Here is an 89,728-nt window from a genome sequence, read left to right as displayed (position 1 = left end):
TATAACCAAAAAAATCGGTCGAGAAAAAAATCTCCCACAAAGTCTTGACTCAAACAAAAACGATCATTTTTTTTCTCTTTTCTTTCGCATATGGTATGATGTCAATGAACGTATACAAAGAGAGGGAAAGTTGATATGGTGTATATTATCGTAGCTTTTGTTGCATTTATGATATACATGTGGATCGAAGCGCATCGTCATCGAGTAGTTTTTCATTCATTATCGTTTTCAACGTTTCCAGAAAGCTTTTCGCGCTTTCGTCTTTTTTTTATTTCAGATATTCATCGTCGACGTATATCCGAAACGTTTGTTGACTCATTAAAAGGAAAAGTTGATCTTGTCATCATCGGCGGCGACTTAACTGAAAAAGGGGTTCCGTTTTCACGTGTCAAACGAAATATTGAATTGTTAAAACAGCTCGGTCCTGTTTATTTTGTTTGGGGAAATAATGACTATGAAGTAGATTACCATGAGTTAGACGCACTACTACTTGAAAGCGGTGTAAAAATATTAGATAATACAGCGGTTACGTTTGAAAGTGAGCAAGGCGATTGCATCGCTTTGCTCGGTGTTGATGATATGAACAAAAAGCGAGATCGTCTTGATATGGCGTTAAGTGACGCAGAGCATACAACGTTTCGCATTCTCGTTAGCCATGATCCACGCATCATTGAAAAAATCATGCCGCAACATGAAATTGATCTCGTTTTAAGTGGACATACGCATGGAGGACAAATTCGTCTTGGACCGTTTGGTTTATATGAAAAAGGATGTTTGCAAAATGTAAATGGAACGATGTTACTTGTTAGCAACGGATATGGGACGACGACGCTCCCACTTCGTTTCGGTGCACGCGCAGAAACGCATCTCATTGAGTTAGAACATAAAAAAAGTTAAGCAAAACCTATACAAATTTTACACGCTCCCTTCATATCCGCTATAATGTTGACAGAATGACGCGAGATATGGAGGATTTTGTATGTCAACACAAGAAGGAAAGTATAATGTGAAGGCAGTCTCAAACATGCTAGGGATTCAACCTGGGACGTTGCGCGCATGGGAGCGCCGTTATCAAATTATCGCCCCACCGCGCAATGAAGCGGGACATCGTCTATATACAGAAGAACAAGTACAAATATTAAAATGGCTCGTTGATAAAGTCAATCAAGGGTTTACAATTAGCCAAGCCATTTCGCTGTTAGAACAGCGACCGTCAGAAGTGCATATACAAGCAGAAGATCATGTCACTGCGCTTCGCGAACGGCTATTGCAAGCCCTTTTATCATTTGAAGAATGGATAGCACATGAATTGCTAAATGAGGCGTTCAGTTTATATACGGTTGAAAAGGTTGCACTTGACATATTAAGTCCACTTCTTGTGAGGATCGGGGACTTATGGGAAAATGAAAAAATTACGAGCGCGCATGAACATTTCGCTTCCGCCTTTTTACGGTCACGACTTGGTATGGCGTTTTCTATGATTCCCGTCAATCGCTTGCTTCCAAAAACGATTTCTGTTTGCGGACCAAATGAATGGCATGAACTCGGATTACTTATTTTTACTTTATATTTGCGCAGAAGAGGCTATGAAACAATTTATTTAGGAGCAAGTATTGATCAACAAGATTTACCGATTGTCATTCATGAAGTGAAGCCATCTTATATTTTTTTATCGTGCACATTGAGCCAAAATGTACGAGCGACACTACAACTTGTCGATCAATTGAAACAAACATATCCACATATTCGTATTGGAATCGGTGGACGGGCGTTTGATGAAGTTGATGAACAAATAAAAAGCAAGTATCGTGATCATCTTCTCGGACAGTCAAAAGAGCAATGGGATGAATGGTTAAAATCGAATGAAAAATACTTGTCTAAAAGGGAGAAAACGATGTAAACTCATTAGTAATATGACGAACATTTTTACACGTTCGTCATATGCTAACAGTAAAGTCTGTGTAGGTAAGGAGGGATGTTTATGCGGCTTGAACGCTTAAACTACAATAAAATTAAAATATTCCTCACATTTGATGATCTAGTCGAGCGCGGTTTAACGAAAGAAGATTTATGGAAAGATACGTTTAAAGTGCATGAACTATTTCGTGATATGATTGAGGAAGCAAGTGAGGAGCTCGGCTTTGAAATTAACGGGTCGGTCGCTGTCGAAGTGTACTCTTTACCGGCACAGGGCATGGTCGTGATTGTAACGAGCGAAGGTGAAATGACAGATGAGGAAGACGAGTTTAGCGACGATTATATTGAGATGCAAGTCACGCTAGATGAAAGCGATGATATATTTTTTGAATTTCAAACGTTTGAAGATGTCATTCAATTAGCAACGCGTCTTTATTCGCTCGGTTGTCATGGCGGCTCGCTTTACGGTTATGAAGGACGATTTTATTTACATTTTGCTGAATCCGTTATCCCGACAGATGACTTTGTTGCTATTTTGGCTGAATACGGTAGCCCATCCACATTAACGATGTATCGTGTCGAAGAGTACGGCAAAAAATTGATCGCCAACGAAGCGGTCGCCCAACTATATAAATACTTTGTACAAAAATAACCTTCGCCCGTGCGCGAAGGTTATTTTTAAAACGGATAAGGTGGCTCACTTTCTTTTGACCATGCACGTATAAAGTATTCACGATTTTGAAACTTATGAAACGAGTTATGATGAACAGTCGGGAATACGCGCTCGACAGATAAATGTTGCGTGCGGTGCGCAAGTAAAGCTTCGCGCACTTTTTTTGCTTCTTCATCTGTAAACGTAAAGACGATATCAATGTTTTCAATTGGGTCACCGTAACGGTCAGGACGACCAACGACAGTCACGTAATACAGCTGTTCGACAATATGATCCATTGATGTTACTGCTTGATAGGTGGCTCGTTGAATCGCTTGATGGTCTCGATGTCCAGAAATACCATGTGGCGGAAAAGTCACGACAACGGTCGGTTTATATTGTTTAATCATGAGACGAATCGAATCAACAAGTTGCTTCTCATATTCAGGTAACTTTCCATCAGGATATGTATCGGTAACGACGTGATCAACACCTAAAATAGTCGTCGCTTGTTGTAATTCTTTTTTACGCACATGAGGGAGCTGTTCTTTTGTACAAACTGGCGGATTTCCGCATTTTCCTGCATCGCCAAGCGTCGCGCTATATACGATCGTTTCGACATCCTCACGCTTCGCTAATGAGGCAAGCAATCCTCCAACCGTAAACGTCTCATCATCAGGATGTGCAAAACAAAATAAAATTCGTTTTTTCATCTTTTTCGCCCCTTTCTATCGTATGTTCATTATATCGCTTTCATATTGTGATGTGAATGATCGTTTTTTTTTTGAAAACGATTACAAAAAATCAATAAAAACTTCTTTGCATATGCGCATAGAAGGTGTATACTATGACATGAAAGGCGGACAATATTTTACAAAAGGTTATGGGAGGTTTACAAATGGTAGCCGAAAAGCATACCAACGAAGAAAAACATGATGTCCTACGAGCAACGCAAATTGTCATACATAGAGCACTTGAAAAGCTCGGATATCCTGAAGAGGTGTATGAGCTGTTGAAAGAGCCGTTGCGCATGTTAACGGTGAAAATTCCGGTGCGCATGGATGATGGCTCAGTAAAAGTGTTTACTGGCTACCGTGCACAGCATAACGATGCGGTCGGTCCAACTAAAGGGGGTATTCGCTTTCACCCGAATGTGACAGAACGAGAAGTGAAAGCACTTTCTATTTGGATGAGTTTAAAATGTGGGATTGTTGATTTACCGTACGGCGGTGGAAAAGGTGGAATTGTATGCGATCCGCGTACGATGTCATTCCGTGAGTTAGAGCGACTAAGTCGCGGTTACGTTCGCGCCATTAGCCAAATTGTCGGTCCAACGAAAGATATTCCTGCGCCTGATGTGTTTACAAATTCACAAATTATGGCGTGGATGATGGATGAATATAGCCGAATTGACGAATTTAACTCCCCGGGATTCATTACAGGAAAACCGCTTGTACTCGGTGGTTCACACGGTCGTGAAACAGCAACAGCTAAAGGCGTTACAATTTGTATTCGTGAAGCGGCTAAAAAGCGCGGCATCGACTTAAAAGGCGCGCGTGTTGTTGTGCAAGGATTCGGTAACGCGGGAAGTTATTTGGCGAAGTTTATGCATGATGCTGGAGCGAAAGTCATTGGCATTTCTGATGCATACGGCGGTTTATACGATCCAAATGGTCTTGATATTGATTACTTATTAGATCGTCGCGACAGCTTTGGTACGGTAACGAAACTGTTTAAAAATACAATTACAAATAAAGAGTTGCTTGAATTAGAGTGTGATATTTTAGTACCAGCTGCCATTGAAAATCAAATTACAGAAGAAAATGCGCACAACATTAAAGCGAAAATCGTTGTCGAAGCGGCAAACGGTCCGACAACATTAGAGGCGACAGAAATTTTAACGGAGCGTGGCATTTTAATCGTTCCTGACGTGCTAGCAAGTGCTGGTGGTGTAACGGTCTCTTACTTTGAATGGGTGCAAAACAATCAAGGCTATTACTGGACAGAAGAAGAAGTGGAAGAAAAACTTGAAAAAGTAATGGTGAAAGCGTTTAATAACGTATATGAGACGGCTCAAACACGTCGCGTCGATATGCGCTTAGCAGCTTATATGGTCGGTGTGCGTAAAATGGCGGAAGCGTGCCGTTTCCGTGGTTGGATTTAATATTTGCACGAACACAGAAAATCTCCTATCATTGTATGATAGGAGATTTTTTGTTGAGGTGAGCGTCAAGTGAAAAAAGAACAAATGATTATTGTCGGTGGAGGACCGTGTGGATTAGCAGCTGCGATTGCTTTGCAAAACGCAAACTTTTCACCGCTTGTCATCGAAAAAGGAAATATCGTCAATTCAATATATCATTATCCGACACATCAAACATTTTTTAGTTCGAGCGATCGTTTAGAAATTGGTGGTGTACCGTTTATTACAGAAAATCGCAAGCCGAAGCGTAATCAAGCTCTTGCTTATTACCGGGAAGTTGTGACGCGGAAAAATATTCGTGTCCATTCGTTTGAAAAAGTAGAGCGCGTGACGAAACAAGCGAATGGGGCATTCATTGTGGAGACAAGTAAAGATACGTACGAAGCGACATACGTCATTATTGCAACAGGGTACTATGACAACCCAAACTATATGAACGTGCCTGGGGAACATTTGCCGAAAGTGACGCATTACTTTAAAGAAGCACACCCTTATTACAATACAGATTGTGTCGTCATTGGTGGAAAAAACTCAAGTGTTGATACAGCGCTAGAACTTGTAAAAGCGGAGGCGCGCGTCACCGTTTTATATCGCGGTTCACAATATTCTTCCAGCATTAAACCGTGGATTTTACCTGAGTTTGACTCGCTTGTTCGCCAAGGAATTATTACGATGGAATTCAATGCTCATGTGAAAGAAATTACAGAAGATGCGGTCATTTATACAGTAAATGGTGAAGAAAAGAAAATAAAAAACGATTTCGTTTTTGCGATGACGGGATATCATCCTGACCATGACTTCTTGAAGAAAATGGGTGTTAACATTGATGCTGAGACAGGACGGCCAATGTATAATCTAGAAACGATGGAAACAAATGTAGAAGGTATTTTTATTGCTGGAGTTATTGCGGCTGGAAATAACGCCAATGAAATTTTTATTGAAAACGGTCGTTTCCATGGCGACTTAATTGCTGCATGTATTGCTAAAAGGGAGAAAAAAGTGTCCGAGTAATGCTCGGGCATTTTTTTTGTTGTTTTATATTGTTAACTATAATAAAATAAAAGTTAACAAATAAAAGGGAGAGGAACAGTATGAAAGGTTTTTTCATTACAGGGACAGACACAGATGTCGGAAAAACATTTGTTACTGCTTGCATGCTGCAAACCCTTATTAACAAACGTATACGTGCAACGGCTTATAAACCTATTCAAAGCGGAGCACAATGGCGAGATGGAAAATGGGTTGCACCTGATGTGGACACGTATCGAAAAGTGATCAATGTGACTGATGAAGATGGATGTACATATTTACTGAAAACTCCTTGCTCGCCACATCTCGCTGCAAAAATGGATGGGGTCACAATAGAACCAGATCGTATTTTGCTACATATGAGAAGGCTACAACAAACGTATGATTTCGTACTTGTCGAAGGCGCAGGGGGAATTGCTGTTCCGCTCGTTGACGAATCGTTTCTTGTTGCTCATTTAGCTCAGTTGTTATCTCTTCCGCTCATTATTGTTGCTCGGGCGAGTGTCGGGACGATTAACCATACGGTGTTAACCGTACAATATGCGAAATCATTTGGTTTACAAATAGCTGGCATTATCATGAACGGCTTTGCTACACCAAAAAATGAAATTGAACAAGAGAACATACGGATGATTGAAGCGATGACACATATCCCGGTCATTGCCGAAATTTCGCATATGACGAACTTTTTACGTGGTGAAATTGTATGGAGAAAGGAATGGTGGCAATGAACGAGTGGATTGAAAAAAGTAAAACATATTTATGGTTGCCATTTACACAAATGAAAGATTATGAACAACATCCACTCGTCATTGAAAGCGGCGAAGGTATTTTTTTGACGGATGTGAACGGAAAAACATATTATGACGGATATTCATCCCTTTGGTTAAACGTTCATGGCCATCGAAAAAAAGAAATTGACGATGCAATTCGGGCTCAAATGGAACGAATTTCCCATTCGACGCTTTTAGGTGCAGCGAATGTTCCTGCTATTGCATTAGCCGAAAAATTAATTGAATGGACGCCAAGTCATTTAACGCGCGTGTTTTATTCGGATAGTGGAGCAGAAGCTGTAGAAATTGCGCTAAAAATCGCTTTTCAATATTGGCGGAATATCGGAGAAGATAAAAAACGAAAATTTGTCACGTTGACAAACGGCTATCACGGAGATACAGTCGGCGCCATTAGCGTTGGAGCCATCGACATTTTTCATACCGTATATGAACCGCTTATGTTTACGAGCTATAAAGCACCATTTCCGCTCATCTATCGTCATCCAAGCAACGATCCAAACGTTGTGCGTGATGAAGCGTTAGAGGCGTTACAAAAAATATTTGCCGAACATCATGAAGAAATTGCAGCTATGATTGTCGAAGGGATGATTCAAGGAGCGGGGGGCATGCATGTAATGCCAACAGGATATTTAAAAGGAGTAGAGCAATTATGTCGAAAATATAACATTTTATTGATTGTCGATGAAGTAGCCACGGGCTTTGGACGGACAGGAAAACGATTTGCGATCGAGCATGAAAATGTGAAACCTGATATTATGACGGTTGCAAAAGGTATTACTGGCGGTTATTTGCCAATTGCTGCTACATTGACGACGGAAACGATTTATGAAGCGTTTTATGGCGATTATACAGAGTTGAAAACGTTTTTCCACGGACATTCTTATACAGGAAACCAGCTCGGTTGTGCAGCTGCTTTAGCGAACATAGAAATTTTTGAGCGTGAGCGACTGATAGAACAAGTAGAAAAAAAGGCGGCGTTTGTTGCCGAACAACTTGCATCGTTTACTGAGCTCGCTCATGTTGGTGATGTGCGCCAGCTTGGGCTCATGTGCGGCATCGAACTCGTGCGTGATCGTCATACACACGAACCGTATCCATGGACCGAACGCATCGGATATAAAACTACGCTAACGATGAGAGAAAAAGGGATGCTAACACGTCCGCTTGGGGATGTCATCGTCTTTATGCCACCGTTAGCTAGTACATTTGAACAACTAGAAGTGATGATCACTATTATGCGTGACGCTATCATCGAAACGACAGAAAAAAGGGGCTGATTGCTAGCCCCTTATATTTCGCCATATATAGGTTCAGGATTTTGAAGTTTTTCTACTTTTTCTTCCATTCCATTTTGTGCATTAATGAAAATGCGGTATGTGTCGTCTCCGAGCGTTCCTAAAAATTCATAGCAAAGCACTTCTTGATTTACATTGTTCATAATAATCGCTTTTCTTTCTTCCATAATGGTGACGTTTGGATTCATTTTTTTGCGTGCTTGTTCAATCGAAATCGCTGGTTTTGGAATGGTTCGTTCACGCTTTGACGATAAGTAGTCGCGGGCAGAAAAGCCAATAATGTTTCCATCATCTAGTGCGATTTTCATTTTAATCGATTCAGGGTAAATACGAACACCGTTTTGTGCTGTAACGAACGTGAGCACAGCGACATGATCATACTGCGTGCTTTCGTACAGTTCGAAGTTGTTAAATTTATGTTGTTTTAAAAAGTGAAGCCCGCGTATCGTTGCGTCATTTAAACTGATGTTTTGCTTGTTAACAGGGCGATTTTCAATAACCCAAATCGGATATCCTCCTTTTTCGGTAATATCCATATACGTCTCACTCTTTGTTTTTGGATTTTTAATCGTTACACTATAAAACGCGTCATTTGCCCCTTCTCCGCTATGAACAACTTGTATTTCCACATTCCCTTTTAACCCGAGAAATGTTTTTGCAATTTGTTTTGCTTCTTCTTTTGTAATCTTTTTTCCGGAAATATGTTCAAACCCTTTCGCTCGCTTCTCAACACTTGTAAACGAAGGACCGAAATCGGTTTCATTATAAGATTGAACGTTTTTTTCTACCGTTTTAAACCCATCAATAATTGTGTTGTCGTTTGGACGGTTGTTTGTCGCGAGTGCCAACTCAACATCCATCCACCGCAAGTTGTTTTCTAATACGAGATGTTGCACGTTTCGCAACTCTTGTTGAATATCAGCAGACTTTTTATATAGTTGTTGTAATGTTTTATATTCTTCATTATTTAACGGTTGTTTGTCTAAATCCCGAATCGCCGCACGGTAGCTAAATGAACCGATATTAGACAAAAACTCTTCAGTTTTATTAAAAGGTAAAAGAGAAAGAGGGAGCTGTCCAACAGTTGCGTGCGCTTCAGAGGCAAGACGCCATACTTCCGCAAGCGCAGGTGACAGCGATTGACGGGAGTTCATGGCAAGCGTTGTTCCAATTTGGTCGTGAAGCAAGTCGATTTGATACGTTAAATCGTGAAATGCACGTTGATAGTTGTTTTCCGCATGAATCAAAATCGCATTTTTTTGTTGGTGTTCCCGATAACCCCAATATGCTGTGCCAGCAATGCCAATCGATAGAGCGGCAATGAGTAAAATTCGTAGCAAAAAACTCCCCTCCTATTTACAAAAAATATGTTTTCCAATTTGTTTAATTTGTGGACGACTCCAAATCCATCCGTTTGTCGCTGTGTTTGGATTGAAATAATATAGCGCTCCACTAGATGGATCCCATCCGTTTAACGCATCAAGTACCGCCTTGCGGGACGTTTCATTTGGAGTGAGCCAAATTTGTCCGTCCGCGACAGCTGTAAACGCTCCTGGTTCAAAAATGACGCCAGCTACTGTGTTTGGAAACGAAGGACTATTGATACGATTTAAAATGACTGCTGCAACAGCGACTTGACCGATATACGGTTCACCCCGCGCTTCACCATGCACAGCGTTCGCCATCAGTTGTATATCATTTTGAGAAAAGCCGTTTGGTACATTTACCGCAGCCGTTTTTACACGTTTTGCAGCTGTTTGCTGGGGACTTGTAGTTTTGCTGGCTTGTTTATTTGTTGTTCTTGTCGCAGTTGCTTGATTTTTGGCTTTCGTTTGACGTACCTTGACTTGTTTGCTTAACGGAACGCCGCCGTAATGAGTAAACGTATTTCCTTTTCGTAAATTGTTATAAACAAATGACTTGTAATATTTTGAAGCGCGTACGAGTTTTTGTTTCGTTGTTTCTCCTGCTAGCCCATCGACAGGCAACTTAAATTTGTATTGAAAGTTGCGTAACGCCCAATATGTCCGCCAACCAAATACTCCATCAATTTTCCCTCTATAAAAGCCGAGATATTGCAATCTTGCTTGTAGTTCAATGACATCATCACCGACAGCTCCGCGTTGAATGACTTGTTTAGAAAATGCATGCGCCTGCGATGTATAACTAAACGAAAAAATCAAAAATAAACAAATGAACCATTTGCGCATTGTGACTCCTCCCTTGATGTGTAAACAATACCTTTTAACGCTATTTTTTGTCACAATGACGTTTTTATACATGGGAAAAGCAAAATGACATAATAAAAAGCCAAGCGTTACGCCTGGCTTGATGATCGTGCGATCTCTATCGTCAGTCCTTTTGCAAGTTTGACTTTTCGTAAAGCGAGCCACCATAAAAAAATCATAAATGGAAGCATGTAGTATATCCAACGTTCTTGTGTTAATAATATATAGTCATATATGCCATGAAATAAAAATGGGAGAAGGAAAGAAAACCATATATAATTTTTTTGTTTTTTAGGCGACCCAAATTTTGCTTTTCCTAAATAAAAACCCATAATAACACCAAACAATGCATGGCTTGACACAGGTAAAAGCGCGCGAGTAACTGCAAATTCTACCCCATTTGCAAATAAATATAAAATATTTTCAAGCGTAGCGAACCCGAGTGATACACTTACTCCATAAACAATGCCATCATACGGTTCGTTAAATTCCCGATGATCATAAATGGCATAGTAAAAAACAAACCATTTGAAAAACTCTTCCAGTAAGCCCGTTGATAAAAACGCTTCAACAAAAGGATTCGGCAACATATGTTCCACTTTTAATACGTGTTGAATAAACATAAGCGGAAATACTAAAAATGCCCCATATAAAAACATGCGCAAAACGAGTGATAACGGTTCGGTTTCGTATTCGTCTTTCAAATAAAAATAACTGAGCAACGCTAGCCCGGGAGCAATGCCCGCAGAAATGATAGCCCACATAAATTCTTCCTCGTTCCCAATTCTTTTCTTTTCATTTTGATGGTATCATGTTATTGTCAAATTGAAAATGCTATGAGGTGTATTTTTCATATACTAAATGGAAAGACGGAAATGTTTTTAGCGAGGGGGATTTACACATTGATTAAAATTGGGGTACCGTTAACGCTTGAACCAAAATATAGCGAACAAATGGAGAAGTATAAGTGTAAAGTAGCTGAAATAGAAGAAGAAAAAATTTACATTGATTACCCAATTGATATGAGCACAAATCGCACAGCCTTTTTGCTAGATGGAACGCAACTAAAAGTCAGTTTTGTCGGGGAGGATGAAGCCGTTTATGCGTTTGAATCGGAAGTGCTAGGAAGAACAAAACGGAATATTCCACTTCTCATTTTATCATACCCTGGGGACAATCAACTTCTGCGCATTCAACGTCGTCAGTTCGTACGTGTTGAATCGGTTGTAGACGTTGCTGTTCATCCTCTCAATGATGAGTTTGCCCCATTTACGACAGTGACAAGCGACATAAGTGCAGGGGGAGCAGCGATTGTATTGCCACATCGCGAAACAGGGTTAAAACATGGAATGACAATTGAAATTTGGCTCGTGCTCCATATGCGTTCGGGAGATTATCTTTATTTACGTTTTCGTGCACGCGTTGTTCGTATATTTGAAGAAAACGTTCTGAAAGCATCTTTGCAATTTTTAGAAGTGAGTGATGTTGATCGTCTCACACTAATTCGTTACAGCTTTGAAAAACAGCTTGAGTTAAGAAAAAAAGAGCAGTTTGATGCATAAATCGATACGTTCTCTCCCACAATAAAAATAAAAATGACAGAGAGGGAGAAGCGAATGAAGACAGTGGAGAGAATGTTATGGAAGCTAGCAATCATTCAATTTATTTTTTTGCTTATCGCTCAGTTTGTCGTCTCTCATTCGTCAATTGCGCCATATGTTGTAAAAGTCGTTCATTACGAAGGTGTCATGAAAAATTCCATATTAAAAACGATTGAAACATTCGACCAACGATAAGCGGTATGGTACAATATAAGAAGCAGGGGTGCTCCTGCTTTTTTGTTGAAAACAAACTGATTCACAGGAGGCATTATGGAAAAGAAACTTTCGATCGCGATTGACGGGCCGGCGGCTGCTGGTAAAAGTACGGTCGCGAAACGATTAGCAGAAGCATTATCTTACGTTTATATTGATACAGGAGCGATGTATCGCGCCTTAACATATTGTGCTCTTCAGCGCGGAGTAGACGTTCATAACGAAAAACAATTAATGAATGTACTTCATGATACATATATTGAATTAAAGCCGTCGCCAAGTGGACAGCTTGTGTTTGTGAACGGTGAAGATGTGACCGAAGCTATTCGAACGAATGATGTCACAAACAACGTATCGTATGTAGCGAAACATCCAGCTGTGCGCGAAGAAATGGTCAAACGTCAGCGGGAGTTAGGGCAACATGGTGGCGTGGTCATGGATGGTCGCGATATCGGTACGCACGTGTTGCCACACGCTGAAGTGAAAATTTTTTTGCTTGCTTCTGTTGAAGAGCGAGCTAGACGGCGACATGAAGAAAATGTAAAAAGACGTATTCCTTCTGATTTCGAACAACTAAAAGAAGAAATTGCTCGGCGTGATCAAATTGATTCTGAACGTGCGGTCGCTCCGTTAAAAAAAGCGGAAGACGCCATTGAAATTGATACGACATCGTTATCGATTGATGAAGTGGTCGATCGCATTATGCGCATCGTTCAAGAAAGGGTGGAGGGGTAGTGAGTTTTTACACGTTTGCCCGCACAGTTGTAAAACAAGTGCTTACCCCGCTTTACCGTATTGAAGTGAGTGGGGTAGAGCATATTCCAAAAGAAGGTGCTGTCATTATTTGTGCCAATCATATTAGTAACTTGGATCCGCCTGTCGTTGGCATTACATGTCCGCGTCCAGTTCATTTTATGGCAAAAGAAGAGCTGTTCCGCACACCTATTGTGAAACAACTCGTTTCACGTCTACATGCGTTCCCCGTTCGTCGCGGAATGGGCGACCGCGAGGCGTTAAGAACAGGTTTAGCTTTATTGAAAGAAAAAAAAGTACTCGGATTATTTCCAGAGGGAACACGAAGTAAAGATGGAAAATTGAAAAAAGGATTGGCCGGAGCAGGATTTTTTGCGTTGCGCAGCGAAGCGGTTGTTGTTCCTTGTGCCATTATCGGTTCTTATCGTGTTGGGAAAAAGTTAAAAGTCGTATATGGTGCTCCGATCGATTTTACCCCTTGGCGAGAAAGAAGAGCAAGTGCTGATGAAGTAACAGCAGTTATTATGGAACATATTCAGCAACTTTTAAACGAGCATCAATAGTTATAACTTGACAAAATGATTGTTTTAATACAGATTAGTAAAAAAGGAAGTTTTTTCTTTGTGTCAAATGGACGAGCACATCGTTGTTCGCCCATTGAACATATATTTCTGTCGTTGAGCAGGTGTGGAGTGTAAGGAGGTATTTACTATGGAAGAGATGAATCAAGTTGATGTGCGTGTCTATGAAGTAGGCGACACAGTGAAAGGTCAAGTAACAAAAGTAGAAGACAAGCAAGTGCTTGTAGATGTCGAGGGAAGCAAGCTAGTTGGTATTATTCCAATTAGTGAGCTATCAAGCCTTCATATCGAAAAAGCAAGCGATGTACTTTCAGTCGGAGATGCAGTTATTGCACAAGTGAAAAAAGTAGAAGATGAAGCCCTTATTTTATCGAAAAAAGCTGCGGATGCAGAAAAAGCATGGGAAGATCTCGAGCGAAAACACGCAAACGGTGAAACGTTTGATGTGATTGTAAAAGATATTGTAAAAGGTGGACTTGTGGCGGATGTTGGTGTTCGTGCATTTATTCCAGCTTCGCTTGTTGAAAAAGATTTTGTTGAAGACTTCACAGACTATAAAGGACGTACATTGGCTGTAAAAGTCGTTGAGCTTGATCGTGAAAAAAATCGCGTCGTTTTATCACATCGTGCGGTTGTAGAAGAAGAAGAATCATCGAAAAAGAAAGCTGTATTACAGTCGCTTCAAGTTGGTCAAGTGCTTGAAGGAACGGTAGTACGTATGGCCAACTTCGGCGTGTTTGTCAATATTGGCGACATTGATGGTCTCGTACATATTTCTCAACTTGCTCATACACGTGTAGATCATCCGGCAGACGTTGTAAAAGAAGGCGATGTTGTAAAAGTGAAAGTGCTTGCGATTGATGAGGAAAGCGGACGCGTTTCTTTATCAATAAAAGCAGCACTGCCAGCTCCTTGGGATGGCATTGAACAAAAAATAAAAGAAGGTGACGTGCTAGAAGGCACGATCAAACGTCTAGCTCCATTCGGAGCGTTTGTCGAAGTGTTCCCAGGCGTCGAGGGTCTTGTTCATATTTCTCAAATTTCAACGAAACATATTGGCACGCCGCATGAAGTGTTAAAAGAAGGCGATGTCGTAAAAGTAAAAGTGCTTGCTGTAAGCGAACAAGAGAAACGCTTATCGCTAAGCATTCGTGATTTGCATGAAGATGATGTGCAAGAAGACTATCGTGAATATACAACCTCAACAGAAACGACAACAGGATTTCAAATTGGTGAAGTCATTGGAGAACAGTTAAAAAAATTAAAATAAATGGTGATAGCAGTGGAACGTGCAAAACGAAAATTACAACATATTGAATACGCCCTTGCAACAGGACAACGTCGCCTGCACGGGTTTGAAGATATTACATTTGTGCATAATAGCTTGCCGAATATATCCACTGCTCATATCGATCTACAAACAAACATCGGCGAACTTTCATTACGTTCGCCGATTTTCATTAATGCGATGACAGGTGGCGGGGGAGACGAAACGACAAAAATTAACGAACAGCTCGCTTATGTCGCTAAACAATGTGGCATAGCCATGGCTGTTGGTTCGCAAATGGCGGCTTTAAAAGATGAACGCGAGCGACGATCGTTTACAATTATTCGCAAAGTCAATACACATGGCGTTGTATTTGCTAACTTAGGTAGCGAAGCAACGGTTGGCGAGGCAAAACGTGCTGTTGATATGATTGAAGCGAACGCACTTCAAATTCATTTAAACGTTGTTCAAGAGTTAGTTATGCCTGAAGGAGATCGTAATTTTTGCGGAGCCCTTTCACGGATTGAACAAATTGTCTCTGCCGTCGATGTGCCTGTGATCGTCAAAGAAGTCGGATTTGGAATGAGCAAAGAGACGGCACGAAGGTTAGAAAATGCAGGTGTATGTGCCGTTGACGTTGGAGGTTTTGGAGGCACAAATTTTGCACAAATTGAAAATAAGCGGCGTGAAAAACAGCTTGCTTATTTTAACGAATGGGGAATAACGACGACAGCATCGATTGCGGAAGTGGCGTCCGAAGTGCAGCATATAAGCATTATCGGAAGCGGAGGAGTACAACATGCACTCGATGTGGCCAAATGTATCGCACTCGGTGCTTCTGCGGTAGGCATGGCTGGTCATATGTTGCGTATTTTAATCGAGCAAGGCATAGAGGTATTAATGGCAGAAATTCATCGTTTGCATGAAGACTTAACGCTCATCATGACTGCACTTGGTACTGAAACGATTGCAGACTTACAAAAAGCTCCTCTCGTTATTACAGGAAAAACGCATCATTGGTTGCGCGAACGCGGCGTCGACACGACGCGTTATAGTCAGCGCCCATGAAAAAAGGTGTCCCGAAAAAAGACGGGGCACCTTTTTCAGTACGTGTCGGTGTTTATTTTTCTATTTTTGTACTTCCTTTAAAATTTTTCGCTGGATCGCGATCCGATTCAACGCGACGCGATTGCTTTAACTTCTTCTCTTGGCGATCTTTCCCCATCTATATCCCTCCTTGTTTTTTATTTTGTCCGTTCTCTTTTTTTACATGCAGAGATTAAATTTTTAAAAATAAGACATAATGGAAAGTGGAGGTGTGACGGTGGAAGGAGGTTATTTTTATTGGGTTTCCTGGTTTTTATGGATTGTTTACACATTTTTCGCCCCGAAAAATCGAGTTCGCCTATCGATTTGTCTATATGTTTTATTGTTAATCACACTATCTATTCATGAGGTAACGATCCTTTCGTTTCACATTTCACTTGCTTACATACTTATGCTCATTGTTAGTTACTATTTCGTAATGAAACAAAAGGGAACGACATTCGTTTATTTTGCATTGGCAAGTGCAAGTTTAACTATGTTGTATGCCGCATTTCATTTTCTATTATTGTTCGATCCGGTTTGGGTGTTTATTGAAGCGACATGGTTGCTAGCTTTCGCACTTTTGTTTGCATTGTTTGCCTTATATCGCTCATTTTATGATCGCTTACTTGCGTTGACGGTCGGCTGTTGCCAAGGTGATTTCTTATATGCATTTGTATTAAAGCAATTTTCTTTTCCTTATTTGATCGGTTCCCTTTCTTTTTTGGATCGCTGGGCGTTAGCAACAGCATGCTTATTTTTATGGAAATGGCTTGAACAATTACCTATGTATATCGATGGACGATTTCAGAAGCGGGCAAAGGAGGTTAAGACGTGAACGAATATACGTATCCAATTTTATTTGGTGTAACGATTGGTGTATTAACGAGAATGTATTTATTAAAAACAGACTACCGTCAATATCCGACTTATTTACACGGGAAAATTATTCATATTGCTTTAGGGTTTATTGCAGCCGGGCTTGGAACGATTGCGGTGCCAGCCATTATGGAAAAAGAGTTTGCCGCGATTACATTTTTAGCGTTAGCCGCTTCTCAGTTTCGCGATGTGCGCAACATGGAACGAAATACGTTAAATGAGCTCGATCAATATGAGCTCGTTCCGCGTGGGAAAACGTATATTGAAGGAATTGCGATCGTTTTTGAAGGGAGAAACTATTTAGTTATTTTTGCATCATTTTTAAGCACGTTTGCGTATTTAGTTTGGAATATATGGCTTGGGATTGTTGCGGCTGTCATTTCATTTATTTTTGCGCGCAAATTCATGTCTGGTAGTCGACTTGGTGATATTGTTGATGTAGAGTATGTGAAACCGCATTTTAAAGGGGCTGGATTGTACGTTGACAATATTTATATAATGAACATTGGTTTAGAAGCTCGACGAGAAGAAATTTTACGATACGGCATGGGATTTATTTTAAAACCGAAAAACTTTAACGCCCGCTCAACAATCGCGAATCTCGGGCAACGCCAAGCGATTTTACACGATATTTCAACAGCATTAGGCGTATACCGCGATTCAGGTACGCCAGCGCTTGTGCCGCTTGCTAAGCGCGATTTGGATGATGGGCGAGTCGGTATTTTCATTTTACCTCAAGAAAAAGATGTTGAAAAAGCAAAAGCGATCATTCGTAACGTACCGACGTTAGAAAATGCGATTCGCATGCCAACGAAATCCGAAACGAATCGAGCAGGGAAGGTGTTAAGATGACTGTAGAAAAAATGATTTTAGCTGTCATTACGACGTCACCGCATAAAGTGGCTGGCGGGATGACGTTCGTTTGTGAAAACAATGAAGAAATGCAGCGCATCGCAGCCAATTTAGAGGCGATTTTAGACGGCATTGCTCACGCATTAACCGATGATTTGCTCATTATTGTGAAACATTGATTTTTTTGATAAAATGGGAAAGCTAGCCCCTTCAGTGGAAGGGCTTCTTTTTTGTTCGGGTTTCGAATTTTAGTGAAGGAGTGTGAAAATATGTCGAAACCGGTTGTAGCGATCGTTGGTCGCCCAAACGTTGGGAAATCGACGATTTTTAATCGTATTGTTGGGGAACGTATTTCAATTGTGGAAGATGTACCGGGAGTGACACGTGACCGAATTTATAGTAGCGCAGAATGGTTAAATACAACGTTTAACATTATTGATACCGGTGGGATTGATATCGGTGATGAGCCTTTATTAACACAAATTCGTCAACAAGCTGAAATTGCAATTGACGAGGCGGACGTCATTATTTTTATGACGAATGGTCGCGACGGTGTCACAGCAGCAGACGAAGAAGTAGCGAAAATTTTATATCGCTCGAATAAACCAGTCGTTTTAGCAGTTAACAAAATTGACAATCCAGACATGCGTGAAAACATTTACGATTTTTACACGCTCGGATTCGGAGAACCGATTCCGATTTCAGGTACGCACGGATTAGGAATCGGTGATTTGTTAGATGCAGTCGTTGCGCATTTTCCTAAGCGTGAAACGAAAGAATACGATGCAGATGTCATTAAGTTTTGTTTAATCGGTCGCCCGAATGTTGGGAAATCATCCCTTGTTAACGCGATTTTAGGGGAAGAACGGGTCATTGTTAGCGATATAGCAGGAACGACGCGCGATGCAATCGACACGACGTTTAAGCGAGACGGACAAGAATATGTCATTATTGATACAGCAGGGATGCGCAAAAGAGGAAAAGTGTATGAGAGTACCGAAAAATATAGTGTGTTGCGTGCATTAAAAGCAATTGAGCGTTCTGATGTTGTGCTTGTCGTCATTAACGCCGAAGAAGGCATTATTGAACAAGATAAAAAAATTGCTGGATATGCACATGAAGCTGGCCGTGGTGTCGTCATCGTTGTGAACAAATGGGATGCGATTGAAAAAGATGAAAAGACGATGAATGAATTTGAGAAAAACATTCGCGATCATTTCCAATTTCTTGACTATGCGCCTATTGTATTCGTATCAGCAAAAACGAAACAACGATTGCATAAGTTACTTCCAGTTATTCAAATGGTCAGTGAAAATCATGCGATGCGCGTTCAAACGAACGTATTAAATGAAGTGCTAATGGATGCCGTGGCGATGAATCCGACACCGACACATAACGGACAACGATTAAAAATTTACTACATGACACAAGTTGCAGTAAAACCGCCGACATTTGTCGTATTTGTGAACGATCCTGAACTCATGCATTTTTCATATGAGCGATTTTTAGAAAACCGCATTCGTGATACGTTCGGATTTGAAGGAACGCCAATTAAAATTATTGCACGCCCGCGAAATTAAGGGGGGATAAAATGGTTGCTGTATTAGGTGCAGGTAGTTGGGGCACGGCTTTGGCGATCGTTCTTGCTGATAATGGACACGACGTTCGACTTTGGGGACAGCGCCAAGAACAAATGGATGAAATTAATGAAAAACATACGAATGTGAAATATTTGCCGAATATTCATCTTCCTGAAACGATTGTCGGTTATGTAGATCTTGCCAAAGCACTTGAAGGGGTTGAAACGGTTGTATTAGCTGTTCCAACGAAAGCGATTCGCGAGGTGTTACAGCGCGTTCGCGCATACGTGAAACAGCCGATTACGATCGTTTCGGTTAGCAAAGGGATCGAACCCGATACACATAAACGTATTTCAGAAATTATTGAAGAAGAAATGTCGGATCATTTGTTGCAAGATGTCGTCGTTTTATCAGGACCGAGCCATGCGGAAGAAGTGAGCTTACGCCATCCGACAACGGTGACGGTATCATCAAAAAACATGGATGCAGCGGAGCGCATTCAAGATTTATTTATGAATCACCAATATTTTCGCGTATATACAAACCCAGATTTAATCGGGGTAGAAATTGGCGGGGCGTTAAAAAATATTATTGCATTAGCAGCAGGAATTACCGACGGACTTGGTTATGGCGACAATGCGAAAGCAGCGCTTATGACGCGCGGGCTTGCGGAAATGGCTCGCCTCGGTAGTCGACTTGGTGCCAACCCGCTTACGTTTGCAGGATTGACAGGGATTGGTGACTTAATTGTTACATGTACAAGCGTCCATTCGCGCAACTGGCGCGCAGGAAATATGCTTGGAAAAGGACATGCGCTTGATGATGTGCTAGCAAATATGGGAATGGTTGTCGAAGGTGTGCGAACGACAAAAGCTGCCTATCAATTAGCGAAAAAAATGAATGTTGATATGCCGATTACAAATGCACTGTACGATGTATTATTTAACGGAAAAGATGTAAAAAGTGCAGTAGATTCGTTGATGGCGCGTGGAAAAACGTCAGAACTTGAAGATTTGGCAAACATTTCGTTATAATTTTCTTTGAAATAGGCATGTGAAGAGCGCTTTGTTAGTTATGTTGCATACAATGCTATGAAAACATTCTCAGACTTGAGTGGATGGTGTATGTTTAGTCATCGTCTGAAGTAAAGACGCCCCGCTTTACTTCAGCTTTTTTATGTAGCAATTTACAGAAAGTGAGGGAGAGCGATGTCACCGGGTCTTTTAAAAATGTGGATTTCATTAACAGGAATCGGTTTAATGTTTGTTGCTGTATTTTCAATTTATTTTAGTCGATATAAGGTGAAAAATAAGGCCATTAAAATCGTTTTAGCGACAATTGCATACATAAGTATGATCATCGCTGGTCTCATTATTGTATTTGTCGTATTTAGCGGGCCAGTGCAAGAATAAAAGGATGGATGAATGATGAAAAAGTGGCTACTTTCTGCAATGATCGTTGTCGTCTCAGTTTTATTATCTGGATGTTTATATCCGCAAGAGCGGCTAGCACAAAACAAAATTCCGTATAAAGAACAAGTTGAACGCGTTCAACAAGCGGTAAATGAATATCGGCAAGCAACAGGTGGTTTACTACCAATTAAAACACGCGATATGTCTACGCCCATTTATCAAAAATATCCGATCGATTTCAACATGCTTGTGCCACGATATATGGCGGAACCGCCAGGAAACGCATTTGAAAGCGGTGGCGTATATCAATACGTTCTCGTTGATGTCGAAACAAATCCAACAGTGAAATTGCTCGATTTACGTGCCGCAGAGGCGATTCGTGATTTAAAATTACGTATTCGTATGTATCAAGACGTTCATGGTTATCCGCCATTTAAAGACGTGCTCGCAAAAGGCGTATTTACGCTCGATTACAAGAAGCTTCGTTTAGATGCACCTCCTCATGTCGTTAGCCCGTATTCAGGAAAAAACCTTCCTCTCATCATTGATGGCAAAGGGGAAATTTATATTGATTACCGTATTGATTTATACGAAAAACTGCAAACAGAGGCGCATCACTATCAATATGGGGATGATATTCGCGACTTGCTTGTCAAGCATTCGCTTTTTGTACCTGCTTATTCTCTCCCTTACACGATTGATGAAAAGAAAAAAGAGCCCATTTTTCTTGTGAAATAAGTCATGATCCCTTCTCTAAACAAATACATTGTAGAGAAGGGATTTTTTTAGTCATAAAAAAATAGGACAACAACATATGCATATAGTGTCCTCATATGTTTTTAAATATAAAGGAGGGAAGGCAGTTGGAAAAGGTCGATCTTTTTAAAGATATTGCTGAACGAACAGGCGGAGATATTTATTTAGGAGTTGTCGGCGCCGTTCGAACAGGTAAATCGACATTTATTAAAAAGTTTATGGAACTTGTTGTCATTCCGAATATTCAAAACGAAGCAGATAAAGCGCGGGCACAAGATGAACTGCCACAAAGTGCAGCTGGAAAAACAATTATGACGACAGAGCCGAAGTTTGTTCCGAATCAAGCGGTAAAAGTGAAAGTAGACGATGGACTTGAAGTGAACATCCGTCTTGTAGATTGTGTCGGTTATACAGTGCAAGGGGCAAAAGGTTTTGAAGATGAGAACGGGCCACGTATGATTCATACACCGTGGTATGAAGAACCAATTCCGTTTCAAGAAGCGGCTGAAATTGGCACGCGCAAAGTTATTCAAGAACATTCGACAATTGGCGTCGTTATTACAACAGATGGATCGATTGGAGAAATTCCACGCGAAAATTATATTGAAGCGGAAGAACGTGTCGTCAACGAATTAAAAGAAGTCGGTAAGCCGTTTATTATGATTATTAATACAGTGCGTCCGCAACACCCAGAAACAGAAATGTTAAAGCAACAATTGAGCGAAAAATACGATATTCCGGTGTTAGCATTGAGCGTAGAAGGAATGCGCGAAACTGACGTATATCAAGTGCTTCGTGAGGCATTATATGAGTTTCCAGTATTAGAGGTGAACGTCAATTTACCGAACTGGGTTATGGTGTTGCGCGAAAATCATTGGTTGCGTGAAAGCTATCAAGATGCGGTGCGCGATACAGTGAAAGATATTAAGCGATTACGCGATGTCGACCGCGTCGTACAACAATTTAGCGAATATGATTTTATTGATGAGGCTCGTTTAGCTGGCATTGAAATGGGGCAAGGTATTGCAGAAATTGATTTATATGCGCCAGACGAGTTGTACGATCAAATTTTAAAAGAAGTTGTCGGTGTCGAAATTCGTGGGAAAGATCACTTGTTGCAATTGATGCAAGATTTTGCTTATGCGAAAGCGGAATACGATCAAATCGCTGATGCGCTTCGCATGGTAAAACAAACAGGTTATGGTATCGCTGCCCCATCGCTTTCTGATATGAGCTTAGATGAACCGGAAATTATTCGGCAAGGCTCTCGTTTTGGTGTTCGACTAAAAGCCGTCGCACCGTCCATTCATATGATTAAAGTCGATGTCGAATCGGAATTTGCACCGATCATCGGAACAGAAAAACAAAGTGAGGAACTCGTTCGTTATTTAATGCAAGACTTTGAGGATGACCCACTTTCCATTTGGAATTCTGATATTTTTGGTCGCTCGCTCAGCTCGATTGTTCGTGAAGGCATTCAAGCGAAGCTTGCACTTATGCCTGAAAATGCGCGTTATAAATTAAAAGAAACGTTAGAGCGCATTATTAACGAAGGATCCGGTGGATTAATTGCTATTATTTTATAAAAAGACTCCATTTGGGGTCTTTTTTGCTTTAGAACAAAAATTTTCTCTTGCAGTGAAAAAGCACGATATGATAATCTTTATTCAGAAAATGTTAGGCTCCTTGGAGAATAATAGGCAAATTGCATGATTTTGTTGAAAAAATGTTGAATTATGAGCAAGAATCAGTTAATATAAGGCATGTTAATGTATAGAAACAATAGAAAGTGTAAACAACTGAAAGTAATGTATAACACACGCTTTGGGAGGAGGTGAATGGCATGAACAAAACGGAATTAATCAACGCGGTAGCTGAAACAAGCGGTCTTTCTAAAAAAGATGCATCTAAAGCAGTTGACGCGGTTTTTGACGCGATTACAGAAGCGCTTAAAAACGGTGACAAAGTGCAATTAATCGGTTTTGGTAACTTCGAAGTGCGTGAGCGTGCGGCGCGCAAAGGACGCAACCCGCAAACAGGAGAAGAAATCGAAATTGCTGCAAGCAAAGTTCCTGCTTTCAAACCTGGGAAAGCGTTAAAAGATGCTGTAAAGTAAGAAATTACATACAGCCAAAAAAAGAGGTAGCCGGTTGCGAGCTGCCTCTTCTTTTTTGCCTTTTTTCATCTTTATATGCTAGAATCGGATTACGTGAAGTTCAATGCTAGGAGGATGCAACAAATGAATGTAGAACAAATCGAACAGGCGGTTCGTTTAATTTTAGAGGCGATTGGCGAAGATCCGAATCGCGAAGGATTGTTAGATACGCCGAAGCGAGTGGCAAAAATGTATGCAGAAGTGTTTTCCGGTTTACATGAAGACCCAAAAGTGCACTTACAAACAGTATTTAGTGAAGACCATGAAGAACTCGTCCTTGTCAAAGATATTCCTTTTTATTCTATGTGCGAGCATCATCTTGTTCCATTTTTTGGTGTTGCCCATGTCGCATACATTCCGCGTGGCGGAAAAGTGACAGGGCTAAGCAAACTAGCAAGGACGGTCGAAACAGTGGCACGACGTCCACAGCTACAAGAACGAATTACGGCAACTGTAGCTGACGCCATTATGGAGATGCTCGAACCACATGGAGTGATGGTTGTTGTTGAGGCTGAACATATGTGTATGACGATGCGTGGCGTGAAAAAACCAGGGGCGAAAACAGTTACAACCGCAGTACGTGGAACGTTAGAAACAGATGCCAAAGCTCGTGCGGAAATATTAGCGCTTATTAAATAGGAGGTGTTATTATGATGCAAGGCGATTATGTTGTGATTAAAGCGTTAGAAGATGGAGTAAATGTTATTGGATTAACACGTGGTTCGGATACGCGTTTTCATCATTCTGAAAAGCTTGATCAAGGGGAAGTGCTTATTGCGCAATTTACAGAGCATACATCAGCGATTAAAGTGCGTGGAAAAGCGCTTATTCAAACGCAGCACGGTGAAATTCAGTCTGATGCGAAAAATCATCGTTAACGTGAAGAAGGTTTATGGTATAATAAAGTTTGAGTTTTTGGGAAGCAAGGGTGATGAGTCATGGATATGCAACAGCAAATCGAACAAGTACGAATGCGCATTCAACGGGCAATTGCCCATTCGTATGTCGATCGCTATATACAACCACGCATCATAGACGAAGATCGCATATCGTTTGCTCTTTCTATGTTACGTTCTGCTCAAGTGGAAGAAAACATCGCACTCGATTACGTGTTTGCCATGATGTTAATTCAACTCGCCCTTGACACCCATGATGAAGTAGATGAGCAACAAATGATGCAACAAAGGCAATTAACTGTGCTTGCCGGAGATTTATATAGTGGATTGTACTACGAATTTTTAGCGCGACGACATGACATTTCACTCATTCGTCGCTTTGCCGAAGCGATTAAAGAGATCAATATACAAAAAATTCGCCTGCAGCAACTGTCGTCGGATGATCTTGAACGCTTTCATTGCATCGCTATTATTGAATCCGCTTTGCTTCGTCAGCTTGCGGAACATGTGCATGCTCATGAGTGGGGAGAATTAGCGTATTACTTGTTCGCGCTAAAACGTGTTCATCGTGATGGAGTGAAATCGACAGCGTTGATGGATTATATTGATCACTGTCAGCGAAAATTACAAGATCTTCTCCCGTTTCATGTGTACGAAGAAGTAAAAAAGCGATTCTCTCATCTCCTCGTTTGATTTCAGTTGAAAGAAGGGGATTTTTATGCAACAGTCGAAAGAAGAACGTGTGCATCGTGTATTTGAAAAAATTTCTGATCATTACGATCGGATGAATTCAGTCATTAGTTTTAAACGTCATGTCGCATGGCGAAAAGATACGATGAAACGAATGAATGTACAAAGGGGAGCCAAAGCGCTCGATGTATGTTGCGGAACGGCAGATTGGACAATCGCGTTAGCCGAAGCCGTTGGACCTAGCGGTGAAGTGTATGGGCTTGATTTTAGTCGCAATATGTTAAAAGTTGGAGAAGAAAAAGTAAAAGAGCGCGGTTTTCAACACGTTACGCTTGTTCATGGTAATGCGATGAGTTTACCCTTCCCTGACGATACGTTCGACTATGTGACAATCGGCTTTGGGTTGCGTAACGTTCCTGATTATATGACGGTATTAAAAGAAATGTATCGTGTAGTAAAGCCAGGCGGAAAAGTCGTTTGTCTAGAAACGTCGCAGCCAACGCTCATCGGTTTTCGGCAATTGTACTATGCATATTTTCGTTATGTCATGCCTTTTTTTGGGAAGATTTTTGCGAAAAGTTATGAAGAATACTCGTGGCTACAAGAGTCAGCACGTGAATTTCCGGGAATGGATGAGTTAGCAAATATGTTTCGTCAGGCCGGTTTCGTGGACGTACAAGTGAAACCGTATACGTTCGGAGTGGCAGCGATGCATCTCGGACATAAACCTGATAGACGTTAAGGTGAACAATGATGAAGCTAAAAGCGATGTATTCGTTTTTGAATGGAGATTTAAACCGAATTGAAGAACAATTAAAAATAACGGTGCAAACGTCCGATCCGCTCGTCAACGAAGCATCGTTACATTTGCTTGAAGCGGGAGGAAAGCGCATTCGTCCGGTGTTTGTTTTGCTTGGCGGACAATTTGGTACGTATCATTTTGAGAAAATGAAGCGGGTGGCTGTCGCTCTTGAGCTCATTCATATGGCTTCTCTTGTCCATGATGATGTGATTGATGGAGCGATGTTGAGACGTGGAAAGGAGACAATTCAAGCGAAATGGGGCGATCGATTTGCCATGTACGTTGGTGACTATTTGTTTGCCCGAGCGCTTGAACAAATGTGTGAAATCGATGATCCAGTCGCTCATCACATTTTAGCAAACACTATTGTTGAAGTATGTCGAGGAGAAATTGAGCAAATTAGCGACAAATACCGATTTGATCAAAATTTACGTCGTTATTTGCAACGAATTAAGAGAAAAACCGCGTTGCTCATTGCAGCAAGTTGTCAACTCGGCGCTGTCGTGGCAGGAGCCCCTGAAGCTATCCATAAAAAATTGTATTGGTTCGGTTATTACGTCGGTATGTCGTTTCAAATTACAGACGATATTCTTGACTTTATTGGGACAGAAAAGCAACTCGGTAAGCCAGCAGGAAGCGATTTATCGCAAGGTCATGTAACGCTCCCTGTTTTGTATGCCATGAGGGAACGAACATTAAAAGAACAAATTATGAAAGTAAACGAACATACGACAAATCTTGAAATGGCGAATGTCATTGATCGCATTAAGCAAACAAATGCGATCGAAAAGTCATATGAGCTCGGGGATCGCTATTTGCAAAAAGCGCTTGATACGTTACAAAAATTGCCGCGCAACCGTGCTTGGACAGCACTTTATAACATTGCGAAATATATCGGAAAGCGAAAATATTAAGAGAAAAATTAAAACGTTTTCATGGCGAATATTGCTAACTTGCATACAGAATGGTATAATTGCGGAGGAGTCAATTCCAATACATAACGTATCAGGGGTGGAGAATTCGTCATGGAAAGAACATTTCTAATGGTCAAACCAGATGGGGTACAGCGTGGTGTCATCGGTGACATCATTGCTCGTTTTGAGCGCAAAGGTTTTCAGCTTGTCGGTGCGAAGTTGATGCAAGTATCGCGCGAACTTGCTGAACAACATTATGCAGAACATAAAGAGCGTCCTTTTTTCGGTGAGCTCGTTGAATTTATTACGTCCGGTCCCGTATTTGCGATGGTGTGGGAAGGCGAAAACGTCATTGCAACAGCTCGTCAAATGATGGGAAAAACAAACCCACAAGAAGCGTTACCAGGCACGATTCGCGGTGATTTCGGCTTAACTGTCGGAAAAAACATCATTCATGGCTCTGACTCAAAAGAGAGCGCTGCGCGCGAAATTCAACTATTTTTCAAAGAAGAAGAACTCGTTTCTTACAACAAACTAATGAACGAGTGGATATATTAAAAAAGGTAGGCGCATGCCTATCTTTATTTTTTTATTCCTGTTTTTTCACATTTTCGTTATACTGTATGTATGAAAGAAAAGGAAGAGGAGTTTTTTGTATGAGTGATTATCAACAATTTATTGCGAACGTGAAACGAAAAACAGGTATTGATTTAGCGTTATATAAAGAAGCGCAAATGAAACGGCGTTTAACTTCTCTTTATGAAAAGAAAGGATTTAAAAATTTTGATGAATTTTTTCGGGCGATGAACTATGATCAAGCGTTGTTTCATGAGTTTTTAGACCGTATGACGATTAACGTATCTGAATTTTTCCGAAATGCAAAACGATGGGAAGTGCTAGAGAAAAAAATTATTCCGAAACTTCTTGAAAAAAATAAACGATTGAAAGTTTGGAGTGCAGCTTGCTCAACAGGGGAAGAACCATATACGTTAGCGATTATTTTGTCTAAATTTATGCCATTATCGCAAGTGAGCGTATTAGCGACAGACATTGATGATAACGCCATGGCTCGCGCGAAGCTTGGCATTTATATGGAACGTTCTCTTCAAGAAGTACCAGAAGATGTGAAGAAAAAATTTTTTGTTAAAGAAGGGTCTCACTATAAAATTATCGATGATATAAAACGAACGGTCACGTTTAAAAAGCATAATTTGCTTGCCGATCCGTTTGAGACGAATTTCGACTTAATTGTTTGTCGCAACGTCCTTATTTATTTTACAGAAGAAGCAAAACATGAATTGTACTTAAAATTTAATCGCGCTCTTCGACCTGGAGGAATATTTTTCGTCGGTAGCACGGAACAAATTTTTAATCCAACAGCATACGGTTTTGAAGTGGAGGATACGTTTTTTTATCGAAAAATGTAATTGCGACCGAGTTTGGTCGCTTTCTGTGCAATTAAGGGGTTACGTCCACCAAAAAAATGTGCTATATTCATACATAATCGCTTTAAAGAGATGAAGGGAGAGAGGGAATTGCGATACTTAACAGCTGGTGAATCTCACGGTCCACAATTAACAACAATTATTGAAGGCGTTCCGGCCGGTTTGACTCTTTTGGTGGAGCATATTAACGAAGATTTAGCGCGTCGGCAAAAAGGATATGGTCGCGGACGACGCATGCAAATTGAAAAAGACGAAGTAAAGATTTTAAGCGGTGTTCGTCACGGGAAAACGCTCGGTTCGCCGATTACACTCGTTGTTGAAAATCGCGATTGGAAACATTGGACGAACATTATGGGGATCGAACCGCTCGCTAGTGATACAGAAGAAGTGAAACGAAAAGTGACACGCCCGCGTCCAGGACATGCTGACTTAAACGGGGCGATCAAGTATGGTCATCGTGATATGCGCAACGTGTTAGAGCGTTCTTCGGCGCGTGAAACAACGGTGCGTGTGGCAGCTGGAGCGGTAGCAAAGCGCATTTTATCGGAATTAGGTATTCGCATCGCAAGCCATGTCGTTGAAATCGGAGGGATAAAGGCGGAACATATCGCGTATACATCACTTGAAGAGTTACAACGAGTAACAGAGCAATCTCCTGTTCGCTGCTTTGATTCAGAAGCGGAAAAAAAGATGATGGCGGCAATTGATGAAGCGAAAGAAAAAGGCGACTCGATTGGTGGAATTGTTGAAGTCATTGTTGAAGGTGTTCCGGTTGGCGTTGGGAGCTATGTTCATTATGATCGGAAGTTAGATGCAAAAATTGCTGCTGCGATTGTTAGCATCAATGCCTTTAAAGGTGTTGAGTTTGGCATCGGCTTTGAAGCTGCACGCCGCTTTGGAAGCGAAGTGCACGACGAAATTATATGGAGCGAAGAAACGGGATATGCGCGCAAAACGAACCGACTTGGCGGATTCGAAGGCGGGATGACGACGGGCATGCCGATCGTTGTGCGCGGAGTCATGAAGCCGATTCCGACATTATATAAACCGCTCATGAGTGTCGATATTGAAACGAAAGAACCGTTTGCGGCAAGCATTGAACGTTCAGATAGTTGCGCAGTTCCAGCGGCAAGCGTTGTTGCTGAAGCCGTTGTAGCATGGGAAGTTGCGAATGCCATTGTCGAACAATTTGGACAAGATCGCATTGATCTCATTATAGAGAATGTTGAAAACATGCGTCGGTATGCAAAGGAGTTTTAATGATGAAATGCATTCACATTGCTACGTCATCGAAACAGTATGAAGTTGTCATTGGGAATGAATTATTGCATATGATAGATCGCATAATTGATCGTGTTTGTCCACATGTGACAGCTGTCCTTATCATTACAGATGAAACAGTCGCTTCACTTTACTTAGCTGATGTGCAACAAGCTCTTCGTCAAACATATGACCGTGTGTATACGCATATTATTCCAAGTGGAGAAGGCGCGAAGTCATTTGAACAGTTTTACGCGTGCCATACGGCAGCATTAACAAACCATCTCGATCGTGATTCATTAATTATTGCGCTTGGCGGAGGGGTCGTTGGGGATTTAGCAGGTTTTGTCGCAGCGACATATATGCGTGGCATTCGATTCGTTCAAGTGCCGACGACGTTACTAGCGCATGATAGTGCTGTTGGTGGGAAAACAGCCATTAACCATCCGCTCGGAAAAAATATGATTGGCGCTTTTTATCAACCTGAACTCGTTTTTTACGATATTTCTTTACTTCATACGCTTCCAAAACGAGAAATGCGCTCCGGTTTTGCAGAAATTGTAAAACATGCTTTAATTTATGATCGTGCTTTTTTCGGTTGGTTACAAGCGAATGTGCAAAATCTCGATCATTTATGTGGTGATCGTTTGCAATACGCAATCCAAAAAGGAATTGAAATTAAAGCGGCCATTGTCGCCAAAGATGAAAAAGAGCAAGGTGTTCGTGCTCATTTAAATTTTGGTCATACGCTCGGTCATGCGTTAGAAAGTGAGCTCGGTTACGGAGTGGTGACCCATGGAGATGCGGTTGCTCTTGGTATGTTATTTGCCATTTTTGTAAGCGAACATTTTTACAAACGACCGCTTTTTTATTCGTCCTTTCGAACGCTGTTTCAACATTATGGGTTTCCAACAACCCTTCCATCGCACGTATCACCTGAACGGTTGCTCGAAAAAATGAAACAAGATAAAAAAGCGAAAGATCAAACGGTGCGTATGGTGTTAATGAAAGAGATTGGAACGGTATGCGTAGAGCGGATAGATGATGAGCAATTACTGCAATGGCTATACGTGTTCGCTGAAGAAGGAGGAGGAAAGTGTGATTCGAGCGATTCGCGGGGCAACGACTGTGGGCGATAACGATGAACGAGAAATTATAGACGAAACGAAGCGATTGTTAACGGAAATGATACGGCAAAACGATGTGAAAGCAGAAGACGTCGTATCGGTACTCATTTCGATGACCGATGATTTAAACGCTACGTTTCCGGCAAAAGCGTTGCGTCATCTGGACGGCTGGACGTATGTACCTGTCATGTGTATGCGTGAAATTAACGTTCCACAAGCGTTACCAAAATGTATTCGCGTCATGATGACCGTACATACGAATCGGACGCAACAAGATATGCATCACGTATATTTACGCGATGCTATCCAACTTCGCCCAGATTTAAAGTTGACAAAAAAGTCAGACATATAATATGATGGTTTATAAGTTAGTTGAGTAGAGTAACAGTTGAGTAGAGAATGAGTGAGAGCGGAGCAGAGGATCATTAGGATACGTACGCCTAAAGACCGCTCGTCTTTAGGCTTTTTTACTTGCCTCTTTGTTTCCCCTCATGTTCATTCTCCAAGAAAGGAGAACGATCATGAATATAGCTACATTTTTACAGACAGCTTCTCAGTTTCGAACGATTCCGATTGTGCGCCGTTTTTTCGCCGATACGTTTCAACCTATTCAGCTATTTGTGGCGTTACGTGATGAGGCGGCGTTTTTGCTTGAGAGCAAAGACGACATGTCCCCTTGGTCGCGCTATTCGTTTATCGGCATTCGCCCGTTTATGTCGATTGAAAGCGATGATGGTAAGCAATTTTTTGTGAAAGAAAAGCAACAAGTGCTCGCGTGTACAGCGACAATCCAAGAAGCGTTTGTGACGATGCAGCAGCACTTAAACGTTCAACTGTTATCATTGGACGTTCCGTTTCGTGGAGGAGCTGTCGGTTATATAAGCTACGATTTTATTTCTTCCATTGAGAGAGTCCCATATCATGCGTATAACGATTTGCAAATGAAAATCGTCCATTTTGTCGTTTGCGAATCACTTTTTGCCTTTGATCATATAAAAAAAGAGTTATTACTCATTCATTATGTTCGTTTAACGGAAACAGATGATGAAGAAAAACAAGTAGAAAAATATGAGGCAGCTTGCCGAAGAATCGATGAGCTAGCACGTCAAATGGTTCAAGGCTACGATGAACAGGCACATATGATGTTCGACCGAAATATATGTGTTTCATTTGACCGGGTTCGTTCGAATATGGATCGCGAAACGTTTTATGAAGCCGTTGAAAACATTCAATCGTACATTGCAAGCGGAGATGTGTTTCAAACGGTGTTGTCGCAACGATTTGAGATTGAAACGTCCATTGATGGACTTGAGCTATATCGTTTATTACGTTTATTAAATCCGTCACCATACTTATTTTATTTAAAAATTGGTGAGGAACACATCGTCGGTAGCTCCCCAGAAAAGCTCATTCGAGTACGAAACAGGGAGCTTGAAATTGACCCGATCGCAGGGACGCGTCGTCGTGGTAAAAATGAACAAGAAGATGTTGCGCTCATGAACGAGTTGCTTCATGACCCGAAAGAGCGAGCGGAACATTATATGCTTGTCGATTTAGCACGAAACGACATCGGTCGTGTTGCTATGTATGGGACGGTGTGTACGCCACAATTTATGCAAATCGGAAAGTTTTCACACGTCATGCATTTAATTTCAAAAGTAACAGGAACGCTCCGTGATGACGTTCATCCGCTTGATGCGCTGATCGCAGCTTTTCCTGCGGGAACGGTGAGCGGAGCACCGAAAATTCGGGCGATGCAAATTATTCAAGAGCTAGAGCCGACAGCGCGCAACGTGTATGCAGGTGCAGTTGCCTATATTGGTTTTGACGGGAATATTGACTCGTGCATAGCGATTCGCACAGCTGTATTAAAAAATAACGTAGCATACGTACAAGCAGGGGCGGGAATCGTTGCGGATTCGTTGCCTGCATTGGAATGGAAAGAAACACGAAATAAAGCGAGCGCTTTAATTCATGCGATTCAGCTTGCAGAGCACGTATTTAAAAGGGGGGAACGATGTGTTTGAAAGGTTTTTGCATAAATGTGCTGCGCGACAAACGTTGACGGAACAAGAAGCGTATGAAGCGATGCATGCGATGATGAGTGGGGAGGTCGATGAAAAACAAGTAGCGGCTTTTTTAGCTTTATTACGGTTTCGCGGTGAAACGGTGGATGAGCTTGTTGGCTTTATTCGGGCCATGCGTGAACGCATGCGAACGGTTTCTTTCGGCGAACCGGTGATCGATACGTGTGGAACAGGGGGAGATGGAAAAGGGACATTTAACATTTCGACAGCCGTCGCTTTGCTTGTGGCTTCGCTCGATGTTGCTGTCGCAAAGCATGGCAATCGTGCGGTGTCGTCGACAAGTGGGAGCGCGAACGTCATTGAGCATTTCCTGATCCCGATGCCGAAAACAGAAGAAGAAGCAAAACAAGCGTTACGTACACATCGGCTCGTTTTTTTATTCGCTCCATTTTATCATGAGGCAATGAAGCATGTTGCCCCTGTTCGCCAAAGTTTAAAAATGCGAACGGTATTCAATTTGCTCGGTCCGCTCGTCAATCCAGCTCAACCGAAACGCCAAGTGATTGGCGTACATGATAAAAAAGATGCGCGTAAAATGGCTGAAGCGTTGCGACGAATCGGAACGGAACATACTGTGTTTGTCACAAGCGATGACGGTTTAGATGAATGCAGCATTAGTGCGGCAACGCAATTGATCGAACTCAAACACGACCATATCATTGAGCGCATCATTACACCAGAAGAGGCAGGGCTACAGCGTGGCTGTTTGTCTCACATATGCGTTCATAGCGTAAACGAAAGTGCGCAACTCATTGAACGTGTGTTTGCTAATCGTGCAAATAAAAGTGCAACAAATATCGTTTTACTAAACGCAGGTGTTGCTTTATATGTTGCCGGTGTCGCATCGGATATTGAAGAAGGAGTTAATATGGCGAGGAGGGCTATTGAAACCGGTCGTGCTTATGCATATTTACAGCGATTGCGAGGTGCAATGTATGCTTGAGTCAATTTTGCAAACAAAGAGAGAAGAAGTTTCATCGTTACAATTACCAGAGACATATGAACAACTTCCGCGCCGTTCGTTTTACGATGCTTTAGCGAAGCCACGTCGCGTTTTAGGATTGATTGCAGAAGTGAAAAAAGCGTCACCATCGAAAGGAATCATTCGCCAACATATGAATGTCGTTGATATTGCCCGCGCATACGAGCAAGCGGGTGCCGATGTCGTGTCTGTTTTAACAGATGAAAAATATTTTGCTGGTCACCGCTCATACGTCACACAGGTGAAAAAACATATTGAAATACCCGTTTTACGTAAAGATTTCATTATCGATCGCAAGCAGCTTGTTGAAAGTGTCCGTATTGGTGCAGATGCGATTTTGCTCATTGGCGAGGCGCTCGATCCAAGTGTTTTACATGAATTATATGAAGAAGCGCACGAAATGGGATTGCAATGTTTAGTAGAAGTGCATACCCAAAAAACCGTAGAAGCGATTTTGAAACGGTTCACACCGAAAGTGATCGGCATTAATAATCGCGATTTAACAACGTTTCACACATCGCTTCATGTGACAAAACAAATTATTCCGCTTTTGCCTCAGTGCATGATTGTTAGTGAAAGTGGCATTCACACATTCGATGACGTGCAAATCGTGCAACAAGCAGGTGCACATGCGATGCTCGTCGGCGAAGCGCTCATGCGCAAGCCAGCTGTCGATGTAGCCATTTATGAATTGTTTGGGGAGCGTTAAATATGACCGTTTTAAAATATTGTGGGAATCGTTCATTGCAAGATGTGCAACTTATTGCCAAAAGCAAAGCGGACTATATCGGATTCGTTTTTGCAGAAAGTAAGCGAAAAGTCGAACCGAAAGATGTGAAACGATGGTTATCTGTCGTTCAACTTGGTGCAAAACAAATCGTTGGCGTCTTTGTCCATCCAACGCTTTGCTCTGTCGCTTCTGTTCTTGAACACGTTCCTTTATCGATTATTCAATGTCACGGCATGGAGACGATTCAGACGGTCAAGCAATTAAAAGAATCGTTCCATATCCCCGTTTGGAAAGCGATTCACCATTCCCCTGGAGCGTGGACATATATGCGCGCATGGAAAGGCATTGCAGATGGTTTTGTTATTGATAGCGGACGAAAAGGAGCGTGGGGTGGAACAGGCATCTCATTTGATTGGTGTAATGTTCCTCAATACATGGAAGAAGCATATAAACAAGGTGTTCCTTGTTTCATCGCTGGAGGTATTACGCCAGACAACGTTGAGCAGCTGTTAGCATATGAACCATTCGGGATCGATATCAGTAGTGGAATTGAAGAAAATGATAGAAAAAGTGAACAAAAAATAAAAACAATTGAACAGAAGGTGAAATCATGTTGACGTTACCAAATGAACGTGGTCGCTTTGGCATGTTTGGTGGAAAATTCGTTCCAGAAACATTAATGCGTCCATTAGCTGATATAGAGCGCCAATTGCATGAAGCATTGGCTGATCCTTCGTTTCATGCCGAATATATGCGCCATTTGTATGAATATTCGGGACGACCGACCGCTTTAACATTTGCAAAAAACTTGACAGAACGATTAGGCGGGGCGAAAATGTACTTTAAACGTGAAGACTTAAACCATACCGGTGCTCATAAAATTAACAACGCCATTGGGCAAGCGTTGTTAGCGAAACGAATGGGGAAACGAAAAATTATCGCTGAAACAGGTGCAGGTCAACACGGAGTAGCTGCGGCGACCGTTGCCGCTCGCTTTGGTATGGAATGTAAAGTGTTTATGGGTGAAGAAGATGTGAAGCGACAAGCGTTAAACGTATTTCGTATGAAATTGCTTGGTGCGCACGTCATTCCAGTAGCAAGCGGCAATCGTACACTAAAAGATGCGACAAACGAAGCGATTCGTTATTGGGTGGAGCATTGTGATGATCATTTTTATATGATTGGCTCTGTCGTTGGACCGCATCCGTATCCGATGATGGTGCGTGAATTTCAACGTATTATTGGTGAAGAAGCGCGCGAACAAATGTTAAAAGTAGAAGGAAAACTTCCAGACATGATCATTGCTTGTGTTGGTGGTGGAAGTAACGCGATCGGCATGTTTCATCCATTTTTAGACGATAATGTCGAATGTATAGGTGTTGAGGCAGCTGGAAAAGGTGTGCATACGACAGAACATGCTGCAACAATAACAAAAGGGACAAAAGGTGTCATTCACGGCTCTCTCACATACGTATTGCAAGATGAACACGGTCAAATTACAGAACCGTATTCGATTTCAGCCGGTTTAGATTATCCAGGTGTCGGACCAGAACATGCATATTTAGCACATATCGGTCGTGTTCGCTATGAAAGTGTCACAGATGAAGAAGCGATTGCAGCACTTCAAATGGCTGCAGAAACAGAAGGAATCATTCCAGCGATCGAATCGGCGCACGCGCTTGCTAAAGCGTTTCAAATCGCCCCCCTTCGTCCAAAAAATGAAACGATTCTCGTTTGTTTATCAGGAAGAGGAGATAAAGATGTGCAAACGGTAATGAACTATTTAGAAGGGGATGAGCGGAAATGAAACATTTTATTCCATTTATCGTGGCGGGCGATCCTTGTGAAGAGGTGACAATTGATTTAGCTATATGTCTTGAGCAGACAGGGGCAACGATATTAGAGCTCGGTGTACCATACTCGGATCCGCTTGCAGATGGACCGATCATTCAACGTGCAGCGAGTCGGGCGCTGAATAATGGAATGACGTTAACAAAAGCGCTTGAGCTCATTGGACGGATGCGAAAAAAAGGTGTAAAAATTCCGATTATTGTCTTTACGTATTACAATCCTGTGTTACAATTAGGAGAAGAACGCTTTTTTGCTTTAGCGCAACAAAATGGTGCGAGCGGTGTACTCATTCCAGATTTACCGTTTGAAGAAAGCGAGTATATGAGAACATTAGGTGACACATATGGAATTCCGTATATTTCGCTTGTCGCTCCAACGTCTCATGAACGCATCGCAATGATTGCATCGCAAGCTCAATCGTTTTTATATTGCGTGTCATCGTTAGGTGTAACGGGCATTCGGGATTCGTTGCCAGCGGAATTGCACGAATTTTTGAAACAAGTGAAATTATATAGCCGTGTCCCTGTTGTCGTTGGATTCGGTATTTCAACAGCTGAACAAGTAAATCGACTACAACACGTATGTGATGGCATTGTCATCGGTAGTGCCATTGTGCAAAAAATTGAACAGCTACAAGATGAATTAAACGATGTGCATACACGCCCAAACGCGCTCATCGCTTTTTCTCAATATGTCGTTTCACTTATTGAACCATTGAAAAGGGTGGGGAAAAATGAAAGTCAAGCAACAACTGAATCAACTAAAACCGTATCAACCGGGCAAACCGATTGAAGAAGTAAAACGAGAATATCAGTTAGAGACAGTCATTAAGTTAGCATCAAATGAAAATCCGTACGGTTGTTCACCGCTTGTTCAACAAGCGATTATGAAAGAACTTGATTATTTAGCGTTGTATCCCGACGGATATAGCCGAGCGTTGCGCGAGGCGCTTGCAGCGCACGTTGGCGTCAATGAAAAGCAGCTCATTTTCGGAAATGGTTCGGATGAAGTTGTTCAAATCGTTTGTCGCGCTTTTTTACAAAAAGGGACGAATACAGTAATGGCTACGCCGACGTTTCCACAATATCGCCATAATGCGATCATTGAAGGTGCGGAAGTGCGCGAGATTCCGCTTCAAGACGGACACCATCATTTAGAAGCGATGCTTGAAGCAATCGATGATGATACGCGCGTCGTTTGGATTTGTAGTCCAAACAACCCGACAGGGACGTATGTGAATAACGCTTCTTTGCGCGCTTTTTTAGACAAAGTACCAAAACACGTGCTCGTCGTTGTTGATGAAGCGTATTATGAATATGTGCAAGCGAAAGATTATCCGAATACTGTTTCTTTGCTTCAGCAATATGAGAATATGATGATTTTACGCACGTTTTCAAAAGCATATGGATTAGCGTCGCTCCGCATCGGATATGGTATCGCCCACGAGCATATTTTACAAGCAATCGAGCCAGCGCGTGAACCATTTAATACATCTCGGCTAGCGCAAGCGGCAGCATTCGCCGCATTAAACGATCAAACATTTATTGAACAATGTGCACAAAAAAATAAACAAGGGCTAAGTCAATTCTACACATTTTGTGATGAACATAGCCTGCATTATTATAAGTCGGAAGGGAATTTTATTTTAATTGATTTCGGCTTTAGCGGTGACGAAGTGTTTACGTATTTGCTTCAACGCGGCATCATTGTTCGTTCAGGATGCGCTCTCGGTTTTCCGACCGCTGTGCGCATTACAGTCGGATCATCGGAACAAAACGAAACGATTATTCAGGTTTTAACAAACATGTTGAAAGAAAGAAGGGGGCAGTTTTGCGAGGAAACATTTTAATTGCCGGTCTTGGTTTAATTGGCGGTTCGATTGCGCTTGCCATAAAGCGAGCGCATCCGAACGCGACAATGATCGGATATGACGTATCAAGTGAATCACTACGTTTAGCTCGTTCGCTTGGCGTCATTGATGAAGCGGTACCGTCGTTTGCCCACGGGGCATGTGAAGCGGATGTCATCGTGCTTGCTGCCCCTGTCGTTCAAACGGAGCAATTGCTTCGAGACTTAGTTCATCTCTCGTTACGACCAAACGTCATTGTAACAGATGTCGGAAGCACGAAAGAGCGCATCGTCAAACAAGCGTTGCCGTTATTAGAAAAAGGAGCAACGTTTATCGGTGGACATCCGATGGCCGGCTCGCATAAAAGCGGAGTGGCAGCTGCGCGTGCGCATTTGTTTGAAAATGCTTTTTACATTTTAACACCAACGGAACATGTGAAAGAAGAAGATGTCATACGACTAAAACATTGGCTTGAAGGAACGAAAGCTCATTTTGTTACATTAACACCGAAAGAGCATGACCGCATTGCTGGCGTCATTAGCCATTTTCCGCACATCATTGCAGCAAGCCTTGTTCATCAAGCTCAGCAGTACGAGCGAGAAGATGAACTTGTGAGCCGATTAGCCGCAGGTGGATTTCGTGATATTACGCGCATTGCTTCAAGCAACCCGGAAATGTGGCGTGATATTTTCATACATAACAAAGAGGAGTTGCTACAGCTGTTTGATCGTTGGATTGAGGAAATGAAAAAAATCCGCACATACGTTGCTGACGGTGATAGCGAACGCATTTATCAATATTTTCATGAAGCGAAACGGTTTCGTGATGGATTGCCTGTTCGAACGAAAGGAGCGATTCCTTCTTTCTATGATTTATATGTTGATGTGCCAGACTATCCAGGGGTTATTTCTGAAATTACGGGTTATTTGGCAAAAGAGCGCATTAGTATTACAAACATCCGCATTATTGAAACGCGCGAAGATATTTACGGCGTGCTTCGTTTAAGCTTTCAAACAGAAGATGACCGCCAACGAGCAAAACATTGTATTGAAGCAAATACAAACTATGAAACGCACGTTGTATAAAAGAGGGTGGAATTGTGGAATTAAAAACAAATGTACATGCATTGCGAGGAGAGATTGCTGTCCCGGGGGATAAATCCATTTCTCACCGCGCCATTATGTTTGGTGCGCTTGCGAAAGGAACAACGCGGGTGACAAATTTTTTAACAGGTGAAGATTGTTTAAGTACAATCGATTGTTTTCGAAAAATGGGTGTAGCAATTGCGCAACAAGGAAATGAAGTGATTGTAGAAGGAAAAGGGATTGACGGTTTAAAAGAGCCCACACATATATTAAATGTCGGCAACTCAGGAACGACGACACGTTTATTGTTAGGCATTTTAGCGGCTTGTCCGTTTCACGCTTGTTTAATCGGGGACGATTCAATTGCGAAACGACCAATGGATCGCGTCACAAATCCATTGAAACAAATGGGCGCACACATTGACGGACGAGAACAAGGACGCTATACACCGTTAGCCATTCGTGGTGGTCAACTGCAGCCGATAACGTATCATTCCCCCGTTGCGAGCGCACAAGTAAAGTCAGCTATTTTGCTTGCAGGTTTACATGCAGAAGGAACGACTACAGTTACTGAACCACATCGTTCGCGCGATCATACCGAGCGTATGTTAAGAGCATTTGGAGCGGACGTCCATGTTGACGGATTAAGCGTCTCCGTCACAGGAAGACAAACGCTTCAAGCGATTGATATAGAAGTGCCAGGCGATATTTCTTCCGCTGCTTTCTTTTTAGTGGCTGGTGCAATTGTCCCAAATAGCGAAATTACGTTAAAGCATGTCGGAATGAACCCGACGCGAACAGGGATTATTGACGTATTAAAAGACATGGGGGCAAATATTTCGATTGAAAATGTTCGTCATGAAGAAAGTGAACCTGTAGCCGACATTATCGTTCGTACTTCAATGTTGAAAGCAACGCATATTGGAGGGGATATAATCCCGCGATTAATTGATGAAATCCCAATCATTGCGCTTTTAGCAACGCAAGCGGAAGGAACGACTGTCATTACAGATGCAAGCGAGTTAAAAGTAAAAGAAACAGATCGTATTGCTACGGTCGTATCTGAGTTACGAAAGCTTGGTGCTCACATCGAAGCGACAGAAGATGGGATGGTTATTCATGGGAAAACATCCCTGCATGCGAACGATGTCATTGTTGATAGCTATGGTGATCATCGCATCGGCATGATGTTAGCCATCGCATCGTGCATCACAAAAGGAAATGTCACTCTCCAACGTCCCGAAGCGATTGCGGTGTCATATCCAGCGTTTTTTGAGCATTTGCACGCCTTGCAAAGCTGATTCTATAAATGGATCAGCTTCTTTTTTTGCATGGTTATTTGTTCGGTGGTATGATAAAGCGTGATGATATGAATGATGAGGGTGAGATTGATGAAGACATTAGATCAAATCGTTCAACTCGTTGAACAAGGTGATGTTGAACGCGCATTAGCACTTGCCGAACAATTGAAGCAAAACGGAAATGATGAAGAGCGATATATGTTAGCTGACCAATTATTTTCGTGGGGATTGTTAGAAGAGGCGGAATCGCTCGTTCGTATGTTGCTTACACGTTATCCAGACGAACGTGAACTACAACTCTTTTTAGCAGAAATATATACAGAAATGGATAAAGAAGAAGAAGCGCTCGAATTGTTGATGGATATAGAAGAAGATGACCTATATTATGTGCGCGCATGCTTGTTAATGGCAGATCTTTATCAAATGCAAGGATTAGATGAAGTAAGTGAACAAAAACTATTAAAAGCATATGAGAAAATGCCGGACGAACCACTCGTTCAATTTGCGTTAGCCGAGTTATACTTTACGACCGGTCAATATCAAAAAAGTTTGCTATATTATGAACAAGTCATTAACAAAACAAAAACGCTTGCAGGCACTGTCATTGCCCAGCGCATAGCGGAAGCATATAGCTTGCTTGGTGAATTTGAACGATCGTTATCTTATTATGAAGAAGCATTAAACGAACGTTTCGATGTGCATACGTTATTTCAATACGGATTTACTGCATATCAAGCAGAAGCATATAAAACAGCTATTGCGAAATTCAGTGAGTTAAAAGTGCTCGATCGCGAGTATGTGCCTCTTTATTTATTTTTAGCAAAATCGTATGAACAAGAAGGAGATATACAACAAAGTTACGAAATAGCAAAAGAAGGATTAACAATAGATGAATGGAATAAAGAACTGCTTGTGTATACTGGAAAAATTGCATTAAAGCTCGGCAAGCGAGAGAAAGCGAAGATGTACATTGAAAAAGCGCTCGATATTGATCCGGGTTATTTAGAAGCATTGTTTATACAGACAAGTTTGCTTTTCCATGAGGAGCGGTATGAAGACGTTGTACGTGTTATTCAACAAGCAATCGATCAAGGCGAATACGATCCACAGTTTGAATGGGAGCTTGCGAAGGCGAAGCAAAAGCTTGAAATGTATGATCAGGCATTAAATCATTATGAAGAGGCATATACTTTTTTTAAAGATGATCCAAACTTTTTATATGATTTTGGTTACTTTTTATTTGAGGAGGGAAGAAGAAAAAGAGCGAAAGATATATTTGAACAACTATTGCGTATTGATCCGACAAACGAAGAGATTGCCCAGATGATGTTGCAATTTGAATGAAGATGTCATTCGGATGCAAGGGGGGAAGGGAATGGTTTCCGTTCGGGAGAAGAAAGAGTTTGTTCGCTGGTTTTTAAACAATTATCAATTAAAACGGCGTGAATGTGTATGGATTTTAAACTATTTACTTAGTCATGATGCGCTCATGGAAAAAGTGCACTTTGTGGAACATGCGGAATATTGTCCGCGTGGCATGATGATGTCGACGCATTGTGTAGACGATGTACCATTTCGATTTTATAAGCAAAGTGTCATTACGACAGATGCGGAAAAATCGTTTCATGACATTCGTTTAAACCGCGATGAAGATATTTTCATTCAACTAAACTTTCGCGGCGCTTTCCATTCACCACAATATGTGGCGGTGCTTGAAGAAAATCCGTACATGCCAAAACGGGTGAATAAACAAGATGAACAACTTGTAGAAACAATCGTTCATCAATCGATTCAACATTTTCAACGGCAAAAAATTATGCGGTTAATTGACGAGGCGCTTGATCAGCAAGATGAACAAAAATTTCGCGAGCTGACCGAACAGTTAAAAGCGTTGCGTTAACCTCGTGGTTCGCAACGCTTTTAACTGTGTATATATTTGTCACAAAATGTTCAAAAAAATACATATGCATTTCGTGTAAGATGGAAACATAAGGAGTGGTTTGAATGAAATGGACAGCAAAAGATGTAAGTATGTACGATCAAGCAAAAGAGTATGTTGACACAGCGCTCATTCCGTGCATACCGATTGGGTGCACAAATATGAAAGCGTTTGCTGAAATGAGCGAGCATACGTTGTTTATTGCGAATGAAGTGGAAAGACAGTTTAAAGGGAGAGTGATGTTATTTCCGCCGCTCACATATTTCGTGCAAGAACAAACACAAGCGCGTGTGCACGAATGGACGAACATGCTTAAAAAGGCGGGTTTTCAACATATATGTTTTGTGACTTCGCATGCGGATATTGCGGATGAATCGTTTGTTTATGTGCCAGCCCTTCCGCTTGAACATGTCGATGAAGCGTATAAACAAAAAGTTGTTCGTCAACAAGTGGATCAAGTGATGGATGCATTAGTTGCAAAATGGACGTTAAAAAATTAGATAGCGTTTACACTATCATTATATTGACCTTGGTGGAAACATGATATATCATTAGGTTGTCCTAGTTTTATATATGTGTTATAACAATTCGTCCGGATGGACTTAACTTCGTATAGAGGGGGGAAAACGATGAGCGAGAAAAAGCATCGCGTGTCAAGACGGCAGTTTTTAAACTACACGTTAACAGGTGTAGGCGGGTTTATGGCAGCTGGCATTTTATCACCGATGGTACGCTTTGCCTTAGATCCGATCTTAAAAGAAGAAGCTGGGCAAGATATGGTTGCGGTTGCCCAAGTGAAAGACATTACGACAGAACCACAGCGCTTCGACTTCAAAGTAAAAGTAAAAGACGCGTGGTACGAGTCAGAAGAGCCAAGATCGGCTTGGGTATTTAAAGATGAAAAAGGAGATATCATTGCGCTTTCACCAGTCTGTACCCATCTTGGCTGTACGGTAAACTGGAACGGTGAAAAAAGCAATCCAAACCGTTTCTTCTGTCCTTGCCATTACGGTTTGTATGAAAAGGATGGTACGAACGTACCGAATACACCACCGACTGCTCCGTTACACCGTTATGAGTATGAAGTGAAAGATGGCACGTTGTACTTAGGTAAAGCGAAACCACGAGGGGAGGCGTAATACATGCTTAACAAGATTTATGATTGGGTTGACGAGCGGTTAGATATTACGCCTTTGTGGCGCGATATCGCAGATCATGAAGTGCCAGAGCACGTAAACCCTGCACATCACTTTTCAGCATTTGTTTACTGCTTTGGTGGATTAACATTTTTCGTGACAGTCATTCAAATTTTATCTGGTATGTTTTTAACGATGTATTACGTACCAGATATTAAAAACGCGTGGGAATCTGTTTATTACTTACAAAACGAAGTGGCGTTTGGACAAATTGTGCGCGGCATGCATCACTGGGGGGCAAGCCTTGTTATTGTGATGATGTTTTTACATACGTTGCGCGTATTTTTCCAAGGTGCTTACAAAAAACCACGTGAGTTGAATTGGATCGTCGGTGTGCTTATTTTTATGGTGATGATGGGTCTTGGTTTCACAGGTTACTTATTGCCTTGGGATATGAAAGCACTCTTTGCGACAAAAGTAGGATTGCAAATTGCTGAAGCAACACCAGTTATCGGTCCAGCGATTAAAACGTTATTGGCAGGTCATCATGAAATCGTTGGAGCTCAAACGTTAACGCGCTTCTTTGCGATTCACGTCTTCTTCTTGCCAGGAGCGTTATTAGGATTAATGGCTGCACACTTTTTAATGATTCGGAAACAAGGAATTTCTGGTCCACTGTAAAATTTAGCATAAGGGAGGGAACGATATGCATCGCGGAAAAGGGATGAAATTTGTCGGCGATTCACGTGTGCCCGCTACGCGCAAGCCGAACATTCCGAAAGACTATTCCGAATATCCGGGGAAAACTGAGGCGTTTTGGCCGAACTTTTTATTAAAAGAATGGATGGTCGGCTCCGTCTTTTTAATCGGCTTTTTATGTTTAACTGTTGCGCATCCGTCACCGCTTGAGCGAATTGCGGATCCGACAGATACAAGTTATATTCCGCTTCCAGACTGGTACTTTTTATTCTTATATCAGCTGTTAAAGTACTCATTTGCATCTGGTCCATATACCGTTATTGGAGCGATTATTATTCCTGGACTTGCTTTCGGTGCGTTATTACTTGCGCCGTTTTTAGATCGCGGTCCAGAGCGTCGCCCATCGAAGCGTCCGGTTGCTGTCGGCATGATGTTGCTTACACTTGCTGCAATTATTTTCTTAACATGGGAATCTGTCGTCACGCACGACTGGGAAGCAGCAGCTGAGCAAGGAAAAATTCGCGCAGAAGTAGACATTGACAAAAATGCAGAAGGATATAAAATTTTAGAAGCAAATACATGTTTAACATGTCACGGTGAAAACTTGCAAGGTGGTCCAGCTGCACCATCGCTTGTTGGCACAGGGCTATCCCCTGAAGAAATTGCTAATATTGCGAAAAACGGTCAAGGTGGCATGCCTGGTGGTCTTTTCAAAGGTACAGATGAGGAACTACAAAAACTTGCTGAGTTTGTTGCGGGTTTAAAAGCAGAATAATTTGTGAAAGCTGACTGAACATCAGTCAGCTTTTTTGTACATATTAGGAGGGCTCAATGTATGTTATACATACGTCATTGGTTGCTACATCGATCATTTCTTATGCTATTGTTAGTTGTCAATGTCATTGGGACAATTTATGGTTACATATGGTATGGGCCGCAATTATCCGAAACGCCAATGATCTTTCTTCCATTTGTGCCTGACAGCCCAACAGCGAGTTTGTTTTTTGTTTTTGTTTTAATCGCTTGGCTTCGCCATACGCATTGGGCGCTTATGGAAGCGTTGGCGGTTGTTACGCTCGTGAAATACGGCATTTGGGCTGTTGTCATGAATATGCTTGTATTTTTTGTGACAGGGGAACTCGGTTGGGCGGGATGGATGCTTGTGATCTCGCATGGAGCCATGGCGGTGCAAGCACTATTGTACGCTCCACATTACCGTATGTCATTTGTTCATGTTGTGATCGCTGCCATTTGGACGTTGCATAACGATGTCATCGATTACGTGTTTGGGATGATGCCACAATATCGGATGTTGGCGCAATATACGCTACAAATCGGCTATTTTACATTTTGGCTAAGCATTGTTTCGATTGCGGTAGCATACATTTTTTCACGTCAGCGATAAATCGAGGTCTATGTCTCTTTTTGCGATCATATATTCAATAGTAAGATCGTAAGGAGGGACAAGGAGATGCGCATTCGATTCGTCGTGATGTTTATCATCATTTTTTTATTTCCGTATACCGTATATGGAAACGGACATGAGTGGGACAAACTCGACCAAATTTCTGACGAAGCGCTTCAGCTAACAAAAAATGATCGCCTGCAAGAAGCAAAACAGTTGTTAGAATATTTCGAAAAACAATTCGCATTATTCCGTGAAGATATTCATTCCATGGATGTCGTATATGTGTTAACAGCTACGCACGAAGAAGCATTAAAAGCGGTTACGACATCGAGTGTACCGATGGAACAACGAATCAATCAATTAACGCAATTTCGGCTTGCTGTTGATGCTGTTCATACGAAACATCAACCGCTTTGGAAAGAAATGAAATACGCTGTCATGTCCGCGTTTGACAAGATGAAGCAAGCGATGGAGCAAGAAGACGAGCAATCGTTTCAACAGGCGTTTCATCAATTTTTACAACGGTATCAACTCATTGAACCGAGCATAAAAATTAACGCCGATCGTGAACAAGTGCAACGTGTATCTGCTCATATTTCTCTTTTAGAAGCTCCTGCTTTTCGCCAATTGCATGCAACAGAGCGAATGAAAGAGTTGCGACAAATGGAAGAAGATTTGCAAGCTTTGTTTGCTGATGGAAAAAAAGAAACGATGCTTCCGTCACTTTGGTGGGTCATGACGTCTATCGGCGGCATGATTATTATGACGTTAACATATGTAGGATGGCGAAAATATCGTGGCGAAAAAGAACGAAAAATGGTAAGAGACAAACAATAAAAGCGTCCGATGTTGGACGCTTTTATTCATGTAACGGTTGTTTGTTTTCATCTAGTGTAAATCCTTCACCATGCACATCGTGCACATCGCTAATTGCAACAAATGCATATGGATCAACGGACGTGATAATTGATTTTAAACGCGATAATTCGTTTTTAGCTACAACGCAATATAAAACATCTCGTTCGCGTTTTGTATAAGAGCCGATTCCTTTTAAAATGGTAACCCCTCGCTCCATTTCCGTCATAATTTTTTCTGAAATTACATCGCTTTTTTCGGAAATAATGGTCGCTCCTTTTGCCGCATATGCTCCTTCTTGTAAAAAGTCAATCACGCGCGCCCCGACAAACACCGCAACGAGCGTATACATGCCTTCACGGTACGGTAAATACGTCAGCAACGAGAGAAAAATGACAAATGAGTCAAACAAAAACATCGTTTTTCCCATACTAACGCCTTTATATTTATATACGAGCCGCGCAATAATATCGACCCCGCCCGTTGTTCCACCGTAGCGAAAAATAATACCGAGACCGACCCCGATAAACACACCAGCAAACAATGCCGCTAACGTCAAGTCGTTATTGAGAGGAATGTGAAATCCGTACCGTTGAAAAATCCAAAGAAATACAGATAAACTGACCGTTCCGAGAATCGTATAAAAAAACGTCGTCCGCCCAAGCAATTTCCATCCGATAAAAAAGAGCGGGATATTCAGCACTAAGTTTGAAATAGAAGGATCAATGCCAAACAAAAAGTATAAAAGAAGTGTAATCCCCGTAAACCCGCCTTCCGCTAGTTTATTTTCCATATTAAAGTGGACAAGCCCGAACGCAAAAATAGCAGATCCTAGCAAAATAAATGCGACATTTTTTAGTTTCATCGTCTTCACCTCTTGAATATGACTGCGTTTTTTATTATAGAGGAATGTCATCACACCCGTCAAAAACATTTGTCAAATGCCCCACTTTTAGCTAACATGAATGTAAGAGGTGAAGACAATGGAAAAAACGATGCGGCAAATGCAACAAGAAGTTGATGAATACATTGGACAGTTTAAAGAAGGGTATTTCAGTCCGCTCGCGATGCTTGCTCGTTTAACAGAAGAATTAGGCGAGCTCGCTCGCGAAGTGAACCATCACTACGGTGAAAAACGAAAAAAGAAAACGGAGCGAGAAAAAACGATTGAAGAAGAACTAGGAGATGTATTGTTTGTACTTATATGTATGGCCAATTCGTTACATATCGATTTACAAGAAGCGCATGATACGGTCATGCATAAATTTCAAACGCGAGATCGCGATCGTTGGACAAGAAAGGAAGAGGGAAGATGATTCGAATTGTTATTGCGGGACCACGTGGACGAATGGGCCGAGAAGCTGTTTCTCTCGTTCATAACACAAAACATTTTGAGCTTGTCGCTGTTGTAGACCGAATGAACGAAGGAAAAACGTTGGCGGAGCTTGACGGTTTTCCAGCGATTAAAGCCCCGATTTTTACAGATTTAGAGCGATGTTTGCAAACGGTACAAGCCGATGTACTCATTGATTTAACGACGCCAGAAGTCGGAAAACGCCATACGGAAATGGCATTGCATTATGGTGTTCGACCAGTCGTTGGTACGACAGGGTTTACAGAAGATGATTTAACACGTTTAGCACAAGTGGCTGAAGAGAAAAAACTTGGCGCGATTATCGCCCCAAACTTTGCTATTGGTGCGATTTTAATGATGAAATTTGCCCAAATGGCGGCTAAATATTTTCCTCACGTAGAAATTATTGAACTTCATCACGATCAAAAGCTCGATGCCCCGTCTGGCACAGCGTTGAAAACAGCGCAGCTCATTCAGCAAGTCCGTCCTTCATTTATGCAAGGGCATGAAGCTGAAAAAGAGACGATGGAAGGAGCGCGCGGAGCCTTATATGATGGCATGCGCATTCATAGCGTTCGCCTGCCAGGGCTTGTAGCGCATCAAGAAGTCATTTTTGGTGGCGATGGACAAACATTGACGATTCGTCACGATTCGTTCCATCGTTCATCATTTATGTCGGGTGTTCGCTTTTCTGTTGAAACGGTGATGAAGCTAGAAACGCTCGTATATGGATTAGAACATTTAATTGAATAAGGAGGAGAGGGCATTGAAAATTGCTTTAATTGCGCACGATAAAAAGAAGGAAGATATGGTTCAATTTGTAACAGCTTATCAACATATTTTAGCTGGGCATGAGCTATATGCAACAGGTACGACGGGATTGCGCATTCAAGAGGCGACAGGTCTTTCTGTTCATCGCTTTCAATCTGGTCCGCTTGGAGGCGATCAGCAAATCGGTGCGATGATTGCAAATAATGATATGGATATGGTTATTTTCTTCCGCGATCCATTGACCGCTCAACCGCATGAACCGGATGTTAGCGCGCTTATTCGTCTTTGTGACGTGTATGCCATTCCATTAGCGACGAACATGGGAACAGCTGAAGTACTTGTGCACGGTTTAGAGCGTGGCGATTTCGCATGGAGAAATATTGTGAAGCGAGGGAAAAAGTAATGCATATGTTAGCATTTGGCGCCCATCCCGATGATGTTGAAATCGGTATGGGCGGAACGATTGCGAAATACGCTCAACAAGGGTACGATATCGGCATATGTGATTTAACGCTAGCAGAGCTATCATCGAACGGAACGGTACATATTCGCCAGCAAGAAGCGAAGCGGGCAGCTGACATTCTTGGCGTTCATACACGTATACAGCTCAATCTTCCAGATCGCGGACTAACTATGCAAAAAGAGCACATTGATCCGATTGTGACAGTCATTCGTACATATCGACCGCATATTGTGTTTGCACCATATTGGGAAGATCGCCATCCGGATCATGGACAATGCGCGAGGTTAGTGGAAGAAGCGGTGTTTTCAGCTGCCATTCGCCGCTATGAAGATGGACAACAGCTACCTCCTCATCGCGTGCAAGCCATTTATTTTTATATGATTAACGGATTTCATCGCCCTCATTTTGTTGTTGATATTAGTCATACGATTGATAAAAAAATAGCGAGTTTACAGGCATACGAAAGTCAATTTGAGCGAATGAGCGGTTCAGTTGACACGCCGTTAACGAACGGCTATATTGAAACCGTTGAAAGCCGCGAGCGATTGTTTGGAAAAGAAGTCGGTGTTTCGTTTGCGGAAGGGTTTATGTCAAAAAAACCAATTATACTTGCACATGATTTGTTAGGGGAAGAAAAATGAAACTGAAAATAGGAATCGTCTGCTATCCGTCAGTCGGCGGCTCTGGGGTCGTTGCGACGGAATTAGGAAAAATGCTTGCTGAACGCGGTCATGATATTCACTTTATTTCATCAAGCATTCCGTTTCGACTAAATAAAGTATATCCTAATATTTACTATCATGAAGTAACAGTTAATCCGTATTCCGTATTTCAATATCCGCCATACGATTTGGGGTTGGCGAGTAAAATTGCAGAAGTGGCGAAGCGAGAACAACTTGACATCATTCATGCCCACTATGCTGTTCCGCACGCCCTTTGCGCCTTTTTAGCAAAACAAATGGTCGGTGATCATTTGAAAATTGTGACGACGCTACATGGTACAGATATTACTGTGCTTGGGTACGATCCGTCATTAAGTGACTTAATTAAATTTGGCATCGAACAATCCGATGTCGTCACAGCTGTATCAAATGCGTTAGCTATTCAAACGTATGAACTACTTGACGTGCAAAAGCCGATTCAAACGGTGTATAACTTTGTTGACGAACGTGTATACAGCAAACGGCAAAATGATGAGCTTCGTCGGCAATACGGTATCGCTCCGCATGAAAAAGTAGTTATTCATGTGTCAAACTTTCGTAAAGTGAAGCGGGTATGCGATGTCGTTCGTACGTTTGCGCTCGTTGTGAAACAAGTCCCTGCTAAATTGCTCCTTGTCGGCGATGGACCAGAAATGACAGTCGTTTGTCGTCTTGTGAAAGAACTGAAACTATGCGACCATGTTCGCTTTTTAGGAAAACAAGAAAATTTAGCAGACTTGTACTCGATTAGCGATGTGAAATTATTATTGTCAGAAAAAGAAAGCTTCGGTCTTGTTTTACTTGAGGCGATGGCATGTCATGTGCCTTGCGTTGGCACGGCGATTGGCGGCATTCCGGAAGTCATTGAAGATGGAGAAAACGGCTTCTTATGTTCGCTTGGTGATATAAACGATGCGGCACGTCAAACGCTTCGTTTATTAACGGATGAAACCCTTCGTCAAACGATGGGACAAAAGGCGTGTGAAACAGTGTATGAAAAATTTTATTCTGAGAAAATTGTGGCACAATATGAACATATTTATTTTCAACTCAAAGGGGATGAATGATGAACGAACAATTTCAACAGGCGCTTTCTGTCATTGAAACATTAAAACGCCACGGGCATGAAGCGTATTTTGTCGGTGGGGCGGTTCGAGACTATTTACTACAAAGACCGATCGGTGACATTGATATTGCGACATCTGCCCATCCACAAGAAGTAATGTCCATCTTTCCGAAAACCGTTCCTGTCGGTATTGCGCACGGAACGGTGATGGTTATTGAGCGTGGCGTTTCATATGAAGTGACAACATTTCGAAAAGAAGGACGTTACGAAGATTATCGAAGGCCAAAAGATGTCACGTTTGTCAGCTCCCTTTATGAAGATTTGCAGCGACGCGATTTTACGATGAACGCCATCGCGATGAATGAGCACGGTGACATCATCGATCCGTTTGGGGGAACGGAAGCGTTAATGCAGCGCATTATCGAAACGGTCGGTGATGCTGCGGAGCGCTTTAATGAAGATGCGTTACGGATGATGCGAGCGCTTCGGTTTGTCAGCCAACTCGGCTTTTCTTTATCTACCAAGACGAAACAAGCCATTATGCAATACGGACATTTATTGGAGCATATTGCTGTTGAGCGCATCGCTGTTGAATTTGAAAAATTGTTGCTCGGTCCGTTTATGTCAAAAGCAATTGACCTTTTAATCGAAACGAATTTATTTCGTTACTTGCCAGAGCTTGCTGCGAAAAAAAAAGAGCTTGCTCAACTAGCTACTTATCCCATTGTGCCAACTCATCGCACGGAAGCATGGGCTCGATTTGCATTTGTCGTCCATTTTCATCAAGAAGAGCTAAAAAAATGGAAATTACCGAACCACTTCATTCGTGACGTTTTGATTTGTTTAAAGGCGCTCGAACATATTCGTTCGCTTTCGGACTGGACAGTTGATACATTGTATGAGTATGGACCATACATTCCACATATCGAGCGCATACGCGCAGCATTTGAACATGATGAACCGCATGTGCATCTGTTATTGAAACGGTGGGAGGCGTTGCCTATTCGCAACCGCAAAGAGCTTGCGATTAATGGAAACGATTTACTGACTCTATTTGAACGAAAAGCTGGTCCATGGTTGGCCACAATGATTGAAAATATCGAGCGTGCCGTACTGCATCGTAAAGTGGAAAATGAGAAAGAGAAGCTAAAGGAGTGGGCGGTGTGCAATCAGAGACGAGAAAACAACTGTTGAAACTATTTACAGAAGCAGGTGGAACATTTTTGTCCGGGCAAAAAATTAGTGAGCAGCTCGGTTGCTCACGAACAGCTGTTTGGAAGCATATCGAAGACTTAAGAAAAGAAGGGTTTGAAGTAGAAGCCGTTCGCAGGCTCGGCTATCGTTTAAAACAAATGCCTAATAAACTGAACGCAAATGAGATCCAACTCGGATTAAAAACGAAACGTTTTGGTTGGAACGTATATGACCAAGAAAGCGTGCCATCAACGCAACAATTAGCGCATCAACTTACCCACGAGGGCGCCGAAGAAGGAACGATTGTCATTGCTGAGGAACAGACGGCAGGAAGAGGACGTTTAAACCGATCGTGGCATTCGCCGAAAGGAACAGGGATTTGGATGAGTTTAATTTTGCGGCCGTCTATTCCACCGCAACAAGCGCCTCAGCTCACGCTTTTAGTTGCTGTTGCGGTTGCCGAAGCGATCCAAGAAGTAACACATATCGTACCGGATATTAAATGGCCGAACGATATATTGGTCAATGGCAAGAAAGTCGCTGGCATTTTAACAGAATTGCAAGCCGATCCCGATCAAGTGCGGGCAGTCATCGTCGGCATCGGTATGAACGTCAATCAAACACAATTTCCAAGCGATATTGCCTCAATTGCGACATCGCTTGCGCTCGAAACAGGACGAACGTTCCACCGTCCGAAAATTGTTCAAACATTGTTGCAAAAATTAGAACAGCTATATGAACAATATTTACAACACGGCTTTTTGCCGATTAAACTGTTGTGGGAAGGCTACGCAGTAACGATTGGTCAACAAATTGTAGCGCGTACGCTAAATGGGGCGATTCGCGGTGTTGCGCTTGGAATTACAGATTCGGGTACATTAAAAGTACAAACCGAAGATGGGGCGATTCATTACATTTACTCAGCAGATATTGAAATAAAAAAACAGTAGGAAAATTTCGAAATATTTGATAAAATGAAAGCGGTTGAAATCGGGCAGTATCTTTATAAGAACTGCACCACGCATACGACATATTGACGATCATTTCTGCCTTGATCCGATCGAACGGACGGGGACAGAGGGATGGAGCGAAACAAAAAGTCCTTCTTTCTCTATTTTGGCAGAAAGAAGGACTTTTTTTATCCATTTCCTCTGCATATTGAGAGGAGGATGTATATGAAAACGAAATTAGATTTTTTGAACATGAAAAAAAATCATGAGCCGATTGTTATGCTGACGGCTTACGATTATCCATCAGCGAAGCTTGCTGAGGCAGCCGGGGTTGACATGATTTTAGTTGGTGATTCGCTCGGAATGGTCGTACTAGGATACGATTCAACGATCCCTGTAACAGTCGAAGATATGATTCATCATACGAAAGCTGTTCGACGTGGCGCGCCAAATACGTTTATTGTCACAGATATGCCGTTTATGTCGTATAGCACGCTTTCTGATGCGCTACAACATGCGAAAGCGATCATGCAACAATCAGGTGCAAATGCTGTAAAAGTCGAAGGGGCAGGTTCTGTATTACAAGTCATTTCTTCCTTAACAGAGGCAGGCGTGCCTGTTGTCGCTCATCTCGGTTTAACACCACAATCGGTCGGTGTGTTAGGTGGATATAAAGTACAAGGAAAAGATGCCGAAAGTGCTCGACGTCTTATACAAGAAGCAAAAGCATGTGAACAAGCTGGAGCGATCGCACTCGTGTTAGAATGTGTGCCGAAACAACTTGGTGAAGCGATAACAAAGCAGCTAACAATTCCGACAATCGGCATTGGTGCCGGAGTAGGAACGGATGGACAAGTGCTCGTTTATCACGATGTGCTTGGATATGGTGTAGACCGTGTACCGAAGTTTGTTAAACAATATGTAAACGTGCAACAGACGATGCAACAAGCGCTAGCGGAGTATGTGGCTGACGTCAAAACACGTCAATTTCCAAGCGATGAACAATCATTTACGATGAACGAGCAACAATGGATCGCATTGTATGGAGGGAAATAAAGTGGTTATCATCGAAAAAATCGAACAAATGCAAGCGCGTATGATAGACGAACGGCAAAGAGGAAAAATGATCGGTTTTGTGCCAACGATGGGCTACTTGCACGAAGGTCATGTCGCGTTATTAAAACGAGCGAAAGAGGAAAACGATATCGTTGTTTTAAGCATTTTCGTCAACCCGCTTCAATTTGGACCGAATGAAGATTTTGATCGGTATCCGCGCGATTTTGAACGCGACCATGAAATAGCTAAACGAGCCGGCGTTGACATCGTCTTCTACCCGTCCGTTCGTGAAATGTATCCGCATAAGCCGTCGGTAACAGTGAAGGTGCATGAGCGCGTCGATGTACTTTGCGGTAAATCTCGCCCGGGGCACTTTGACGGAGTCGCAACGGTTGTGACGAAACTGTTCCATATTGTCATGCCACATCGCGCATATTTTGGAATGAAAGATGCGCAACAAGTGGCGGTAATCGATGGGCTTATTCGTGATTTCCATTTTCCAATTGAACTCGTTGCTGTTCCGACAGTGCGTGAAGACGATGGGCTTGCGAAAAGTTCACGAAACGTGTATTTAAGCGAGCGTGAGCGACAAGAAGCACCTGCGTTATATGCCGCTTTACAAAACGGTAGATCATTAATTGAAGCAGGAGAACGTGACATAGAGAAGGTGCGACAAGCGATTGTACATCATATTGAACAACATACAAATGGAGTCATTGATTACGTTGAAATTTACTCTTACCCAGAGCTAAAGCCACTCGAGACGTTACAAGGAAAGATCATCCTTGCGCTCGCTGTACGGTTTACAAACGCCCGTTTGATTGATAATATCGTTATGAACGTACAATAAGGAGGCAACATCATGTTTCGCACATTAATGAACGCCAAAATTCATCGTGCTCGTGTGACGGAAGCGAATTTAAATTATGTTGGTAGCATTACGATTGATGAAGATATTTTAGATGCAGTTGGGATGGTTCCAAATGAGAAAGTACAAATTGTAAATAATAATAATGGAGCACGATTCGAAACATATATTATTCCTGGTGAAAGAGGAAGCGGTGTGTTTTGTTTAAATGGAGCGGCAGCTCGTCTTGTTCAAAAAGATGACATTATTATCGTGATCTCATACGTACTCGTACCAGAAGAAAAACTAGGGTCACACCGTCCAAAAATTGCGATTATGGACGAGCATAACTGCATTAAAGAACTCATCGTACAAGAGCCGGCGGCGACCGTTTTATAACGGGAGCCATGCCGCCTCTTTTTGTTTGTTTACACAGATGTGAGGTGAAAAAAGATGAATGATCGCTTTGTCGTCGTCGATATTGAAACGACAGGAAATGCCCCGAAAAAAGAAGATCGCATCATTCAAATTGGTTTTGTCGTCATCGAGGGTGACAAAGTTTGCGAAAGTTTTTCAACATTCATTCAGCCAGCGCGCGACATTCCATCGTTTATTCAGCAGTTAACGGGCATTGATCATACGATGGTGCACGATGCTCCGCCGTTTCACCATATTGCCCCGATGCTTGTTGAAAAATGGGAAGGAGCTTATTTTGTAGCACATAACGTTCATTTCGACTGGGCGTTTTTGCAAGAGGAGTTTATTCGAAGTGGCATACAACCACCGACATGTCGACTTTTAGATACGGTGGAACTTTCTCGTTTTCTTATGCCGACACAGTCGAGCTATAAGCTGAATCATTTAGCTGAAGCGCTGTCGCTTGCGCATGATCGCCCGCATCAAGCGGATTGCGACGCAGAAGCGACAGCCCAACTGCTTCTTTTTTTACTGCATAAGCTATCTCGTTTACCGCTTGTGACATTAAAACAACTACGCCGACACAGTCAAGCGTTAAAAAGTGAGTGGACTGCCCTTTTAGATCAATACATTACTAAAAAGGAACGCTCTCTTCAACCGAACGAAGAAACGGTTGAATATGAAGGAATCGCTTTAAAAAAATGGCTTTCGCCAAAACGAACTGAATACCGTGAACATATCGAACATATTCCATCTTTTTCACAATGGCTTGCTACAAACCCATTTGTTTCACCATTTGAATATCGAAATGGGCAAAAACAAATGATGGAAGACGTCAACTATGCGTTACAAACGTGTCAACATGCGCTCATTGAAGCGGGAACAGGCATTGGAAAAACGATGGCGTACTTACTTCCTGCTATATTTTATGCGGTAAAACAACAGCAACCTGTCATCATTAGCACGCATACGCTCCAGTTGCAAAAACAAATGATTGAAAAAGAATTGCCGCGCGTTGCACAGCTTGTTCCTTTTTCATTTACAACAGCTGTTTTGAAAGGCAAACGAAATTATATTAGCGTTAAAAAATTTGCTCGTACGTTAAATGATATAGATACGAACTACGATATTGCTTTGACGAAATGTCAATTGCTCGTCTGGCTAACAGAAACAGAGACAGGAGATGTCGATGAACTAAACTTAACTGCAGGAGGTGCGTTATTTTGGGAAGATGTGCATAGCGATGAAGGAAATGAGGAACACGACTTTTTTGTACGCGCAAAAGAAAAAGCGAAACATGCGCACGTCATTATTACAAATCATTCGTTCGTCATGCATGATTTAACTGCTGATGAAAAGCTTCTCCCTTCGTACGAACAACTTATCATCGATGAAGCGCATCATTTAGAAGATGTCGCAGCCCATTTTTTCGGAAGGAATGTGTCATATGAGTACGTTCGTCTATTGTGGACACGAATGAACGACATCGCTATGATACATGAAATGGGTGCACTTCGCTCGCTTCTAGGAGATCTTGAATATGAACTAAATCAACTATTTCAATCTCTTCGCCATTATGTGTTGCGCCGACAAAAAGGAGATGGACGCATTCGATATCGCTTTGTTCCTTGGAAAGAGTATGGGAGAGAATGGAACGGAACAATGGAATTGCTTATGCGTATTATGAGCACAGTACAACAATTGTCACATATGATGAACGATATTCCAAAAGAAGAGATGAAACCTTTTACAACGTTTATCGATGTTTTATCTACGTTACAACATTTATTAACGAGCGATGACGATGACATTGTTCGCTGGCTAGAAGTAGATGTAAAAGCAGCGGTTAATGCCGTTACAGTCATTTCTCAGCCGCTCGATTTAGCTCATTTTTTTGCTGATCAACTATTTTCACGTAAGCGAAGTGTCATTTTAACTTCAGCAACGTTAACGACAAACAATCGCTTTTCATTTATGATTGCACGGCTTGGTCTTGATGATTTTTATCCATTTACACGCGCCATTCCGTCACCATTTTCGTATGAAAAACAAGCTGCGCTTATGGTACCAAGCGATGTGCCGACGTTTCCTTCGGTGACTGTTGAACAATATGCTGAACAAGCTGCTCGGCAAATTATTCGCATTGCTGAACATATAAAAGGGCGCATGCTTGTATTGTTTACATCATATGAGCTATTGAAACAAACGTATGTCTTCGCAAAACAGCTCAATGACGAGCAATCATTTGTATTGCTTGCTCAAGGGGTAAGCGGAGGCAATGCAGCGAAGTTAACGCGTCATTTCCAGCAGTTTGAACAAGCAGTTTTATTTGGTACAAGTAGCTTTTGGGAAGGGATAGACCTCCCAGGAAATGAAGTGACATGTGTCGTCATTGTTCGGTTGCCATTCGCTCCACCAGACGATCCGATCATGGAAGCGAAAAGCGATTACATTCGCGCTAAAGGGGGCAATCCGTTTTACGATTTATCGTTGCCACAAGCAATTTTGCGCTTTAAACAAGGGTTTGGACGATTAATCCGTACAAAAGAAGATCGAGGGATCATTTTCGTTTTAGACCAACGATTGTTAACAGCATCGTACAGTAAATATTTTTTGCAATCATTGCCACCTATCCGTGTATATCATGCGCCACTTACCGAACTTTTACAACATGTAAATGGGTGGCTATAAAATTCCCTTCATCAGTAAAAGATAAAAGATGTAGATGGAGGGAGTGAATGTTTTGCAATGGATGCTATTCTTTTTTGTATTAAGTAGTTTTATGCATCCTTCTACAGTTGGAGAGGATATTCAAAAAATTGATATGATGCTTGAAGAAGAAGAAATGGCAATGATTTTTTTACCGCTCAGTAACGGGGAGGCAACGTTGTTTAAACATGCAAGCGGAAAAACGGTATTGTTTAATACAGGGGCACCGCATACAGAGCGAGAACTAAAAAGATGGTTCGAACAATTTCAAATTACTGAAATTGATGAACTTATATTAACGAGCGATGATGAACCATATGTCGGAAATGTCGAGTGGATTAAAAGAACGTATGATCCAAAGATTGTCGACGAATGGCAAGAACAAAAAGTGTATGAACCGTTTCCGCATTTTCGCATACAGCCGCTCTATATTGCCGATGGAGATGTCACGATGTCCCTTCAATATGGTCAGCTCCGCCTTTTATATATGGCGCACGCTGACAATGATGTCGAGCGAAAATTGATGACAATGCCGCTCAATGATGTAAACATATTAAAAATTGCTCATTTCGGTATAAATGATTATCCGCGTACATCTTTTTTAAAACATGTCGATCCACAAGTAGCAATCATTTTCAAAAAGCATGGTAGCTGGCCGAGTGAACGTTTGCTTGAACGTTTGTATGCGGCCTGGATCGATTGTTATGAGACAAATCGTTTTGGTGTGATTGTAGTAAAATGCAACTTAGAGGAATACGATGTCATGACATTTTAAAAAAGGGCCAACGTTCGGCCCGCGGTGTGTACGATAGGAATTTTTTTAATTCAAATTGACCAATGTAGGAAATCGTTGCTACAATGAAGATGTTTATACACCGAAATCGGTGTGTAAGTGTATTGTTTCCGTTCATGATAAACGATATAAGTAACAAAATTTGTGCACATGGAGGATCGGACTGTGGAGAGCAAAATCGAAGTATTAGCAACTGTAAAAGTTGAATACTCATCGGACTTATACAAAATTGTTGATTGTTTGAACCGAACGTTAAAAGAAAAAGATTTAATGTTCGGACTAGCGCTTGATGAAGAAAATAAAGAAAAGGCTGTGTTTACGATTTATCGAACGTAAGAAGGGATGAAGGTGAAAAAAATAGTCATTGCCTTCGTATGCATGTTGTTCGCCGCTTTATTCTTATACATCGACGCATATAGCGATGCGATATCGTCTAAAAACAAAAGTGAACAACGTGCGATGAAGCAGGCGGAGAAAAAAGGAATTGTCGAAGTGACGGATGTGTATACGTATCGAGGTAGCGATGTATACGTCATCATCATAGGCAAAAATGATAAAGATGAACAAATGATCGCATGGGTGACGGAAGAAGGAAGAGTGGTTGATGTTCGGAAGGCTTCAGAAGGTATTACGAAACAACAAGCGCTCTCTTCCATAAAGCCGTATCAACCAAAAGCAGTCGTGTCAGTAAAATTAGGAATGGAAAAAGAGGTCCCGCTGTGGGAAATTACATATATTGACGAACGAGATCGATATTCGTTTTATTACGTTCGTTTTGAAGACGGGGTCTTTTTGAAAAGATATCATTTTGCGAGGGGGAAGGATTCATGAAGTTAGCGAAACGTGTTGCATCATTAACGCCATCATCAACGCTTGCTATTACAGCGAAAGCGAAAGAATTAAAAGCAGCAGGGCACGATGTCATTGGGCTTGGCGCCGGTGAACCAGATTTTAATACGCCGCAACACATTATGGAAGCGGCTGTGAAAGCGATGTACGATGGACATACGAAATATACGCCATCTGGTGGATTAGCAACACTCAAGCAAGAGATTATTAAAAAATTTCAGCAAGATCAACGGCTTGATTATAAACCGTCAGAAATTATTGTATGTGTCGGGGCGAAACATGCCCTTTACACGCTATTTCAAGTCATTTTAGACGAAGGCGATGAAGTGATTATTCCAACACCGTATTGGGTAAGCTATCCAGAACAAGTGAAACTAGCAGGTGGCGTGCCTGTTTATGTTGAAGGGCTTGAAGAAAATGAGTTCAAAATTACACCGGAGCAATTGAAACAGGCGATTACAGATCGCACGAAAGCGGTCATTATTAACTCGCCAAGCAATCCAACGGGTGTCATTTATACGAAAGAAGAATTGCAGGCGCTTGGGAACGTATGTTTAACTCACGATGTGTTGATTGTTTCTGATGAAATTTATGAAAAACTTGTTTACGGTGGACATGAACATGTTTCTATTGCCCAGCTCTCACCTGAATTGAAAAAACAAACGATTATTATTAACGGAGTGTCCAAATCTCATTCGATGACAGGATGGCGCATTGGTTATGCAGCGGGGGATGCCGATATCATTCGTGCGATGACAGATTTAGCAAGCCATAGTACGTCAAACCCAACATCGATTGCCCAATACGCTGCCATTGCTGCATATAGCGGGTCTCAAGAGCCAGTTGAACAAATGCGGCAAGCGTTTGAAGAACGATTAAATATTATTTACGATCGCCTTATTCAAATTCCAGGTTTTTCGTGCGTCAAGCCACAAGGTGCGTTTTATTTGTTCCCAAATGCGAAAGAGGCGGCAACGATGACGGGATACGAAAGTGTCGATGCGTTTGTCGAGGCGTTGCTTGAAGAAGCGAAAGTGGCGCTCGTGCCAGGTTCAGGATTTGGTGCGCCAAACAACGTACGTTTATCATATGCGACATCGCTTGAGTTACTTCATCAGGCGCTCGACCGTATCGAAACGTTTGTAAATGAAAAAACGCGCGGCTAGTCGATATGACTAGCCTTTTCTTCTGAACGTAAGATGATCTTGCGTTTTTTTGTCGAAATGTATAATATTGATGATGTACATAACAGTTGAACGTCTTTGGAGGGAATTTTTGTGAAAACGACGATTGCAGAAGTACATAAATATGTAGGGCAAGAAGTAACGATTGGCGCTTGGCTTGCGAACAAACGGTCAAGCGGAAAAATCGCTTTTTTACAATTGCGCGACGGTACAGGCTTTATTCAAGGAGTTGTAGAAAAAGCGCAAGTGAGCGAAGACGTCTTTCAAGCGGCAAGAAGTATGACGCAAGAAAGTTCGCTCTATGTCACGGGTGTTGTGCGTGAAGATGCACGTTCGCCGTTTGGATACGAGCTTTCTGTCACAAACATTGAACTCATTCATATGGCTGTTGATTATCCGATTACACCAAAAGAACATGGTATTGAATTTTTAATGGATCATCGCCATTTATGGCTTCGCTCGAAGCGCCAACATGCGATTATGAAAATTCGTAACGAAGTCATTCGGGCAACGTATGAATTTTTCAACGAAAACGGCTTTGTGAAAGTGGATCCGCCAATTTTAACAGGAAGTGCGCCAGAAGGAACGACAGAATTGTTCCATACGAAATATTTTGATGAAGATGCGTATCTTTCACAAAGTGGACAACTATATATGGAAGCAGCAGCGATGGCGCTTGGCAAAGTATTTTCGTTCGGTCCGACGTTCCGTGCGGAAAAATCCAAAACGCGCCGCCATTTAATTGAGTTTTGGATGATTGAGCCGGAGATGGCGTTTTATCAATTTGAAGATAATTTACAAGTACAAGAACAATACGTCTCTCATATTGTGCAGTCAGTATTGAAAAATTGCCAGCTCGAGCTCAAAACGCTCGGTCGTGATACGTCTAAATTAGAAAATGTGAAGCCACCATTTGCGCGTATTACGTACGATGAAGCAATTCAACTTCTTCATGAGAAAGGATTTGACGACATTCAATGGGGCGATGACTTCGGTGCGCCACATGAAACAGCGATTGCGGAAAGTTTTGATAAACCGGTATTTATTACGCATTATCCAACGACATTAAAGCCGTTCTATATGCAGCCGGATCCGAAGCGTCCTGAAGTTGTTCTTTGCGCTGATTTAATCGCTCCAGAAGGATACGGCGAAATTATTGGCGGTTCGGAACGCATTCACGACTACAATTTATTAAAACAACGGTTAGAAGAACATCAATTGTCGCTTGATGCATATAAATGGTATTTAGAGCTTCGCCAATACGGTTCTGTGCCACATTCAGGTTTCGGACTAGGACTTGAACGGACAGTTGCTTGGATTTGCGGCGTTGAACACGTTCGTGAAACGATTCCGTTTCCACGTTTACTTAATCGTTTATATCCATAATGATGAAATCCCCCGTGCTCACATGGGGGATTTGTTTTATGATATAATAGGACGTGAGGTGTTTGACATGGATAATGAAATGATTCGCTTTTTTCGTGAAGGAAGTGTGGCAATTCCACGGTTATTATTAACAAACTATAAAACGCTTGGATTAAATGAAACAGAGTTTATGTTATTGTTACACATTCATTCGTTTCTTGAACAAGGAATTTCATTTCCAACTCCAGATGAAATTGTTGCACGTATGACCATTTCTCCTGAAATGTGCATGCAACAACTACGAAAGCTTGTACAAAAGGGATTTTTGGCTATTGAGGAGCGAATGGATAACAACATTCATAGTGAATGTTATTCGCTTGATCCGCTTTGGGAAAAACTCATCCGTATCATGTTTCAAGGCAAGAAACAAGAAGAGGAACAAGAGGAACAATTGTACACCGTTTTTGAACATGAATTCGGTCGTCCGCTTTCCCCAATGGAATGCGAGACGCTAGCGATGTGGATGGATCAAGATGAACATGATCCGATAATTATTAAAGCAGCATTGCGTGAAGCTGTCTTATCAGGAAAATTGAATTTCCGTTATATCGACCGTATTTTATTCGAATGGAAAAAGAATGGGATTAAAACAATTGAACAAGCACAACAACATGCAAAAAAGTTTCGTAAAAACCAAGTGAAGCAAGAGCAACCATATAAACCAACCGTTCCGATTTATAATTGGCTTGAACAGTCGTAGAAAGGATGGTTACATGCTAACGAAGCAACAAATTCGCTACTGTTTAGATGAGATGGCAAACATGTTTCCAAACGCGCATTGTGAGCTCGTTCATCGCAATTCGTTTGAACTATTAATCGCGGTCGTTTTATCGGCGCAATGCACAGATGCGCTCGTCAATAAAGTGACGAAGCAACTATTTGAAAAATATAAAACACCAGAAGATTACGTGTCTGTCCCGCTAGAAGAGCTTCAACAAGACATACGTTCGATCGGACTATATCGCAATAAAGCGAAAAACATTCAACAATTATGTCGGATATTAATCGAGCAATACAACGGGGAAGTGCCAAAAAGTCGCGATGAACTAATGAAGCTTCCTGGCGTTGGGCGCAAAACAGCGAACGTTGTCGTCTCTGTCGCCTTTGGCATTCCTGCGATTGCTGTCGATACGCATGTCGAACGAGTAAGCAAACGGCTTGGCATTTGTCGTTGGAAAGATTCCGTGTTAGAAATCGAAGAAACGCTAATGCGTAAAATCCCGAAAGAAGAATGGTCGGTGACCCATCATCGCCTTATTTTTTTTGGGCGCTATCATTGTAAAGCGCAATCGCCAAAATGTGACGTTTGTCCACTGCTTCATCTTTGTCGTGAAGGAAAAAAAAGGATGAAGGAGAAGATGTAAATGATCGTTCCAAAAACGTTTCAACATCCGCTTTTTTTTACGACAGATACAATGGACGTTCCTACGTTTCAACCGTTTCCGATGATGATGAAGCATGTGCCATTTTACTACGATATGACACAAGAGCAGAAGCCGTGGCAACAAAAAGAACAGTCTCTTCCCGCTATATTTCAGCTTTGGGAGGAAGAAAAACGTGAGCTTGCTCCGTTGTTTGCAACTCGTCAAGGGAACAAAGCAAAAGACGGGATCATTCGGGGGATAAGCTATTTTTTATGCGCACTATATTGGCTGAACGAACGCCCGATAGGAAACATATGCTGCTGGGAAGAGGAAGTCCAATCGCTTTCCCTTCGCCCGTTAAACGTCATCGATCGTCTTTCTTTTATTTTCGCTCGTCCTGCTCTTCATCATTCGTTTGTTCAGTTAGATGAATTATTTATCGAGCTTGCGAAACTGTTTTATAAACAAATGGTTCAACAAAAAAGAGACTGAGGATCGCACTCAGTCCCTTTTTTGATTATTATTGACGATTTGTCGTTTCATCGTTATTTCCACTTCTTTGTTGGTTATTTCCATTTCTTTGTTGGTTACTCGTCCCTGGCGGATTGTTTGGGTTTGGCTCGGTCGGATTTGTCGGGTTTGTTGGTGTCCCCGGATTGCTCGGATTTGGCTCGGTCGGATTTGTTGGCGTCTCCGGGGTTTCTCCGTTTCCCGATTGTCCTGGTGTTTCATTTTCTTTTGGTTGCTCCGGTTCTTCTTTCGGAATTTGCACAAGTGCGGTAGCTGGCGCGCTTTGTGTACCATCCGCTGTGACGACATATACTTCAAACAAGTACACCGAGCCTTCTTTTGCTTCTACGGTCAGCTGTGAATCTTTCATTTTTGCGATGATCGTTGGCTTCCGCCCGTCTACTGTTTGGCGCACTTCAAACGATATATCTTTTTCTGGATCGATCGTATACGACCACGATAACGAAATAGTTTGTGTTGCTGGATCGTATTGTGCCCGTAAGTCTTTTACTGGTTCAACGATTTCTGGTTCATCTTCAGCTATTTCCGTTGGCTCTTCATAGCCGCGAACGAAATATTCATACGTAATTTCGCTTGTTGGTGTACGTTCGCTCGCTAGTTTTGGCGGATTCGTTCCTTTTTTTATTGCCAATTTCACAACGCTTTTTGGTTGTTTGAAATCCCCCCCACTGCCATCATCAATATGCGAAATGACGCGCTTAAACAACTGTTTCGCGTATTGTTGTTCAGATTTTGATAAATATGCTTCGCTACTTTTTTTACTAAAACCGGTCCAAATCGCAGCTGTGTAACTTGGTGTATAGCCGACAAACCAACTGTCAGGAACAGCTCCTCTTTGCAGACCATACTTGCGACGATCTTTTTCATCGTAGTTTGTCGTTCCAGTTTTTCCGGCAATATGAAGCCCTGGTACGTTCGCTGCTGTCCCCGTTCCTGACTGAACGACCGTTTTTAGCATATCAGTAATCATAAACGCTGTATAATCTTTCATTGCAGCTTTCGGCTCTGGACGAAGATCCATTTCTGTTCCATCTGGGAATACTACTTTTTTTACAGCGTGCGGTTCAATATAAATGCCACCGTTTCCGAATGCGCTATATGCACCGGCCATTTGCAATGGAGATACACCTTTGCCGACGCCACCGACCGCATATGCTTCGTGCATTTCTTCGAAACCCATGCCAAGATTGTTGGCAAACTGTTTTGCACGCTCTAGCCCGACTTCTTGGAGTGCTTTTAACGCCGGGATGTTTCGAGAACGGGCAAGCGCTGTTCGCATCGACATTTGTCCTTCGTATTTGCCGTCCCAGTTTTTAATTGGCGTTCCGTCCGAGTATTGATACGGTTCATCTTTTAATTGATGGTACGTCGACCATTTTAAATATTCAATTGCTGGACCGTAATCGACAATTGGCTTAATCGTTGAGCCAGGCTGTTTTCGTGTATCTGTAGCATAGTTAAATCCAAACGTAACTCCTTCTTCTTTTTTCCGACCGCCGCCAAGTGCACGAATTTCACCTGTTTTCGTATCTACAACAGCAATGCCAGCTTGGAAATCAGTTTTGTTTGTACGAATCACTTCGTTGGAGTTAAGTAACTCTTCAACGTACGACTGAGCATTTTGATCTAATGTTGTATAAATATGCAATCCTGCAGTAAACACGTCAAGACCTGTTTTTTCTGTCACTTCATCGATCACTTGATCAATAAATGAGTCGTATGGAATATCGCTTTGTTGTTTATTTTCTGTTAATAGTGATTGTACAGGTACGTTTTTAGCTTCTTCTGCTTCTTCTTTTGAAATAAAACCATGTTTAACCATAAGCGATAATACTGTATTTCGCCGTTTTTCTGCCGCTTCAGGATGCGTAAACGGATTGTAATTGTTCGGGCTTTGCGGGATGCCCGCGAGCAATGCTGCTTCCGGAAGCGTTAATTGCGATAAATCCGTTTTGCCAAAGTACGTTTCCGCTGCTTTTGCGACGCCGTAGGCTCGGTTTGAATAATAAATTTTGTTTAAATACATTTCTAAAATTTCATGTTTTGAGTATTTTTGCTCTAACCGAATGGCGAGCCATAACTCTTGCACTTTTCGTTTTAATGTCTTTTCGGGCGTTAAGAAGGAAAGTTTTACAACTTGTTGTGTAATTGTACTTCCACCTTCAGCGCCAAACCCTTCGCGAATGTTCGCTAAAACCGCTCCGAAAAAGCGCACAATATCAAAACCGTGATGTTTGTAGAAGCGAGCATCTTCCGTAGCGAGCACAGCTTCTTCAAGCAATTTTGGAATATCGTTGTATGATACATAAATGCGCTTTTGTTGACCAAGTTCCACTACTTTTTGCCCGTTGACGTCGTATACGATTGAAGCTAAAGGATCGCGTAACAACGTTTCATCGAGTGGCGGCGCATCTTTAATCATCCATGCAAACGCTGCGACGCCGGAAAACATACCCATTGTCATGATGAGCAACATAATGAGAACAATTTTTTTCATTATTGAACGCCCTCGCTGACGCGGACGTTGTTTTTTTTGTTGCGCTTGTTTTCGTTCTGTTCGTGAACGATAGTTTGCCATATCGTTCCTCCTATTCTAAAAATATAGTTTGTCCACAATTTGAATATAATCGATTCGTGGGTGATAGCCAAGCGGAATGACATAACCATGCCGTTCGACTTCCGCCTTTGTCATCGATTTGCGTCCACCTTGTTGCTTGCGCTCCCAATACTCAAGGAGGTGATGTGCGTCCAATAAATACGTTTCGTCAAACGTCGTAAAACGCAAAATCACGAAGCAAATCGCTCCGTGGGCTAGCACTTGTTTCATATGTTCAATTTGGTGCTCGTGAAAATTTTGAAGCGGAAACGACGTACGATTTCTCGTTTCCTTTGCTTCAAAGTCAATATATTTCCCACGGTATATGCCGTTATAGTCCGTTGTGGACGGTTGTTTAAAATACGCTTCTTTAATGACGGCAGCGCTTCGTTTCGGATAATCGACGCGCACAATTTGTACTGGCGTCGGTTTTTTATGAATGACGGCAATACCTTGGGCTAAGTAATAGGCGTTTGTTTCATTTAAATCTGCCTCAAGCGTCATTCCGCGATTTCCATATGTTTCTGCAGCGCTAGCACGCAACGTGTGTTTATCTTCTTTTTTCTCATACGCTCGCCCATTCGGATATTTCAACATATCATCCCCCCTTGAATGTTCACCATTATACCATATGTTTCGTCTGTTCGTCATTTGCTCGAAAATTAGAAAAAGAAAGATGTTTTGACAGGAAAATAAGAAAGTGATATAAATATTTTGTATATATGTATATTCAAAAATTTGAATATATAAAAAAGGTGGGGTACTGTTTGAAGCGGTTTCAAGGATACACCATGGCTCATTTTCAAAAAGATTTATTATCAGGGTTTATTGTGGGTGTGATTGCTTTACCGCTCGGGATGGCGTTTGCAATTGCTTCCGGTGTAAACCCAGAGTACGGAATTTATACGACAATCGTTGCAGGTATTCTCATTTCTCTTTTTGGTGGATCGAAATATCAGATTGGAGGACCTACAGGGGCATTTATCCCTATTTTATTAGGTATTGTATTAACATATGGATATGAAAATTTACTTGTCGCAGGTTTTTTATCAGGAATTATGCTTGTGTTATTTGGAGTTTTGCGCTTAGGCTCTCTTATTAAGTTTATTCCTCGTCCTGTGACGATCGGATTTACAGCAGGAATTGCTGTTATTATTTTTGTCGGTCAAATTCCTAATTTTCTAGGATTAAATGTAAAGAAACATGAAGCGTTTATTGACAACATGAAGGAAATATGGATACATTTTCATGATATCAATATATATAGTGTTCTCATTGCATCGATAGGACTTGTCGTTCTGTTGTTTGCTCCTAAAGTTGCCCCTAAAATACCGAGCCCATTATTAAGTTTGGTTGTTTCAAGTTTATTTGCCTTTTTCTTATTCGAAAATAAAGTAGCAATCATCGGCTCCGTTTACGGGGAAATTCCAAATACGCTCCCGCATGTTTCGATCCCTAATTTCACACTAGAGCACATATATGAGATGATCAGACCAGCTTTTGTTATTGCGATGCTTGGCGCAATTGAATCTTTGCTATCGGCGGTCGTTGCTGACGGAATGACAGGAGAAAAACATCATAGCAATCGTGAATTAATCGGACAAGGAATTGCGAATATAGTCACGCCTTTTTTTAGCGGAATTCCAGCGACAGGTGCAATCGCACGAACAGCAACGAATATTAAAAGTGGGGCAGTGTCTCCATTGTCCGGTATCATCCATGGCATCGTTGTTCTCGTCATTTTACTTGTTTTTTCCCCTTATGCATCACATATTCCGCTAGCGAGTATGGCACCGATTTTAATGATTGTTGCTTGGAACATGAGTGAACGAAAAGAGTTTATACATGTGTTAAAAATGAAGTCAGCCGATTCAATTGTTCTTGTCATTACATTTGTTTTAACGATTTTCGTGAATTTGACTGTTGCTGTGGAAGTAGGGCTTATTTTAGCTGTACTATTGTTTGTAAAAAGAATGACAGATGTATTCCAAGTATTTAAAGTACTTCCAGATGAGCAAAGGAAAAAAGTCAGTCCCCGAATGGTTGAACAAGGAAGAGACTGCCCACAAATTAGTATATATACAATTGATGGTCCGTTGTTTTTCGGTGTCGCTCAAATGTTTGAGCAATCAATTATGGCGACAATAAACCATACCCCGCGTGTTCTTATTTTACGCATGAGCAAAGTACCGTATATGGATCAAACAGGGGAAGCGAATTTAGCAAGTCTTGTTGAGCATTTTCAATCGAAAGGTGGAATCATTTTTGTTTCCGGTATACAACAACAACCGAAAGAGATGTTAAAAAGATGTGGATTATATGATAAAATTGGCGAAGAAAACTTTTTCGAGCATACAGGGGAGGCGCTAAAAACCGCTTTTTTACACATTAACCAAACGCAATGTGTTGGTTGTAAGCATTTTGCGTTTTCAGAGTGTCGCCAGTCATGCCATATTCAAGAAGAACAAGTGGTCAGTCATTTTAAAACAGAATATGTTGGAGGAAACAAATGAACCTAGAATTACAGCAATTCAAAGCGGAGTTTTTCAAGGCTTTAGCCCATCCTTTGCGTATTCGTATTTTAGAATTATTAGCGGAAGGAGATAAAAACGTCAACGAATTACAAACGTTAATCGGTGCAGAAGGATCTGCCGTATCCCAACAACTGAGCGTGTTGCGTTCAAAAAACATTGTATATGGAACGAAAGATGGGAATCGAGTAATTTATTCATTACGTGATCCGATGATTGTTGATTTGTTGAACATTGCCAAACAAATTTTTAATAATCATTTAATTGATGCGATTTCTATTTTAGATAAAATGAATGAAGAGAAAGAGACAGGGGGAACGTGACCCCCCTGTCTCTTTTATGTAGAAGGACGGTCTGGACCTTTTAGCTTTTTGTCGCCAAAACCTGTCGTTTCTTCTTGCTTCGGTTTTTGTTTTTTCTTTTGTTCTTTTTTCGCCATCGAAATGCCTCCTTTCGCCTTTTTATTTTGACCGATTATATTAAAAACATGCGCATAGATTTGTCGAATTTTGTATGTACAACACTTTGTTTGCCGAATTTCTTCTAGTTTTGTCAGTCGAGAAGGGAGGAGAAGAATGATGGCGAATGTGTATGGCAAAGGTCGAAAGGGGAGTTGGAGGATGGAACATATTCAAATGCAACTACAACAGTTGTTTGAGGAGATTGAACAGTTGGAAAATAAATTAAAAGAGCGTATAGAAGAACAAATGGCTACACATTACGATATGCAGCAAGATAGTTTACAACACATCGAACGCCAACTCGACAACATGGAACGGCAGGTTGAAAAAAAAGAAACGTATACGTTCGCTCCAGCGATATAAAAAAGGTGGCATAGCAGCCACCTTCTATTCTTTTACCCGTTCAATCGTGACCGGGCGATGCTCTTCGCTTCCTACTGTATCAATGGCGTAGTCAACCACTTCACGTTGCTTCGATGACGCCAATTCGCCATGTTTTGGTTTTTCGCTTTCATGCCCTTTTTTCTTATGGTGAAAATGAACACCACGACCCATTTTCATCGTCCTCCTTTTCCATGCTAGCGTCTCATTTAGCATGGCACAAGAGAGGATCAATCATTCGGCACTCGCTAAATATTGCTTCACTCGTTCATCATCAGGTTTGTAAGCGCCAAGTGCTTCTAAATCGCGCACGAGATGGCGATACACGCCAAGCGGCAATTCGTTGCGCAAATACAGTTGACGCGCAAAATCGAGCAATTCGTTTGCATCAATCGGCTCATATTGTTTTGTTGCAATAAACTTGTTTTTTAATTCAATAATTGTCATAATTATTCCTCCCCCTTTTGCACTTATCATAACATAAAAAAAGACAACATGTTAAATTCAAAAAATTGAGAATTCCGACATCGATTGACACGATTAGTCACGAACCATTTTAGTTAAAAGCGAATACGATGTAATGAAAGGAGATGAGAAGCTATGTATCAACCATGGTCTACTGTGCAAATGCCACATATTCCATCTGTTCATTATTATCCATATTATTCTCAACCGACTTCGTTTCCGACCCAGCCAGTCGTTCCGTCAGTTGTACCGCCGATGTCTCCATTCGCTCCGCTAACCGCTTCTCCTTTTGTACCGCCGATGTCTCCATTCGTTCCTATCCCGAAACCGCCAAGCTTGCTTGAGCAGTTTAAAACAAAAGAAGGAACGTACGATATAACAAAAATGATGAATACGATGGGGCAGGCGGTGCAGGTCATGAACCAAATGAGCGGGCTTGTAAAAGGACTAACGCAAACGTTTAAATTGTAACGTTTGCGTTTTTTCGTATCGTTATTCAATTCGGATAAATGTTTTTTTCTGTGGGAGACGAATGATCAGCTTACCGTCTTGAAATGATGCGTGAATGTCTGATTCACTCACGGGATAAGGGAGAAAAATAGATTTCGTCGCTCGTTCATATGTGCGTTGGCGATGAACGATTTTCTTTTCATCATCAATTGTTTCCGTCTGTTCATCGTAAACAACCGACAATAAAAGGCGTGTATCATCTATGAACTGCAAATGAATACTGTCACGTTTCGCGTTTGGAATATGGGCAATGATGACGTATTCCTCATTCGTTTCACGAACATCAATCGGAATATAAACAGGTGAAAATGTGCGATGAACATATTCATCAAGCGCATGCAACAATTTTTTTAACGATCGATCATCAAAAAACGAATCGAGCATATGAGACAAATCTTTTTTCATCAGCATTCACTCCTTATGACATACGTTTGTTCGTAATATATGCAGGAAAAAAGTAAATCGTGCGCGAAACTTTTTATGTCGTCATTCGTAAATATGTAAAAGAGATGAGAAAGGAAGAGATCGCGTGCAAAGAAAAAGGAAGGAAAACAAGCGACTAAACGCGGGACAGATCGTAAACAAATATAAAGAAAAAGGAATGAATATTAGCTTATGCAAACCACGTTCAGCTATTAAATGGCTTTTTGTGCAAAACAGTTGCCTTTTTCCACGTATATGATACAATGAAACTAAAGTTCATACATGTCAAGAGACGAAGAGAGACCATACATGCATAATAAGCAAGACTTATTGTGCCTGTTTTGGTCTCTTTTTGTTTCTAAGGGGGAGTAGTTATGTTTTCTGCAAAACAACGGATGCAAATGATTGAGGAAATGTGTAAAACGACGTATGATGTACTCGTCATTGGCGGGGGAATTACCGGTTGTGGCATTGCGCTCGATGCGACGACGCGCGGAATGAAAACAGCGCTTGTTGAGATGCAAGATTTCGCGGCGGGTACGTCAAGTCGTTCAACAAAGCTCGTTCATGGCGGATTACGTTATTTAAAACAGTTCGAAGTGAAAATGGTCGCAGAAGTAGGAAAAGAGCGGGCGATCGTGTATGAAAACGGTCCGCATGTGACAACTCCGGAATGGATGTTATTGCCGATTCATCGCGGGGGCACGTTCGGCAGATGGAGCACATCGATCGGTCTATGGGTGTACGATCATTTAGCTCGCGTCAAAAAAGAAGAGCGCCGAACGATGTTATCAGCAGATGAGATACGACAAAAAGAACCGTTAATTAAACGGGATGGATTGCTTGGTGGCGGCTGTTATGTTGAATATCGAACAGATGATGCCCGACTGACGATCGAAGTGGTGAAAAAAGCGGTAGAATGTGGGGCACATGCGGTAAACTATGTGCAAGCGGAATCGTTTTTGTACGATGAAAACGGACGTGTCATTAGTGTCATATGCCGAGAGCAAATGACAGGAAAATCGTTTACGATACATGCGAAAAAAATAGTCAATGCGGCAGGTCCATGGGTCGATGTACTTCGTGAAAAAGATCGATCAAATGTCGGAAAAAAATTACGCTTAACAAAAGGGGTGCACATTGTCGTTGATCAAGCGCATTTTCCACTCAAGCAGGCGGTATATTTTGATACGCCTGACGGTCGCATGGTGTTTGCTATTCCGCGCGAAGGAAAGACGTACGTTGGCACGACAGATACGTTTTATGACGGAGATCGCGTCCATCCGAAAATGACAAGCGAAGATCGCGATTATTTATTGCGCGCCATTCGTTACATGTTCCCATCCGTTCATTTGACGGAACAACATATTGAATCAAGTTGGGCTGGATTGCGTCCACTCATTTATGAAGAGGGGAAAGATCCATCTGAAATTTCACGGAAAGATGAAGTTTGGCAATCGCCATCTGGTCTTATTACGATTGCAGGCGGAAAGTTGACAGGCTATCGCAAAATGGCTGAAACTGTTGTTGACTTGATCGCTAAACAGCTAGGTGGGACGTATCCACCGTGTCAAACGAAACATTTGCCGATTTCCGGTGGGGACGTTGGCGGGGCAAGCAAATGGCATGCGTTTATGGCCGAAAAAATAGCCGAAGGAATGGCTTGCGGCTTAACGGAACAACAAGCAAAACGGCTCGTGCAGCGATACGGTACGAATGTCGATCGTTTATTTGCCCTTACAAACACGTATGACCGAAATAAAACGTCCCTTCCGCTCGATTGGTATGTGATGTGTGTATATGGGCTCGAACACGAAATGACTGTCACACCCCTTGACTTTTTTATTCGTCGCACAGGGGCACTCTTTTTCGACATTGCTACCGTTCGCCAGCTAAAAGAAGCAGTCGTTGCATTGATGCAGTCATATTTTAACTGGACAGATGAGGAGCGAAACCAATATGAACAACAAGTAAACATGGCGCTTCATGATGCAGTCATTCCATGTACGGAATGTTAGGCGGGTTCTCCCGCCTTTTTTTCGATCTTTTTTCTCTTGTTCTATATGATGAAGTTGCTCGATCAAAAACGATTTGTCAGCCATTTCTTTCGCTTCGTGTATACATACGTGTAAAAAAGAACACCGACGACATAGTCGGTGTTAATGAATGTTAATGAAATTGTATGTCAATTCGTTTTTTGCCATCCGCTTGTGCTTTCGGAATGCGAATTTCAAGCACCCCATTTTTATACGATGCTTGTACGTTTTCATGTGCGGCAGGGGAAGGAAGGGGGATCGTGCGATAAAATCGTCCGTAAAATCGCTCTTGCCGATGCATATGTTCATCTCGCACATCATGTTGTCGCCGCACTTGTCCACTAATCGACAGCGTTTGATGATCAATATGAATATCAACGTCTTCTTTTCGCTCTAGTCCGGGAATGTCACATGTCACAATCATTTCTTTTTCATTTTCATGCACATCGACGCGCGGCATACGAAACATATCATCCATATGCGATAAAAAGGAAGGGAAGTTAGAAAACATACGTTCTACATCTCGGCGCATCACATCTAATGAACGAAATGGATCCATCGTAAAACCTCCTCGTATCATATTCGCTACGTATTTTGCGCAAATGGCGAGATGTTATACAAAAAACTTGCCTTAGCGCGAAGGCAAGTTTTCCAACTGTTGCACATATAAACGAACGAGTTCGTATTGTTGTTTAGCATCGAGCGAGGATGTCGCAATTCGCTTCATCGCTAATGAAAATTTTTCGTAAGGTGATTTTCTCAAACGCGGATGTGTCATTTCATCTAATAAATCACGGCGAATTGCGTCGAGTAGTACATCTTCTGCTTCGTTTTCCGTTGCGGGTAGCGAACGGTTTGACCATAATGATCGATACGCTTCTAACAGTTCCAAAAAAACTCCCCCCTTAGTCAATACGTTCAATCGTTTCTGCCATTTGTAAAAACGGGTCTAATTCATTTGTTTGTTGCACAAAAATTGTCAATCGCATCGGCGTTCCGTTTTTTACAACGAACACATATATTTCACCATCTTCAATGGTGCTTTTATATACATCTGCGCCGTTCAAACGTGCTCCTCTTGCCCATGTTATTTTTTCGACCTTCCCATCTTTACTGCTTGCTTTTACATATTGTTCGGCTTGCTCAGAAATTAATGACCAATCTGCGCCTTCATCTATGAGTTCAACGGTCATCGATGCTTTTTCTTCATCAAGAAAAATCATATCTTTTCCTGGCTCGATCGCTTCGGCTTGATAACCGTCTAAAATATTCGCTTGAAACGGCTGATTGCTACTTTTATATGTGTAAAATGATTCGTTCGGTTGTTCACTCGTTTCCGTTTCTGCCCGTTGAATCGTTTTTGCCATCGTCATAAATTTGTCTATCCAATTATTTTCTTTTTTTGTAAATACAGTTAAAAACATCGGGGCATTTCCTGTTACACCAATAATATAAACGACACTATCATCCACATGTGCTTCATACGCAATTGTATCTTCAAATGGCAACGTTCCTTCAAACGGTGTTGTTTGTTCCGATACAGCCATTGCTCGTTCTTTTGCATATGTTTCTATTTTGTCTGCCGCGTCTTTCGGCAACAGCTCAATGCGCATCCATTGCTCTTGTTCGCTTTCATGCATGACGACATCTTTTCCCGGCTCTTCCGCTTCTAAACTGAATTTTGGTAATAACGAAATTGTAAACGGTTGATTCGTACTTTCAACAGGTGTCAATTCAAGCGGGGCTTGTTCTTTTGGCTGTTCTTTATTTACAACAGGCTGTTTTGCTGGCGCAGCTGTTTGTTCGTTACATGCAGAGAGCAGTGTGGCAGCTGCAACGATGCTAATGAATAACTTCGATCGTTGTTTCATATGTGTCGCTCCTTTAATCGTTTTTACTTTTATTGTCGTATAGTTTGACGTTTCATGCAAGTGTTCCTTTATATACAACCGTACGATTTCGCCCTTGCTGTTTCGCTTCATATAAAGCAATATCCGCCTGTTTAAATAGCTCTGTTTCATTTGTTGCAAGCGTCGGGAAAAGCGAAACACCGATGGAAACTGTAATATGCACCGTTTGTTTTTGCACGACAAATGGATGACGCTCAATTGTTGCTCGGACATGTTCGGCAAATGTCACCGCTTCATGTTCACAGCTTGAAAGCAATATTGAAAATTCTTCTCCGCCATTGCGAAAAGCAATACCGTTTTTCGGAACGAGCGAGCGAATAAGTACACCAAGATCACGTAAAATGACATCTCCGCCATCGTGCCCGTATAAGTCGTTAATCGATTTAAAGCGATCAATATCAAATAAAATAAGCGTTAAACAGCCATTTTGTCGTTTCGCTTGTGCTATTTTTTCATGTAATAACGTATGAAACTGACGGACATTATAAAGCCCGGTCAAAAAATCAGTCGTTGCCCATCGTTTATAATGTTGCAACATTTCTTTTGATTGGCGAATATCTTTGCAAATATTCGCGGCTACATATGTCGCGATGATCGAGATAGGCCAGAAAATGGCTAACGTTCCGGTGTAAATGTGGCGATCTGGAATATTAATGAATAAGGCAATCGAAATGAAACACATGCTGTAGATGTTCATCCAAAACGTTGTTACCGTGATGTTTCGCTTCATCCAACGACTTATTAGTCCGCAGCCGATCGCAATTGCAACGGAAATAAAAAAAGAAACGAGCGACGCAAACATATTACCGAATAAAAATCGTCCTGTTCCCATCATGATTCCTGCCGCCAATGCGCTTGGCATGCCGCCGTAGTAGCTGACGACAACGAGCGGAACGTGCCGCAAATCCGCAATGATCCCATGTCCAAGTGGAATCGAAAAAAACATAAGCACAATGCTTAATAAACCACAAAAAGCCCCAGCAAGTAGGCGCACATAAAAAGGAGATTGTTGATGAATATTTGGAGAGAAAAATTTGCTAATTAAATAAAAACCCGCAATAAGTATTCCACTATTGGCGATAAATTGTTTGATCATCATCCGTTCCCCCCTCTCTTTGCCAATATATGCGAACGAAAAAAAGATGTTGCGGACAAACGCCGCAACATCTTTAAATGGAAATTACCCATTCACCATTTCGCATGATCGGCTCGCGTACGCCGTCTTTTGTAACACCATCGACGTTTAATTCATGAGAACCGATCATAAAATCTTCATGCACTAAGCTATCGTTTGCTCCGCGTTCAAGCAACTCTTCTGTGCGCATATTCGTGCCGCCTTCGATATTTGTCGGATACGCTTTACCAAGCGCCAAATGTGAGGCGGCATTTTCATCAAATAACGTGTTGTAGAAAATGAGGTTCGATTGTGAAATTGGCGAGCGATGCGGCACGAGCGCAATTTCTCCTAATCGACGTGCACCTTCATCTGTATCAAGCAAATGTTTCAATGTGTCGTAACCGACCTCAGCTGTAAAATCAACAACTTTACCATCTTTAAATGTGAGCGTAAAGCCGTCAATAATATTTCCGCCGTAGTTGAGTGGCTTTGTATTGCGAACTACGCCGTTTGTTCCGTCTTTATGCGGCATCGTAAACACTTCTTCTGTCGGCATATTTGGATTAAATACAATGCCGTCAGTACTTTTCGCTGCGCCACCAGCCCAAATATGTCCATCCGGCAATGCAACGGTTAAATTTGTTCCTGGTCCGTCATAAATGAGCTGTTTATATTGTTTGTTGTTTAAATAATCGACAATGCGTGCTAACTTCTCATTATGCGTTTTCCATGCCGCAATTGGATCGTCTTGGTCGACGCGAGTCACTTGGAAAATCACGTCCCATAATTTTGCAATGGCTTCGTCCTCATTCATATTCGGAAATACTTTTTTCGCCCATGCTGGCGTCGGCACAGCAATTAATGACCAACAGTTATGATCGGCCATTAAGCGGCTGCGATAATTTTGTAGCGCGATGCTTGCTGCTTTTGTTGCCGCAGCTACTCGCGCAGGATCAATATCTTTTAATAAGTCTGGATTCGGTGCATAAATGCTTAAAAACGCCCCACCTTTTTCAGCGACTTCCTCGCGTCCTTTCGCAAGCCATGTCGGATATTCATGAAGCGCTTCTTCTGGCGCGTGTTTAAATTTTATGTACGTCATTTCTTCATCGCTCCACTCGACGTGCACATGTTTTGCCCCAGCTTCGTACGCTTTTTTAGCAATTTCGCGAACAAGTGGAGCAGACGGCAGCGGAGCGTTAATAAACAACGTTTGCCCAGGTTGAATGTTTACCCCAACACGCACAGCAAGTTGTGCGTATTTTTGTAACTGTTTTTCTAACATAACAACGCCTCCTTATTGTAAAGCATACTATCATTTTAACAAAAGGAACGATGTTGTGAAAACATTTTCACTTGTATTATTATTTATTATTAAGGAACATCATTGGAAAGGGAATGACTCATGGAATGTGGTGACAAACAATTATTTTATGTTGAAGGCATGTTTATTTGTGCTCATGAACGAACGGTTGATGTACAAGTCAAAGGAGAGACGCTCACATTTACGACGACAGAACCGCTCATCGGTTTTTGTGCGGGAGATGACGTTGGCGTCGCTTTTTGTGAAATGGGTGAAGAAAAAAAGCTCATTTCCATTGAGCGACAAGACGGTCCACCGCTTTCGTATGTGAACGGTGAATGGTTTGCGGAAATTATATTTATCGATTCGATTGATGAGACAACGTTTTTATTTGATTTATATCGCTCCCCTTATCGTGATCATGAACGAATGATGACAACCGAACCGCTTTCGCGTGAACGTGGAACGATGATGACCGTTGTATTTGTTCGACAAGACGGAAAAAATGTATTAAAGAAGGTGGTAAGCGGATGAATGTGGTCATTGCACCCGATTCATTTAAAGGAAGTTTATTAGCGAGCGAAGTGTGCACCATTATTAAAGAAGCGTTTCGCTGTGAATATCCAGAAGCGGCAGTCGTCGCTGTTCCGATGGCAGACGGGGGAGAAGGGACGATGGAAGCGATCGTTTCTGCGATGAACGGCTCTTTTCAGTATGTCACAGTTCGCGGTCCGCTTTTTGAAACGAGGCGGGCGGCATATGGTGTCGTTCAGGATACGGCAGTCATTGAAGTCGCTCAAGTCATCGGCTTGCCGCTCGTTCCAATGAAAAGGCGCAATCCGCTTCACACGACCACATATGGTGTGGGCGAAGTGATCGCGACAGCACTTGATGCGGGGTATCGCCGTTTTGTCATCGGACTTGGCGGAAGTAGTACAAACGACGGTGGGTTCGGCATGTTATGTGCGCTCGGTGCGAAGTTTACGAGCGCCAAAGGAGAGCTGTTGCCTCCGGTTCCGTCTTCTTTGCCACAAATCGCTCATGTTAATATGGCAACGCTGGATCGACGTCTGTATGAAAGCGAGTTTCTCATTGCATGTGATGTCGATAATCCGCTTTATGGGGAGCGTGGGGCATCGTACGTATTTGGACCGCAAAAGGGAGCAAATGATGAAACGGTTCGTATATTAGACCAGTGGCTATATACTTATGCAAAAACAATTGAACAGAAAATCGGGCGTTCATATGCACATGAGCAAGGAGCCGGTGCAGCAGGCGGTTTAGGTTTTGCTTTTTTATTGCTTGGAGGAAAATTAATTTCTGGAGCAAAACTTGTCGGGGAAACGGTGCAACTGCCGGAAAAAGTGAAATGTGCACATATCGTCATTACAGGAGAAGGGAAAAGCGACGAGCAAACGTTATACGGGAAAGTTCCATTTTACGTTGGACAATTAGCGAATGAATATGACGTCCCCGCTTTTTTATTATCCGGCAGTCTCGGTGACGGATTTGAAAAACTATATGAATATTTCGTTACTTGTGATGCGATTGCGACAAAACCGATGACCGTAGAACAATGCATGCAATCAGCTTCCACACTTTTATATACGAAAGCACGCAACCTCGCTCGTACGTTCAAGCGGTTTTCCTAGTCGAAAACCGCTTCATTTACGCCTCTTTTCTTATTATTAAACATTGTTCTAAATGAACAATAAACAAGGGGGACAACGTCCCCCTTGTTTATTCCGTTTGTTCAACTAATTGCATAGATAAGGAAGATAAATGTTTCATCACACGATGAATCTCTTCAATGGATCGTAAAATATAGTCGATTTGTTGTCGGCTTTCTTGGAACAGATGAGTATGATGGTCGAGTTCCATTTTTGAGGCAGCCATTGCTCCTTTTGTTTGTCCAACTTGATTAGAAGCTTCTTTTGCCATTGTACTCATATCATTCATTTTTTGGACAAGGGTTGCAACTTGATGGTAATTCGTTTCTATTCCTTCAATGATATGTGTGCTCATTTGCTTTGTATGTTCAGCTAGTTTACGTACTTCATCAGCAACGACAGCAAATCCTTTTCCTGCTTCCCCTGCCCGAGCAGCTTCAATTGCAGCGTTTAAAGCAAGCAAATTTGTTTGATCTGCAATCGTTTGAATTTGAGAAGATGTATTACGAATGCTTTCAGATGAGCTAGATAATTGTTGTAAAATAGTGAGCACATCGTTTACTTTATCGACCACTTCATCGAATGTTTTGCGCGTTTGTTCAACTTGTTGCTCTGTTGAGTTCATAAGGCTAGATAAGTTTTGACTACTTTTCTGCGTCATTTCTGTCTGTTCTCTCACTTTTCTTGCTTTTTCTTCAGCTTCACTTAGCCCTGCCTCTGTTTGTTCAATTGAAGCAGCAAGCTGTTGACCCATATCACGCAGTTGTAATTGAGTAGCGGCTTGTTTTTTTGTCAGTTGCTCTAGCTTTTCCATCCGTTCATCCATATAAGCACTCATAATGAGTTGCGAATCAAAATTAATGAGATGAAACAATGCAACGAGTGTATGCGTCCATTTATCGATATGTCCTTCTTTTTGTATATAAGGTAATAAGTGCGGAAGGAGTCCCATGACGATTGCTTCATATGTTGCAATCATCCACTCAATCGGCAATCCACGTTCATGATGATTGCGACCTAACTTTTTCCGAAACGTCACATAGTCATCGTTAATTGTTGCAGAAAAGAGCGAGTCAATATACTGGATAAATACAGACTTTAAACGATCACGTGTTGTTTTGTTATTAGCAATTGACTGGAGTAGTGGGAATGAGTACAAATGATTTAATACATCTTCAATGGCTTCATGAACATGCTCCATAACGAGTGGCTTTATTTCACGCAATAGTTGCAAGTGCCCTTCCTTTACCCCCATGTAACGCAAGCGCTCGATGATATCTTCTGCTGTATGTACGATTGCTGCTCGACGATCTAAGTTGAACGGCATCGTTTGTTTTTTAGTAAAAAACATTCAAGCTCACCTTCCTCTTTACTGTTTATAGTTTCATTATATGTTTTTCATTGTGCGTTGACGAACAATAATGCTCTTTAGCATCATAAAAATTTGTTATAAATAAACAAGTATAAAAATGAGGTAGGCGCACATTTTTATTTATTAGCCTCTCGTCCATCTGCTTTTTATTTCTTGTACATATGATGTGAGAAAAAGGAGGGATGCGCGTGCCGTGGATCATTTTTGCATACGTCATTGTTTATTACGTCGTGTTGCTCGTGACATCTAGTCAAGTAGAAGCAGTTGTTAGCTCAATTTTTTCATTGTGTGGCATACTTCTTTCGGTAATGTGGCTATGGCATGCATCTTTGCGAATCCAATCAAACGAGCGCATATTTTGGAAATGGATGACCGCTGGTGCAACTTTCTATTTTATCGCTGAAATGATTTATCGCATATACGAATGGAAGGTTCAAGCTGAACCCCCATTCCCAAGTTGGGCTGATATCTTTTACATCGCTCATTCACTCACGTATATCACTGCATTACTATATATTATCATGCAACAGCGAAAACAAATCGGCATGTGGCAAGCACTATTAGATACGCTGATCGTAACATGTGTGACGATAGTATATAGTTGGATTTATATCGTTCAGCCGATTATTCGCTTGGACAAAGGAATATTATACGTTTCTATTTTAGTTACTTATCCACTTCTTGATCTCGTCATGTTATTTTTACTTTTGTTTCTCTTTTTCGCAACAAACGTTCGCAACATTTGGTTATGGAACATTGGCGGTGTTGGCTTATTTGTATTTACAGATACAATATATTTCATTGAAATGGTGCACCTCGATTACGAACCAAATTCATGGTTAGATCCGTTATGGATTTTAAGTGTACTTATGATTGGATTGTCAGGATATAACGCAAAAGAAAACGATTTAGCGTTTCAAAAGAAAGAGCATTTTTCCACGTTCAAAACGATTTTTCCGTATATATGTTTTCTCGTTTTATTATGGGCTCCTTTCATTTCTCCAGACGATCGCATCGCCATCGCCTGCCTTGTTTTTGCGGTCGGATTAATTTTTGTTCGCCAATTGATGACGCTGCAAGAAAATCGACAGCTTTTGCAACAACTGCAAATATTAAATGACGACTTAGAGCAGAAAGTTGCGGCGCGAACAAGGGAATTAATGTATGTAAACGAACAGCTTGCTTATGCCGAAAATCACGATTTTTTAACAGGACTTTTCAATCGGCGATCATTCGTCATCAATCTTGAGCGAGAGATCATTCGTGCTAAAAATGAACAACGTTGTCTCGCTGTCATTTTTATCGACATTGACCGTTTTAAACATATTAATGACTATTTTGGACATCACATCGGGGATGAATTAATTGTACACATCGGAAAGGTATTAAAAGAAAAAGCTCGCCCGACCGACATTGTCGCTCGACAAGGCGGTGATGAATTTACAATAATTTTTACACCGTTACATCATATCGATGAGCTTCGCCGTTTTGTCAATGACATCGTTTCAATTAGCAAACAACCGATCGCTGTTAAACATTTAGATATGCGTGTATCGTTTAGCGTAGGAGTAGCGGTGTATCCGTATGATGGGGAAACGGGCGATACGTTAATGAAACATGCCGATATGGCAATGTATCGCGCCAAAGAACAAGGGAAAAACCAATATCAGTTTTTTAACGGTGAAATGGATCGCGTCGTTTTGCAAAAAACGACCATTGAAACTGCGCTTCACGAAGCGATTGAAAAAAAACAGTTTACGCTATTTTATCAGCCACAATTTGATGTGCAAACAGGGGAATTAATTGGGATGGAGGCGCTCATTCGCTGGATTCACCCAGAGCTTGGTATGATTTCACCAGGCGTTTTCATTCCAATTGCCGAAGAAACAGGACAAATTATTGCGATTGGTGAATGGGTGATGGAAGAAGCATGTCGTCAAGTGAAAGCATGGAACGAACAAATGGGGCGATCGTTTCGTATGAGCGTCAACATTTCGCCAAAACAATTTTTAAAAGAAAACTTTGTTGAACATATTCATTCTGTCTTACAACAAACGAACTTGTCCCCAAACAAACTCGATTTAGAAATTACAGAAGGGGTGGCTGTATTTAACGAGCAATATACGATCCAGAAATTACAACAATTAAAACAGCTCGGTGTTTGCATTTCAATTGACGATTTCGGAACCGGCTACTCATCGCTTAGTTATTTGCGCAAATTTCCAATTGATCGTTTGAAAATCGCAAAACCATTTATTGACGGGATTACAGAAGAAAAAGAAGACGTCGCCGTTGTCAAAGCCATTATTGTACTTGCGAAAAACTTAAAATTGCGCGTCATTGCCGAAGGGGTAGAAACGTTGCAGCAATTGCACATTCTTCGCTCGTTACAATGCGATGAAATTCAAGGATATGTGCTCGGAAAGCCTGTGCCTGCCCATCTCTTTGTAAAAACATACATCGAAAACCAACTTCTAACCGATTGAAGTTGGTTTTTTTTATAAATAAATTGACAATGATAATCAATTCGTGTAATTTAAAATGATTCGTGCGCCATATGAAATACCCGCTGTCACAGTTGTAGCGGTCAAGGGGCTTCCGTTTTTTCTTTTCATCCCGGTGTGCTCGTATCGCTCATCGGTGCCCCTTATTTCGTATATTTGTTATGGAAAAAGAAATAAACGTATGGTACGATAAGTGTAAACTATTTTATTTATAAGGTTTACAAAAAGGGGAGAGGTGCATTGTGGGAGGAATTGCAAGTACATATCGAACAACTAGCCGAAAAAGCGCAAAAACGAACGTTAGTCCAAGTAGAAAGTGAAGGTTGTTTTATACATATGGACGGTCGCCATCTATTTAATTTGTCATCGAACAACTATTTAGGTCTCGCGAACGACGAACGATTAATTCATGCCAGCATAGAGGCAACAAGAAGATACGGCGTTGGAGCGACTGCTTCACGACTTGTCGTTGGGAATCATCCGCTATATGAACGAGCAGAAGAAGCGTTGATCCGTTGGAAAGGTTGTGAAGCCGCACTTATTATGAATAGTGGCTATACTGCTAACGTCGGTATTCTTTCTTCCTTAGCCGGACGAGATACACTAATTTTTAGTGATAAATGGAATCATGCAAGCATCGTTGATGGCGCTCTGTTAAGTCGAGCAGAAGTGAAACGTTATCGCCATGCCGATATGGACCATTTAGAAATGTTATTAAAGAAAGCAGAAAGACATAAACGGAAAATCATTGTGACGGATACAGTTTTCAGTATGGATGGAGATGTTGCACCGTTACGTGATCTCGTTATGTTAAAGGAAGCGTACGGTGCAATGCTCATCGTGGACGAAGCACATGCGAGTGGTGTATATGGGAAAAACGGGGAAGGAATGGCTCACGAGCTTCAACTAGCACAACATATTGACGTACATATGGGGACATGTAGTAAGGCGCTCGGCGCATACGGGGCATATGTCACTGGAAAGCGCGTCTTTATCGATTATTTGATTAACACGATGCGTCCATTTATTTTTACAACTGCATTACCTCCAAGCGTTCTCGGTGCCATTTGTGCAGCTGTTCATATCGTGCAACACGAGATCACATTGCGTCACCATTTACATGCATTAAGCGATTACTTCCGTACACGTCTTCAACAGGTGGGGTTTCATATCGGGAAAAGTACGACGCACATTGTACCGATCATCGTTGGCGACAACGAACGAGCGCTTGCGTTTAGCGCTCAATTGCGACAGCGTGGTATTGCTGCTGTTGCGATTCGCCCACCAACTGTACCAGAAGGCACAGCGCGCATTCGTTTTTCACTTATGGCGACGATGACAAACGAACAAATCGATTGGGCGCTGTCGCACATTTTGGAAGTTGGAAAAGAAATGAGGCTGATCGCATGAATGTGTTATTATTGCCTGGATGGGGGATGAAAGGTAACGTTTTTACCCCGCTCATTGAAGCGCTTCAGCTAAATGATGTTACGATCGTTGAATGGGAGCATATGCGCGATGTGAATCATTTTTTTACGAAAGCAGAAGAAGCGTTGCACGCTCCTTCGCTTGTGATCGGTTGGTCACTTGGATCGCTCGTTGCTTTACAACTCGCTACGCACCCGTATGTTACGCATCTTATATGTATTGGTGGCACAAGCCGGTTTACAACATCAGAAAATTATGATGCAGGTTGGCATGCGCGCGTTGTTGAGCGTATGAAAGTACAATTAGTGCGACAACCGAATAAAACGATGCGGTCGTTTATTGATATGTTGTGGGGAGAGAAAGAAGCACGACCATTTCCACATATGCATCATCGAACGTCTGACTTGTTGCTTGGATTAGATTATTTACTAACGACAGATGTACGAAACCAGCTACAACAAATGGATGTGCCAATTTTACTTATTCACGGTGAACAAGATCGCATTTGCCCTCCGCAAGCTGCGCAGTATGTATACGAGCGAACAAGGAATTGCACATTGACGCTTTTACGAAACGTTGGACATGCACCGCACGTCACGCAACCATATGCGTGCGCTCATGTCATCCAAACATGGTTAGGCGGTGGAAGCAATGATTGATAAACAGTTGATGCAAAAACGATTTAGCGAACGAGCAAAGACGTACGATCAGTTTGCCAACGTCCAAAAAAAGATGGCACATAAATTAATGACGCATATCGCTCGCCCGCCAAAAACGATTTTAGAAATTGGTTGTGGTACAGGATATTTAACGGAGTTGTTACACGATGCGTATCCGCATGCGAAGCTAACAGCTGTTGACATCGCTCCGGGCATGATTGAGACAGCGAAACAAAGGCTCGGTGCGGCGTCAATTCATTGGCTGTGCGCAGACATTGAACAAGTCGCATTAAATGAAACGTACGATTTAATTATTTCTAACGCGACATTCCAGTGGTTCACTGATCCAAAACAAACAATTGCTAAACTCGTCAAACAGCGAAACGACGGAGGGCAACTTCTTTTTTCAACGTTTGGCAATGTTACGTTTCACGAGTTGCACACTTCATTTGCTTACGCTTTAGCGAAACAACATATTCATGAGCCGCTTCGCATCGGTCCATCGTTTCCGACGTTTTCTGAGTGGCTTCATATGCATGCACACGCTCGTGGACATGAACAGTTTGAAGTCGAATATTTTCCATCTGTACGCGACTTTTTCTTATCCCTTCGTCATATTGGTGCAACAAATAGTACGTCTGGACGTTATTGCCAACGCCCGTCCGTGTTTAAAACGATGATGAACGAATACGAAAGCCGATTTGCTGAAAATGGCTTCATTCGTGCGACATATCATTGCATTTGGATTGACATCACTTAGGTGGTGTCATGTTTTTTCCGTAAAAAATTTCATCCATTTCGATGCGCAATTTATGTGTAATCGCTTCTGCTTCTTCTTTTGTCAATTGATCTTTTGACAACTCAAATAAATAGTTGTCTAAATCAAACTCACGCAGTTTGCATTTTGTATGAAAAATATGTTCTTGATACACGTTCACATCAATCATATCGTATTGTTTCCGAATGTCGTCAGGGATGTAGTTTTGAATCGATGTAATATCATGATCAATAAATAACTTTTGTCCAGAAATGTCGCGTGTAAATCCACGCACACGATAGTCGATAATCATAATATCGGTCTCAAACGAACGAATTAAATAATCGAGCGCCTTTAGCGGCGAAATTTCTCCACACGTGGCAACATCGATATCCGCTCGAAACGTACTAATCCCATCATTCGGATGATATTCCGGATATGTATGCACTGTAATATGACTTTTATCGAGCGCACAAACGACCGCTTGCGGAACAGGCGGCTCTTCTTTCGGCACTTCAATTGGCCCTTCTGATATAAGCATGGTGACGCTCGCCCCTTGTGGCACGTAATCTTGCTTAGCGATGTTTAAAATGTGCGCTCCAATCATATCCGCGACGTTTTTTAAAATACTCGTCAACCGTTCCGCATTATACACCTCGTCAATGTACGCAATATACGCTTCCCGCTCGCTTGCACTTGTCGTATAACAAATGTCGTACATATTAAAACTAAGCGATTTCGTTAAGTTATTAAATCCGTGTAGTTTCATGAGGGATCTTCCTTTCTTTTTTTCTTATGTTGCCCTGTTTATGCGAAAAAATTGTAACTTTACTCACAAACTTATATAATGGATGGAAAGGTTGGAAGGAGGGATGAGTGATGCATGCATCGCTTTCATCATTAGTTATCGTCCTTATTGTCGCTTTCCTCACACCACTTTTGTTGCATCGTTTCCGCCTGCACATGATTCCTGTCGTTGTGGCGGAAATTATTGTAGGGATCATCATTGGGAAGACGGGATTAAATATTGTTGAACAAGATATGTGGTTAGAAACGTTATCGACGTTAGGGTTTTTGTTTTTAATGTTTTTAAGTGGACTAGAAATTGACTTTTCTGCCTTCGCAAATAAAAAGAAGAAGGGAGAAAAAGAGCCGAATGCGTTTTTAGCCGCTTCCATTATATTTGGCGGTATTTTTCTCGTTTCGCTCGGTCTTTCGTACATGTTCGTTTGGCTCGGTTATATCGATAATGCCTTTTTAATGACGCTTATTATTTCTACGATTTCGCTTGGCGTTGTCGTTCCAACGTTAAAAGATGCGCAATTAATGAAGACGACAATTGGACAAACCATTTTGTTAATTGCTGTGATTGCGGACTTAGTCACGATGGTGTTGTTAGCTGTCTTTGTATCGACGTATGATCCGAGTCATGGAAGCACATGGTTATTGCTCGGTTTATTTCTCGCTGGTGTTTTGTTTTATTTTACAGGGAAATATTTTAAAAAACGTTCGTTTGTTGAAACGATGGCAAAAGGGACGATTCAAATCGGTACACGTGCTGTATTTGCGCTTATTGTTGTTCTTGTTGCTTTATCGGAAACGCTTGGTGCGGAAAATATTTTAGGCGCGTTTCTTGCCGGTGTCCTCGTTTCATTATTAGCACCAAATCAAGATTTCGTTCATAAGCTCGATTCGTTCGGTTACGGTTTTTTTATCCCTATTTTTTTCGTTATGGTCGGTGTCAATTTAGATCTTCGTCCATTGTTTACGCAATTAGATATTTTGTTGCTCATTCCGCTGTTATTTATCGCACTTGTGATTTCTAAAGTCGTTCCGGTGTACATGTTACGCATGTGGTATGATCGTAATACAACGCTTGCGGCAGGGTTTCTACTCGTTTCTACTTTGTCGCTTGTTATCGCTGCGGCAACGATCGCAGAGCGAATGGGCATGATTGATGAAAATATGAAAGGCGCCTTAATTTTAGTCGCTGTGCTCACGAGCGTCGTTTCACCCATTATGTTCAAAAAGCTGTATCGAATCGAAAAAGAAGAGCGAAAAAAGGTTGTCAAATTGATTGGTACGAATCAATTTACGCTTGCGGCAGTTCGTGATTTGCGTACAGATGAATATGAACCAACGTTGTACCATATTCGCCAAGATAAAATTGAAAAGACGGAGCATATTTTCCCAATTGTCGATATCGATGATTATTCATTCGAAACGTTGCAAGCACATGAGGCATTAACAGCTGACGTTGTCGTTGTTTTGACAGGTAACGAACAGACGAACGCCCAAATCGCCAAATGGGCAAAAGAGCAAGGAACTTCGCGCGTTGTCGCTTTCGCCGAGTCGCCATCGGTTGTGCAACAACTAACGGATATTGGGGTTGAAACGATTTCTCTCGCCCTCTCAGCGGGAGCGATGTTAAAAGCGTTTATCGAATCACCAAACGTTGTTCATATGTTGACACATCGCGACATTACTTTGCATGAGATCGAGATGAACAACGTGGCTTATCACGGTGTGCCCCTTCGTCAATTCCCGTTTTTAGGCGATTGCATCATCGTACGCATTTTCCGCAGACACGAATCAATCGTTCCACACGGCGACACCAAAATGCGCATAGGCGACCGCATGATCGTTACTGGATCGGGGGAATATGTAAAAGAGCTTCGTGAATTACTCGAGCGGAAATAAGAAAGAAGAAGTAACAGACACGCAGTTCATCAAATGGTGAACTGCTTTATTTTTTGTTAATCTGTTTTCTATTATAGTAATGCCCTTAAACGCAGTTTTTTATTTCAAAAGAGTGGGGAATATTGTAAAATATAAAAAGACGAACAGAAAAGTCCTGCGGTAATATGTCAAGGTGAAACGTCATCGAAATTGGAAATTTGATTGTCCGATGATCCGAAAAAAGGCAATACTTAAGAAGCCCAGTCTTGTCTTATGTCATTAACTGGGTTTTGATACAAAATCAGTTAGATCGATACCCCTATCGATCTTCCCCCTTTCTTGGCGTGTAGATTTGACCGTTGCGTAGCAGCGCATCGATCACACGCACGAGTTTTCGAGCGGTGAGGACGAGGGCTCGTTTATGTTGATGCTTTGGCACTTCCTCATATTTTTTTCGGTAGTACGCGCGAAACGTCGCATCATGCCGTTGTACCGAGTTGGCAGCCTCCACTAGGTAGTAACGGAGATAGCGATTGCCGGAACGAATGAGGGAAGTCTCCTCGGCTTGGAACCGACCGGACTGGTGCTTAGACCAAGTCAAACCTGCATATTTCGCTAAGGCAGCTTGGTTGTCAAAGCGCTCGATTTGTCCAATTTCGGCTAAGATGCCAGCGGCGTAGACCGGACCAATGCCGGGAATCGTTTGTAGCGTATTTGGGATGCCTTCCAAATGGCGGGTAATCGCTTTGTCGAGCTCTTTGATTTGCGCTTGAAGGCTGCGAATAGACTGAATCGATAGCCCTAAAAGCAAATCAATGGAATCCTCGACACACTTGGAAAGCCGATACGACGAACGAGCCGCCTTTTGAATGGACTTGGCGATGCATGCCGGATCGGCAAAGCGATTGCGTCCTTTTTGGCGCAAGAAGTCAGCGAGCTGTTG

Annotated in this window: 100 protein-coding genes; 80 read left to right on the top strand and 20 right to left on the bottom strand. The window is 41.8% G+C overall.

Going from position 1 to position 89,728, the window contains the following annotated elements; all coding sequences use genetic code 11:
* The first annotated feature begins 135 nt into the window (after positions 1-135).
* The 3 genes from ACYQY7_RS03135 (at position 136) to ACYQY7_RS03125 (ending at position 2,569) form a co-directional block, all read left to right on the top strand.
* A complete protein-coding gene (locus ACYQY7_RS03135) occupies positions 136-897 on the top strand; it encodes a metallophosphoesterase (RefSeq protein WP_461200688.1) in 762 nt (253 codons plus the stop codon).
* An 82-nt stretch (positions 898-979) separates the two neighbouring features.
* Positions 980-1,900 (top strand): MerR family transcriptional regulator, encoded by a 921-nt coding sequence (locus ACYQY7_RS03130; protein WP_461200687.1) that lies wholly within the window; start codon positions 980-982, stop codon positions 1,898-1,900.
* Between the two features lie 81 nt (positions 1,901-1,981).
* The gene (locus ACYQY7_RS03125) at positions 1,982-2,569 is read left to right on the top strand and encodes a genetic competence negative regulator (RefSeq protein WP_461200686.1); all 588 of its coding nucleotides are present in this window, start codon (positions 1,982-1,984) and stop codon (positions 2,567-2,569) included.
* A 26-nt stretch (positions 2,570-2,595) separates the two neighbouring features.
* Here ACYQY7_RS03125 and ACYQY7_RS03120 read toward each other — a convergent pair whose 3' ends face one another.
* On the bottom strand, positions 2,596-3,282 hold the full coding sequence (locus tag ACYQY7_RS03120) for a PIG-L deacetylase family protein (protein WP_461200685.1): 687 nt from the start codon (positions 3,280-3,282) through the stop codon (positions 2,596-2,598).
* 185 nt (positions 3,283-3,467) lie between these two features.
* On the opposite strand from ACYQY7_RS03120, the gene ACYQY7_RS03115 reads away from it, so the two are divergent.
* The 4 genes from ACYQY7_RS03115 (at position 3,468) to bioA (ending at position 7,872) form a co-directional block, all read left to right on the top strand.
* Positions 3,468-4,733: a Glu/Leu/Phe/Val family dehydrogenase gene (locus ACYQY7_RS03115; protein WP_035046061.1), complete on the top strand. Its 1,266-nt coding sequence runs from the start codon at positions 3,468-3,470 to the stop codon at positions 4,731-4,733.
* 69 nt (positions 4,734-4,802) lie between these two features.
* On the top strand, positions 4,803-5,783 hold the full coding sequence (locus ACYQY7_RS03110; RefSeq protein WP_461200684.1) for a YpdA family putative bacillithiol disulfide reductase: 981 nt from the start codon (positions 4,803-4,805) through the stop codon (positions 5,781-5,783).
* Positions 5,784-5,863: 80 nt separating this feature from the next.
* Complete coding sequence (gene bioD, locus ACYQY7_RS03105; protein WP_461200683.1) at positions 5,864-6,532, top strand: dethiobiotin synthase; 669 nt, start codon at positions 5,864-5,866, stop codon at positions 6,530-6,532.
* Complete coding sequence (gene bioA / locus ACYQY7_RS03100; protein WP_461200682.1) at positions 6,508-7,872, top strand: adenosylmethionine--8-amino-7-oxononanoate transaminase; 1,365 nt, start codon at positions 6,508-6,510, stop codon at positions 7,870-7,872. Before bioD ends, bioA begins: the two co-directional genes overlap by 25 nt.
* An 11-nt stretch (positions 7,873-7,883) precedes the next feature.
* Here the strand turns inward: bioA and ypeB are convergent, their stop codons facing one another.
* The 3 genes from ypeB to prsW form a co-directional block, all read right to left on the bottom strand.
* Positions 7,884-9,230: a germination protein YpeB gene (ypeB, locus tag ACYQY7_RS03095; protein WP_461200681.1), complete on the bottom strand. Its 1,347-nt coding sequence runs from the start codon at positions 9,228-9,230 to the stop codon at positions 7,884-7,886.
* 12 nt (positions 9,231-9,242) lie between these two features.
* On the bottom strand, positions 9,243-10,100 hold the full coding sequence (gene sleB / locus ACYQY7_RS03090) for a spore cortex-lytic enzyme (protein WP_461200680.1): 858 nt from the start codon (positions 10,098-10,100) through the stop codon (positions 9,243-9,245).
* A 107-nt stretch (positions 10,101-10,207) separates the two neighbouring features.
* Entirely contained in the window at positions 10,208-10,882 is a 675-nt protein-coding gene (prsW, locus tag ACYQY7_RS03085) for a glutamic-type intramembrane protease PrsW (protein WP_461200679.1), read from the bottom strand.
* 138 nt (positions 10,883-11,020) lie between these two features.
* On the opposite strand from prsW, the gene ACYQY7_RS03080 reads away from it, so the two are divergent.
* The 6 genes from ACYQY7_RS03080 to fni all read left to right on the top strand — a co-directional run bounded on the left by ACYQY7_RS03080 (position 11,021) and on the right by fni (position 15,601).
* A complete protein-coding gene (locus ACYQY7_RS03080) occupies positions 11,021-11,680 on the top strand; it encodes a flagellar brake protein (RefSeq protein WP_461200678.1) in 660 nt (219 codons plus the stop codon).
* Between the two features lie 54 nt (positions 11,681-11,734).
* A complete protein-coding gene (locus ACYQY7_RS03075; protein ID WP_461200677.1) occupies positions 11,735-11,914 on the top strand; it encodes a YpfB family protein in 180 nt (59 codons plus the stop codon).
* Positions 11,915-11,989: 75 nt separating this feature from the next.
* Positions 11,990-12,667, top strand: a complete 678-nt coding sequence (cmk, locus tag ACYQY7_RS03070; protein WP_461200676.1) for a (d)CMP kinase — start codon at positions 11,990-11,992, stop codon at positions 12,665-12,667.
* Complete coding sequence (locus tag ACYQY7_RS03065; protein ID WP_461200675.1) at positions 12,667-13,248, top strand: lysophospholipid acyltransferase family protein; 582 nt, start codon at positions 12,667-12,669, stop codon at positions 13,246-13,248. Before cmk ends, ACYQY7_RS03065 begins: the two co-directional genes overlap by 1 nt.
* Positions 13,249-13,396: 148 nt before the next feature.
* Positions 13,397-14,536, top strand: a complete 1,140-nt coding sequence (rpsA, locus tag ACYQY7_RS03060) for a 30S ribosomal protein S1 (RefSeq protein ID WP_461200674.1) — start codon at positions 13,397-13,399, stop codon at positions 14,534-14,536.
* A 12-nt stretch (positions 14,537-14,548) separates the two neighbouring features.
* Positions 14,549-15,601, top strand: coding sequence for a type 2 isopentenyl-diphosphate Delta-isomerase (gene fni / locus ACYQY7_RS03055; RefSeq protein WP_461200673.1), 1,053 nt, complete (start codon positions 14,549-14,551; stop codon positions 15,599-15,601).
* A 52-nt stretch (positions 15,602-15,653) separates the two neighbouring features.
* On the opposite strand, the gene ACYQY7_RS03050 is transcribed toward fni, so the two are convergent.
* Entirely contained in the window at positions 15,654-15,758 is a 105-nt protein-coding gene (locus ACYQY7_RS03050; RefSeq protein WP_461200672.1) for a YpzI family protein, read from the bottom strand.
* A gap of 99 nt (positions 15,759-15,857) precedes the next feature.
* Between ACYQY7_RS03050 and ACYQY7_RS03045 the strand changes: the two genes are divergently transcribed.
* The 36 genes from ACYQY7_RS03045 (at position 15,858) to ypjB (ending at position 46,291) form a co-directional block, all read left to right on the top strand.
* The gene (locus ACYQY7_RS03045) at positions 15,858-16,457 is read left to right on the top strand and encodes a YphA family membrane protein (protein ID WP_461200671.1); all 600 of its coding nucleotides are present in this window, start codon (positions 15,858-15,860) and stop codon (positions 16,455-16,457) included.
* The gene (locus ACYQY7_RS03040) at positions 16,454-17,350 is read left to right on the top strand and encodes a YIEGIA family protein (protein WP_461200670.1); all 897 of its coding nucleotides are present in this window, start codon (positions 16,454-16,456) and stop codon (positions 17,348-17,350) included. Before ACYQY7_RS03045 ends, ACYQY7_RS03040 begins: the two co-directional genes overlap by 4 nt.
* Complete coding sequence (locus tag ACYQY7_RS03035; RefSeq protein ID WP_461200669.1) at positions 17,347-17,529, top strand: capping complex subunit for YIEGIA; 183 nt, start codon at positions 17,347-17,349, stop codon at positions 17,527-17,529. The genes ACYQY7_RS03040 and ACYQY7_RS03035 overlap by 4 nt, the downstream gene beginning before the upstream one ends.
* A 90-nt stretch (positions 17,530-17,619) precedes the next feature.
* A complete protein-coding gene (der, locus tag ACYQY7_RS03030; RefSeq protein ID WP_461200668.1) occupies positions 17,620-18,930 on the top strand; it encodes a ribosome biogenesis GTPase Der in 1,311 nt (436 codons plus the stop codon).
* An 11-nt stretch (positions 18,931-18,941) separates the two neighbouring features.
* Entirely contained in the window at positions 18,942-19,964 is a 1,023-nt protein-coding gene (locus tag ACYQY7_RS03025; RefSeq protein ID WP_461200667.1) for an NAD(P)H-dependent glycerol-3-phosphate dehydrogenase, read from the top strand.
* Between the two features lie 174 nt (positions 19,965-20,138).
* The gene (locus tag ACYQY7_RS03020; protein WP_461200666.1) at positions 20,139-20,342 is read left to right on the top strand and encodes a DUF2768 domain-containing protein; all 204 of its coding nucleotides are present in this window, start codon (positions 20,139-20,141) and stop codon (positions 20,340-20,342) included.
* A 15-nt stretch (positions 20,343-20,357) separates the two neighbouring features.
* Positions 20,358-21,080 (top strand): hypothetical protein, encoded by a 723-nt coding sequence (locus tag ACYQY7_RS03015; RefSeq protein WP_461200665.1) that lies wholly within the window; start codon positions 20,358-20,360, stop codon positions 21,078-21,080.
* A 125-nt stretch (positions 21,081-21,205) separates the two neighbouring features.
* Positions 21,206-22,684, top strand: a complete 1,479-nt coding sequence (spoIVA, locus tag ACYQY7_RS03010) for a stage IV sporulation protein A (RefSeq protein WP_461200664.1) — start codon at positions 21,206-21,208, stop codon at positions 22,682-22,684.
* A 257-nt stretch (positions 22,685-22,941) separates the two neighbouring features.
* Complete coding sequence (locus tag ACYQY7_RS03005; RefSeq protein ID WP_461200663.1) at positions 22,942-23,214, top strand: HU family DNA-binding protein; 273 nt, start codon at positions 22,942-22,944, stop codon at positions 23,212-23,214.
* Between the two features lie 114 nt (positions 23,215-23,328).
* Positions 23,329-23,892, top strand: coding sequence for a GTP cyclohydrolase I FolE (gene folE / locus ACYQY7_RS03000; RefSeq protein WP_461200662.1), 564 nt, complete (start codon positions 23,329-23,331; stop codon positions 23,890-23,892).
* A gap of 11 nt (positions 23,893-23,903) precedes the next feature.
* The gene (gene mtrB, locus ACYQY7_RS02995) at positions 23,904-24,131 is read left to right on the top strand and encodes a trp RNA-binding attenuation protein MtrB (protein ID WP_004889838.1); all 228 of its coding nucleotides are present in this window, start codon (positions 23,904-23,906) and stop codon (positions 24,129-24,131) included.
* A gap of 60 nt (positions 24,132-24,191) precedes the next feature.
* Positions 24,192-24,842, top strand: coding sequence for a heptaprenyl diphosphate synthase component 1 (locus ACYQY7_RS02990; RefSeq protein ID WP_461200661.1), 651 nt, complete (start codon positions 24,192-24,194; stop codon positions 24,840-24,842).
* 25 nt (positions 24,843-24,867) lie between these two features.
* Positions 24,868-25,581: a demethylmenaquinone methyltransferase gene (locus ACYQY7_RS02985; protein ID WP_461200660.1), complete on the top strand. Its 714-nt coding sequence runs from the start codon at positions 24,868-24,870 to the stop codon at positions 25,579-25,581.
* Positions 25,582-25,592: 11 nt separating this feature from the next.
* Entirely contained in the window at positions 25,593-26,555 is a 963-nt protein-coding gene (gene hepT, locus ACYQY7_RS02980) for a heptaprenyl diphosphate synthase component II (RefSeq protein ID WP_461200659.1), read from the top strand.
* Positions 26,556-26,666: 111 nt separating this feature from the next.
* Positions 26,667-27,113, top strand: a complete 447-nt coding sequence (gene ndk / locus ACYQY7_RS02975; protein ID WP_461200658.1) for a nucleoside-diphosphate kinase — start codon at positions 26,667-26,669, stop codon at positions 27,111-27,113.
* A 98-nt stretch (positions 27,114-27,211) separates the two neighbouring features.
* Positions 27,212-27,982, top strand: coding sequence for a CheR family methyltransferase (locus tag ACYQY7_RS02970; RefSeq protein WP_461200657.1), 771 nt, complete (start codon positions 27,212-27,214; stop codon positions 27,980-27,982).
* Between the two features lie 108 nt (positions 27,983-28,090).
* Complete coding sequence (gene aroC / locus ACYQY7_RS02965) at positions 28,091-29,260, top strand: chorismate synthase (protein WP_461200656.1); 1,170 nt, start codon at positions 28,091-28,093, stop codon at positions 29,258-29,260.
* The gene (gene aroB / locus ACYQY7_RS02960) at positions 29,260-30,399 is read left to right on the top strand and encodes a 3-dehydroquinate synthase (RefSeq protein WP_461200655.1); all 1,140 of its coding nucleotides are present in this window, start codon (positions 29,260-29,262) and stop codon (positions 30,397-30,399) included. Before aroC ends, aroB begins: the two co-directional genes overlap by 1 nt.
* Positions 30,359-30,739, top strand: coding sequence for a chorismate mutase (gene aroH / locus ACYQY7_RS02955; RefSeq protein WP_461200654.1), 381 nt, complete (start codon positions 30,359-30,361; stop codon positions 30,737-30,739). The genes aroB and aroH overlap by 41 nt, the downstream gene beginning before the upstream one ends.
* Before the next feature lie 169 nt (positions 30,740-30,908).
* Complete coding sequence (gene trpE / locus ACYQY7_RS02950) at positions 30,909-32,414, top strand: anthranilate synthase component I (RefSeq protein WP_461200653.1); 1,506 nt, start codon at positions 30,909-30,911, stop codon at positions 32,412-32,414.
* Positions 32,407-33,417, top strand: a complete 1,011-nt coding sequence (gene trpD, locus ACYQY7_RS02945) for an anthranilate phosphoribosyltransferase (RefSeq protein WP_461200652.1) — start codon at positions 32,407-32,409, stop codon at positions 33,415-33,417. The genes trpE and trpD overlap by 8 nt, the downstream gene beginning before the upstream one ends.
* Entirely contained in the window at positions 33,410-34,165 is a 756-nt protein-coding gene (gene trpC, locus ACYQY7_RS02940) for an indole-3-glycerol phosphate synthase TrpC (protein WP_461200651.1), read from the top strand. Before trpD ends, trpC begins: the two co-directional genes overlap by 8 nt.
* A 2-nt stretch (positions 34,166-34,167) precedes the next feature.
* Positions 34,168-34,803, top strand: a complete 636-nt coding sequence (locus ACYQY7_RS02935; protein WP_461200650.1) for a phosphoribosylanthranilate isomerase — start codon at positions 34,168-34,170, stop codon at positions 34,801-34,803.
* Entirely contained in the window at positions 34,797-35,993 is a 1,197-nt protein-coding gene (gene trpB, locus ACYQY7_RS02930) for a tryptophan synthase subunit beta (RefSeq protein ID WP_461200649.1), read from the top strand. Before ACYQY7_RS02935 ends, trpB begins: the two co-directional genes overlap by 7 nt.
* Positions 35,990-36,829 (top strand): tryptophan synthase subunit alpha, encoded by an 840-nt coding sequence (trpA, locus tag ACYQY7_RS02925; RefSeq protein WP_461200648.1) that lies wholly within the window; start codon positions 35,990-35,992, stop codon positions 36,827-36,829. The genes trpB and trpA overlap by 4 nt, the downstream gene beginning before the upstream one ends.
* Positions 36,771-37,886 carry a histidinol-phosphate transaminase gene (gene hisC, locus ACYQY7_RS02920; protein ID WP_461200647.1) on the top strand — a complete coding sequence of 372 codons (1,116 nt, stop codon included), beginning with the start codon at positions 36,771-36,773 and terminating at the stop codon, positions 37,884-37,886. The genes trpA and hisC overlap by 59 nt, the downstream gene beginning before the upstream one ends.
* Positions 37,868-38,971 (top strand): prephenate dehydrogenase, encoded by a 1,104-nt coding sequence (locus ACYQY7_RS02915; protein ID WP_461200646.1) that lies wholly within the window; start codon positions 37,868-37,870, stop codon positions 38,969-38,971. The genes hisC and ACYQY7_RS02915 overlap by 19 nt, the downstream gene beginning before the upstream one ends.
* Positions 38,972-38,985: 14 nt before the next feature.
* The gene (gene aroA, locus ACYQY7_RS02910; RefSeq protein WP_461200645.1) at positions 38,986-40,272 is read left to right on the top strand and encodes a 3-phosphoshikimate 1-carboxyvinyltransferase; all 1,287 of its coding nucleotides are present in this window, start codon (positions 38,986-38,988) and stop codon (positions 40,270-40,272) included.
* Between the two features lie 90 nt (positions 40,273-40,362).
* Positions 40,363-41,616: a tetratricopeptide repeat protein gene (locus ACYQY7_RS02905; RefSeq protein ID WP_461200644.1), complete on the top strand. Its 1,254-nt coding sequence runs from the start codon at positions 40,363-40,365 to the stop codon at positions 41,614-41,616.
* A gap of 31 nt (positions 41,617-41,647) precedes the next feature.
* The gene (locus ACYQY7_RS02900; protein WP_183243108.1) at positions 41,648-42,172 is read left to right on the top strand and encodes a ReoY family proteolytic degradation factor; all 525 of its coding nucleotides are present in this window, start codon (positions 41,648-41,650) and stop codon (positions 42,170-42,172) included.
* 104 nt (positions 42,173-42,276) lie between these two features.
* Positions 42,277-42,711, top strand: a complete 435-nt coding sequence (locus tag ACYQY7_RS02895; RefSeq protein ID WP_461200643.1) for a YpiF family protein — start codon at positions 42,277-42,279, stop codon at positions 42,709-42,711.
* Between the two features lie 129 nt (positions 42,712-42,840).
* Positions 42,841-43,350, top strand: a complete 510-nt coding sequence (locus ACYQY7_RS02890; protein WP_461200642.1) for a Rieske 2Fe-2S domain-containing protein — start codon at positions 42,841-42,843, stop codon at positions 43,348-43,350.
* Positions 43,351-43,353: 3 nt separating this feature from the next.
* A complete protein-coding gene (gene qcrB / locus ACYQY7_RS02885) occupies positions 43,354-44,028 on the top strand; it encodes a menaquinol-cytochrome c reductase cytochrome b subunit (RefSeq protein ID WP_006319468.1) in 675 nt (224 codons plus the stop codon).
* Positions 44,029-44,053: 25 nt separating this feature from the next.
* Positions 44,054-44,821: a c-type cytochrome gene (locus ACYQY7_RS02880; RefSeq protein WP_461200641.1), complete on the top strand. Its 768-nt coding sequence runs from the start codon at positions 44,054-44,056 to the stop codon at positions 44,819-44,821.
* Positions 44,822-44,881: 60 nt separating this feature from the next.
* On the top strand, positions 44,882-45,451 hold the full coding sequence (gene lhaT, locus ACYQY7_RS02875) for a lipoprotein heptaprenylglyceryl N-acetyltransferase LhaT (protein ID WP_461200640.1): 570 nt from the start codon (positions 44,882-44,884) through the stop codon (positions 45,449-45,451).
* Positions 45,452-45,517: 66 nt separating this feature from the next.
* Positions 45,518-46,291: a sporulation protein YpjB gene (ypjB, locus tag ACYQY7_RS02870; RefSeq protein ID WP_461200639.1), complete on the top strand. Its 774-nt coding sequence runs from the start codon at positions 45,518-45,520 to the stop codon at positions 46,289-46,291.
* Positions 46,292-46,313: 22 nt separating this feature from the next.
* Here the strand turns inward: ypjB and ACYQY7_RS02865 are convergent, their stop codons facing one another.
* Complete coding sequence (locus ACYQY7_RS02865) at positions 46,314-47,174, bottom strand: YitT family protein (protein WP_461200638.1); 861 nt, start codon at positions 47,172-47,174, stop codon at positions 46,314-46,316.
* Positions 47,175-47,292: 118 nt separating this feature from the next.
* Between ACYQY7_RS02865 and ACYQY7_RS02860 the strand changes: the two genes are divergently transcribed.
* From ACYQY7_RS02860 to ACYQY7_RS02770, 19 genes are all read left to right on the top strand, one after another.
* The gene (locus tag ACYQY7_RS02860; RefSeq protein WP_461200637.1) at positions 47,293-47,625 is read left to right on the top strand and encodes a nucleotide pyrophosphohydrolase; all 333 of its coding nucleotides are present in this window, start codon (positions 47,293-47,295) and stop codon (positions 47,623-47,625) included.
* Positions 47,622-48,416 carry a 4-hydroxy-tetrahydrodipicolinate reductase gene (gene dapB, locus ACYQY7_RS02855; protein WP_461200636.1) on the top strand — a complete coding sequence of 265 codons (795 nt, stop codon included), beginning with the start codon at positions 47,622-47,624 and terminating at the stop codon, positions 48,414-48,416. The genes ACYQY7_RS02860 and dapB overlap by 4 nt, the downstream gene beginning before the upstream one ends.
* Before the next feature lie 13 nt (positions 48,417-48,429).
* Positions 48,430-48,837, top strand: coding sequence for a methylglyoxal synthase (mgsA, locus tag ACYQY7_RS02850; RefSeq protein WP_461200635.1), 408 nt, complete (start codon positions 48,430-48,432; stop codon positions 48,835-48,837).
* On the top strand, positions 48,837-49,538 hold the full coding sequence (gene bshB1, locus ACYQY7_RS02845) for a bacillithiol biosynthesis deacetylase BshB1 (RefSeq protein ID WP_461200634.1): 702 nt from the start codon (positions 48,837-48,839) through the stop codon (positions 49,536-49,538). Before mgsA ends, bshB1 begins: the two co-directional genes overlap by 1 nt.
* Complete coding sequence (gene bshA / locus ACYQY7_RS02840) at positions 49,535-50,665, top strand: N-acetyl-alpha-D-glucosaminyl L-malate synthase BshA (RefSeq protein WP_461200633.1); 1,131 nt, start codon at positions 49,535-49,537, stop codon at positions 50,663-50,665. Before bshB1 ends, bshA begins: the two co-directional genes overlap by 4 nt.
* Entirely contained in the window at positions 50,665-51,858 is a 1,194-nt protein-coding gene (locus tag ACYQY7_RS02835) for a CCA tRNA nucleotidyltransferase (RefSeq protein ID WP_461200632.1), read from the top strand. Before bshA ends, ACYQY7_RS02835 begins: the two co-directional genes overlap by 1 nt.
* Positions 51,828-52,808, top strand: a complete 981-nt coding sequence (locus tag ACYQY7_RS02830) for a biotin--[acetyl-CoA-carboxylase] ligase (protein WP_461200631.1) — start codon at positions 51,828-51,830, stop codon at positions 52,806-52,808. The genes ACYQY7_RS02835 and ACYQY7_RS02830 overlap by 31 nt, the downstream gene beginning before the upstream one ends.
* A gap of 225 nt (positions 52,809-53,033) precedes the next feature.
* Positions 53,034-53,864: a 3-methyl-2-oxobutanoate hydroxymethyltransferase gene (gene panB, locus ACYQY7_RS02825; protein WP_461200630.1), complete on the top strand. Its 831-nt coding sequence runs from the start codon at positions 53,034-53,036 to the stop codon at positions 53,862-53,864.
* 1 nt (position 53,865) lies between these two features.
* Positions 53,866-54,714 (top strand): pantoate--beta-alanine ligase, encoded by an 849-nt coding sequence (gene panC, locus ACYQY7_RS02820; protein WP_461200629.1) that lies wholly within the window; start codon positions 53,866-53,868, stop codon positions 54,712-54,714.
* 12 nt (positions 54,715-54,726) lie between these two features.
* Positions 54,727-55,110 (top strand): aspartate 1-decarboxylase, encoded by a 384-nt coding sequence (gene panD, locus ACYQY7_RS02815; RefSeq protein ID WP_461200628.1) that lies wholly within the window; start codon positions 54,727-54,729, stop codon positions 55,108-55,110.
* Positions 55,111-55,164: 54 nt separating this feature from the next.
* The gene (gene dinG, locus ACYQY7_RS02810) at positions 55,165-57,819 is read left to right on the top strand and encodes an ATP-dependent DNA helicase DinG (RefSeq protein ID WP_461200627.1); all 2,655 of its coding nucleotides are present in this window, start codon (positions 55,165-55,167) and stop codon (positions 57,817-57,819) included.
* Positions 57,820-57,880: 61 nt separating this feature from the next.
* A complete protein-coding gene (locus tag ACYQY7_RS02805; protein ID WP_461200689.1) occupies positions 57,881-58,612 on the top strand; it encodes a ComEC/Rec2 family competence protein in 732 nt (243 codons plus the stop codon).
* Positions 58,613-58,795: 183 nt separating this feature from the next.
* A complete protein-coding gene (locus tag ACYQY7_RS02800; protein ID WP_006319505.1) occupies positions 58,796-58,966 on the top strand; it encodes a YpmA family protein in 171 nt (56 codons plus the stop codon).
* A 6-nt stretch (positions 58,967-58,972) separates the two neighbouring features.
* Positions 58,973-59,461: a cell wall elongation regulator TseB-like domain-containing protein gene (locus ACYQY7_RS02795; protein WP_461200626.1), complete on the top strand. Its 489-nt coding sequence runs from the start codon at positions 58,973-58,975 to the stop codon at positions 59,459-59,461.
* Entirely contained in the window at positions 59,458-60,645 is a 1,188-nt protein-coding gene (locus ACYQY7_RS02790) for a pyridoxal phosphate-dependent aminotransferase (RefSeq protein WP_461200625.1), read from the top strand. Before ACYQY7_RS02795 ends, ACYQY7_RS02790 begins: the two co-directional genes overlap by 4 nt.
* 111 nt (positions 60,646-60,756) lie before the next feature.
* Positions 60,757-62,049: an asparagine--tRNA ligase gene (gene asnS, locus ACYQY7_RS02785; protein WP_461200624.1), complete on the top strand. Its 1,293-nt coding sequence runs from the start codon at positions 60,757-60,759 to the stop codon at positions 62,047-62,049.
* Between the two features lie 67 nt (positions 62,050-62,116).
* Positions 62,117-62,788 carry a DnaD domain-containing protein gene (locus ACYQY7_RS02780; protein WP_461200623.1) on the top strand — a complete coding sequence of 224 codons (672 nt, stop codon included), beginning with the start codon at positions 62,117-62,119 and terminating at the stop codon, positions 62,786-62,788.
* A 13-nt stretch (positions 62,789-62,801) separates the two neighbouring features.
* The gene (gene nth / locus ACYQY7_RS02775; protein ID WP_461200622.1) at positions 62,802-63,452 is read left to right on the top strand and encodes an endonuclease III; all 651 of its coding nucleotides are present in this window, start codon (positions 62,802-62,804) and stop codon (positions 63,450-63,452) included.
* On the top strand, positions 63,453-63,944 hold the full coding sequence (locus ACYQY7_RS02770) for a YpoC family protein (protein WP_461200621.1): 492 nt from the start codon (positions 63,453-63,455) through the stop codon (positions 63,942-63,944).
* Between the two features lie 28 nt (positions 63,945-63,972).
* Here ACYQY7_RS02770 and ACYQY7_RS02765 read toward each other — a convergent pair whose 3' ends face one another.
* Positions 63,973-66,561: a transglycosylase domain-containing protein gene (locus ACYQY7_RS02765; protein ID WP_461200620.1), complete on the bottom strand. Its 2,589-nt coding sequence runs from the start codon at positions 66,559-66,561 to the stop codon at positions 63,973-63,975.
* A 15-nt stretch (positions 66,562-66,576) separates the two neighbouring features.
* Complete coding sequence (recU, locus tag ACYQY7_RS02760; RefSeq protein WP_461200619.1) at positions 66,577-67,176, bottom strand: Holliday junction resolvase RecU; 600 nt, start codon at positions 67,174-67,176, stop codon at positions 66,577-66,579.
* A gap of 125 nt (positions 67,177-67,301) precedes the next feature.
* Between recU and ACYQY7_RS02755 the strand changes: the two genes are divergently transcribed.
* Both ACYQY7_RS02755 and ACYQY7_RS02750 read left to right on the top strand, forming a co-directional pair.
* Positions 67,302-69,092: a SulP family inorganic anion transporter gene (locus tag ACYQY7_RS02755; RefSeq protein ID WP_461200618.1), complete on the top strand. Its 1,791-nt coding sequence runs from the start codon at positions 67,302-67,304 to the stop codon at positions 69,090-69,092.
* Positions 69,089-69,433, top strand: a complete 345-nt coding sequence (locus tag ACYQY7_RS02750) for an ArsR/SmtB family transcription factor (RefSeq protein WP_461200617.1) — start codon at positions 69,089-69,091, stop codon at positions 69,431-69,433. Before ACYQY7_RS02755 ends, ACYQY7_RS02750 begins: the two co-directional genes overlap by 4 nt.
* 14 nt (positions 69,434-69,447) lie before the next feature.
* Here ACYQY7_RS02750 and ACYQY7_RS02745 read toward each other — a convergent pair whose 3' ends face one another.
* Positions 69,448-69,549: an acid-soluble spore protein SspM gene (locus tag ACYQY7_RS02745; RefSeq protein ID WP_461200616.1), complete on the bottom strand. Its 102-nt coding sequence runs from the start codon at positions 69,547-69,549 to the stop codon at positions 69,448-69,450.
* Between the two features lie 181 nt (positions 69,550-69,730).
* On the opposite strand from ACYQY7_RS02745, the gene ACYQY7_RS02740 reads away from it, so the two are divergent.
* On the top strand, positions 69,731-69,934 hold the full coding sequence (locus ACYQY7_RS02740) for a hypothetical protein (RefSeq protein WP_461200615.1): 204 nt from the start codon (positions 69,731-69,733) through the stop codon (positions 69,932-69,934).
* A 24-nt stretch (positions 69,935-69,958) separates the two neighbouring features.
* On the opposite strand, the gene ACYQY7_RS02735 is transcribed toward ACYQY7_RS02740, so the two are convergent.
* Together ACYQY7_RS02735 and ACYQY7_RS02730 are read right to left on the bottom strand one after the other, a co-directional pair.
* The gene (locus ACYQY7_RS02735) at positions 69,959-70,126 is read right to left on the bottom strand and encodes a hypothetical protein (protein ID WP_461200614.1); all 168 of its coding nucleotides are present in this window, start codon (positions 70,124-70,126) and stop codon (positions 69,959-69,961) included.
* Between the two features lie 60 nt (positions 70,127-70,186).
* Positions 70,187-70,399, bottom strand: a complete 213-nt coding sequence (locus ACYQY7_RS02730) for a YppF family protein (protein ID WP_461200613.1) — start codon at positions 70,397-70,399, stop codon at positions 70,187-70,189.
* Between the two features lie 153 nt (positions 70,400-70,552).
* Here ACYQY7_RS02730 and ACYQY7_RS02725 point away from each other — a divergent pair, with 153 nt between their 5' ends.
* Positions 70,553-70,888 carry a YppG family protein gene (locus ACYQY7_RS02725; protein WP_461200612.1) on the top strand — a complete coding sequence of 112 codons (336 nt, stop codon included), beginning with the start codon at positions 70,553-70,555 and terminating at the stop codon, positions 70,886-70,888.
* Positions 70,889-70,909: 21 nt separating this feature from the next.
* On the opposite strand, the gene ACYQY7_RS02720 is transcribed toward ACYQY7_RS02725, so the two are convergent.
* Positions 70,910-71,332 carry an Hsp20 family protein gene (locus tag ACYQY7_RS02720; protein ID WP_461200611.1) on the bottom strand — a complete coding sequence of 141 codons (423 nt, stop codon included), beginning with the start codon at positions 71,330-71,332 and terminating at the stop codon, positions 70,910-70,912.
* 392 nt (positions 71,333-71,724) lie between these two features.
* On the opposite strand from ACYQY7_RS02720, the gene ACYQY7_RS02715 reads away from it, so the two are divergent.
* Entirely contained in the window at positions 71,725-73,368 is a 1,644-nt protein-coding gene (locus tag ACYQY7_RS02715) for a glycerol-3-phosphate dehydrogenase/oxidase (protein ID WP_461200610.1), read from the top strand.
* A 151-nt stretch (positions 73,369-73,519) separates the two neighbouring features.
* Here the strand turns inward: ACYQY7_RS02715 and ACYQY7_RS02710 are convergent, their stop codons facing one another.
* The 5 genes from ACYQY7_RS02710 to ACYQY7_RS02690 form a co-directional block, all read right to left on the bottom strand.
* Complete coding sequence (locus ACYQY7_RS02710; protein WP_461200609.1) at positions 73,520-73,945, bottom strand: Hsp20/alpha crystallin family protein; 426 nt, start codon at positions 73,943-73,945, stop codon at positions 73,520-73,522.
* Positions 73,946-74,017: 72 nt separating this feature from the next.
* Positions 74,018-74,278 (bottom strand): hypothetical protein, encoded by a 261-nt coding sequence (locus ACYQY7_RS02705; RefSeq protein WP_461200608.1) that lies wholly within the window; start codon positions 74,276-74,278, stop codon positions 74,018-74,020.
* Positions 74,279-74,291: 13 nt separating this feature from the next.
* The gene (locus ACYQY7_RS02700; RefSeq protein ID WP_461200607.1) at positions 74,292-75,257 is read right to left on the bottom strand and encodes a hypothetical protein; all 966 of its coding nucleotides are present in this window, start codon (positions 75,255-75,257) and stop codon (positions 74,292-74,294) included.
* Positions 75,258-75,309: 52 nt separating this feature from the next.
* Positions 75,310-76,392 carry a diguanylate cyclase gene (locus ACYQY7_RS02695; RefSeq protein ID WP_461200606.1) on the bottom strand — a complete coding sequence of 361 codons (1,083 nt, stop codon included), beginning with the start codon at positions 76,390-76,392 and terminating at the stop codon, positions 75,310-75,312.
* 73 nt (positions 76,393-76,465) lie between these two features.
* Positions 76,466-77,698 carry an aminopeptidase gene (locus ACYQY7_RS02690; protein WP_461200605.1) on the bottom strand — a complete coding sequence of 411 codons (1,233 nt, stop codon included), beginning with the start codon at positions 77,696-77,698 and terminating at the stop codon, positions 76,466-76,468.
* Between the two features lie 120 nt (positions 77,699-77,818).
* Here ACYQY7_RS02690 and ACYQY7_RS02685 point away from each other — a divergent pair, with 120 nt between their 5' ends.
* Together ACYQY7_RS02685 and ACYQY7_RS02680 are read left to right on the top strand one after the other, a co-directional pair.
* Positions 77,819-78,250: a hypothetical protein gene (locus tag ACYQY7_RS02685; RefSeq protein WP_461200604.1), complete on the top strand. Its 432-nt coding sequence runs from the start codon at positions 77,819-77,821 to the stop codon at positions 78,248-78,250.
* Positions 78,247-79,368: a glycerate kinase gene (locus ACYQY7_RS02680; protein ID WP_461200603.1), complete on the top strand. Its 1,122-nt coding sequence runs from the start codon at positions 78,247-78,249 to the stop codon at positions 79,366-79,368. The genes ACYQY7_RS02685 and ACYQY7_RS02680 overlap by 4 nt, the downstream gene beginning before the upstream one ends.
* 88 nt (positions 79,369-79,456) lie before the next feature.
* Here the strand turns inward: ACYQY7_RS02680 and ACYQY7_RS02675 are convergent, their stop codons facing one another.
* Entirely contained in the window at positions 79,457-80,737 is a 1,281-nt protein-coding gene (locus ACYQY7_RS02675) for a methyl-accepting chemotaxis protein (protein WP_461200602.1), read from the bottom strand.
* A gap of 209 nt (positions 80,738-80,946) precedes the next feature.
* Between ACYQY7_RS02675 and ACYQY7_RS02670 the strand changes: the two genes are divergently transcribed.
* The 4 genes from ACYQY7_RS02670 to bioC all read left to right on the top strand — a co-directional run bounded on the left by ACYQY7_RS02670 (position 80,947) and on the right by bioC (position 86,109).
* The gene (locus ACYQY7_RS02670; RefSeq protein ID WP_461200601.1) at positions 80,947-83,244 is read left to right on the top strand and encodes a putative bifunctional diguanylate cyclase/phosphodiesterase; all 2,298 of its coding nucleotides are present in this window, start codon (positions 80,947-80,949) and stop codon (positions 83,242-83,244) included.
* Positions 83,245-83,502: 258 nt separating this feature from the next.
* Positions 83,503-84,672: an 8-amino-7-oxononanoate synthase gene (bioF, locus tag ACYQY7_RS02665; RefSeq protein ID WP_461200599.1), complete on the top strand. Its 1,170-nt coding sequence runs from the start codon at positions 83,503-83,505 to the stop codon at positions 84,670-84,672.
* The gene (locus ACYQY7_RS02660) at positions 84,669-85,349 is read left to right on the top strand and encodes an alpha/beta fold hydrolase (protein ID WP_461200598.1); all 681 of its coding nucleotides are present in this window, start codon (positions 84,669-84,671) and stop codon (positions 85,347-85,349) included. The genes bioF and ACYQY7_RS02660 overlap by 4 nt, the downstream gene beginning before the upstream one ends.
* Positions 85,342-86,109 (top strand): malonyl-ACP O-methyltransferase BioC, encoded by a 768-nt coding sequence (bioC, locus tag ACYQY7_RS02655; protein ID WP_461200597.1) that lies wholly within the window; start codon positions 85,342-85,344, stop codon positions 86,107-86,109. Before ACYQY7_RS02660 ends, bioC begins: the two co-directional genes overlap by 8 nt.
* Here the strand turns inward: bioC and speD are convergent.
* Complete coding sequence (gene speD, locus ACYQY7_RS02650; protein ID WP_461200596.1) at positions 86,102-86,875, bottom strand: adenosylmethionine decarboxylase; 774 nt, start codon at positions 86,873-86,875, stop codon at positions 86,102-86,104. The genes bioC and speD overlap by 8 nt on opposite strands.
* Positions 86,876-86,985: 110 nt before the next feature.
* Here speD and ACYQY7_RS02645 point away from each other — a divergent pair, with 110 nt between their 5' ends.
* A complete protein-coding gene (locus ACYQY7_RS02645) occupies positions 86,986-88,806 on the top strand; it encodes a monovalent cation:proton antiporter family protein (RefSeq protein WP_461200595.1) in 1,821 nt (606 codons plus the stop codon).
* Between the two features lie 298 nt (positions 88,807-89,104).
* Here ACYQY7_RS02645 and ACYQY7_RS02640 read toward each other — a convergent pair.
* On the bottom strand, positions 89,105-89,728 hold a 624-nt coding region (locus tag ACYQY7_RS02640), incomplete at its 5' end, for an IS110 family RNA-guided transposase (protein WP_461200594.1).

This window comes from Anoxybacillus sp. TBDG-1, from assembly GCF_054815885.1.
The sequence above is the reverse complement of the archived record's forward strand: the minus strand, read 5'-3'. Positions and strand labels throughout refer to the sequence as shown.

Excerpts from the sequence above, each read along its gene's own strand:
- ACYQY7_RS03075 (WP_461200677.1), top strand. The coding sequence starts at position 11,735 with ATGAAGACAGTGGAGAGAATGTTATGGAAGCTAGCAATCATTCAATTT.
- ACYQY7_RS02660 (WP_461200598.1), top strand. The coding sequence starts at position 84,669 with ATGAATGTGTTATTATTGCCTGGATGGGGGATGAAAGGTAACGTTTTT.
- ACYQY7_RS03050 (WP_461200672.1), bottom strand. The coding sequence starts at position 15,758 with ATGGGGAAAGATCGCCAAGAGAAGAAGTTAAAGCAATCGCGTCGCGTT.
- lhaT (WP_461200640.1), top strand. The coding sequence starts at position 44,882 with ATGTTATACATACGTCATTGGTTGCTACATCGATCATTTCTTATGCTA.
- ACYQY7_RS02905 (WP_461200644.1), top strand. The coding sequence starts at position 40,363 with ATGAAGACATTAGATCAAATCGTTCAACTCGTTGAACAAGGTGATGTT.
- ACYQY7_RS02985 (WP_461200660.1), top strand. The coding sequence starts at position 24,868 with ATGCAACAGTCGAAAGAAGAACGTGTGCATCGTGTATTTGAAAAAATT.
- hepT (WP_461200659.1), top strand. The coding sequence starts at position 25,593 with ATGAAGCTAAAAGCGATGTATTCGTTTTTGAATGGAGATTTAAACCGA.
- folE (WP_461200662.1), top strand. The coding sequence starts at position 23,329 with ATGCAACAAATGAATGTAGAACAAATCGAACAGGCGGTTCGTTTAATT.
- dinG (WP_461200627.1), top strand. The coding sequence starts at position 55,165 with ATGAATGATCGCTTTGTCGTCGTCGATATTGAAACGACAGGAAATGCC.
- ACYQY7_RS02645 (WP_461200595.1), top strand. The coding sequence starts at position 86,986 with ATGCATGCATCGCTTTCATCATTAGTTATCGTCCTTATTGTCGCTTTC.
- ACYQY7_RS02710 (WP_461200609.1), bottom strand. The coding sequence starts at position 73,945 with ATGGATCCATTTCGTTCATTAGATGTGATGCGCCGAGATGTAGAACGT.
- ACYQY7_RS02750 (WP_461200617.1), top strand. The coding sequence starts at position 69,089 with ATGAACCTAGAATTACAGCAATTCAAAGCGGAGTTTTTCAAGGCTTTA.
- ACYQY7_RS02735 (WP_461200614.1), bottom strand. The coding sequence starts at position 70,126 with ATGGGTCGTGGTGTTCATTTTCACCATAAGAAAAAAGGGCATGAAAGC.
- speD (WP_461200596.1), bottom strand. The coding sequence starts at position 86,875 with ATGAAACTACACGGATTTAATAACTTAACGAAATCGCTTAGTTTTAAT.
- ACYQY7_RS03005 (WP_461200663.1), top strand. The coding sequence starts at position 22,942 with ATGAACAAAACGGAATTAATCAACGCGGTAGCTGAAACAAGCGGTCTT.
- ACYQY7_RS02895 (WP_461200643.1), top strand. The coding sequence starts at position 42,277 with ATGAAATGGACAGCAAAAGATGTAAGTATGTACGATCAAGCAAAAGAG.
- ACYQY7_RS02765 (WP_461200620.1), bottom strand. The coding sequence starts at position 66,561 with ATGGCAAACTATCGTTCACGAACAGAACGAAAACAAGCGCAACAAAAA.
- ypjB (WP_461200639.1), top strand. The coding sequence starts at position 45,518 with ATGCGCATTCGATTCGTCGTGATGTTTATCATCATTTTTTTATTTCCG.
- rpsA (WP_461200674.1), top strand. The coding sequence starts at position 13,397 with ATGGAAGAGATGAATCAAGTTGATGTGCGTGTCTATGAAGTAGGCGAC.
- aroB (WP_461200655.1), top strand. The coding sequence starts at position 29,260 with ATGATGAAATGCATTCACATTGCTACGTCATCGAAACAGTATGAAGTT.
- ACYQY7_RS03125 (WP_461200686.1), top strand. The coding sequence starts at position 1,982 with ATGCGGCTTGAACGCTTAAACTACAATAAAATTAAAATATTCCTCACA.
- cmk (WP_461200676.1), top strand. The coding sequence starts at position 11,990 with ATGGAAAAGAAACTTTCGATCGCGATTGACGGGCCGGCGGCTGCTGGT.
- trpA (WP_461200648.1), top strand. The coding sequence starts at position 35,990 with ATGAAACATTTTATTCCATTTATCGTGGCGGGCGATCCTTGTGAAGAG.
- recU (WP_461200619.1), bottom strand. The coding sequence starts at position 67,176 with ATGTTGAAATATCCGAATGGGCGAGCGTATGAGAAAAAAGAAGATAAA.
- ndk (WP_461200658.1), top strand. The coding sequence starts at position 26,667 with ATGGAAAGAACATTTCTAATGGTCAAACCAGATGGGGTACAGCGTGGT.
- ACYQY7_RS03015 (WP_461200665.1), top strand. The coding sequence starts at position 20,358 with ATGAAAAAGTGGCTACTTTCTGCAATGATCGTTGTCGTCTCAGTTTTA.
- ACYQY7_RS02890 (WP_461200642.1), top strand. The coding sequence starts at position 42,841 with ATGAGCGAGAAAAAGCATCGCGTGTCAAGACGGCAGTTTTTAAACTAC.
- panB (WP_461200630.1), top strand. The coding sequence starts at position 53,034 with ATGAAAACGAAATTAGATTTTTTGAACATGAAAAAAAATCATGAGCCG.
- ACYQY7_RS02675 (WP_461200602.1), bottom strand. The coding sequence starts at position 80,737 with ATGTTTTTTACTAAAAAACAAACGATGCCGTTCAACTTAGATCGTCGA.
- ACYQY7_RS03020 (WP_461200666.1), top strand. The coding sequence starts at position 20,139 with ATGTCACCGGGTCTTTTAAAAATGTGGATTTCATTAACAGGAATCGGT.
- dapB (WP_461200636.1), top strand. The coding sequence starts at position 47,622 with ATGATTCGAATTGTTATTGCGGGACCACGTGGACGAATGGGCCGAGAA.
- ACYQY7_RS02860 (WP_461200637.1), top strand. The coding sequence starts at position 47,293 with ATGGAAAAAACGATGCGGCAAATGCAACAAGAAGTTGATGAATACATT.
- ACYQY7_RS02780 (WP_461200623.1), top strand. The coding sequence starts at position 62,117 with ATGGATAATGAAATGATTCGCTTTTTTCGTGAAGGAAGTGTGGCAATT.
- ACYQY7_RS02685 (WP_461200604.1), top strand. The coding sequence starts at position 77,819 with ATGGAATGTGGTGACAAACAATTATTTTATGTTGAAGGCATGTTTATT.
- ACYQY7_RS02740 (WP_461200615.1), top strand. The coding sequence starts at position 69,731 with ATGGAACATATTCAAATGCAACTACAACAGTTGTTTGAGGAGATTGAA.
- ACYQY7_RS03115 (WP_035046061.1), top strand. The coding sequence starts at position 3,468 with ATGGTAGCCGAAAAGCATACCAACGAAGAAAAACATGATGTCCTACGA.
- ACYQY7_RS03025 (WP_461200667.1), top strand. The coding sequence starts at position 18,942 with ATGGTTGCTGTATTAGGTGCAGGTAGTTGGGGCACGGCTTTGGCGATC.
- ACYQY7_RS02865 (WP_461200638.1), bottom strand. The coding sequence starts at position 47,174 with ATGAAACTAAAAAATGTCGCATTTATTTTGCTAGGATCTGCTATTTTT.
- ACYQY7_RS03130 (WP_461200687.1), top strand. The coding sequence starts at position 980 with ATGTCAACACAAGAAGGAAAGTATAATGTGAAGGCAGTCTCAAACATG.
- ACYQY7_RS02805 (WP_461200689.1), top strand. The coding sequence starts at position 57,881 with ATGCTATTCTTTTTTGTATTAAGTAGTTTTATGCATCCTTCTACAGTT.
- ACYQY7_RS02695 (WP_461200606.1), bottom strand. The coding sequence starts at position 76,392 with ATGATCAAACAATTTATCGCCAATAGTGGAATACTTATTGCGGGTTTT.
- trpB (WP_461200649.1), top strand. The coding sequence starts at position 34,797 with ATGTTGACGTTACCAAATGAACGTGGTCGCTTTGGCATGTTTGGTGGA.
- ACYQY7_RS02745 (WP_461200616.1), bottom strand. The coding sequence starts at position 69,549 with ATGGCGAAAAAAGAACAAAAGAAAAAACAAAAACCGAAGCAAGAAGAA.
- mtrB (WP_004889838.1), top strand. The coding sequence starts at position 23,904 with ATGATGCAAGGCGATTATGTTGTGATTAAAGCGTTAGAAGATGGAGTA.
- der (WP_461200668.1), top strand. The coding sequence starts at position 17,620 with ATGTCGAAACCGGTTGTAGCGATCGTTGGTCGCCCAAACGTTGGGAAA.
- hisC (WP_461200647.1), top strand. The coding sequence starts at position 36,771 with ATGAAAGTCAAGCAACAACTGAATCAACTAAAACCGTATCAACCGGGC.
- bshB1 (WP_461200634.1), top strand. The coding sequence starts at position 48,837 with ATGCATATGTTAGCATTTGGCGCCCATCCCGATGATGTTGAAATCGGT.
- ACYQY7_RS02900 (WP_183243108.1), top strand. The coding sequence starts at position 41,648 with ATGGTTTCCGTTCGGGAGAAGAAAGAGTTTGTTCGCTGGTTTTTAAAC.
- ACYQY7_RS02990 (WP_461200661.1), top strand. The coding sequence starts at position 24,192 with ATGGATATGCAACAGCAAATCGAACAAGTACGAATGCGCATTCAACGG.
- ACYQY7_RS02795 (WP_461200626.1), top strand. The coding sequence starts at position 58,973 with ATGAAGGTGAAAAAAATAGTCATTGCCTTCGTATGCATGTTGTTCGCC.
- ACYQY7_RS02690 (WP_461200605.1), bottom strand. The coding sequence starts at position 77,698 with ATGTTAGAAAAACAGTTACAAAAATACGCACAACTTGCTGTGCGTGTT.
- ACYQY7_RS02720 (WP_461200611.1), bottom strand. The coding sequence starts at position 71,332 with ATGAAAAAAGATTTGTCTCATATGCTCGATTCGTTTTTTGATGATCGA.
- ACYQY7_RS02970 (WP_461200657.1), top strand. The coding sequence starts at position 27,212 with ATGAGTGATTATCAACAATTTATTGCGAACGTGAAACGAAAAACAGGT.
- ACYQY7_RS02880 (WP_461200641.1), top strand. The coding sequence starts at position 44,054 with ATGCATCGCGGAAAAGGGATGAAATTTGTCGGCGATTCACGTGTGCCC.
- nth (WP_461200622.1), top strand. The coding sequence starts at position 62,802 with ATGCTAACGAAGCAACAAATTCGCTACTGTTTAGATGAGATGGCAAAC.
- ACYQY7_RS02935 (WP_461200650.1), top strand. The coding sequence starts at position 34,168 with ATGACCGTTTTAAAATATTGTGGGAATCGTTCATTGCAAGATGTGCAA.
- ACYQY7_RS03135 (WP_461200688.1), top strand. The coding sequence starts at position 136 with ATGGTGTATATTATCGTAGCTTTTGTTGCATTTATGATATACATGTGG.
- bioA (WP_461200682.1), top strand. The coding sequence starts at position 6,508 with ATGGAGAAAGGAATGGTGGCAATGAACGAGTGGATTGAAAAAAGTAAA.
- ACYQY7_RS02730 (WP_461200613.1), bottom strand. The coding sequence starts at position 70,399 with ATGACAATTATTGAATTAAAAAACAAGTTTATTGCAACAAAACAATAT.
- sleB (WP_461200680.1), bottom strand. The coding sequence starts at position 10,100 with ATGCGCAAATGGTTCATTTGTTTATTTTTGATTTTTTCGTTTAGTTAT.
- ACYQY7_RS02770 (WP_461200621.1), top strand. The coding sequence starts at position 63,453 with ATGATCGTTCCAAAAACGTTTCAACATCCGCTTTTTTTTACGACAGAT.
- ACYQY7_RS03035 (WP_461200669.1), top strand. The coding sequence starts at position 17,347 with ATGACTGTAGAAAAAATGATTTTAGCTGTCATTACGACGTCACCGCAT.
- panD (WP_461200628.1), top strand. The coding sequence starts at position 54,727 with ATGTTTCGCACATTAATGAACGCCAAAATTCATCGTGCTCGTGTGACG.
- trpE (WP_461200653.1), top strand. The coding sequence starts at position 30,909 with ATGAATATAGCTACATTTTTACAGACAGCTTCTCAGTTTCGAACGATT.
- qcrB (WP_006319468.1), top strand. The coding sequence starts at position 43,354 with ATGCTTAACAAGATTTATGATTGGGTTGACGAGCGGTTAGATATTACG.
- ACYQY7_RS02725 (WP_461200612.1), top strand. The coding sequence starts at position 70,553 with ATGTATCAACCATGGTCTACTGTGCAAATGCCACATATTCCATCTGTT.
- ACYQY7_RS02790 (WP_461200625.1), top strand. The coding sequence starts at position 59,458 with ATGAAGTTAGCGAAACGTGTTGCATCATTAACGCCATCATCAACGCTT.
- prsW (WP_461200679.1), bottom strand. The coding sequence starts at position 10,882 with ATGTGGGCTATCATTTCTGCGGGCATTGCTCCCGGGCTAGCGTTGCTC.
- trpC (WP_461200651.1), top strand. The coding sequence starts at position 33,410 with ATGCTTGAGTCAATTTTGCAAACAAAGAGAGAAGAAGTTTCATCGTTA.
- bioD (WP_461200683.1), top strand. The coding sequence starts at position 5,864 with ATGAAAGGTTTTTTCATTACAGGGACAGACACAGATGTCGGAAAAACA.
- ACYQY7_RS03120 (WP_461200685.1), bottom strand. The coding sequence starts at position 3,282 with ATGAAAAAACGAATTTTATTTTGTTTTGCACATCCTGATGATGAGACG.
- bshA (WP_461200633.1), top strand. The coding sequence starts at position 49,535 with ATGAAACTGAAAATAGGAATCGTCTGCTATCCGTCAGTCGGCGGCTCT.
- ACYQY7_RS02680 (WP_461200603.1), top strand. The coding sequence starts at position 78,247 with ATGAATGTGGTCATTGCACCCGATTCATTTAAAGGAAGTTTATTAGCG.
- ACYQY7_RS02700 (WP_461200607.1), bottom strand. The coding sequence starts at position 75,257 with ATGAAACAACGATCGAAGTTATTCATTAGCATCGTTGCAGCTGCCACA.
- ACYQY7_RS02835 (WP_461200632.1), top strand. The coding sequence starts at position 50,665 with ATGAACGAACAATTTCAACAGGCGCTTTCTGTCATTGAAACATTAAAA.
- bioC (WP_461200597.1), top strand. The coding sequence starts at position 85,342 with ATGATTGATAAACAGTTGATGCAAAAACGATTTAGCGAACGAGCAAAG.
- ACYQY7_RS02755 (WP_461200618.1), top strand. The coding sequence starts at position 67,302 with ATGTATATTCAAAAATTTGAATATATAAAAAAGGTGGGGTACTGTTTG.
- ACYQY7_RS02715 (WP_461200610.1), top strand. The coding sequence starts at position 71,725 with ATGTTTTCTGCAAAACAACGGATGCAAATGATTGAGGAAATGTGTAAA.